Origin of the sequence: Micromonospora sp. NPDC048871 (assembly GCF_043198155.1) — a bacterium.
Classification (GTDB): domain Bacteria; phylum Actinomycetota; class Actinomycetes; order Mycobacteriales; family Micromonosporaceae; genus Micromonospora.
In genome coordinates this window covers 56,751-167,113 of the sequence record NZ_JBICUM010000007.1, presented here as the reverse complement: position 1 = coordinate 167,113, position 110,363 = coordinate 56,751, and the positions used below count along the sequence as shown (strand labels likewise).

Annotated in this window: 110 protein-coding genes, 3 pseudogenes and 1 riboswitch (2 of these 114 cut by a window edge); of the genes and pseudogenes, 59 read left to right on the top strand and 54 right to left on the bottom strand. The window is 71.5% G+C overall.

The features are described from left to right. The 7 genes in view from ACGFIK_RS18030 to ACGFIK_RS18000 are tightly spaced (at most 40 nt apart) and all read right to left on the bottom strand, a layout consistent with a single transcriptional unit that may run on beyond the window. Window positions 1-1,892, bottom strand: partial view of an AAA family ATPase gene (locus tag ACGFIK_RS18030; protein ID WP_327023850.1) — the 5' portion only. 394 nt of this gene lie to the left of the window's left edge; only the first 1,892 of its 2,286 coding nucleotides appear in the window; the start codon lies at window positions 1,890-1,892; its stop codon lies off the left edge, out of view. Between the two features lie 37 nt (window positions 1,893-1,929). Next, a complete protein-coding gene (locus ACGFIK_RS18025; protein WP_393340282.1) occupies window positions 1,930-2,424 on the bottom strand; it encodes a hypothetical protein in 495 nt (164 codons plus the stop codon). A gap of 40 nt (window positions 2,425-2,464) precedes the next feature. Then, a complete protein-coding gene (locus ACGFIK_RS18020; protein ID WP_327023852.1) occupies window positions 2,465-3,229 on the bottom strand; it encodes an ATP/GTP-binding protein in 765 nt (254 codons plus the stop codon). After that, on the bottom strand, window positions 3,207-3,680 hold the full coding sequence (locus tag ACGFIK_RS18015; RefSeq protein ID WP_393340279.1) for a DUF742 domain-containing protein: 474 nt from the start codon (window positions 3,678-3,680) through the stop codon (window positions 3,207-3,209). Before ACGFIK_RS18015 ends, ACGFIK_RS18020 begins: the two co-directional genes overlap by 23 nt. Continuing rightward, the gene (locus tag ACGFIK_RS18010; RefSeq protein WP_327023854.1) at window positions 3,677-4,147 is read right to left on the bottom strand and encodes a roadblock/LC7 domain-containing protein; all 471 of its coding nucleotides are present in this window, start codon (window positions 4,145-4,147) and stop codon (window positions 3,677-3,679) included. Before ACGFIK_RS18010 ends, ACGFIK_RS18015 begins: the two co-directional genes overlap by 4 nt. Next, window positions 4,144-6,663, bottom strand: a complete 2,520-nt coding sequence (locus ACGFIK_RS18005; protein ID WP_327023855.1) for an ATP-binding protein — start codon at window positions 6,661-6,663, stop codon at window positions 4,144-4,146. Before ACGFIK_RS18005 ends, ACGFIK_RS18010 begins: the two co-directional genes overlap by 4 nt. Next, window positions 6,650-7,822, bottom strand: a complete 1,173-nt coding sequence (locus ACGFIK_RS18000) for a hypothetical protein (protein WP_327023856.1) — start codon at window positions 7,820-7,822, stop codon at window positions 6,650-6,652. Before ACGFIK_RS18000 ends, ACGFIK_RS18005 begins: the two co-directional genes overlap by 14 nt. A 370-nt stretch (window positions 7,823-8,192) precedes the next feature. On the opposite strand from ACGFIK_RS18000, the gene ACGFIK_RS17995 reads away from it, so the two are divergent. Together ACGFIK_RS17995 and ACGFIK_RS17990 are read left to right on the top strand one after the other, a co-directional pair. Further along, a complete protein-coding gene (locus ACGFIK_RS17995) occupies window positions 8,193-11,057 on the top strand; it encodes an alpha/beta fold hydrolase (protein ID WP_393340275.1) in 2,865 nt (954 codons plus the stop codon). After that, a complete protein-coding gene (locus tag ACGFIK_RS17990; RefSeq protein WP_393340273.1) occupies window positions 11,057-11,980 on the top strand; it encodes an ABC transporter permease in 924 nt (307 codons plus the stop codon). Before ACGFIK_RS17995 ends, ACGFIK_RS17990 begins: the two co-directional genes overlap by 1 nt. A gap of 32 nt (window positions 11,981-12,012) precedes the next feature. Here the strand turns inward: ACGFIK_RS17990 and ACGFIK_RS17985 are convergent, their stop codons facing one another. Continuing rightward, window positions 12,013-12,681 (bottom strand): DUF4232 domain-containing protein, encoded by a 669-nt coding sequence (locus ACGFIK_RS17985; protein ID WP_327023859.1) that lies wholly within the window; start codon window positions 12,679-12,681, stop codon window positions 12,013-12,015. A gap of 351 nt (window positions 12,682-13,032) precedes the next feature. On the opposite strand from ACGFIK_RS17985, the gene ACGFIK_RS17980 reads away from it, so the two are divergent. The 5 genes from ACGFIK_RS17980 to paaN all read left to right on the top strand — a co-directional run bounded on the left by ACGFIK_RS17980 (window position 13,033) and on the right by paaN (window position 19,206). Beyond that, a complete protein-coding gene (locus ACGFIK_RS17980; RefSeq protein ID WP_393340270.1) occupies window positions 13,033-13,482 on the top strand; it encodes a DoxX family protein in 450 nt (149 codons plus the stop codon). Window positions 13,483-13,662: 180 nt separating this feature from the next. Then, window positions 13,663-13,798: riboswitch (SAM riboswitch) on the top strand. A 9-nt stretch (window positions 13,799-13,807) separates the two neighbouring features. Further along, window positions 13,808-15,094, top strand: coding sequence for a threonine synthase (gene thrC, locus ACGFIK_RS17975; protein WP_327023861.1), 1,287 nt, complete (start codon window positions 13,808-13,810; stop codon window positions 15,092-15,094). Window positions 15,095-15,398: 304 nt separating this feature from the next. Next, window positions 15,399-16,415, top strand: a complete 1,017-nt coding sequence (locus ACGFIK_RS17970) for a GNAT family N-acetyltransferase (RefSeq protein WP_327023862.1) — start codon at window positions 15,399-15,401, stop codon at window positions 16,413-16,415. A 47-nt stretch (window positions 16,416-16,462) separates the two neighbouring features. Next, window positions 16,463-17,479: a GNAT family N-acetyltransferase gene (locus ACGFIK_RS17965; RefSeq protein WP_327023863.1), complete on the top strand. Its 1,017-nt coding sequence runs from the start codon at window positions 16,463-16,465 to the stop codon at window positions 17,477-17,479. A gap of 53 nt (window positions 17,480-17,532) precedes the next feature. Continuing rightward, window positions 17,533-19,206 (top strand): phenylacetic acid degradation protein PaaN, encoded by a 1,674-nt coding sequence (paaN, locus tag ACGFIK_RS17960; protein ID WP_327023864.1) that lies wholly within the window; start codon window positions 17,533-17,535, stop codon window positions 19,204-19,206. A gap of 187 nt (window positions 19,207-19,393) precedes the next feature. Here the strand turns inward: paaN and ACGFIK_RS17955 are convergent, their stop codons facing one another. Next, window positions 19,394-19,924, bottom strand: a complete 531-nt coding sequence (locus tag ACGFIK_RS17955; protein ID WP_327023865.1) for a GNAT family N-acetyltransferase — start codon at window positions 19,922-19,924, stop codon at window positions 19,394-19,396. A gap of 213 nt (window positions 19,925-20,137) precedes the next feature. Between ACGFIK_RS17955 and ACGFIK_RS17950 the strand changes: the two genes are divergently transcribed. The 3 genes from ACGFIK_RS17950 (at window position 20,138) to groL (ending at window position 23,752) form a co-directional block, all read left to right on the top strand. Then, window positions 20,138-20,341, top strand: coding sequence for a cold-shock protein (locus ACGFIK_RS17950; RefSeq protein ID WP_013288855.1), 204 nt, complete (start codon window positions 20,138-20,140; stop codon window positions 20,339-20,341). A gap of 616 nt (window positions 20,342-20,957) precedes the next feature. Then, window positions 20,958-21,854 carry a hypothetical protein gene (locus ACGFIK_RS17945; protein ID WP_327023866.1) on the top strand — a complete coding sequence of 299 codons (897 nt, stop codon included), beginning with the start codon at window positions 20,958-20,960 and terminating at the stop codon, window positions 21,852-21,854. A gap of 275 nt (window positions 21,855-22,129) precedes the next feature. Next, window positions 22,130-23,752 (top strand): chaperonin GroEL, encoded by a 1,623-nt coding sequence (groL, locus tag ACGFIK_RS17940; RefSeq protein WP_327023867.1) that lies wholly within the window; start codon window positions 22,130-22,132, stop codon window positions 23,750-23,752. A 53-nt stretch (window positions 23,753-23,805) separates the two neighbouring features. On the opposite strand, the gene ACGFIK_RS17935 is transcribed toward groL, so the two are convergent. The 3 genes from ACGFIK_RS17935 to ACGFIK_RS17925 all read right to left on the bottom strand — a co-directional run bounded on the left by ACGFIK_RS17935 (window position 23,806) and on the right by ACGFIK_RS17925 (window position 26,839). After that, a complete protein-coding gene (locus tag ACGFIK_RS17935) occupies window positions 23,806-24,045 on the bottom strand; it encodes a hypothetical protein (protein WP_327023868.1) in 240 nt (79 codons plus the stop codon). Between the two features lie 124 nt (window positions 24,046-24,169). Next, window positions 24,170-24,301 (bottom strand): hypothetical protein, encoded by a 132-nt coding sequence (locus ACGFIK_RS17930; RefSeq protein WP_327023869.1) that lies wholly within the window; start codon window positions 24,299-24,301, stop codon window positions 24,170-24,172. Between the two features lie 129 nt (window positions 24,302-24,430). Then, entirely contained in the window at window positions 24,431-26,839 is a 2,409-nt protein-coding gene (locus tag ACGFIK_RS17925) for a S8 family serine peptidase (RefSeq protein ID WP_327023870.1), read from the bottom strand. A 119-nt stretch (window positions 26,840-26,958) separates the two neighbouring features. On the opposite strand from ACGFIK_RS17925, the gene ACGFIK_RS17920 reads away from it, so the two are divergent. Continuing rightward, window positions 26,959-28,776: a glycerol-3-phosphate dehydrogenase/oxidase gene (locus tag ACGFIK_RS17920; RefSeq protein WP_393340264.1), complete on the top strand. Its 1,818-nt coding sequence runs from the start codon at window positions 26,959-26,961 to the stop codon at window positions 28,774-28,776. Window positions 28,777-28,861: 85 nt separating this feature from the next. Continuing rightward, window positions 28,862-29,362, top strand: a complete 501-nt coding sequence (locus ACGFIK_RS17915; RefSeq protein ID WP_327027394.1) for a hypothetical protein — start codon at window positions 28,862-28,864, stop codon at window positions 29,360-29,362. Window positions 29,363-29,365: 3 nt separating this feature from the next. Here ACGFIK_RS17915 and ACGFIK_RS17910 read toward each other — a convergent pair whose 3' ends face one another. After that, window positions 29,366-30,766 carry an FAD-linked oxidase C-terminal domain-containing protein gene (locus tag ACGFIK_RS17910; protein WP_327023871.1) on the bottom strand — a complete coding sequence of 467 codons (1,401 nt, stop codon included), beginning with the start codon at window positions 30,764-30,766 and terminating at the stop codon, window positions 29,366-29,368. 60 nt (window positions 30,767-30,826) lie between these two features. Here ACGFIK_RS17910 and ACGFIK_RS17905 point away from each other — a divergent pair, with 60 nt between their 5' ends. Then, window positions 30,827-31,219, top strand: coding sequence for a DUF4031 domain-containing protein (locus tag ACGFIK_RS17905; protein WP_393340261.1), 393 nt, complete (start codon window positions 30,827-30,829; stop codon window positions 31,217-31,219). Here ACGFIK_RS17905 and ACGFIK_RS17900 read toward each other — a convergent pair. Next, on the bottom strand, window positions 31,113-31,766 hold the full coding sequence (locus ACGFIK_RS17900) for a metal-dependent phosphohydrolase (RefSeq protein ID WP_327023873.1): 654 nt from the start codon (window positions 31,764-31,766) through the stop codon (window positions 31,113-31,115). The two genes, ACGFIK_RS17905 and ACGFIK_RS17900, sit on opposite strands and share 107 nt — an antisense overlap. 133 nt (window positions 31,767-31,899) lie before the next feature. Here ACGFIK_RS17900 and ACGFIK_RS17895 point away from each other — a divergent pair, with 133 nt between their 5' ends. Continuing rightward, the gene (locus ACGFIK_RS17895) at window positions 31,900-33,114 is read left to right on the top strand and encodes an FUSC family protein (protein WP_327027395.1); all 1,215 of its coding nucleotides are present in this window, start codon (window positions 31,900-31,902) and stop codon (window positions 33,112-33,114) included. 27 nt (window positions 33,115-33,141) lie between these two features. Then, window positions 33,142-34,632 carry a PrsW family intramembrane metalloprotease gene (locus ACGFIK_RS17890; protein WP_327027397.1) on the top strand — a complete coding sequence of 497 codons (1,491 nt, stop codon included), beginning with the start codon at window positions 33,142-33,144 and terminating at the stop codon, window positions 34,630-34,632. 26 nt (window positions 34,633-34,658) lie between these two features. On the opposite strand, the gene ACGFIK_RS17885 is transcribed toward ACGFIK_RS17890, so the two are convergent. After that, the gene (locus tag ACGFIK_RS17885; RefSeq protein WP_013736159.1) at window positions 34,659-34,826 is read right to left on the bottom strand and encodes a hypothetical protein; all 168 of its coding nucleotides are present in this window, start codon (window positions 34,824-34,826) and stop codon (window positions 34,659-34,661) included. A 102-nt stretch (window positions 34,827-34,928) separates the two neighbouring features. Then, window positions 34,929-35,267, bottom strand: a complete 339-nt coding sequence (locus tag ACGFIK_RS17880; protein WP_327023874.1) for a co-chaperone GroES — start codon at window positions 35,265-35,267, stop codon at window positions 34,929-34,931. A 72-nt stretch (window positions 35,268-35,339) separates the two neighbouring features. On the opposite strand from ACGFIK_RS17880, the gene ACGFIK_RS17875 reads away from it, so the two are divergent. Continuing rightward, the gene (locus ACGFIK_RS17875; protein WP_393340257.1) at window positions 35,340-36,731 is read left to right on the top strand and encodes an AI-2E family transporter; all 1,392 of its coding nucleotides are present in this window, start codon (window positions 35,340-35,342) and stop codon (window positions 36,729-36,731) included. Window positions 36,732-36,735: 4 nt separating this feature from the next. Here the strand turns inward: ACGFIK_RS17875 and ACGFIK_RS17870 are convergent. Both ACGFIK_RS17870 and ACGFIK_RS17865 read right to left on the bottom strand, forming a co-directional pair. Continuing rightward, a pseudogene (locus tag ACGFIK_RS17870) lies at window positions 36,736-37,416 on the bottom strand (ATP-dependent DNA helicase); the annotation flags it as partial. 110 nt (window positions 37,417-37,526) lie between these two features. Continuing rightward, window positions 37,527-38,880 (bottom strand): annotated as a pseudogene (locus ACGFIK_RS17865) (ATP-dependent DNA helicase); the annotation flags it as partial. A gap of 137 nt (window positions 38,881-39,017) precedes the next feature. Between ACGFIK_RS17865 and ACGFIK_RS17860 the strand changes: the two are divergent. The 3 genes from ACGFIK_RS17860 (at window position 39,018) to ACGFIK_RS17850 (ending at window position 41,516) form a co-directional block, all read left to right on the top strand. Next, the gene (locus ACGFIK_RS17860; RefSeq protein WP_327023876.1) at window positions 39,018-39,524 is read left to right on the top strand and encodes a DUF402 domain-containing protein; all 507 of its coding nucleotides are present in this window, start codon (window positions 39,018-39,020) and stop codon (window positions 39,522-39,524) included. A gap of 350 nt (window positions 39,525-39,874) precedes the next feature. Continuing rightward, window positions 39,875-40,501 (top strand): DUF47 family protein, encoded by a 627-nt coding sequence (locus tag ACGFIK_RS17855; RefSeq protein WP_327023877.1) that lies wholly within the window; start codon window positions 39,875-39,877, stop codon window positions 40,499-40,501. Between the two features lie 4 nt (window positions 40,502-40,505). Next, window positions 40,506-41,516 (top strand): anion permease, encoded by a 1,011-nt coding sequence (locus tag ACGFIK_RS17850; protein ID WP_327023879.1) that lies wholly within the window; start codon window positions 40,506-40,508, stop codon window positions 41,514-41,516. A 63-nt stretch (window positions 41,517-41,579) separates the two neighbouring features. Here the strand turns inward: ACGFIK_RS17850 and ACGFIK_RS17845 are convergent, their stop codons facing one another. Beyond that, on the bottom strand, window positions 41,580-42,548 hold the full coding sequence (locus ACGFIK_RS17845) for a Gfo/Idh/MocA family oxidoreductase (protein WP_327023880.1): 969 nt from the start codon (window positions 42,546-42,548) through the stop codon (window positions 41,580-41,582). Between the two features lie 80 nt (window positions 42,549-42,628). Between ACGFIK_RS17845 and ACGFIK_RS17840 the strand changes: the two genes are divergently transcribed. After that, on the top strand, window positions 42,629-43,459 hold the full coding sequence (locus ACGFIK_RS17840) for an NUDIX hydrolase (protein WP_327023881.1): 831 nt from the start codon (window positions 42,629-42,631) through the stop codon (window positions 43,457-43,459). Between the two features lie 7 nt (window positions 43,460-43,466). Here the strand turns inward: ACGFIK_RS17840 and mshD are convergent, their stop codons facing one another. The 3 genes from mshD to ACGFIK_RS17825 form a co-directional block, all read right to left on the bottom strand. Then, on the bottom strand, window positions 43,467-44,399 hold the full coding sequence (gene mshD, locus ACGFIK_RS17835; RefSeq protein ID WP_327023882.1) for a mycothiol synthase: 933 nt from the start codon (window positions 44,397-44,399) through the stop codon (window positions 43,467-43,469). 44 nt (window positions 44,400-44,443) lie between these two features. Beyond that, window positions 44,444-45,286 (bottom strand): polysaccharide deacetylase family protein, encoded by an 843-nt coding sequence (locus tag ACGFIK_RS17830; RefSeq protein ID WP_327027399.1) that lies wholly within the window; start codon window positions 45,284-45,286, stop codon window positions 44,444-44,446. Window positions 45,287-45,391: 105 nt separating this feature from the next. Continuing rightward, the gene (locus tag ACGFIK_RS17825; protein WP_327023883.1) at window positions 45,392-46,132 is read right to left on the bottom strand and encodes a response regulator transcription factor; all 741 of its coding nucleotides are present in this window, start codon (window positions 46,130-46,132) and stop codon (window positions 45,392-45,394) included. Between the two features lie 253 nt (window positions 46,133-46,385). On the opposite strand from ACGFIK_RS17825, the gene ACGFIK_RS17820 reads away from it, so the two are divergent. From ACGFIK_RS17820 to ACGFIK_RS17800, 5 genes are all read left to right on the top strand, one after another. After that, entirely contained in the window at window positions 46,386-47,420 is a 1,035-nt protein-coding gene (locus tag ACGFIK_RS17820; protein ID WP_327023884.1) for a hypothetical protein, read from the top strand. A gap of 108 nt (window positions 47,421-47,528) precedes the next feature. After that, complete coding sequence (locus ACGFIK_RS17815) at window positions 47,529-48,314, top strand: DUF2993 domain-containing protein (RefSeq protein ID WP_327023885.1); 786 nt, start codon at window positions 47,529-47,531, stop codon at window positions 48,312-48,314. Between the two features lie 72 nt (window positions 48,315-48,386). Continuing rightward, on the top strand, window positions 48,387-48,464 hold the full coding sequence (locus ACGFIK_RS17810) for an Ms5788A family Cys-rich leader peptide (RefSeq protein WP_311202345.1): 78 nt from the start codon (window positions 48,387-48,389) through the stop codon (window positions 48,462-48,464). Between the two features lie 215 nt (window positions 48,465-48,679). Continuing rightward, the gene (locus tag ACGFIK_RS17805) at window positions 48,680-49,528 is read left to right on the top strand and encodes a sulfurtransferase (protein WP_327023886.1); all 849 of its coding nucleotides are present in this window, start codon (window positions 48,680-48,682) and stop codon (window positions 49,526-49,528) included. A gap of 1 nt (window position 49,529) precedes the next feature. After that, on the top strand, window positions 49,530-49,853 hold the full coding sequence (locus ACGFIK_RS17800) for a DUF1416 domain-containing protein (protein ID WP_327023887.1): 324 nt from the start codon (window positions 49,530-49,532) through the stop codon (window positions 49,851-49,853). Window positions 49,854-49,993: 140 nt separating this feature from the next. Here the strand turns inward: ACGFIK_RS17800 and ACGFIK_RS17795 are convergent, their stop codons facing one another. Further along, the gene (locus tag ACGFIK_RS17795; RefSeq protein ID WP_327023888.1) at window positions 49,994-50,278 is read right to left on the bottom strand and encodes a hypothetical protein; all 285 of its coding nucleotides are present in this window, start codon (window positions 50,276-50,278) and stop codon (window positions 49,994-49,996) included. Between the two features lie 315 nt (window positions 50,279-50,593). Here ACGFIK_RS17795 and ACGFIK_RS17790 point away from each other — a divergent pair, with 315 nt between their 5' ends. Continuing rightward, window positions 50,594-50,833, top strand: coding sequence for a winged helix-turn-helix domain-containing protein (locus ACGFIK_RS17790; protein WP_327027400.1), 240 nt, complete (start codon window positions 50,594-50,596; stop codon window positions 50,831-50,833). A gap of 95 nt (window positions 50,834-50,928) precedes the next feature. Here ACGFIK_RS17790 and ACGFIK_RS17785 read toward each other — a convergent pair whose 3' ends face one another. The 3 genes from ACGFIK_RS17785 to ACGFIK_RS17775 all read right to left on the bottom strand — a co-directional run bounded on the left by ACGFIK_RS17785 (window position 50,929) and on the right by ACGFIK_RS17775 (window position 57,070). Beyond that, window positions 50,929-51,069 (bottom strand): hypothetical protein, encoded by a 141-nt coding sequence (locus ACGFIK_RS17785; RefSeq protein WP_327023889.1) that lies wholly within the window; start codon window positions 51,067-51,069, stop codon window positions 50,929-50,931. 13 nt (window positions 51,070-51,082) lie between these two features. Continuing rightward, entirely contained in the window at window positions 51,083-52,249 is a 1,167-nt protein-coding gene (locus ACGFIK_RS17780; protein WP_327023890.1) for a glycosyltransferase family 2 protein, read from the bottom strand. Window positions 52,250-52,696: 447 nt separating this feature from the next. Beyond that, on the bottom strand, window positions 52,697-57,070 hold the full coding sequence (locus ACGFIK_RS17775; protein WP_393340251.1) for a S8 family serine peptidase: 4,374 nt from the start codon (window positions 57,068-57,070) through the stop codon (window positions 52,697-52,699). A gap of 289 nt (window positions 57,071-57,359) precedes the next feature. Between ACGFIK_RS17775 and ACGFIK_RS17770 the strand changes: the two genes are divergently transcribed. Both ACGFIK_RS17770 and ACGFIK_RS17765 read left to right on the top strand, forming a co-directional pair. After that, complete coding sequence (locus tag ACGFIK_RS17770; RefSeq protein ID WP_327027401.1) at window positions 57,360-57,875, top strand: winged helix-turn-helix domain-containing protein; 516 nt, start codon at window positions 57,360-57,362, stop codon at window positions 57,873-57,875. Further along, window positions 57,872-58,735, top strand: coding sequence for a hypothetical protein (locus ACGFIK_RS17765; protein WP_327023892.1), 864 nt, complete (start codon window positions 57,872-57,874; stop codon window positions 58,733-58,735). Before ACGFIK_RS17770 ends, ACGFIK_RS17765 begins: the two co-directional genes overlap by 4 nt. Before the next feature lie 13 nt (window positions 58,736-58,748). Here the strand turns inward: ACGFIK_RS17765 and ACGFIK_RS17760 are convergent, their stop codons facing one another. The 3 genes from ACGFIK_RS17760 to ACGFIK_RS17750 form a co-directional block, all read right to left on the bottom strand. Next, window positions 58,749-60,791 carry a glycogen debranching N-terminal domain-containing protein gene (locus tag ACGFIK_RS17760; protein WP_327023893.1) on the bottom strand — a complete coding sequence of 681 codons (2,043 nt, stop codon included), beginning with the start codon at window positions 60,789-60,791 and terminating at the stop codon, window positions 58,749-58,751. Next, window positions 60,788-61,168: an SCP2 sterol-binding domain-containing protein gene (locus ACGFIK_RS17755; RefSeq protein ID WP_327023894.1), complete on the bottom strand. Its 381-nt coding sequence runs from the start codon at window positions 61,166-61,168 to the stop codon at window positions 60,788-60,790. Before ACGFIK_RS17755 ends, ACGFIK_RS17760 begins: the two co-directional genes overlap by 4 nt. Before the next feature lie 89 nt (window positions 61,169-61,257). Further along, window positions 61,258-61,620, bottom strand: coding sequence for a DsrE family protein (locus tag ACGFIK_RS17750; protein WP_327023895.1), 363 nt, complete (start codon window positions 61,618-61,620; stop codon window positions 61,258-61,260). Between the two features lie 23 nt (window positions 61,621-61,643). Between ACGFIK_RS17750 and mtfM the strand changes: the two genes are divergently transcribed. Further along, window positions 61,644-61,745 (top strand): small membrane protein MtfM, encoded by a 102-nt coding sequence (gene mtfM, locus ACGFIK_RS17745; RefSeq protein ID WP_013736135.1) that lies wholly within the window; start codon window positions 61,644-61,646, stop codon window positions 61,743-61,745. Next, window positions 61,745-62,338 carry an FABP family protein gene (locus ACGFIK_RS17740; RefSeq protein WP_327023896.1) on the top strand — a complete coding sequence of 198 codons (594 nt, stop codon included), beginning with the start codon at window positions 61,745-61,747 and terminating at the stop codon, window positions 62,336-62,338. Before mtfM ends, ACGFIK_RS17740 begins: the two co-directional genes overlap by 1 nt. Window positions 62,339-62,342: 4 nt before the next feature. Here the strand turns inward: ACGFIK_RS17740 and ACGFIK_RS17735 are convergent, their stop codons facing one another. Continuing rightward, a complete protein-coding gene (locus tag ACGFIK_RS17735; protein ID WP_327023897.1) occupies window positions 62,343-63,191 on the bottom strand; it encodes an aminotransferase class IV in 849 nt (282 codons plus the stop codon). Window positions 63,192-63,260: 69 nt separating this feature from the next. Between ACGFIK_RS17735 and ACGFIK_RS17730 the strand changes: the two genes are divergently transcribed. From ACGFIK_RS17730 to ACGFIK_RS17695, 8 genes are all read left to right on the top strand, one after another. After that, a complete protein-coding gene (locus ACGFIK_RS17730; protein ID WP_327023898.1) occupies window positions 63,261-63,689 on the top strand; it encodes a Fur family transcriptional regulator in 429 nt (142 codons plus the stop codon). Next, window positions 63,686-64,798 (top strand): folate-binding protein, encoded by a 1,113-nt coding sequence (locus ACGFIK_RS17725; RefSeq protein ID WP_327023899.1) that lies wholly within the window; start codon window positions 63,686-63,688, stop codon window positions 64,796-64,798. The genes ACGFIK_RS17730 and ACGFIK_RS17725 overlap by 4 nt, the downstream gene beginning before the upstream one ends. Window positions 64,799-64,884: 86 nt before the next feature. Beyond that, a complete protein-coding gene (locus ACGFIK_RS17720; RefSeq protein ID WP_327023900.1) occupies window positions 64,885-65,712 on the top strand; it encodes a 3-keto-5-aminohexanoate cleavage protein in 828 nt (275 codons plus the stop codon). 74 nt (window positions 65,713-65,786) lie between these two features. Then, window positions 65,787-66,767: an asparaginase gene (locus ACGFIK_RS17715; protein ID WP_327027402.1), complete on the top strand. Its 981-nt coding sequence runs from the start codon at window positions 65,787-65,789 to the stop codon at window positions 66,765-66,767. Window positions 66,768-67,057: 290 nt separating this feature from the next. Continuing rightward, window positions 67,058-67,819 carry a helix-turn-helix domain-containing protein gene (locus ACGFIK_RS17710; protein WP_327023901.1) on the top strand — a complete coding sequence of 254 codons (762 nt, stop codon included), beginning with the start codon at window positions 67,058-67,060 and terminating at the stop codon, window positions 67,817-67,819. Further along, window positions 67,816-68,655 (top strand): hypothetical protein, encoded by an 840-nt coding sequence (locus ACGFIK_RS17705; RefSeq protein ID WP_327023902.1) that lies wholly within the window; start codon window positions 67,816-67,818, stop codon window positions 68,653-68,655. Before ACGFIK_RS17710 ends, ACGFIK_RS17705 begins: the two co-directional genes overlap by 4 nt. 69 nt (window positions 68,656-68,724) lie before the next feature. Further along, entirely contained in the window at window positions 68,725-69,039 is a 315-nt protein-coding gene (locus tag ACGFIK_RS17700; protein ID WP_327023903.1) for a DUF2516 family protein, read from the top strand. Beyond that, window positions 69,036-69,923 carry an alpha/beta hydrolase gene (locus ACGFIK_RS17695; protein ID WP_327023904.1) on the top strand — a complete coding sequence of 296 codons (888 nt, stop codon included), beginning with the start codon at window positions 69,036-69,038 and terminating at the stop codon, window positions 69,921-69,923. The genes ACGFIK_RS17700 and ACGFIK_RS17695 overlap by 4 nt, the downstream gene beginning before the upstream one ends. A 34-nt stretch (window positions 69,924-69,957) precedes the next feature. On the opposite strand, the gene ACGFIK_RS17690 is transcribed toward ACGFIK_RS17695, so the two are convergent. Beyond that, window positions 69,958-70,638: a DNA polymerase beta superfamily protein gene (locus ACGFIK_RS17690; RefSeq protein WP_327027403.1), complete on the bottom strand. Its 681-nt coding sequence runs from the start codon at window positions 70,636-70,638 to the stop codon at window positions 69,958-69,960. Window positions 70,639-70,716: 78 nt separating this feature from the next. On the opposite strand from ACGFIK_RS17690, the gene ACGFIK_RS17685 reads away from it, so the two are divergent. Then, window positions 70,717-71,634: an SDR family oxidoreductase gene (locus ACGFIK_RS17685; RefSeq protein WP_327023905.1), complete on the top strand. Its 918-nt coding sequence runs from the start codon at window positions 70,717-70,719 to the stop codon at window positions 71,632-71,634. Here the strand turns inward: ACGFIK_RS17685 and ACGFIK_RS17680 are convergent. From ACGFIK_RS17680 to ACGFIK_RS17660, 5 genes are read right to left on the bottom strand one after another with little or no spacing between them, the layout of a single operon-like run. After that, complete coding sequence (locus tag ACGFIK_RS17680) at window positions 71,618-72,610, bottom strand: YafY family protein (protein ID WP_327023906.1); 993 nt, start codon at window positions 72,608-72,610, stop codon at window positions 71,618-71,620. The genes ACGFIK_RS17685 and ACGFIK_RS17680 overlap by 17 nt on opposite strands. Before the next feature lie 2 nt (window positions 72,611-72,612). After that, the gene (locus ACGFIK_RS17675) at window positions 72,613-73,254 is read right to left on the bottom strand and encodes a response regulator transcription factor (protein WP_327023907.1); all 642 of its coding nucleotides are present in this window, start codon (window positions 73,252-73,254) and stop codon (window positions 72,613-72,615) included. Continuing rightward, window positions 73,251-74,516, bottom strand: coding sequence for a sensor histidine kinase (locus ACGFIK_RS17670; protein WP_327023908.1), 1,266 nt, complete (start codon window positions 74,514-74,516; stop codon window positions 73,251-73,253). Before ACGFIK_RS17670 ends, ACGFIK_RS17675 begins: the two co-directional genes overlap by 4 nt. Before the next feature lie 11 nt (window positions 74,517-74,527). Next, window positions 74,528-75,262 (bottom strand): ABC transporter permease, encoded by a 735-nt coding sequence (locus ACGFIK_RS17665; RefSeq protein WP_327023909.1) that lies wholly within the window; start codon window positions 75,260-75,262, stop codon window positions 74,528-74,530. 9 nt (window positions 75,263-75,271) lie between these two features. Continuing rightward, window positions 75,272-76,180 carry an ABC transporter ATP-binding protein gene (locus tag ACGFIK_RS17660; RefSeq protein ID WP_327023910.1) on the bottom strand — a complete coding sequence of 303 codons (909 nt, stop codon included), beginning with the start codon at window positions 76,178-76,180 and terminating at the stop codon, window positions 75,272-75,274. A gap of 162 nt (window positions 76,181-76,342) precedes the next feature. On the opposite strand from ACGFIK_RS17660, the gene ACGFIK_RS17655 reads away from it, so the two are divergent. Beyond that, on the top strand, window positions 76,343-77,119 hold the full coding sequence (locus ACGFIK_RS17655) for an EI24 domain-containing protein (protein WP_327027404.1): 777 nt from the start codon (window positions 76,343-76,345) through the stop codon (window positions 77,117-77,119). 31 nt (window positions 77,120-77,150) lie between these two features. On the opposite strand, the gene ACGFIK_RS17650 is transcribed toward ACGFIK_RS17655, so the two are convergent. The 8 genes from ACGFIK_RS17650 to ACGFIK_RS17615 all read right to left on the bottom strand — a co-directional run bounded on the left by ACGFIK_RS17650 (window position 77,151) and on the right by ACGFIK_RS17615 (window position 84,910). Then, window positions 77,151-77,675 (bottom strand): hypothetical protein, encoded by a 525-nt coding sequence (locus ACGFIK_RS17650; RefSeq protein WP_327023911.1) that lies wholly within the window; start codon window positions 77,673-77,675, stop codon window positions 77,151-77,153. Between the two features lie 72 nt (window positions 77,676-77,747). Beyond that, complete coding sequence (locus ACGFIK_RS17645; RefSeq protein WP_327023912.1) at window positions 77,748-78,158, bottom strand: RidA family protein; 411 nt, start codon at window positions 78,156-78,158, stop codon at window positions 77,748-77,750. Window positions 78,159-78,264: 106 nt separating this feature from the next. Beyond that, window positions 78,265-79,272, bottom strand: a complete 1,008-nt coding sequence (locus ACGFIK_RS17640) for a LacI family DNA-binding transcriptional regulator (protein ID WP_327023913.1) — start codon at window positions 79,270-79,272, stop codon at window positions 78,265-78,267. A 19-nt stretch (window positions 79,273-79,291) separates the two neighbouring features. Further along, window positions 79,292-80,665, bottom strand: a complete 1,374-nt coding sequence (locus ACGFIK_RS17635; protein WP_327023914.1) for a GH1 family beta-glucosidase — start codon at window positions 80,663-80,665, stop codon at window positions 79,292-79,294. Next, window positions 80,662-81,495, bottom strand: a complete 834-nt coding sequence (locus ACGFIK_RS17630; RefSeq protein ID WP_327023915.1) for a carbohydrate ABC transporter permease — start codon at window positions 81,493-81,495, stop codon at window positions 80,662-80,664. Before ACGFIK_RS17630 ends, ACGFIK_RS17635 begins: the two co-directional genes overlap by 4 nt. After that, window positions 81,492-82,499 (bottom strand): sugar ABC transporter permease, encoded by a 1,008-nt coding sequence (locus tag ACGFIK_RS17625; RefSeq protein ID WP_327023916.1) that lies wholly within the window; start codon window positions 82,497-82,499, stop codon window positions 81,492-81,494. Before ACGFIK_RS17625 ends, ACGFIK_RS17630 begins: the two co-directional genes overlap by 4 nt. Window positions 82,500-82,614: 115 nt before the next feature. Further along, on the bottom strand, window positions 82,615-83,919 hold the full coding sequence (locus ACGFIK_RS17620) for an ABC transporter substrate-binding protein (protein ID WP_357530427.1): 1,305 nt from the start codon (window positions 83,917-83,919) through the stop codon (window positions 82,615-82,617). A gap of 226 nt (window positions 83,920-84,145) precedes the next feature. Further along, complete coding sequence (locus tag ACGFIK_RS17615) at window positions 84,146-84,910, bottom strand: maleylpyruvate isomerase family mycothiol-dependent enzyme (protein ID WP_327023918.1); 765 nt, start codon at window positions 84,908-84,910, stop codon at window positions 84,146-84,148. Window positions 84,911-84,980: 70 nt separating this feature from the next. On the opposite strand from ACGFIK_RS17615, the gene ACGFIK_RS17610 reads away from it, so the two are divergent. After that, window positions 84,981-86,063 (top strand): UDP-N-acetylmuramate dehydrogenase, encoded by a 1,083-nt coding sequence (locus tag ACGFIK_RS17610; protein WP_393340238.1) that lies wholly within the window; start codon window positions 84,981-84,983, stop codon window positions 86,061-86,063. An 83-nt stretch (window positions 86,064-86,146) separates the two neighbouring features. On the opposite strand, the gene ACGFIK_RS17605 is transcribed toward ACGFIK_RS17610, so the two are convergent. Together ACGFIK_RS17605 and ACGFIK_RS17600 are read right to left on the bottom strand one after the other, a co-directional pair. Continuing rightward, window positions 86,147-86,965 carry a class I SAM-dependent methyltransferase gene (locus tag ACGFIK_RS17605; RefSeq protein WP_393340235.1) on the bottom strand — a complete coding sequence of 273 codons (819 nt, stop codon included), beginning with the start codon at window positions 86,963-86,965 and terminating at the stop codon, window positions 86,147-86,149. Between the two features lie 10 nt (window positions 86,966-86,975). Further along, window positions 86,976-87,746, bottom strand: coding sequence for an SDR family oxidoreductase (locus tag ACGFIK_RS17600; RefSeq protein ID WP_327023921.1), 771 nt, complete (start codon window positions 87,744-87,746; stop codon window positions 86,976-86,978). 185 nt (window positions 87,747-87,931) lie between these two features. Here ACGFIK_RS17600 and mshA point away from each other — a divergent pair, with 185 nt between their 5' ends. Next, window positions 87,932-89,278, top strand: a complete 1,347-nt coding sequence (gene mshA / locus ACGFIK_RS17595; RefSeq protein ID WP_327023922.1) for a D-inositol-3-phosphate glycosyltransferase — start codon at window positions 87,932-87,934, stop codon at window positions 89,276-89,278. Window positions 89,279-89,338: 60 nt separating this feature from the next. Continuing rightward, the gene (locus ACGFIK_RS17590; RefSeq protein ID WP_393340232.1) at window positions 89,339-89,890 is read left to right on the top strand and encodes a YbjN domain-containing protein; all 552 of its coding nucleotides are present in this window, start codon (window positions 89,339-89,341) and stop codon (window positions 89,888-89,890) included. Window positions 89,891-90,015: 125 nt separating this feature from the next. On the opposite strand, the gene ACGFIK_RS17585 is transcribed toward ACGFIK_RS17590, so the two are convergent. Continuing rightward, on the bottom strand, window positions 90,016-90,867 hold the full coding sequence (locus ACGFIK_RS17585) for a hypothetical protein (RefSeq protein WP_393340374.1): 852 nt from the start codon (window positions 90,865-90,867) through the stop codon (window positions 90,016-90,018). Here ACGFIK_RS17585 and ACGFIK_RS17580 point away from each other — a divergent pair. Next, a pseudogene (locus ACGFIK_RS17580) lies at window positions 90,752-91,138 on the top strand (hypothetical protein); the annotation flags it as partial. The gene ACGFIK_RS17585 and the pseudogene ACGFIK_RS17580 overlap by 116 nt on opposite strands. 370 nt (window positions 91,139-91,508) lie before the next feature. Here ACGFIK_RS17580 and ACGFIK_RS17575 read toward each other — a convergent pair. Further along, entirely contained in the window at window positions 91,509-92,783 is a 1,275-nt protein-coding gene (locus ACGFIK_RS17575; protein ID WP_327023924.1) for an MFS transporter, read from the bottom strand. 148 nt (window positions 92,784-92,931) lie between these two features. Here ACGFIK_RS17575 and ACGFIK_RS17570 point away from each other — a divergent pair, with 148 nt between their 5' ends. Beyond that, on the top strand, window positions 92,932-93,699 hold the full coding sequence (locus tag ACGFIK_RS17570; protein ID WP_327023925.1) for a phosphoglyceromutase: 768 nt from the start codon (window positions 92,932-92,934) through the stop codon (window positions 93,697-93,699). Between the two features lie 67 nt (window positions 93,700-93,766). Here ACGFIK_RS17570 and phoU read toward each other — a convergent pair whose 3' ends face one another. Next, complete coding sequence (gene phoU / locus ACGFIK_RS17565; protein WP_327023926.1) at window positions 93,767-94,408, bottom strand: phosphate signaling complex protein PhoU; 642 nt, start codon at window positions 94,406-94,408, stop codon at window positions 93,767-93,769. A gap of 209 nt (window positions 94,409-94,617) precedes the next feature. On the opposite strand from phoU, the gene ACGFIK_RS17560 reads away from it, so the two are divergent. Continuing rightward, entirely contained in the window at window positions 94,618-95,892 is a 1,275-nt protein-coding gene (locus ACGFIK_RS17560) for an ATP-binding protein (RefSeq protein ID WP_393340363.1), read from the top strand. A gap of 23 nt (window positions 95,893-95,915) precedes the next feature. Beyond that, window positions 95,916-96,599: a response regulator transcription factor gene (locus ACGFIK_RS17555; RefSeq protein WP_327023927.1), complete on the top strand. Its 684-nt coding sequence runs from the start codon at window positions 95,916-95,918 to the stop codon at window positions 96,597-96,599. Window positions 96,600-96,609: 10 nt separating this feature from the next. Here the strand turns inward: ACGFIK_RS17555 and ACGFIK_RS17550 are convergent, their stop codons facing one another. After that, the gene (locus ACGFIK_RS17550) at window positions 96,610-97,419 is read right to left on the bottom strand and encodes a hypothetical protein (RefSeq protein WP_327023928.1); all 810 of its coding nucleotides are present in this window, start codon (window positions 97,417-97,419) and stop codon (window positions 96,610-96,612) included. Between the two features lie 73 nt (window positions 97,420-97,492). Here ACGFIK_RS17550 and ACGFIK_RS17545 point away from each other — a divergent pair, with 73 nt between their 5' ends. Next, complete coding sequence (locus ACGFIK_RS17545) at window positions 97,493-98,437, top strand: Ppx/GppA phosphatase family protein (RefSeq protein ID WP_327023929.1); 945 nt, start codon at window positions 97,493-97,495, stop codon at window positions 98,435-98,437. Between the two features lie 76 nt (window positions 98,438-98,513). Continuing rightward, the gene (locus ACGFIK_RS17540; RefSeq protein ID WP_327023930.1) at window positions 98,514-99,317 is read left to right on the top strand and encodes a sugar phosphate isomerase/epimerase; all 804 of its coding nucleotides are present in this window, start codon (window positions 98,514-98,516) and stop codon (window positions 99,315-99,317) included. A 22-nt stretch (window positions 99,318-99,339) separates the two neighbouring features. Here the strand turns inward: ACGFIK_RS17540 and ACGFIK_RS17535 are convergent, their stop codons facing one another. Genes ACGFIK_RS17535 through ACGFIK_RS17525 form a run of 3 tightly spaced genes read right to left on the bottom strand, consistent with a single transcriptional unit; the run spans window position 99,340 to window position 101,363 of the window. Continuing rightward, window positions 99,340-99,897, bottom strand: a complete 558-nt coding sequence (locus ACGFIK_RS17535; protein ID WP_327023931.1) for a CGNR zinc finger domain-containing protein — start codon at window positions 99,895-99,897, stop codon at window positions 99,340-99,342. Between the two features lie 19 nt (window positions 99,898-99,916). Next, entirely contained in the window at window positions 99,917-101,083 is a 1,167-nt protein-coding gene (locus ACGFIK_RS17530; protein WP_393340226.1) for a glutathionylspermidine synthase family protein, read from the bottom strand. A 1-nt stretch (window position 101,084) separates the two neighbouring features. Further along, entirely contained in the window at window positions 101,085-101,363 is a 279-nt protein-coding gene (locus ACGFIK_RS17525; protein WP_327023933.1) for a hypothetical protein, read from the bottom strand. 172 nt (window positions 101,364-101,535) lie between these two features. Between ACGFIK_RS17525 and ACGFIK_RS17520 the strand changes: the two genes are divergently transcribed. The 10 genes from ACGFIK_RS17520 to ACGFIK_RS17475 all read left to right on the top strand — a co-directional run bounded on the left by ACGFIK_RS17520 (window position 101,536) and on the right by ACGFIK_RS17475 (window position 110,175). After that, window positions 101,536-102,456, top strand: coding sequence for a proline dehydrogenase family protein (locus tag ACGFIK_RS17520; protein WP_327023934.1), 921 nt, complete (start codon window positions 101,536-101,538; stop codon window positions 102,454-102,456). Between the two features lie 95 nt (window positions 102,457-102,551). Continuing rightward, window positions 102,552-103,352: an alpha/beta hydrolase gene (locus tag ACGFIK_RS17515; RefSeq protein WP_327023935.1), complete on the top strand. Its 801-nt coding sequence runs from the start codon at window positions 102,552-102,554 to the stop codon at window positions 103,350-103,352. Beyond that, window positions 103,345-103,926 (top strand): WHG domain-containing protein, encoded by a 582-nt coding sequence (locus tag ACGFIK_RS17510; protein WP_327023936.1) that lies wholly within the window; start codon window positions 103,345-103,347, stop codon window positions 103,924-103,926. Before ACGFIK_RS17515 ends, ACGFIK_RS17510 begins: the two co-directional genes overlap by 8 nt. 49 nt (window positions 103,927-103,975) lie before the next feature. Beyond that, the gene (locus ACGFIK_RS17505) at window positions 103,976-105,361 is read left to right on the top strand and encodes an efflux RND transporter periplasmic adaptor subunit (protein WP_327023937.1); all 1,386 of its coding nucleotides are present in this window, start codon (window positions 103,976-103,978) and stop codon (window positions 105,359-105,361) included. Continuing rightward, a complete protein-coding gene (locus ACGFIK_RS17500) occupies window positions 105,358-106,086 on the top strand; it encodes an ABC transporter ATP-binding protein (RefSeq protein ID WP_327023938.1) in 729 nt (242 codons plus the stop codon). Before ACGFIK_RS17505 ends, ACGFIK_RS17500 begins: the two co-directional genes overlap by 4 nt. Beyond that, window positions 106,083-107,267 (top strand): ABC transporter permease, encoded by a 1,185-nt coding sequence (locus ACGFIK_RS17495; protein ID WP_327023939.1) that lies wholly within the window; start codon window positions 106,083-106,085, stop codon window positions 107,265-107,267. The genes ACGFIK_RS17500 and ACGFIK_RS17495 overlap by 4 nt, the downstream gene beginning before the upstream one ends. A 221-nt stretch (window positions 107,268-107,488) precedes the next feature. Then, the gene (locus ACGFIK_RS17490) at window positions 107,489-107,698 is read left to right on the top strand and encodes a helix-turn-helix domain-containing protein (protein ID WP_013736082.1); all 210 of its coding nucleotides are present in this window, start codon (window positions 107,489-107,491) and stop codon (window positions 107,696-107,698) included. A 220-nt stretch (window positions 107,699-107,918) separates the two neighbouring features. Next, window positions 107,919-108,020, top strand: a complete 102-nt coding sequence (locus ACGFIK_RS17485; RefSeq protein WP_007465623.1) for a 30S ribosomal protein bS22 — start codon at window positions 107,919-107,921, stop codon at window positions 108,018-108,020. A gap of 116 nt (window positions 108,021-108,136) precedes the next feature. Continuing rightward, on the top strand, window positions 108,137-109,210 hold the full coding sequence (locus ACGFIK_RS17480) for an NAD-dependent epimerase/dehydratase family protein (RefSeq protein WP_327023940.1): 1,074 nt from the start codon (window positions 108,137-108,139) through the stop codon (window positions 109,208-109,210). After that, window positions 109,207-110,175, top strand: coding sequence for a lysophospholipid acyltransferase family protein (locus ACGFIK_RS17475; RefSeq protein WP_327023941.1), 969 nt, complete (start codon window positions 109,207-109,209; stop codon window positions 110,173-110,175). The genes ACGFIK_RS17480 and ACGFIK_RS17475 overlap by 4 nt, the downstream gene beginning before the upstream one ends. A 13-nt stretch (window positions 110,176-110,188) precedes the next feature. Here the strand turns inward: ACGFIK_RS17475 and ACGFIK_RS17470 are convergent, their stop codons facing one another. After that, a protein-coding gene (locus tag ACGFIK_RS17470; RefSeq protein ID WP_327023942.1) for an HAD-IB family hydrolase crosses the window boundary here: on the bottom strand, window positions 110,189-110,363 show its end. 725 nt of this gene lie beyond the right edge of the window; only the last 175 of its 900 coding nucleotides appear in the window; its start codon lies beyond the right edge, outside the window; its stop codon occupies window positions 110,189-110,191.

Sequence of the window (110,363 nt, the reverse complement as noted above, 5' to 3'; positions counted from 1 at the left end):
CCGTCCAACTCGGTGAGCAGGGCGGCCACCACCCGGTCGGTGGTGCCACCGTCGGTGGCCTGGCCGCGTACCGGGGCCAGGGCGTCCACCTCGTCCAGGAAGACGAGGGTCGGGGCGGCCTCCCGGGCCCGGCGGAACAGTTCGCGGACGGCCCGTTCGCTCTCGCCGACCCACTTCGACAGCAGTTCCGCGCCCTTGACGGAGAGCACATTGGCCCGTCCGGAGCCGGCCAGGGCGGTCACCAGGTAGGTCTTGCCGCAGCCCGGCGGGCCGTAGAGCAGCACCCCGCGAGGTGGCTGCACCCCCAGTCGGGCGAAGGTGTCCGGGTAGGTCAGGGGCCAGAGCACGGACTCGGTCAACTGCTGCTTGACCTCTACCAGGTCACCGACGTCGTCCAGGGTGACCCGGGCCAGTTCCAGGGTGGAGGCGGCCATGGTCGTCGGCCGGACCACCTCCAGGGCGGCCGTGAAGTCGGCCATCCGTACGGTCGGGTTCTCGGCCGACTTCTGCCGCCGCGCCGCGCGGACCCCGGCCTCCCGGACCAGCGCGGCCAGGTCGGCGGCGACGAAACCGGGGGTACGCCCGGCCACCTCCTCCAGCCGTACGTCCTCGGCCAGCGGGACCGGACGGGTCAACACGGTCAACTGTTCCCGGCGCAGGGCGGCGTCCGGCAGGGGCACATCGATCCGTACCGAGAGCAGATCCGGGGACCGCAGCGCCGGGTCCATGGCCTCCGGGCGGCTGGTGGTGCAGACCACGGCGGCGCCGGCCCGGACGATCTGGGCCAGGCACTGGCGGAACACCGTGGCCACCGGTCCCGGGGTGTCCGCCGGGGCCAACGCCTCCACGTCGGAGACCAGCAGCACGGCCGGGCCGTCGGTCAGCACCTCGGCGGTGGTCGCCCGCAGTCGGTCCGCCGCCGAGGAGTTGGTCAGCGCGGCGATCTCGGGTGCCCAGAGTGGATGGACCCGGGCTCCGACCTGAGCGGCTACCGCCCGGACCAGGGCCGACTTGCCGGAGCCGGCCGGACCGCTGACCAGCACCCCCAGCGCCACCGCGGTGCCCAGCCGGGCCAGCACCTCGCGGTGGTGGAAGCCGAGGTCCAGCAGTTCGTTCAGCTCCTCGGCCTGGGCCCGCAGGCCGGGCAGCTCATCCACCGAGGGGACGTGCTCCTCCTCGGTCGCGCCCCTGGTGCCCGTCCAGTCGGCCTGAGACGTACCGGCGGTGGTGGCCCCACCGGCCTGGACCCTGACCGCCCCACCGGGACCGGCCAGGGAGGCCGTGCGGGTGGCGATCGGGTCGGCGACACCTCCGGTGGCGGCCCCGTGCTGCCAACCGACCATGGTGTCCATGGTTACCAGGGCACCCACCTCGGGTTCGACCGCGACGACCCGCAACAGGGTGCTGGTCCAGGCGTAGCCGACCCGGTTGGAGAGGCTGCGCCGGGCCGCCTCGACCAGGTTGCGGGTGGCGGCGTCCGGCAGGATGTCCTGGGGCAGCAGGGAGACGTCGTCCCCGGTGGTGACCACCTTGCCCAGCAGGGCCAACCGGAGCATCTCCGGGGAGACCACGGCGACTATCTGCGCCGGCCCGGCGAGCAGCACCCGGGTGGCCGCGACGACCGGGGTGGCGCTCACCCGCACCTGCCCGCCGTCGCGGAGACCTAGGTTGCCCAGGATCAGGTCATCGGCGTACAACAGCGCGGTGCTGGCGGTCGACTCGGCCGGGGCGACGATGCCGGCGGTCACCCGCTGGCCGGTCAACTGGACCGGGTCCCCCGGCCGCAGAGCCAGGGCGGTGAGCACCTCGGGGTGCAGCCGGACGACGCCGCGCCGGGCATCCAGCGCGGCCGGACGCAGGCTCGCGGTCAAGGTCAACTCGGGTTCGCCCATCGCCTGACCTTAAACGGCGCGATCATCCCGCGTCCGGTCAGCCTGGCGGCTCCTCCCCGGCCAGCAGGGCGGGGTTGCGGCGGATCAGCTCGGCCAGCCGGGCCGCCGGAGCGCCGGGCAGGGTCTCCTGGCTGGCCGGCCAGTCGGCGACGGTGTGCTCCGACAGCGGCCAGGCCGGGGGTGCCACCACCGGCTGCCCGGTCACGGTCACCTCCGCACCGGTCCAGGCCACCCGCAGGTCGTACGCCTGCCCGTCCTGGTCGATCCGGGCGGTGACCGCCGTGCCCGGATGGACCGCGACGGCGGCCCGCAGCGCCTCGACGACATCGTCGAGCACACCGCGTGGCGGGGACCCGGCCGGTGCCCGGGGGGTGGTCCAGCCGGGCCCGGCGTTGCGGCCGCCGGAGGAGCCCTCCGGATCCCCCGCCCCGGTTGCCTCGTCGGCTCTGTCGGTGGCCCCGGTGGACCGGCGGCGCAGGGCCTCCTCGCGCCGCCGCATCCGAGCCAGGGTCTCGTCCAGCCCGCCTCGCATTCGCCTCACCCCTTCCCACCAGGGGCTTGAGCCGTTCGGCTCAGGCCCGCTTGTCCCGGGTGGCCCGCACCAGCGCCCGGTCCAGGACGACCAGCAGGGCGTCCCGTACCGAGAGTCGGTCACGGGCGTCGAACTGCACCAGAGGTACATGGTCCCCGATCGCCAGGGCCCATCGGATCGCACCGAGGTCGTGGGCCAGCCGCCCGTCGAAGGCGTTCACCCCGACCACGAAGGGCAACCGGGCCCGCTCGAAGAAGTCGATAGCCGGGTAACTGTCGTCCAGCCGGGCGCTGTCGACCACCACCAGCGCCCCGAGTGCCCCGCGCGCCAGGTCGTCCCACATGAAGCCGAAGCGAGCCTGACCGGGCGTACCGAACAGGTAGAGCTTGAGGCTGCGGTCGATGGTGACGCAGCCGAAGTCCATCGCCACCGTGGTGGTGGTCTTGTCGAAGCGTTGTCCCGGATCGTCGACCCCCAGCCCGGCGATGGTCATCTCCGCCTCGGTGGTCAGCGGTTGGATCTCCGAGATGGAGGCCACCGTGGTCGTCTTGCCCACCCCGAAACCGCCCGCGATCAGAATCTTGACCGGGATCGGTGGCGCGGGGCGCGGGGCCGGGCCCATCCCGGCCGGCGCGGGGGCCGAGGGAGGGTACGGCGCCCCGGCCGGCCGGGGCGGGGGCGCAGTGGCCCGACCCACCACCGGCGGGGGCACCGGAGGGGGGCCGCCGTAGCGTGCCGTGGCGCTGTTGGCGGTGAGCGCGCCCTGTGGGGCGACCGGCCAGTCAGGAGATTGCACGGAGTCCATCAATCACTCGCAGGATGATGTCGGGGTCGAGAGCCTCGTCGGCGTCGGTGACGTGCACATCGAGATGACCGGCCGCCCGCAGGTCACCCACCAGCACCCGGGTCACACCGAAGTGCAGCCGGGTCTTGGCGGAGATCTCGGCGACCGAGATCGGCTCGTCACAGAGTGCCACGATCGCCTGGAGTTCCGGGGTCAGCCGGGCGGCTGTCAGGTGCCGCGCCTCGGCGGTCGACCGGGCCGTCACCTGGGTCTCCAGGCCGATCGTCGGGTCGGCTCCGGCCACCCGGCCGGAGGTGAGCACGAACGGGCGCAGGCCGGTCGGTGTCCCAGGTTCCGTCCCGACCGCCGCCGGTGTCTCCGTCGGGTCGGGGGCGACCGGACGGGACTCGCGCAGATAGGGCCGGATCCGGGGGACCGGCCCCGGATCCGCACCGGCGGCGTCGGGGTTCACTGCTGTACGGAATTCTTGAGTTCGGCGATCAGACGCGGTGTCAGCGCACTACCGGCTCGACCGGCGAAGAGGGTCATCTCGTAGGCCACCGTGCCGAGATTGGCCGACCGGTCGGCCACCACCCCCAGCACCGAGCCGCTGCTGATCGCGCTGATCAGCAGATACCCCTCGGCCATGTCCACCACCACCCGGTTCAGCCCGCCGAGGGCGTACCAGCTGGCGGCGCCACCGGCCAGGCTGGTCATGCCGGAGACCACCGCGGCCAGCCGTTCCGCGTTGGACCGGTCCTTGATCGCGGACATGGCCATCAGCAGCCCGTCCGACGAGACGGCGATCGCCTCCACCACGCCCGCCGTGCTGGAGGTGAAGGTGTCCAGCAGCCAGTTGAAGGTGCGGGCCTCGGGGCTGAGGTCCCCGACCGGGTGGCCTGAGTGGTCGAGGTTCTCGTGTACGTGCGGGCTGGTCAATGTGGCGTTCCTTCGTCGTCGCTGCGGTCGGGGCGGACATCGCGCAGAGCCCGGGCGACCCCGGTCTCGAACGCGTTGAGGAGATCGCGTACCTCGGCCGGGTCGCCGGGGTGGTCGGTGATCGGCGGCCGGGCCGGGGTGGTGACCAGGTTCGCACCGGGGACCCGCCGGGTCAGATGGGTCGGCGCGCCCGACGGTGCGGGGGCGATCGGCTCGGGGAGGACCTTCCCCCGCTGCTGTTCGGCCCGGCGTACCCCGGATTCGAACTGTTCGACCAGGCTGCGGGCGGCGATCGGGTCGGCGCCGGTGGCGTCCACCGGGCCGACCCCGGGTGCGATCCTGGGCAGGCTGGCCCCGGGCACCCGTTGCCGGATTCCCGGCGGCGGGGTGGTCGCTCCGGCCGGTGCCGTCGGCGCCGGGACCGGTCCGCCGGTCGGGCCGACGGTCACCTCGCGGCCACCGGTGGCGAAGGCGTTCCATGACTCGGCCAACTCGAGGCTCTCGGTCGCCCGGCTCAGCAGCCGCTGATCGAACCCGCCCGGCCCGCCGGCACCGACGGGTGCCAGCGCCTCCCCGGGTCGGGCCGGGCCCACCGGCATCGGCTGGGGGCGGCCCGGTAGGGCCGGCCGGACGGTGATCGGGGTGGCCCGGGGCGGCTCGATCGTGCCGAGGACCAGGTCCGCCCGGGGGATCGACAGGGTGGCGGTGACCCCGCCGCTGAGGGTGGTGGACAGGGCGACCGTCCAGCCGTGCCGCCGGGCCAACCGGCCCACCACGAACAACCCGAGCACCTCGGTCGGGACCAGGTCCAGCCGCTCGCGTCGGGTCAGCCGGGCGTTCTCCTCGGCCAGTCGTGCCGCCGTCATGCCGATCCCGTGGTCCACCACGGTCAGCCGGGCACCCTCGTCGGTCAGGTCGCCGCTGACCACCACCCGGGTGTGCGGCGGGGAGAAGACGGTCGCGTTCTCCATCAGCTCGGCCAGGGCCAGCACCAGGTCACCGACGACCGCCGGGGCTGCGGCCACATCGATGGGGGCCTGCACGTCGACCCGGGTGTAGTCCTCGATCTCACCGAGGGCCAGGCGGACCACGTCGGCCAACGGAACCGGTGCGGCGTGCACCACGTCCCCGGCCGCCCCGGAGAGCACCACCAGGTTGCCGGCGTTGCGCCGCAGTCGGCTGGAGATGTGGTCGAGGCGGTACAGGTTCTCCAACCGTCCCGGGTCGGTCTCCTGCTGCTCCAACCGGTCGATCAGGGCGATCTGCCGACCGACGAGATTCTGGGTACGCCGACCGACGTGCCCGAACATCTGGGCCACGTTGCGTCGACCCGCCACCTGCCGCTCCACCAGCTGCGCGGCGGTGCTCTGGACCCGTTCGAAGGCCCGGGCCAGGTCACCGATCTCGTCCTGGCCCCGGATCTCCACCCGGTCCAGGCGGATCGACTGAGGCTGGTCGGACTCGTCGTCGGCCACCCGCAGCAGCTCGGACTCGGCTACCCGGGCTACCCGGTCGGCGGACCGGGTGAGTCGGGTCAGCGGCCGAGCCACCGACCGGCCGATGACCAGGGCCAGCAGCACGACCACCAGCATGATCAGCAGTACCAGGGCGGTCACCCAGTACGCGGCGATCAGCGCGGACTGCCGCTCGGCGCGTACCGCCGCGGTGACGTCGGTGACCAGCTTCTTCTCCACGAACTGACCCAGGGTGATCAGGGAGGAGGTGGTCGGATAGAGGGCCTCCAGGGGAATCCGGGACGCCGCGGTGACCGGGTCCAGGGCGCTCTGGTCGAGGAAGTCCTCCCCGGCGCGGGAGTCCACCGCGGCCTGCTCGATGTCCAGCAACCCCAACTGGTCGGGGCTGAGCAGGCCGATCATCTGGTTGCTGTCCGCCCGGAGGGTGGCCATGTTGGCCACGAAGGCGGTGGCCAGCTCCGGACGGGGGTCGGCGGCGATCAGCACGATGAGGGCGGACCCGGCGCTGATGCCCTCGCTCTTGCGCAGGATGCGGTCCAGGGCCAGCACCTGCCGACCGACCGGGGTCCGGGTGTCCACGTCGTACGGCAGTCGCAGCGAGTCGATCAGGGCCAGGTGCACCGGGGCGTAGGTGCCGATGATCTGGTCGGCGGTGGCGCGGTTGGCGAGGGTGGCCGTGCGTACCGGAGTCAGTTGCCGGACCCCCTCCAGCGCCGCGGTCACCCCGGGGGACAGCTCCTCGCCCAGTTCCGCCCGGAGGTCGAAGACCAGGTCGTCGACCTCAGCGATCTGCTGGACCAGGTCCCTGCGGTCGATCTGTCGCAGCAGCAGACCGACCGCGAGCATCCGTTCCCGTTGCAGGTGTTGCAGGATGGTGCCGACCCGGTTGGCGACCTGCACGGTGCTGGCGATGTCACCGGCCCGCCGGGCCACCCCGGCCCGTTCCGCGACCACCGGCAGGGTCAGCCCGAGCATGCAGAGCACCGGGATCAGCACCAACAGGGCCAGCTTGCCCCGGATCCGAAGCCTATCGAGCAGCATCGAAGGGCCTCCAGCGATCCGGATCGGGGCTGTTGCCCACGGCCACCGGGGACCGTTGCGCCGGCATCTGCTCCCACCGGGTGGTGGTCGGCACGGTCGGGTCGACACCCGTCGGGGCGCCACCGGCCGGGTCCAGGGCTACCGGGTCGTCCTTCCGGCGGGCCGACCAACCGGTCACCGCCAGGGCGACCAGGAGCAGTACGGCCACCCCACCCGCGCCGAGGACCAGCAGGTCGTCCCGGTTGAGTTCATCGATCCGCTCGACCAGCAGCCGGTCGACCTCGTCCAGCAGAACCGGCTGTAGCTGCTTGGCGGCCTCGTGCGCCTCCAGGCGGGCCCCGGTGAGCCGGACCAGGTCGATCGCACCGGTCCGGTCCGGTTGGGAGGTCAGCGCCATCGCCTCGACGCCCCGCTGGTAGGCGTCGAAGGGGGTGAGCACGTGCCCGCCGAGGTCGGCGCTCTCCGAACTGTCCATCACCGCCCGAAGGTTGTTGACCAGGTCGTTGGCGGGCTGGAGGGCGGCCACCCGGTAGGCGGCCAGTTCGCTCAGGGAGCGCAGCCGTTCGCTGTCGGGCCGCCGTTGGACCAGGGCGACCAGGTCGGTGAGTCGACCGGCGGCGACCAGGGCCTCCGGCATCTCCTCTCCGACACCGTCCTGGAGGAAGTACGAGTCGGCACCGGGGTCCTGGACCAGGCCGGATGTCTCCCGCACCTTGGTGTGTAGGGCCAGCAGCAGGTCGGTGACCTCCCGGTAGGCGCTGAAGGCGGCCTCCGGATCGCTGAGCGGTCGCTCCGGAAGGGCCTCCAGTTTGGCCCGCAGACCGGCCCACCGTTCTCCGGTGCGCAACTCGCCGCCGATCTCGGCATCCACGGCCGCCACCTGCTCCACCGCCTGGTCCAAAGCCAGCCTGGTGGTCGGCCGGCGGGCCACCGCGGCGCTCTGCGCGTCGACCAGCGCCACGGTGAGTGGCCCCAGGGTCCGCAGGTAGGTCACCCCCAGCCGTTCCCGCTCGGCGACCTCCCGGTCGGCGTCGAGGAGCCGGTGGGCCTGCCCGGTGAGCAGCGCCACCGGCAGCAGCAACGCGACCGTGAGCAGCAGTGGCAACAGCCGACCCCGGGTCCGGGGTCGGCGACGGACCCGCGGAGCGGGAACGGTCATGGTGATCTCCTCGGGCGGGGACGCAGGTTCGGCCAGTGGCGTCGACGAGCCGGTCCCGTGCGCCGGACCGGAAACTAATCGAACAACGTTGGTGTAGTACCGGCCTCTCGGGTCGGCTTTGCGTCACTTCGGGTGAGGTGACTCAGGCTCACTCAATCGATCACCGTGGGTGCTGCTTTCCTGGTGGATAAGACGTACTTCGATCGGGATTCCGGTGGTAGGTAGGAATTTCCACAATGGGAAGTCGTCCCAAAGGTTGGCCCGATGGACAGTGTGCGGTCGACCCCTCTCGGGTGACGTTCGGCTGAACAGAACGGACGTACGGCGGAACTCAGCTAATACACAGGTTCCGCGCCGTACCGTGTGGCAAATGAAATCGCCGATCTCGGCCGCGCGGTTGCGCAGTGCCCTGCCCACCGGCCGGCGGGCCGTCGCGGCGTCGATCGCCGTGGTCCTGCTGGCCGCCGTCGTGGTCTGGGCCGCCTGGCCGGATCGCCCGGGATTCCGCACCGAGTCCGCGATGCTCACGGTCGCCTCCGGACCGAGCGGCGACGAGCCGGTGGACCTGGACACCACCCTGTACCTGCCGAAGGACGCCGGCCCGGACCGGAAGGTGCCGGCGGTGCTGCTGGCCCACGGCTTCGGCGGCACCAAGAACTCCGTGCGCACGGACGCCGAGGAGTTGGCCGACCGGGGCTACGCGGTGCTGACCTGGACCGCCCGGGGCTTCGGCCGCAGCGGGGGCCAGATCCATCTGGACAACCCCGACTACGAGGTACGCGACGCCCAACGCCTGCTGGACTGGCTGGCCGCCCGGCCGGAGATCCGTACCGACGGCGCCGACGACCCCCGGGTGGGGGTGGTCGGCGGCTCCTACGGCGGCGGCCTGGCGCTGCTGCTGGCCGCCCAGGACCAGCGGGTGGACGCCATCGTCCCGATGATCACCTGGAACGACCTGTCCCGGTCCTTCCTGCCGGAGAGCACCGGCGGGGAACCGACCCAGGGGGTGTTCAAGTCCGGCTGGGCCGGCATCTTCTTCGGCGGCGGCGGGAACGTGGGCTCCGGCCCGGCGGGGATCTCCGGCAACACCGCGGAGGCCCCCGAGGGGGCACCCTCGCCCGGCCCGCCCAGCCCGGCACCCGGGCAGGGCCCCGGCACCGCACCGGGGGCCCCGACCACCGGCACCATCCCGGACCCGGCCTGTGGCCGCTTCGCCCCGGAGGTGTGCGCCGCGTACCTGAGCATCGCGGTCACCGGCCAGGCCGACCAGGCTGCGGTCGACCTGCTGCGCCGGTCCAGCCCGGCCGGGGTGCTGGACCGGATCAAGGCCCCCACCCTGCTGGTGCAGGGGGCGGCGGACACCCTCTTCCCGCTCGGTGAGGCGGACGCCAACGCCCGGGGCATCGCGGCCAACGGCACCCCGGTGCGGGTCGCCTGGTTCACCGGCGGCCACGACGGCGGGGCCGGCCCGCGTACCGACTCCGACCGGGTGAAGTTCCTGACCGCCCAGTGGCTCGACCACTACGTAGCGGGAACGGCCGCCACCCCGGGCGACAGCTTCACCTTCTCCCGGATCGCCGGCTTCGACGCGATGGACCGGGGACTGGTGGCCACCGGCTACCGCACCGCCGACTACCCCGGCCTGAACGGGCAGTCCCGGCAGGAGGTGGCCCTGGCCGGGCCGCCCCAGGCGGTCGCCAACCCGCCGGCCGGCAACCCGGCGGCGATCTCCTCGGTGCCCTTCGCCGGCTCGTTGAGTTCGCTGCTCAGTGGGGTGGCCGCCGACATCCCCGGCCAGCATGCCCGGTTCGACTCCGAGCCGCTGACCGAGGCCGTCGACGTGGTCGGGTCACCCACCGTGCAGATCCGCGCGGCGTCGCCCACCGGCGAGGCCGTGCTCTTCGCCAAGCTCTACGACGTCAACCCGGAGGGAGCGGCCACCCTGCCCAGTGGGCTGATCGCCCCGATCCGGTTGACCGGTCTGCCGACCCAGGTCGCCGAGGCCGCACCGGTGACGGTCACCCTCCCGGCGATCGTGCACCGGGTGGAGGCCGGGCACCGCCTCCGGTTGGTCCTGGCCACCTCGGACCAGGCGTACACCACCCCGGTCGAGCCGACCGTCTACCAGGTGGTCGCCACCGGCCCGGTGAGCCTGCCCACGGTCGACGCCGAACCGATCCCGACCGAGGCGGTGCTCTGGCGCTGGATCCTGGTCGGGCTGCTCGCCACGATCGTGCTGGGGCTCGTCGTGCTCGTGCTGCTGCTGCGCCTGCGGCACCGCCGCCAGGACACCTCCGTGCACCCGGAGTACGCGGACACCCCGCTGGCGGTGCGTCATCTGCGCAAGGAGTACGCCGACGGCTTCGTCGCCGTCTCCGAGGTGGACTTCGAGGTGCACCCCGGTCAGGTGGTCGGCCTGCTGGGGCCCAACGGTGCCGGCAAGACCACCACCCTGCGGGTGCTGATGGGGCTGACCCAGCCGACCGCCGGAGAGATCTACGTCTTCGGTCACCGGCTGGTCCCCGGCTCCCCGGTGCTGTCGCGCATCGGGGCCCTGGTGGAGGGGCCGGGCTTCCTGCCCCACCTGTCCGGGCTGGAGAACCTCAAGGCGTACTGGCGGGCGACCGGGCGGCCGGAGGCCGACGCGCACTTCGACCAGGCGCTGGAGATCGCCGGGCTGGGCTCCTCGGTGCACCGCAAGGTACGCAAGTACAGCCACGGCATGCGCCAGCGGCTGGCCATCGCCCAGGCCATGCTGGGCCTGCCGGAGCTGCTGGTGCTGGACGAGCCAACCGACGGGCTGGACCCGCCCCAGATCGCCGAGATGCGCCGGGTGCTGCAGCGCTACGCCACGGACGGGCGGGCGGTGCTGGTCTCCAGTCACCTGCTCGCCGAGGTGGAGCAGACCTGCACTCATGCCGTGGTGGTCAACAAGGGCCGGATCGTGGCCTCCGGGCCGGTCGAGGAGATCGTCGGTGACTCGCCCAGCGTGCTGTTCGAGGTGAGTGATCCGGCGGCGGCCCGGGAGGTGCTGGCCGATCTCGGCGGGGTGCAAGTGCTCGACGACGCCGACGGGCAGTTGGTGGTCGACACGTTCGGCACCGCCCGCAGCGAGGTGGTGGCCGAGTTGGTCCGGGCCGGGATCGGAGTGGACCGGGTGGTGCCTCGGCGCCGCCTGGAGGACGCCTTCCTCGCTCTGGTGGGGGAGAACTCTCGGGGAAGCGGGGACCGGTGATGGCGGGATCGACTGTCGAACCCACGCACGGCGGGGGCGAGCCCGCGCCGGCCGCCGGCCGGCCGGCGGCCCCCTCGGGGGCCGGGGCCGGTTACCGGCCCTCGCGGACCCTGCCGTTCGTGGCGGAGTTCCGGCGGCAGGCGTCGCGGCGGCGCACCCAGTTGGCCCTCGGCTTCATGGTGCTGCTGCCGCTGATCATCCTGATCGCCTTCCAGTTCGACACCGGAGACGACGACAACGGTCGGGGCGAGTTCGGCAGCCTGGTCTCCTTCGCCACCTCCGGCGGGCTGAACTTCACCCTGTTCACCATCTTCGTGTCCGCCTCCTTCCTGCTGGTCGTGGTGGTGGCGCTGTTCTGCGGTGACACGGTGGCCAGCGAGGCGAGCTGGGGCAGCCTGCGCTACCTGCTGGCGATTCCGGTACCCCGGGCCCGGCTGCTGACCATCAAGCTGCTGGTCGCCCTGACCTACTCGGGGTTGGCGTTGGTGCTGCTGGCCGGCACGGCTCTGCTCATCGGCACCCTGCGGTACGGGTGGTCCCCGCTGCGCAGCACGGTAGCCGCCCAGTTGGAGCCGGGCGAGGGGCTGCTGCGGCTGCTAGCCGTCCTGGGCTACCTGGCGGTGGTCCTGCTGGTCGTCGCCGGCCTGGCGTTCCTGCTGTCGGTGATCACCGACGCCGCGCTGGGTGCGGTGGGCGGCGCGGTGCTGCTGTGGATCCTGTCCAGCATCCTGGACCAGATCACCGCCCTAGGGGCGATCCGCTCCTTCCTGCCCACCCACTACAGCACCGCCTGGCTGGGGCTGCTGTCCACGCCGGTGCAGACGGACGACATCGTCCGGGGTGCGGTCTCCGCTATCTGCTACGCCACCGCCTTCTGGGGTCTGGCCTTCTGGCGGTTCACCCGCAAGGACGTCGTCTCGTAGCGACGCGGCCGGCTCCGGCGCCCGATAGCGGGTCAGGGCAGCGGCACCGCGGTCGGGGTGACCGGCAGGGGAGTCGCCGTCGTGGTGGGGACTGCGGACTGGGATGTGGTCGGGGGGCGCTTCTTCCAGGCGCTCACGCCGACGCGGTTGGTGTTGCCGAGGTCGATCGGCCCCTCGATGGCGACCTCCTGCGTCGGCTGCCCCTCCGCCGGGGCTACCTCCAGCCGCTCCGCGTTGGTGGCGACCACGGTCGGGTCGTCGACCAGGTTGCGCCAGAGCACCGTCGCGCCCGCGGCTTCTCCGGGTGCCAGCGTCAGTGGCCGGGGCGGGAAGTCGAAGCCGGAAGTGATCTCTCTGGCCCCGGGGATCACCCGGACCCTGATCAGATTTCCGTCGTCGTCCAGTAGCCGCAGTTCCGGGTAGCCGTGCAGCCGGTACGGCCGGCTGCCACAGTTGACCAGTTCCAGGGCCATCGCCCGCAGGCCCATCGCCGCACTCACCCCGAGGTAGCTGATCCGGACGCCGTCGGCGGGACAGGGGCCCGGCGAGCCGGCTCCGGCGCTCGGCTCGGTACGCGTCGGCGGGGCGTCGGAGGTGGTGACCGGGGCCGATGGTGGGGCGTCGGTCGTGGCTTGCGCCCCGACACCACCGGAGCCGGGGGCCGGGGCGCACCCCGCGAGCAGGACGAGCGTGGCGAGCACCCCAGCAGCACGACGCCAGGGCAGCGCCCGCCGTCCGCCCGGGTGTCGGATGGTCGTCCCTGGTGATGTCCCCCGTATCCCGCACATCGGGACATCGTTGCACCGAGAGATGTCGGGCGTGGTCCCGACGTCCGGTCGTCGCCATCGCGAAGCACACCGCGCCCGGTAAGGAGATTCCCGTCGAGGCGTTCTTCCGTCGATGGCGAAGACGCTGAGTGATGAGGCAGCGGCCGGAAGTTTCGGTCGCTAGGATGGCATGGGAGCGTTCCCATAGTCAGAGATTGCATCGACAAGTATTTATGGGTTCCGCATTCTGGATGCCACCAACCGATCTACAACGGAGGTATCGGAATGCGTATCGACCGGTTCGGCGGCCCGGCACTGTCCCTGTTCCGCATGGTTGTCGGCCTGCTGTTTCTCTGCCACGGCCTGGCCTCGTTATTCGGCATTTTCGGCGGCAGCCGGGGCACCGGTGAACCTGTGCCGCTGGGCCAGTGGCCCGGCTGGTGGGCGGCCCTGATCCAGGCGCTCTGCGGCGCTCTGGTGCTGGTCGGCCTCTTCACTCGCCCTGCCGCGCTGCTGGCGTCGGGCTCGATGGCGTACGCGTACTTCGTCGTCCACCAGCCCGATGCGCTGCTGCCGCTGCGCAACCACGGCGAGTTGTCAGTGCTGTTCTGCTGGTCGTTCTTGCTGGTCGCGGTGCTCGGCCCGGGCACCTGGGCCCTGGACAACCTGCTGCCCCAACGCGGCACCCGGGCGGTCGGCCTGGACACCAAGGAACGCAGCTCGGTGCCGGCCTGACCCACCGCGCGACAGTCGCGATCATGCGCAAACCTGGATCGGGCGGCATCCGGCGGCGCTGATGCCGCCCGATCCAGGAACGGGTGTGACCTGCGGATCAGTCCGCGATGTCGCTCACAAGCTGGGATTGGCGGGCGACTGAGGCGCTGCTCCTGCCTAGAATCGGCAGCACAACTGCATACCTCATCCAGAGGGGCTGAGGGATACGGCCCGACGACGCCCCGGCAACCACCCCCCGCGCTCACCGTTGAGCGTCCGGCGGGGCAGGTGCCAATTCCGTCCCCGCCGCAGGGTGCGATGTGGGGAAAGATGAGAGGACTTCGACATGACGTCGACGCTCGCCCCCTCCGGCCTAAGCGCCGCCACCAGCCCGGCCCGGGCCCTGATCTGCCGCGCCTGTTCGGCCCGCTACCCCCTGGCTGCCCAGCACGCCTGTTACGAGTGTTTCGGCCCGTTGGAGGTCGACTACGACCCGGCAGCCCTGGCCGCCGTCACCCGCGAGCAGATCGAGGCCGGTCCGCGCAACATCTGGCGGTACGCCGCCCTGCTGCCCGCCGGCCAGGACCCCGCCACCCGGGTGACCCTGGATCCCGGGTTCACCCCCCTGGTGGCCGCCGATCGGCTCGCCGCCGAGCTGGGGATCACCGCCCCGCTGTGGGTCAAGGACGACAGTGCCAACCCCACCCACTCCTTCAAGGACCGGGTGGTGTCGGTGGCCCTGACCGCCGCGAAGTCGCTCGGCTTCTCCCGCTTCGCCTGCGCCTCCACCGGAAACCTGGCCAACTCCGTCGCCGCGCACGCGGCCCGGGTCGGGGCCCCCTCGGTGGTCTTCATCCCCAGCGACCTGGAGCAGGGCAAGGTGGTGACCACGGCCGTCTACGGCGGCGACCTGGTCGCCATCGACGGGTCGTACGACGATGTCAACCGCCTCTGCGGTGAGCTGGTGGAGACCGACGAGTTCGAGGACACCGCCTTTGTCAACGTCAATGTCCGGCCGTACTACGCGGAGGGCTCGAAGACCCTCGGCTACGAGGTTGCCGAACAACTCGGCTGGCGGATTCCCGCCCAGGTGGTCATCCCGATGGCCTCCGGTGAACTGCTCACCAAGATTGACAAGGCCTTCACCGAACTGGTCGAGATCGGGCTGGTCGAGGCGCCCGCCGACGGCTGGAAGGTGTTCGGTGCCCAGTCGGCCGGGTGCAACCCGATCGCCACCGCCCTGCACGCCGACAGCGATGTCATCACCCCGGTCAAGCCGACCGGCATCGCCAAGTCCCTGAACATCGGCGACCCGGCCGCCGGCCTCTACGCCCTGGAGGCGGTCCGCCGTACCGGTGGCTGGATGGAGTACGCCGACGACGAGGAGATCCGGGCCGGGGTGCGGCTGTTGGCGCGTACCACCGGGGTCTTCGCGGAGACGGCCGGCGGGGTGACGGTCGCCGTGCTGCGCAAGCTCGTCGAGTCCGGCCGGCTGGACCCGACCGCCGAGACGGTGGTGTTCAACACCGGGGAAGGGCTGAAGACCCTCGACGCGGTGGCCGGTGAGGTGGGCCCGACCCATCGAATCAAGCCCTCCCTACGGGCCGCCCGCGACGCCGGGCTGCTCGGCTGAGCGGATCCCCGCAATGATCAGGGGATATGGCGCTGCCGTCCGGAAATGATCAAGCGGTATCGCCGAAGATCGAATTAGAATCGCGTTTCTTCGAAAATGCGGGAAACACCCTGCCGAGGACTTGACGGCGGGAACCCGGCGGCGGAAGATGCTCCGTGCGGGAGGGCGTTTCGCCGTAGACTTTTAGTCTGTACGACCCAACGCCGGAGGCGTTGTGCGATCGACCCTCCCGACCAAGCTTTCGAACGGGCCAGCGAGAAAAATTCGCTGGCCCGTTTCTCTTGCTATCGCGCAGGCTCCCGACATGACCCTCGCCATCGCGCCCTTCGGTGCCGACGACACCCCGGCCACCGAGCAGGCGTACGCGATCGACGCCGCCGCCGCCGCGGTCGACCTGCCGGACCTGCCCTGCTGCCGGCAACGGTTCTTCGCCATGATCCGACACCCGATGCCGGGCAACCGGTCGGTGCGCCTGCTGGCCCACCTAGACGGTGCCCCCGCCGGCTATCTGCTGCTGGACCTGCCGCAGTTGGACAACACCGAGAACGCCTCCGCCAACCTGGTCGTGCACCCGGCGTACCGCCGTCGGGGGGTGGGTCGCGCGCTGCTGGACCGGGGCCTCGACCTGCTCCGCGAGCGGGGCCGGGTGCGGGTGAGCGCGATGAGCCGGGCGCACCCGCCCGGCCAGCCGGAGCAGCCCTCGCCCGCTGCGGCCTTCGCGGCCACCGTCGGGGCGACGGACGCCCTGGTCGACATCCGGCGGCGACTGGAGGTGCGCCGACTCGACCAGGGCCGGCTCGACTCGCTGCTGGTCGAGGCCCGGACCCGGGCAGCCGGGTACGAACTGGTGTTCTGGCAGGGGGATACGCCCCAGGAGTACCTGGCCGAGGTGGCGTACCTGGATGGTCGGCTGTTGTCCGACGCCCCGATGGGCGACCTGGCCTGGGAACCGGAGCAGGTCGACGCCGAGCGGGTGCGCGCCACCGACCGGGCGATAGCGGCCCGGGGGCGACGGCGCTACCACGCCGGTGTCCGCCACCGCGCGACCGGGCGGCTGATCGCCTGGACCCTGCTGGAGGTGACCGCCTCCGCACCCTGGCACGCCTTCCAGCAGATCACCATCGTGGATCCCGATCATCGCGGGCACCGGCTGGGACTGCTAGCCAAGATCGAGAACTTGCGGCACCTGCTGGCCCACGAGCCGGACCTTAGGGTCATCGACACCTTCAACGCGGACAGCAACGAGCACATGATCGCGATCAACGAGCAGCTCGGCTTCCGGGTGTGCGACAGGTGGAGCAACTGGCAGCTGTCGGTGTGAGGAAAACCGGTGGCGGGGGCCGGGCGGTGACGGGCAGGCTCGCGGCCATGGACATCGCCGTAGCCCCGTTCGACCCCTCCGACGAGGCGGCGCTGGACGACGCGTACCGGATCCGCGCGGCGGCCCAGGCGGTCGACACCCCGGATGTCCCGGCCGGTGACCGGGCCGAGTTCGGCCTGGTGGCGGCCCACCCGCCGTACGGCAACCTGATCCATCGCGCGCTGGCCCGGCGGGGCGGGGCGGCCGTCGGATATCTGTGGCTGCGCCTGCCGCAGTTGGACAACACCGGCAACGTCCTCGTCGAGCTGTTCGTCGACCCTGCCCACCGGCGGCGCGGGGTGGGCCGGGCCCTGCTGGCCCACGCCCGGGAGGTGGCCGTCCGGCACGGCCGCAAACGCCTGATCGCCGAGGTCGACGGGGTGCCGCCGGGAGAGGACCGGCAGCCGCCCGGTGCGGCCTTCGCGGTGGCGGTAGGCGCCCAGGCCGCCCTGCCGATGGTGCGGCGTCGGCTGGACACCACCCGGCTCGACGAGGCGGCGCTGGCCGCCCTGCACGAGCAGGCCCGGTCCCGGGCCGCCGGTTACCGCACGATCGCGTGGCGTGGCCTGGCCCCCGAGGAGTACCTGGCCGATGTGGCCCGACTGGAGGCCCGGCTGCTCGTCGACGCCCCCACCGGCGACCTCACCATGGAGGCGGAGCGGGTGGACGCCGAGCGGATCCGCCAGATCGAGCGGTTCCAGGCGCTGCGCGGTCGGCGGCGCTACCACCTGGGGGCGGTGCACGAGCAGACCGGGCGGCTGGTCGCCTGGACGATGGTCCAGACCGGCCCGTTCACGAACTGGCACGGCTCGCAGGAGATCACCATCGTCGACCCGGCGCACCGTGGGCGCCGCCTGGGTCTGCTGGTGAAGATCGAGAACCTGCGTCAGGTGCTGGCCCGGGAGCCGGAGCTACGGGTGATCGACACCTGGAACGCGGCGGTCAACGACCACATGGTCAGCATCAACGAACAGCTCGGCTACCGGGTGGCCGAGAGCGCTGCGGACTGGCAGTTGACCCTCTGAGTTTGTGACAGCCCTCTACTGATCGCAGGGCTTCCTGTTGCATGATGGCGGGCATGACGGACACCCCGCACCCCCACTACGACAGGCACGCCGAAACCCTCAACCGCGCGCTGACCGCGATCACCGAGCGGGGGTACTGGTCCGCCTACCCGGAATCCCCCAGCCCCCGGGTGTACGGCGAGACTGCGGCGGCCGACGGCAAGGCCGCCTTCGAGGCGTACCTGGGCGGGAACTTCCCGCTGGACCAGCCCACCGACGGGCAGTGGATCGCCACCGAGACCAGCCCCTACGGGGTCGAGCTGAACGTGGCCTACCCGCACGCCACCGCCGACCAGTTGGTCGCCGCCGCCTCGGCCGCGCTGCCCGCCTGGCGCGACGCCGGACCGCAGACCCGGGTCGGGGTCTGCCTGGAGATCCTCGCCCGGCTGCACCAGCACGTCTTCGAGCTGGCCAACTCGGTGCAGTTCACCAGCGGCCAGGCCTTCGTGATGGCCTTCCAGGCCGGTGGCGCCCACGCCCTGGACCGGGCCCTGGAGGCGGTCGCCTACTCCTACGCCGAGATGACCCGGCACCCGGGTACCGCCGGCTGGGAGAAGGCCGCCGGCAAGGGCGACCCCCTGCGGATGACCAAGACCTTCCACGTGGTGCCCCGGGGCGTCGCCCTGGTCATCGGCTGCAACACCTTCCCGACCTGGAACTCCTACCCGGGTCTGTTCGCCTCCCTGGCCACCGGCAACCCGGTGATCGTCAAGCCGCACCCGCGGGCCGTGCTGCCGCTGGCCATCACCGTCCGGTACGCCCGCGAGGTGCTCGCCGAGGCCGGCTTCGACCCGAACCTGGTGCTGCTGGCGCCCGAGGCCGCCGACGAGAAGCTGGCCACCACCCTGGCCCTGCACCCGGCCGTGAAGATCGTCGACTTCACCGGCTCCACCGCGTACGGCGACTGGCTGGAAGCCAACGCCCGGCAGGCCGCCGTCTACACCGAGAAGGCCGGCCTGAACACGGTCGTCATCGACTCCACGGACGACTTCGTCGGCCTGTGCCGCAACCTCGGCTTCACCCTCGTCCTCTACAGCGGCCAGATGTGCACCACCTCGCAGAACATCCTCATCCCCCGGGACGGGATCGAGACCGACCAGGGGCACAAGAGCTTCGACGAGGTGGCCGCCGGCATCGCCGCCGCTGTCGGAAAGTTGACCGCCGACCCCGCCCGGGGTGTCGAGCTGACCGGTGCGATCGTCAACGACGGCGTACTGGAGCGGCTGGAGGAGGTAGCCAAGGTCGGCGAGGCGGTGTTGGAGTCGCGCACCGTCGAGCACCCCGCCTACCCGGGCGCGGTAGTGCGTACGCCGACGATCGTCAAGCTGGACGCCGGTGACACCGCGACCTACTCGCGGGAGTGGTTCGGGCCGATCTCCTTCGCCATCGCCACCGACTCCACCGCCCACAGCCTGGAGATCCTGCGCTCGACCGTGGGGGAGAAGGGTGCCCTGACGGCGGCGGTGTACTCCACCGACGAGGCCGTGCTGGCCGCAGCCGAGAACGCCGCGATCGAGGTCGGGGTGCACCTGTCGGCCAACCTCACCCGCGGGGTCTTCGTCAACCAGTCGGCGGCCTTCTCCGACTTCCACGGCAGCGGAGCGAACGCGGCGGCCAATGCGGCGTTGACCGATGGGGCTTACGTGGCGAATCGGTTCCGGATTGTGCAGAGTCGTCGGCACGTTTGAGTAGTTGCGGCCTAGTGGTTGCGGTGGGGGGTTCCGGGGCAGCCCGACCCGCACCGGGCGGTCAGGCTTGATCCCTGGCGGGTCGGGCTGCCCCGGAACCCCTGCCTGGTTGGGCTGCGTCCGGCGGTGTCGGGTTTTTGCGGAACCGCTCTCGGATTGTGGGGCGGTTGGTGGTGTCGGGTTCTTTTCAGGCGGGGCGGCGCATTTGGAGTTCTCTTAGGGTGGGGATGGTGGGGTGCGGGACGCGTACGCCGGTGTCCACGAAGCCCAGTCGCTGGTAGGCCCGATAGGCGCGGTCGTTGCCGACCACCACTTCGAGCATCAGTTCGTCGCGTCGTTCGGCGCGTGACCAGGTAGCCACGGCCGCGACCAGATCCGCCAGCAGGCCGGTGCCGCGCCAGGCCGGGGTGACGTAGATGGCGTAGAGCAGGGTGACCCGGGGCTCTGCGGGGTGGGCTATGCCGCCGGCCTGCCCGACCAGACGATCGCCCGGATCGGCGATGAACTGGGCGTTGGTGGGGCCCGTGGAGGTCTGGCGGATCCGGGCCGCGTACTCGGCGTGCGGGCGGGCGGCTGCCTCGGCGAGGGTCTCCAGGAAGGCCAGCGGCGAGTCGGCGAGCATCTCCAGACGCAGCGCACGCATCCGGCCGGCATCGGTGGGTCGGACCCGCCGCACCTCGGTCCGCAGGCGGGCCACCCCGCCCGAAGCGCTGATCATGTCCGCATACCTATCACAATGACAGGCGACGATGTGGCTACTTGGATTATGCCCGATTTGCGGTCGTGCGCCGTCGTCACGCTTCGTGTACCGTGCGATTTCGGTCACCCTATTCCGTGGTCGTCGATGACCGCCGAGTGGGTGAGTTTCCGGGTGATCCGGCGTGCCGCCGGCCCCGGGTAGTGGAACGCCGCGCAGAGTGAGGACAACACCGTGGCACAGGGCACCGTGAAGTGGTTCAACGCCGAAAAGGGCTACGGCTTCATCGCCGTCGACGGCGGGCAGGACGTATTCGTCCACTTCTCCGCGATCGAGATGGACGGCTACAAGGCGCTGGACGACGGCCAGCGGGTGGAGTTCGAGATCGCCCAGGGCCAGAAGGGGCCCCAGGCCGAGCGGGTACGCGTCATCGCCTGAGTGCATCCCCACCGAAGCCGGCAGACCGCCGGCACGGGTGCGTGGTCGCGGCCGGAGGGGGGCTGCGGGACGGATACCTCACAAGGGAAGATCATGGACCGGATCCAGCTGTCGCTGAGGAGGGTTCATGTCCGACCAGCCACCCCCGGCAGGTCCGCCGCATTCGTCGCCTGAGGAACCGGCGCCGTCTGTCGGCGCCTCCGGTTGGCAGCCCACCGACCCGACCACGCCGGCCTCGCCGTCGGCGGATCCGGCCGGAAGTGGCCCGCTGTCGCCACCGCCCTCTGGTGAGTCCGGCCCGCCGTCGGTCCCACCTCCGAGCGGATTCGGTCAGCCCGGGGTACCGCCCCCTGGTGGGTCCGGTCAGCCCGGGGTACCGCCACCGGGCAACCCGCCACCCCATCCCGGCTATCCCGGCCAGCCGACCCCGCCGGCCGACCAGCCGTACCCGCCGGTCCAACCGGGATATCCAGGCCAGTCGCCCTACCCCGGCCAACCGGGGTATCCGGGCCAGCAGGCCTACCCGGGCCAGCCGGGGTCCCCGGGTCAGGCGGCCTATCCCGGTCAGCCGGGGCCGGCACCCTATCCGGGGCAACCGGTCTATCCCGGCCAGGCCGTGTATCCGGGGCAGCCCTTCCATGGCTGGTACGACCCGGCGGCGCACGGGTTCGACCCGGCCGACCCCCTGGTCACCCCACCCGGGGTGGGGCTGGGTGCGTGGTTCGCCCGCTGCCTGGGTGCGGTGCGCCGGGGTTGGCAGCTGCTGCTGCCGATCCTCCTGGTGACCCAGGTGCTGCCGGCGGTGGCGCTGTCGGTGCTCGCGCTGGTCTTCGATCCCTCGGCCCGGTGGGATGCCGAACTCACCGCCGACTCCACGGCCCTGCCCGCCAACTTCGGGGTCGACCTGGCCATCTGGCTGTCGGTGCTGCTCGGCGGAAGTCTGATCTTCGGCTTGGTGCAGTGTGTCGGCTGGGCCGCCGGCGCCTGGGTGGTCACCCGACAGGCGGCCGGCGAGCAGGTCACCCTCGGCGGCGCCTTCGGTTATGGCCTGCGTCGGGCGCTCGGCCTCTGGGGCTGGAGCTTGATCTTCACCCTGATCATGACCCTCGGCTTCTGTCTCTGTTTCCTGCCCGGTGTCTACGCGGCCTTCGCGCTGGCCATGGCCGGCCCGGTCTACCTGTTCGAGCGCCGTGACCCGATCGGTCGCTCCCACCGGATGCTGCGTGACCGGCTGGGGCTGCTGCTCGGCCGGGTGGCACTGACCGGCGGGGCGGTGATCGCCCTCGGGATCGTCGTCGGCATGGTGGAGGGGGCGGTACTGACCCCGTTCGGCACCGAGCCCCTCGCCGCCATGGACACCGCCGTCGGTGCGGTTCTGGCGATCAGCGGGGCGGCCCTGTTGGGGCTGCCGGCCTACCTGGCTCAACTGGTCGGGCTGCTGGTCACGTACGCCGAGCAGCGGGCGCACGAGGGGCCGGTGAACAGCGGGCAACTGGCTGCCGAACTCGGCTGAGCCGGGCCATCGTGCTTGCACTCGGCAGGTGAGAGTGCTAAACAAGTCATTGGCACTCGCATGGCGTGAGTGCCAACTGGTCGGGACGGTGGGGCTGCGGTCGCACTCGTGGCATAACTACGGGTGAGGCACGTGGCCGGTCGTCGCGGGCTATCCGGCCCGGCCGAGGAGACGTCGTCGTCGCCAGGTGGCGACGTCCCAAGGTGCGTACACCAGACGGTTCATCCGGGGCACACACTCGGGTGGCCCGTGAGTGTCCAGGAGGACAACGCCGTATGGCCAAGATGATCGCGTTCGACGAAGAGGCGCGCCGCGGCCTCGAGCGGGGCATGAACCAGCTCGCCGACGCCGTGAAGGTGACCCTCGGCCCCAAGGGCCGCAACGTGGTGCTCGAGAAGAAGTGGGGTGCCCCCACCATCACCAACGATGGTGTGAGCATCGCCAAGGAGATCGAGCTCGAGGACCCGTACGAGAAGATCGGCGCTGAGCTGGTCAAGGAGGTCGCCAAGAAGACCGACGACGTGGCCGGTGACGGCACGACGACGGCGACCGTCCTGGCCCAGGCTCTCGTTCGCGAGGGTCTGCGCAACGTGGCCGCCGGTGCCAACCCGATGGCCCTGAAGCGGGGCATCGAGGCTGCGGTCACGAGCGTCTCGGAGGAGCTGCTCAAGCTCGCCAAGGACGTCGAGACCAAGGAGCAGATCGCCTCCACCGCCTCCATCTCCGCCGGTGACAACACCGTCGGTGAGATCATCGCCGAGGCGATGGACAAGGTCGGCAAGGAAGGCGTCATCACCGTCGAGGAGAGCAACACCTTCGGGCTGGAGCTGGAGCTCACCGAGGGTATGCGCTTCGACAAGGGCTACATCTCGGCCTACTTCATGACCGACCCGGAGCGTATGGAGGCCGTCTTCGACGACCCGTACATCCTGATCGCGAACAGCAAGATCTCCTCGGTCAAGGACCTGCTCCCGATCCTGGAGAAGGTCATGCAGTCGGGCAAGCCGCTGCTGATCATCGCCGAGGACCTGGAGGGCGAGGCCCTGGCCACCCTGGTGGTCAACAAGGTCCGGGGCACCTTCAAGTCGGTCGCCGTCAAGGCGCCGGGCTTCGGTGACCGCCGCAAGGCCATGCTGACCGACATCGCCATCCTCACCGGTGGCCAGGTCATCAGCGAGGAGGTCGGCCTCAAGCTGGACGCCGCCGGTCTCGACATGCTGGGCCGCGCCCGCAAGGTCGTGGTGACCAAGGACGAGACCACCATCGTCGACGGTGCCGGCGACGCCGAGCAGATCCAGGGCCGGGTGAACCAGATCCGGGCCGAGATCGACAAGAGCGACTCCGACTACGACCGGGAGAAGCTGCAGGAGCGGCTGGCCAAGCTGGCCGGCGGTGTTGCGGTGATCAAGGTCGGCGCGGCCACCGAGGTCGAGCTCAAGGAGCGCAAGCACCGCATCGAGGACGCGGTGCGCAACGCCAAGGCCGCCGTCGAGGAGGGCATCGTCCCGGGTGGTGGCGTCGCGCTGGTGCAGGCCGGCAAGACCGCCTTCGACAAGCTGGACCTGGCCGGCGACGAGGCGACCGGTGCGCAGATCGTCAAGATCGCGCTGGACGCCCCGCTGCGGCAGATCGCCGTCAACGCCGGCCTTGAGGGCGGCGTCGTGGTCGAGCGGGTTCGCAACCTCGACGCGGGTCACGGCCTCAACGCCGCGACCGGCGAGTACGTCGACCTGCTGGCCGCCGGCATCATCGACCCGGCCAAGGTGACCCGTTCGGCGCTGCAGAACGCCGCGTCGATCGCCGCGCTGTTCCTCACCACGGAGGCCGTGGTGGCGGACAAGCCGGAGAAGACCCCGGCCGCCCCGGCTGCCCCGGGTGGCGGGGACATGGACTTCTGAGTCCAGCTCCAACGCCGAGAAGGGCGGGCCGCGTCAGCGGTCCGCCCTTCTCGTCATCTCGGCAAGGGGCGTTGGTTACGCCGCTTCTGCGCCCGGTCGTACGGCGGGCGGTGCGGCACCGGCTCGTCCACCAGGATCAGTGGCTCCTCGGGTGGTTCGGCCGTCCCGGTCATCTCCGCCAGCTGCTCGGCGTCGCCGTAGTCCAGCCGGTCGACCGGCAGTGTGCCCGGTAGTTCAACCGGGACCCAGCTGACCGGCGACGCCTCGTGGGCCTGATCGTCGTCCGTGGTCATGGCTGCCTCCTCTACCCGAACGGTAGGGGGCGTCGATGACCTGGGTGGGTGAACGGTGCTATCAGAGCTTATGTGCGGTTCGCCTGCCATGTCTGATCCGAGGTGCGACGGCGCGCAGACCCGCTCATGGTGAGGTGCTGATGCCCACCCGGAAGCTCAACGGATCCTCGCCGGAGGATTTGGTGACCGACTGGATCACTCCGCAGCACAGGGCCACGACGAGCGCCGGCACCCCCAACAGGACCAGTAGCGCCATGCCGCGCCACCGGGCAGTCGATGGCATCAGGGGAGCCGCCCCGGACGAATGACCGTGCATGAGCTTGCAAGATAGCAGCTGGCGAACATCTTGTGACCCCTTGATGAAGGGCGCTCACGTTGGGTGAGGTCAGCTGCGGGCGGCCCGCACGGCCGCGTAGGCGTCCACCAGGCCGGCGCCGATCACGTTCTGCCTGCCACCGCAGGCGTCGGTCCGCTCTCCCGAGTCGGTACCGCCCTGCACCTCGGTGGCCGTGGCCCGCAGCAGTTGCCGGGTCCGATCCAGATCCCCTACCAGCTCCGGATTGGCCGACCACATCAGCGCGACCACCCCCGCCACCTGGGGAGTGGCCATGGAGGTGCCGTCCAGCCTGGCGTACCCGCCGCCGGGCATCGCGGAGAGCACCTCCGCTCCGGGGGCCATCAGGTCCGGCTTGGCGGCCCCGGTGGAGGTCGGGCCACGGGAGGAGAAGGCGGCCACCCGGCGCTGCTGGTCCACCGCACCGATGGTGAGCACGTCCGGGTACGGCGCGGGCGGGTCCTGCACCGAGCGGCAGAACGGGCCACTGTTGCCGGCCGCCGCCACGACCAGGATCCCGGCCGCCTCCAGGGCGTCCGTGGCCGGCCGTAGGGCCGCCGGGTCGCAGCCCTCGATCGGCGGGCAACCCCACGAGTTGGTCAGGATCTCCGGTGCCCGGGCCGGACGACCCGCTGTGAAGGGGTCACCCCCGGCGGGGAAGGGGGCCAGCATGAACTGGAGGCAGTCCAGGTAGGCGGCCGGATTGCCGAGGTTGCGGTCCAGGTTGACGCAACCCACCCAGTCCGCCCCGGGGGCCACCCCGATGCCGCCCTGGCCGACCGCGCTGCCGGTGGTGTGGGTGCCGTGTCCATTGCGGTCGGTCGGGGTACGGGTGCCGTTCCAGGGATCGAACCAGGAATCCTCCCCGCCCCGGAAGTTCCCGGCGAGAGCCGGGTGCCCCCCGTCGACCCCGGAGTCGGAACTGCCGACCGTCACCCCGGCTCCGGTGGTCCCCAGCTCGGACCAGACCCGGTCGGCGCCGATCATGGTGATGTTCCAGGGCGGTCCGGTGGGCGCGGGGGCCTGACCGGAGGCGGACTGCGCGGGGGAGGGCAACGGCCGCAGCCGCTGGCTGACCAGCACCCTGGCCACTTCGGGTCGGCCGGCCAGCCAGGCCCGTACCCCCGGCCCGCCGTCCACCTCGACCGCGTTGACCAGGTAGTAGGGGGTGTGGTCCAGCCGCAGTCGGCGCAGGTCGCGGCGCAGGTCGGCCTGGGTGCGCTCGGCGGTGGCCACCAGGCGCCGGTAGACCTCCTCGGCACGCAGGTCACGGCCCGCCTTGCCGGTGCCGGCCGGCAGGCCGGTGAGATCGGCCTGCTCGCGCAGCACCACGAAGAGTCGCTCGCCGTGCAGGCCGGGTTGGCCGGCGGCGGCACCGACCCCGACGACCGCGATCAACACGGCCAGGGCGGTCAGCCCGGCCACCGCCGGGAGCGGCGGGCGGGTCGCCGGTCGGGCCAGCAGCAGGCCGTACCCGACAGCCAGCACCAGCGCGATGACCAGCCCGGCACCGGCGGCCACCGCCACCCAGAAGGGCAGGTCCCGGGAGGTGACCAGCAGCAGACTGATCTCCTCCGGGTCGGTGAAGGCCAGCGGACCGAACACGGCCAGTCCAACCAGCCAGGGGGTCGAGGTACGGCCTGCGGTTTCGGGGGCCCGCTGGGCCAGTGCGTGCAGGGCCCCCAGCGCGAAGCCCACCGGGGGCAGCGTCACCAGCAGCGGCAACTGGGCGCCGGACTGGCCGGTACCGGCCCCGACCAGCAGCAGCACCACCCCGGCGACCAGCCCGCCCAGCAGAACCAGCCGCATCGGCCGGGGGGACCGCTCGCCGGTGAAGTGGCCCCAGAACCGGGCGTCGAGCAGGGCCGCCGCCAGCGCCCCGACCGCCGCTGCGGCCAACCCGGCAAGGAGGGTCTCCAGCAGGCCACCGAGGGCACCGATCCAGACCCAGGGCAGCAGCAGGGCCAGCCCGGCGGCCACCGCCAGCCGGGTGGTCACGGACCGCCGCGGCACGGCCGACTGCGCCGGTGCGCTCCCCTGCCCGGTACGCCCCAGCCGCCGCGACACCCACCTGGCCGCCAGGGTCAGCAGGGTGGCCGTGATTGCCAGCGCGGCCAGGTACGCCTCGTGGTGCACCGGGGGGATCGCGCGCAGCAGCCCGAGCGCCCCCAGGGCAAGGGCTCCGGCCAGCCAGGCCCGCCCGGTTGCCCGGATCGCCGCCGAGCGGGGCACCAGGGCCAGCGGCAGGGTGGCCGTACCGATCGCCAGGGCGGTGATCAGGCTGGCCAGGGGCCAGAGCAGCGCCAGCCGGTCCAGGGCGGCGATCAGCATGATCTGGTCGATGGCCCATCCGCCGGCCTGGGACAGGACGGTGACGGCGACCGTGCCGCACCCGACCAGGACCGCGGCGACGACCGCCCAGGGGCTGCCCGGGGCGCCGGATGAGTAGTCCGCCCGCATCCGCACACCCTACGACGCGGGCCGCACCCCGGCCCTGGCCTCGGCACGACGCGGGAGGAGGAACCGAGCCGCCCCGGCGGCGAACGTCGCTGCTGCGACCGGAGGGCTACCGTGGAGCGATGCGCGATCCACACCTGCCGCGATCCGTCGCGGGGCAACTCTCCTCCTCCCGCCGGGCTGATGACCTGCGTCGACTGCGGAGTGAACGCTTCGATGTGCTGATCATCGGCGGGGGTGTGACCGGGGCGGGGGCGGCCGTCGACGCCGCCTCGCGAGGGCTGAAGGTCGCCCTGGTGGAGGCGCGCGACTTCGCGGCCGGCACCTCCAGCCGGTCCAGCAAACTGATCCACGGTGGCCTGCGCTACCTGGAGCAGTTGGAGTTCCACCTGGTGCACGAGGCGCTGACCGAGCGGGGACTGCTGGCCACCCGGTTGGCGCCGCACCTGGTACGCCCGGTGCCCTTCCTGGTGCCGCTGCCCGCCACTGAAGGCGTACGCGGTCTGCCCGCCCGGATCATCCGACGGGCCTACTACGGCGCCGGGGTGGCCGCGTACGACGCCTTCGCGGGTCTGTTCGGTGGTGGCCGGGGGATGCCCCTGCACCGGCATCTGAGCCGGGAGGGGGCCCGCCGGGTCTTCCCCAGTCTGCGGGCCGAGGGGCTGGCCGGGGCGATCCGCTACTACGACGGGCAGGTGGACGACGCCCGGTTGGTGGTCACCCTGGCCCGTACGGCCGCCAGCATGGGCGCGACCGTGGTGAGCAGTGCCCGGGCGGTCGGGCTGATCCGGCAGGCCCGGGAGGTCACCGGGGTCCGGGTGCGTGACCTGGAGGCACCGGAGGGTTCCCCGGAGGCGGAGTTCGAGGTGCAGGCCCGGTCGGTGATCGCCGCCACCGGGGTGTGGACCGACGACATGTCCCGGATGCTCAACGACGTCGGGCTGCGGCCGGGCATCCGGGTACGGGCCTCCAAGGGGGTGCACCTGGTGGTGCCCCGCTCGGCGATCACCGGCGACACCGGGCTGATCCTGCGCACGGCGACCAGCGTGCTGTTCGTCATCCCCTGGGGTGGGCACTGGATCATCGGGACCACGGACACCGACTGGCGGCTGGACCGTTCCCACCCGGCGGCCTCCGCCAGCGACATCGACTACCTCCTGCGGCAGGTCAACACCGTGCTCGACCGGCCGCTGACCACGGCCGACATCGAGGGGGTCTACGCCGGGCTGCGTCCGCTGCTGAGCGGCGAGGCCGACTCCACCTCCAAGCTCTCCCGGGAGCACGCCGTGATCGAGCCGATGCTCGGCCTGCTGCTGGTCGCCGGGGGCAAGTACACGACGTACCGGGTGATGGCCGCCGACGTGGTCGACCGGGCGGTCCGCCGGCTCGGTTGGCAGCGGCCGTCGCGTACGGCCGATCTGCCGTTGCTCGGTGCCGACGGGTACGCGGCCATGTGGCGGGACCGGGCCGACCTGGCCCGCCGGCACGGGCTGCCGGTCGGGGTGGTGGAACACCTGCTGGAACGCTACGGCAGCCTGACCCTGGACCTGCTGGCCCTGATCGACGCCGATCCGCTGCTGGCCTCCCCGTTGACGGGGGCCCCGGAGTACCTCGCGGCCGAGGTGACCTACGCGGCCCGGGCCGAGGGTGCGCTGCACCTGGAGGACGTGCTGACCCGGCGTACCCGGATCTCCTTCGAGACCACCCACCGGGGGCTGGAGTCGGCCGAGCACGCGGCCGAGCTGATGGGCGCCGTGCTGGGGTGGGACGCCGACCGGCGGGCCCGGGAGGTGGCGCATTACCGGGCCCGGGTGATGGCGGAACGTCAGTCGCAGCTGATGCCGGACGACGCGACTGCCGACGCGGCCCTGCTGGGTGCCCCGGACGTGCGAGGCTACGCCGCCGACCGAGGTGTCGACGACGCCGGGCTGGCCCGCTGAGGAGTCCAGTTAGGACAGCGTTCACGGCGGATGTCCACCTGACGGGTTACGCGCGCTACCTACGGTGGGGTAAGTTCCGCGCGTGATGGCGCTTTCCTGGTCACGGTTGGCTACCGGCTCCGCCTCCGCCCTGCTGGCGGTCGCCCTCGTCGGGTGTGCCCCGTTCGGCGACCAACGCCAATCGGCGGCGGCCGGCGGGGCGGGCTCCGCCACCAGCGGCAAGCAGCGGGTCAGCCTGTTGCAGAACGAGGGCACGGACGGCCCACTGCGCACCCTGAACGTGGAGCCGGACGGGCGCTGGGAGTGTGTCGACTGCGCGGGCGACGGGGTGACCTCCACGGGCATCCTGAGTCAGGAGCACTCGGAACGGCTGCAACTCCTGCTGGCCGATCCGGCGCTGGTGATGGAGACCGACGAGGCACGCGGCTACAAGGTCACCTGCATCGGGGCCCTGACCTCCAGCCTGCTGACCACCTCCGGGTTGATCACCTCTCAGGACTGCCCCGGGGAGGAGCGCCCACCGGTGGCGGAGGAGATCCTGCTGCTGCTCACCCAGAACACCCCCGCCCAGCTCACCTCGCCCTGAGGCTCAGAGCACCTTGCCGGGGTTGAGCAGACCGGCCGGGTCCAGGGCAGACTTGATCGCCTGGTGCACCCGTACCCCCACCGGCCCGATCTCCCGGGCCAGCCAGTCCCGCTTGAGCAGGCCGACCCCGTGCTCCCCGGTGCAGGTGCCGCCGAGGTCCAGGCCCAGGCGCATGATCTCGTCGAAGGCCCGCCGGCCGCGTTCCAGGCTGGCCGGGTCGGCCCGGTCCACCACGATGTTGGGGTGCATGTTGCCGTCCCCGGCGTGGCCGACGACCCCGATCGGCACCGCGCACTCGGCCGCGATCCGGGACACCCCGTCGAGGAGGGCGGCCAGGGCAGCCCGGGGCACCGCCAGGTCGTCGATGATCAGTCCGCCGTCGCCGCCCGGGTAGGCCTCGGCGGCGTACTTCTCCATCGCCGGATGGGCCAGCCGGCGGGCCTGCAACAGGGCGGCGGCCTCGGTCGCGTCCGTGGCCGCGTACACCTGCTCGGCACCGGCCGCCGTGCAGACCGCGGCCAGTTCGGCCAGGTCCTCGGCGGCCCGGGGGCCGGTGTCCGCGGCGGCCAGCAGCAGCGCCTCGGCGTCGGTGCGCAACCCCATCGGCCGGTACGCCTCGATCGCCACCAGGTGGGTGCGGTCGAGCAGTTCCAGCAGGCTGGGGGAGAGGCCCTGGGCGGCGATCCGGGCCACCGCCTCACCGGCCGCGCCGGTCGAGCCGAAGACGGCCACCAGGGTCAGCGAGGCCGCCGGGGCGGGCCGCAGAGCCAGGGTCACCTCGGTGATCACGCCCAGGGTGCCCTCGGAGCCCACGAACAGCCGGGTCAGGTCGTACCCGGCGACCCCCTTGGCGGTACGCCGCCCGGTGCGCAGCACCTCGCCGGAGGCCAGCACCACCTCCAGGCCGAGCACGTACTCCGTGGTGACGCCGTACTTGACGCAGCACATCCCGCCCGCGTTGGTGGCCACATTGCCGCCGATGGTGGAGGACTCCCAGGAGCCCGGATCCGGCGGATACCACAACCCCTGCTCGGCCACGGCCGCGCTGAGGGCCGCGTTGATCACCCCGGGCTGGACCACCGCGATCCGGCTCACCGGATCGATCTCCAGGATGGCGTTCATCGCGGTGGTGCTGAGCACGACCGCGCCGTCGACCGCGTTGGCCGCCCCGGCCAGCCCGGTCCGCGCCCCCTGCGGCACCACCGGTACGCCGTACCGCCCGGCCGCCCGGACCACGGCGGCCACCTGCTCGGTGCTGCGGGGGCGGGTGACCACCAGGGGGGTGCCGGCGACGCACAGGTCGGCCTCGTCCCGTTCGTACCCACGCAGCAGGTCCGGATCGGTGAGCACCGCGTCCGGCCCCAGGGCGGTACGCAGGTCTTCCAGGAGGGGGGAGGTGGCCATGTCGCCGAGGCTACGACCGGTCGTCGGTGATCATCAACCGGCCGTCCCGCACCCGGTACGGTGGCGGGCGTGATCTACCTGGACCGGCCCGCCTGGCCGGCACGCGGTCGGCTCTGGTCCCACCTGATCAGCGACCTCTCCCTGGCCGAGCTGCACGTGTTCGCCGAGGCGCTGGGCGCACCCCGGCGCGGCTTCGACCGCGATCACTACGACATCCCCGCCGAGCGATTCGACATGGCGGTCTGGCTGGGGGCGCAGGTGCGGCCCAGTCGGGATCTGGTCCGCCTGCTGTACGCCGCGAACCTCCGCCGCCCCAAACACCTGCACCGGGTGCCCACCCAGCCGGTCAGGCGAGGCGTACCCGCTCCCTCAGCGCGGTCAGCTCTCGGGTCAGGTTGGCCCGGGCCTGCGGTTCCCACCGGGCGGCCGGCGCAGGGAGACGGAAGAGGGTAGGCAGGGCCAGCAGGTTGCCGAGCACCTGGGCCCGACCGATCCGGTACGCCTCCCGGGGCACGTGGGCGTACTCCCGGCGGATGGCGGCCGCGTACCGGTCGTACTCCGGTGCGGGTGCGGCCAACACGGCCAGGTCGGCGTCGCAGAGCAGCACCCCGTCGGGGTCCGCCGGGTCCACCTGGTGCCCGGCGGTGCGCATGATCAGCCGGCGCACCTCGGCCACCTCGGGTTCGGGCAGTCCGGTGCGGGCCAGCAGCACCCCGGCCAGTGCGGCGCTGTCGCGTTCGTTGCGGTCACCGGCCGCCCTTGGGTCGTACACCGCGTCATGACCCCAGGCGGCCAGCCGGACCAGGTCCGGCCGCGACCCCTCGGAGGCGTACCGGTCGACGACATCGAGCACGGCGGTCAGGTGGCCGACCGTGTGGTAGTGCCGGTGCGGCTCCCGCCACCGTTGCAGCAGTTCGGCACCGGTCGCCTCGATCGCGGCCGGGTCGGTGGCCCCGGCGCCCCGGGTGGCCCTCCGCCACCGTTCGATCAACTCGACCACCGGGCCAGTCTGCCGTACCGGGGCCGGGGCCGGCACCGGCGGTCACGCCGAGGATTGTCCCCACCCAGCGCGGGTAGACGCGGCCATGGTGGTGGCCCGGGAGCGACGATTTCGGCTGGTGCGCCGCGACCGGATGCGCAAGAGGCTGCTCGACGGGGACTCGGCGCGGGTGTCCGAGGCCGTGGCCCAGGTGCGCCAACGGGGCAGGGCGACCCTCAGCGACCGGGTGCACCGAGTCCGGATGGCGCTCGGCCTGGCCGTCCAGGCGGGTCTGGCGGCCGGGCTTAGCTGGATCGCCGCGCATGAGGTGCTGGGCCACCCGCAGCCGGTCTTCGCCCCGATCGCCGCGGTGGGCACCCTGGCCGCGTCCGTCGGGCAGCGGTTCCGGCGGACCGTGGAGCTGATCACCGGGGTGGCGGCCGGGGTGGCGATCGGTGATGTGCTGGTCCACTTTCTCGGCACCGGCCCCTGGCAGCTCAGCCTGGTCGTCACCGTGGCCATCCTGCTGACCATCTTCGCCGGGGGCAGCGTCGGCATCGTCATCCAGGCGGCGGCCACCGCAGTGCTGATCGTGACCCTCAGCCCGACGGTCGAAGCCCTGGAGGTGCCCCGATTCGTCGACGCCTTCGTCGGCGGCGGGGTCGCCTTGCTGGTCACCGCGATTCTGCTGCCACTCAATCCGTTGCGGGTGCTCAACCGGGCCGCCCGGCCCGCCCTGGACCTGCTGGCCGACCAACTCGACGCCACCGCCGAGGGGCTGCGCGAGCGGGACCGGGAGAAGATCCAGGCGGCGATGGAGCGGCTGCGCAACAACAAGGACGAGTTGGCCACCCTCAACGAGGCGATCGAGGGGGCCAAGGAGACCGCCACCCTCTCCCCGGCGCGTTGGCACCGGCGGGGTGAACTCACCCACTATGCCGAGTCGGGTGACCCGATCGACCGGACGATGCGCAACAGCGGCACCCTGATCCGGCGCGCGGTCACCCTGCTGGAGGACGACGAACCCGTTCCGGAGCCGTTGCCTCAGGCGATCACCCGTCTAGCGGAGGCGGTTCGCCTGCTCAAGCGCGAGTTCGCCCAGGGCCATGAGCCCCAGTACGCCCGGGAGTGGTCCCTGCGCGCGGTCAGCGAGGCCGGTCAGGCGTACGCCGCGGGGGTCGGCTTCTCCGGCAGCGTGGTGGTGGCCCAGGTCCGTACCACCGCCAGTGACCTGATGGTGACCTCAGGGATCAGCCAGGAGGAGGCGAACCAACTGGTCCGGCAGTCCTTCGGCGAGATCGACCGGCCCGGCGCACCGCCCGGCCCTCGGCCCACGACGAACCCCTCCACCGCCCCGCCGGTCGGCTGAGCACGCTGGTGGCCCTCGTTGTCGCCGATGCGCCCGGTGGGGCGAGCCGGGGATGACTACGCTGACCGCATGGCCGACACCCCGTCCGGCGGGCCCCTGCCGCCGTCGCCGCCCGTGCCCGTCGCACCGCCCGGCGGCTTCGGGGCGACCGGAATGCCGCGCCGCCGGCTCGGTTGGCGGCGTGCCCTGGTGCTGAGCGGGGCGATCGTGCTGATCGCGGCCAGCGCGATCTTCATGCTCTTCACCCTCGGCACCAACCTGGGCCTGGAGGCGTTGCTGATCGGCACCGCCGCCGCGATCCTGCCGGTTCCGGTGCTGGTGGCCTGCTTCCTCTGGCTGGACCGGTACGAACCGGAGCCGCTTAAATACCTGATCTTCTGCTTCGGCTGGGGTGCCTTCGTCTCCACCGCGGCATCCCTGCTGGTCAACGAGACCGCCGCCGGGTGGTTCGAGGATCAGGGCCTGCCCGTGGCGCTCACCGCCGTGCTGGTCGCCCCCTTCATCGAGGAGTTGACCAAGGCGATCGCCCCGATCCTGCTGCTGGTGTTCCGGCGTCGGGAGTGGTCCGGGATCACCGACGGCCTGGTCTACTGCGGGTTGTCCGCGCTCGGGTTCGCGATGGTGGAGAACATCCTCTACCTGGGCGGGCACGGGTACGCCTCGGGCGCGGAGCAGTACGGCCCGGCCACCGGGGCGCAGCAGGTGATCGCCATCTTCATCCTCCGGATCCTGCTGTTCGGCTTCGCTCATCCCCTGTTCACCGCGATGACCGGTATCGGGCTGGGCATCGCCGCGCGTACCGCGGACCGGCGGGTCCGGGTGCTGGCCCCGATCGCCGGTCTGCTGCTGGCGATGATGCTGCACGGGGCCTGGAACCTGATCCCCACCCTCACCCAGGCCACCGGCCAGGTGCTGATCTCCCTCTTCGGTTTCGTCGGGGTGATGATGCCGATCTTCTTCGGCATGGTCGGCCTGGCGGTGTGGCTGCGGGCCTGGGAGGGCCGCCTGACCGAGCGGATCCTGCCGGACTACGTCCGCGCCGGCTGGCTGACTCCGCCAGAGGTGGCGGCGTTGAGCAGCCTAGGTCGGCGACACGCGGCCCGGGCCTGGGCCCGCCGGGTGGCCGGTGACGCCGGGTTGCGCGCCATGCGGGGCTACCAGTTCGCGGCCACCCGGCTGGCCCTGCTGCGCGACGGTGCCCTGCGCGGGCTGGATCGCAAACCCGCCGATCGGGAGCGGACGGCGCGGGAGGAACGGGAGCTGCTGGACTCGATCAGCGCGTACCGGTCGTTCTTCGTGGGGCGGGACCCGCAGGCACCGGTCGGCGTCTGGGACGGCCACCGCTACCACCTGCGGTTTCCGGACGGGTCGCAGCGGGTGGTGCCGGCCCCGGAGGATCCGGTGGTCCCGATCCCGGTCGTGCTGGCCGCACCCCCGCCCCCGCCGCCCTACCCGCACCACCCCCCGCCGGGCTGGTACGGGCCCCGCCCGCCGGCACCCTGGCCACCGCAGTACTGAGCGGTTCGTCAGGGGCTGCGGGGCGGTCAGGTCATCAGGCTGGTCAGGAAGTCGCCGAATCCCTGGGCCATCATCACCAGGGCACCGCCGATCGCCTTGAACATCTGCGCCGCACCCTCCGGCCGGAAGGCCATGAAGTAGATCAGGAACGCCAGGCTTCCCCAGGCCAGCACCTTCTTGACAAATACCGGCATCGTCCCTCCCCAGGGCCGGTGGTGCGGCTGGCTTCCCGCCGGGGAGCGCGGCAAACGGCACTGGGGGTCTCACTGGGACGCCGGGCGGGGCCGGGCCAGGGCTCAGAGGTAGAGCCCGGTGGTGTTCTCCTCGATCCGTTCGGCGGCCACCGCGTGCACGTCACGCTCGCGCAGCAGCACGTAACCGCGCCCGTGCAACTCGACCTCGGAACGGTCGTCGGGGTCGAAGAGCACCCGGTCGCCGGAGACGATGGAGCGTACGTTCGGCCCGACTCCCACCGCGGTGGCCCAGGCCAGGCGCTTGCCGACGGCCGCGGTGGCCGGGATCACGATGCCGGCGGTCGAGCGCCGCTCACCCTCGCTTCCCTCCACCCGCACCAGGACGCGGTCATGCAGCAGCCGGATGGGCAGGCCGGAGTCGATGTTCTGGTCGGCTGTCACGCCGCAGACGCTACCGTGTCCTTTCCGGCAAGCCGCCGGTGGTCTGCGATTCACCGGACCGTCGGCGGGGCAATGTGGGGTGGAAACCTGGCCTACCGTCGCGTCTTCGGGCGTATCCTGTCCGCCCTGGCGCCGTTGCGGGCCGAATCATGCCGGGAGGTGCGCTTGAGCCGATTCGAGCGGTTACGCGGGCGGCTGCGCCGCGCCTACGAGTCGGGCCGGGACTCGGTCCGTGCCGCGCGCAACACCCCGCCCTACGTGCCCAAACCGGCCCGGGCGGCCTCCCCGGAGGAACCGGGCCCGGTGGCGCCGCCGGCGGCCACCGTGGTCGGGGCGGAACCCGGCCCGGCCCTGCACCACTCCACCTCCAGCCGCGACGACGCGGACGTGCCGCACGCCCTGCGCATCGCCGCCGCCTGGTCGTGGCGGCTGATCGTCGTCGGGGTGGTGTTCTGGGCGCTGGTGAAGCTGGTCAGCACCATCAGCATCGTGATCATTCCGCTGGCGGTGGCGATGCTGCTGTCGGCCTTGCTGGCCCCGGCGGTGGGCTGGCTGCTGCGGGCCCGGCTGCCGAAGTCGCTGGCCACCGCCGTGGTGCTGGTCGCCGGGCTCGGCGCGGTGATCGGCACGTTGACCCTGGTGGTGAACGAGTTCATCAAGGGCGTGCCGGAGCTGGCCGCCAAGTCGAGCCAGGGCCTGCAACAGATCCAGGACTGGTTGAAGACCGGGCCGCTGCACCTGTCGGACAACGACCTCGACCGCTATCTGGAAGAGGCCCAGCAGTGGGTCAACAACAACACCGAGCAGTTCACCAGCGGTGCCCTCTCCACCGCCAGCACCCTGGCCGAGGTGCTGACCGGTACGGTGCTGGTGCTGTTCGCGGCCTTCTTCTTTCTGCGTGACGGCAACATGATCTGGCGGTTCGTGGTCCGGCTGCTGCCGGTGGCCGCCCGCTGGAAGGTCGACGACGCCGGGCGGGCCGCCTGGGCCACCCTGGTCGCCTACGTGCGGGCCACCGTGCTGGTCGCCTTCATCGACGCCGTGGGCATCGGCATCTTCCTGGTCATCTTCGACATCCCGTTCGCCTTCCCGCTGGCCGCCCTGGTCTTTCTGGGTGCCTTCATCCCGATCATCGGTGCGACCCTCTCCGGCGGGGTGGCCGTGCTGGTGGCCCTCGTCGACAGCGGGCCGGTCACCGCGTTGATCATCCTGGGTGTGGTGATCGGGGTGCAGCAGGTCGAGGGGCACATCCTCCAGCCGTTGATCATGGGTCGGGCGGTGGCCATCCACCCCCTGGCGGTGATCATCGGGTTGGCCGCCGGTGTGGTGCTCGCCGGGATCACCGGCGCCCTGGTCGCGGTCCCGCTGATCGCGGTGCTCAACACCGCGGTACGTCGCCTCGCCGCCCGTACCGTGCCGGACACCCCGCCGGACGCGGTCGTCGTCGCCGCCCGCGCCCCCTGACCCGTCAGCTGTCGGCCAGCCGGGCCAGGGCGCCACGGACCACCTCGCGGCGGGTGGTGTACCAGAAGGGGGGCAGCGACCGGCGCAGGAAGGGGCCGTAACCGCGAGCGGTCTCCAACCGCGAGTCCAGCACGGCCACCACCCCCCGGTCGCCGGAGGCCCGGATCAGCCGCCCGACCCCCTGGGCCAGCCGGACCGCGGCGATCGGCACGCTGACCGCGGCGAAACCCGACCCGCCCTGAGCGTCCACGGCCGCCGCCCGAGCGGCGGCCAGCGGCTCGTCGGGCCGGGGGAAGGGCAGCCGGTCGATCACCACCAGTTGGCAGGAGTCACCGGGCACGTCCACCCCCTGCCACAGGGACATCACCCCGAACAGGCAGCTCGCCTGCTCCTGACGGAACCGGCGGACCAGCAGCGGCAGGGCCTCCTCGCCCTGCAACAGCACCGGCAGGTCGGTGCGGGCCCGCACCAGCTCCGCGGCCTGGGTGGCGGCCCGCCGGGAGGAGAACAACCCGAGGGTACGACCACCCAGGGCGGTGACCAGTTCCAGCAACTCCTCCCCGGCGGCGTCCGGTAGCCCGGAGACGCTGGGGCGAGGCAGGTGCGCGGCCACGTAGAGGATCCCCTGCCGGGGGTAGTCGAACGGGGAACCGACATCCAGGGAACGCCAACCCGGCCCCGAGTCGGCGTACTGGCGCGGGGCCTGGGCACCGCTGCCGCCCGAGGTCGGTGCGGTGCCGCCCGGCCGGACGGTGGCGGCGGCCAGCGCCTCCGCGGCCGGTGAGGGCGGGCTGGGGGTCGGCGCCTCAAGGCCCAACGCCCGGGCCACGGTGTCGAAGCGACCCCCCAACGCCAGGGTGGCCGAGGTGGCCACCACGGTCCGTTCGTCGTAGAGGTGGGTGGCCAGGGTGCCGGCGACCGAGAGGGGGGCTACCACCAGGGCCCGCCGGCCGGTGTTGTCGTTGCGTTCCACCCAGGCGACGTCGTGGTCGGCCTCCTCCAGCAGCCGCTGGGCGGTGGTGGACAACTCGTCCAGGACGGCCTTGGCCTGCTGCTTGCGTACCGGGTCCGGGTCGTCCGCCTTGATCTCGCCGATGGCGTCCAGGGCGGCCCGGGTAGCGGAGTCCAGCAGGGTGCACGCCTGCTGCAACGGGCTCGGCAGGCCGCCGGTGAGCCGGCCCACCGGAGCCTCGGCCAGCCCGACCGCCAAGGCGTCACCGGCCTCGGTCAGCGCCTCGGCCGTCTCCGGACGCAGCAAGGGTCGGGCCCGGCGGGCGGACCGGTCGATCAGTTCCGGGGTCAGCTCCGCCTGGGCGGCCGAGGAGACCCGGTCGGCCAACTCGTGGGCCTCGTCGACGACCAGCAGCCGGTGCGGGGGGACGATGTGCCGCCCGGCGAGCATGTCGACCGCTAGCAGGCTGTGGTTGGTCACCACGACGTCGGCCTCCCGGGCCCGGGCCCGGGAAGCCTCCGCGAAGCATTCCGCACCGTACGGGCAGCGGCCGGCCCCCACACACTCCCGGGCCGGCATGGAGACCAGCCGCCAGGCCTGGTCGTCGACGCCCGGATCCAGTTCGTCCCGGTCGCCGGTGTCGGTCTCCAGGGCCCAGTCCCGCAGGCGTTGGATCTGCTTGCCGAGTCGCCCCGCCTCACCCAGCCACCGGGTGCCCCCGCCCGGCCGCTCGGCCGGTGCGTCGAAGAGGGTGTCCGCCGGCTCGTCCTCGGTCGAGTTCTCCAGCCGGGCCAGGCAGAGGTAGTGGTGTCGGCCCTTGAGCACGGCGTAGGTCGGGCGGCGCTTCAGCAGGGGCTCGACCGCGTCGGCCAGCCGGGGCAGGTCGTGCTCGACCAGTTGGGACTGCAGGGCCAGGGTGGCGGTGGAGATCACCACCGGGCCGTCGACCGTTAGGGCGGGAGCGAGGTACGCCAGCGACTTGCCGGTGCCGGTGCCGGCCTGCACCAGCAGGTGCTCACCGGAGGCCACACACTCCTCGATCGCTGCGGCCATCTGCTGCTGGCCCGGCCGGGCGCTGCCACCGGGCACCGCGCCGACCGCGGCGGCCAACAACTCGGCGCCACCCGGGCGGTCACCGGATCGACGGGATCTGCTGCGGGTCGAGGCGGAGCCGGAGGAGGTGCGGGGCGGGGTCACCGTGGCACGGTACCCGCCGGGACCGACGCCAGCCGTATCGATCGGGTGGTGTTGCGCCGCCTTGAGCAGGAGATCGCCCTTGCGTCCGGTAACTTCCCGACGGCACCGCGTGGGCGTAATCGGTTAGGGTGCGAATCATGCCGAGCGACGTGGTCCGAGTGATCTACCGCAAGTACGACGGCAGCGCTCACCGGGACTATCCGGCCCGTCGCCTGACAGAGGACGATCTCGGCATCTGGTTGGGGGTGCCGGCCGGCACGAGTTCGGTCTATCACGGTCGCCCCTCGGTGGAGCAGATCCCCTTCGTCCTGCTGGTGCCGCACCAGGCCTGGTGGACGACGATGTTCAACCCGCCACCGCGCACCAGCGAGGTCTACTGCGACATCGCCACCCCGGCCCGCTGGGAGGGGGAGGACACCGTGCACCTGGTCGACCTGGACCTCGACGTGGTGCGGCGGCGGGAGACCGGCCTGGTGGAGTTGCGCGACGAGGACGAGTTCGCCGAGCACCGGGCCCGGTTCGGCTACCCGGACGATCTCGTGGTCGAGGCCGAGGCGGCGGCCCGTTGGCTGCTCACCGCCCTGGGCGATGGCACGGAGCCCTTCGCCACCTCGTATCGTAAGTGGCTTGCCCTGGTGCTCTGACCTCGGCGAAGGCACCTGGCCGGGGCTTGCCTGGCGGGAAATTCGCCGACGCCGAGCGGATCAGTCGGCCACGGGTGATGATGCAGCGATGGCGCACGACGGCGTGAGACGTTCGACACCCTTCCTCCCGGGTATCCACCGCTCACTTTCGGCCTCCGGCGGCACCTGGAGGCCCACCGGTGGGGACGGCGGGAAACGATGAAGGTGAACGGAAGTTGAACGGCCGGTGAATGACACCTGACCAGGGGTGGGCCGCCGAATCGCGGGTCCGGGCGTTCCCTAGCATTCCCTCAGCAGGGCGCCGGACAGCGCGCTGACACCCCTTCCGCCGACACGACGAGGTCCGTGCTGTGAGGTTTTCCTTCCGCCCCAACGAGGGCGCCTTCTACGAGCTCTTCACCAGGGCCGCGCAGAACCTGGTCCGGGGTACCGAGCTGCTCAACGAGCTTGCCCTGCCTGATGTCGAGGTGCAGTCGGTCAGTGAGCGGCTGACCGAGGTCGAGCACGACAGCGACAAGATCACCCACGAGCTGTACAAGAAGATCAACTCGACCTTCGTCACCCCGTTCGACCGGGAGGACATCTACCGACTCGGCTCCCTGCTCGACGACGTGATGGACCACCTGGAGGCGGTGGGCAACCTGCTCTACCTCTACGGGCTGACCAAGCTGCCGTCGCTGCCCCGGGAGATGCACGAGCTGGTGAACGTGCTCGACCAGCAGGCCAAGCTGACCGCCGAGGCGATGCCCCGGCTGAAGTCGATGAAGGATCTCGAGGACTACTGGATCGAGATCAACCGGCTGGAGAACGACGGTGACCAGGCGTACCGGATGCTGCTGGTCCGCCTCTTCTCCGGTGAGTACGACGCGCTGACCGTGCTGAAGATGAAGGAGGTCGCCGACGAGCTGGAGGCCGCCTGCGACGCCTTCGAGCACGTGGCCAACACCGTCGAGACCATCGCGGTCAAGGAGTCCTGATCCGGTGACTGTTACTCCGGAGCTCATCGCGGTGCTGGCGGTGATCGGGGTAGCCCTGGTGTTCGACTACACCAACGGCTTCCACGACGCCGCCAACGCCATCGCGACCAGCATCTCCACCCGGGCCCTGACCCCCCGGGTAGCCCTGGGCATGGCGGCGATCGGCAACTTCATCGGCGCCCACTTCGGCGCCGAGGTGGCCAAGACCGTCGGTAGCGGCCTGGTCGAGTTGCCGACCGGGGTGTCCAGCCTCGGCATCGTCTTCGCCGGGGTGATCGGCGCGATCGTCTGGAACCTCATCACCTGGTACTTCGGCCTGCCCTCCTCCTCCTCGCACGCCCTGATCGGTGGTCTGGTCGGCTCGACCGTCGCGGCCAGTGGCACGGTGCTCTGGAAGGGCATCGGCGAGAGCGTGATCATCCCGATGATCCTGTCGCCGATGGTCGGCTTCATCCTCGGCTACATCGTGATGATCGGTGTGCAGTGGCTGTTCCGCAACGGCCACCCGGGCAAGCTCAACCGGGGCTTCCGGTGGGCCCAGACCGCCTCGGCGGCGGCCATGTCGGTCGGTCACGGCATGCAGGACGCGGCCAAGACCATCGGCATCGTGGTGCTCGCCCTCTTCGTCGGTGGCTACCAGAGCGACCCCACCCACATTCCGGAGTGGGCCTTCTGGACCTCGGCCGCCGTGCTGGCGGCCGGTACCTACGCCGGTGGTTGGCGGATCATCCGTACCCTGGGTCGGAAGATCATCGACCTGCGGCCTCCGGAGGGCTTCGCGGCCGAGACGGTGGCCAGTGGGGTGCTCTACTTCAACGCCCTGGTCCTCGGCGCCCCCATCTCCACCACCCACACGATCACCTCGGCGATCATGGGTGTCGGCGCCACCAAGCGGCTCTCCGCCGTCCGGTGGGGGGTGGCCGGCAACATCGTCGGCGCCTGGATCCTGACCTTCCCGGCCGCCGGCTCGATCGGCGCCCTGATGTACTTCCTGGTCCGCCCCCTGTTCAGCTGAGCGGTAAGGAAGGGCCCCCTGTTAACGCCTCGCGTAGTACAGGGGGCCCTTCTTAACACCCACTCAGAGGTACGAGACCCCGATCTGGGCCCGTACCTCGTCCAGCAGCCCCATGATCTCCAGGGTGGCGGAGTGCGGCACCAGCGGGCTCTCGGTCAACCCCTCGGCCAGGCAGCGCTGCACCTCGATGGCCTCGTACTGGTAGCCGGAGCCGACCAGGTCGGCGGCCAGGGTCTCCGGCTCGGCACCCTCCCGGTGCAGCTGGACGGCCGCCGGCCGGAAGAAGGGGTCGGGCAGGTCGATCCGTCCGGCGGTGCCGGTGATCGAGGCGGCGGCCCCGGTGGGACCGACGATGCCGCAGCTCAGGGTGGCCACGGCACCCGAGTCGTACCCGAGGATCATGGCGGTGTTCTCGTCGGTGCCCTCCGGGCCCAGCTTCGCCCAGGAGCGCACCTGCTGGGGTGCCCCGAGCAGCAGGTGGGCCAGGCTCACCGGATAGATGCCGAGATCCAGCAGGGCGCCACCGCCCAGTGCACGGGCCCGCATCCGGTGCTCCGGCGGGAAGGGCCCGGCCAGGCCGAAGTCGGCCCGTACGCTGGTCACCCGTCCGATCGCACCCTCCGCGATCAGCTCACAGACCCGCAGGATGAGGGGGTTGCAGCGCATCCACATCGCTTCCATCAGGAAGACTCCGGTCGCCCGAGCGGTCTCGACCAGCTCGGTGCTGGTGGGCAGGTCCAGGGTGAACGGCTTCTCCAGCAACACCGCACGCCCGGCGGCCAGGCAGGTGCGGGCCGCGTCGTAGTGCGCCACATGCGGGGTGGCCACGTAGATCACGTCCAGGTCGGTGTCGGCGGCCAACTCCTCCCAGGAGGCGTACGCCCGCGCCGCGCCGTGCCGGTCGGCGAAGCGCTGCGCGCTCTCGGCGGTACGTGAGCCGACCGCCGCCAGTTCGGCCCCCGGCACCAGCCGGAGGTCCTCGGCGAAACGGGCGGCGATGTGGCCAGTGGCCAGGATGCCCCAACGAGTCATGGATCGACGCTACCGAAGATCACCACTGGGTCGTACGGCTGATCCATCCGTCGAGACCGGGCCCGGCTAGGCTGCTGGCGATGACGAAAGACCGTGGCTACCCGGCCCCGCCCGCAGTGGTGGAACATGCTCGCCGTTTCTCGACCAGTGGCGACCGGCCGGCGATACCCCGGGTGGCGGCCACCGTGCTGTTGCTGCGCCCGGCCTGGGAGGGCTTCGAGGGGTACCTGATCCGTCGGGTGGCCGCGATGGCCTTCGGCGGCATGTACGCCTTCCCCGGCGGCGGGGTGGACCCCTCGGACTCCACCGTTCATGTGGACTGGGCGGGCCCGGAGCCGGCGAGTTGGGGGGAAACCCTGGCCCTGACCCCGGCCGCCGCCCAGGCGGTCGTCTGCGCGGCGGCCCGGGAGGTCTTCGAGGAGGCCGGGGTGCTGCTCGCCGGGCCGGACCCGAGCCGGGTGGTCGGTGATGTCAGCGACGAGGGCTGGGAAGCCGCCCGCGACGATCTGGAGCAGCGCCGTACCGGCTTCGCCGAACTGCTGGCCCGCCGTGGGCTGACCCTCCGGTCGGACCTGCTGTTGCCGTGGAGCCGCTGGGTGACCCCGGAGTTCGAGCCGCGCCGGTTCGACACGTACTTCTTCGTGGCTCTGCTGCCGGAGGGACAACGGACCCGGGACATCTCCCGGGAGGCCGACCGCACCCTCTGGATGCGGCCCGGCGAGGCCTGCGAACGCGCCAGGGCCGGTGAGCTGACCATGCTGCCGCCCACCCTGGTCACCCTGAGTGAGGTGGCCGCCTGCCCGGACCTGGCGGCGGTGGCGCGCGCCGCCTCAGCCCGGGACGCGGCCACCGCGATCATGCCCCGGTTGGACCTGTCCGACCCGGACCGACCCCGGTTCTACCTGACCTGAAACCAGCTCAGTCGAGCTGGTAGTTGACGTGGGCGGACCAGCGGGCGAACCCGGTCCGCTCGTAGAGGGCCATGGCCGCGGTGTTCGACTCGTCGACGTAGAGCATCACCCGGTCCAGGCCGCGCTCCCGCAGGTGGTTCAGTCCGGCCGTGGTCAGGGCCCGGCCCAGCCCGCCGCCGTGCGCCGAGGGATCCACCCCCAGCACGTACACCTCACCGAGGCGGGCCGAGCCGGGGCGCTCGTGCACCTTCGTCCAGTGGAAGCCGCGTAGCCGGCCGGTCGCCGACTCCACCGCCAGCAGGAATCCGGCCGGGTCGAACCACGGCTCGGCCAGGCGTACCCGCAGGTCCTCGGCGCTCCACCGGCCCTGCTCGGGGTGGTCGGCGAAGGCCAGGGCGTTGAGCGCCAGCCAGGCCTCGTCGTCCGCGCCAGGGCGGAAGGCGCGCAGGGTGACCCCCTCGGGCAGGCGGGGTTCGGGCTGGGCTGCGGTCAGTGGCCTACGCAGTTGCCAGAGCACCCGGGCCCGACGGAAGTCGAGGTCGACCGCGAGGGCGGCGGCCGAGGGGTGGTCGCCGTGCGCCCAGACCCGCAGTGGCCGGGCCTCGGTGGCCAGCGCCTGCCGGGCCAGGGCCCGCCCGGTGCCCTGCCGCCGGTACGCCGGATGCACGACCAGCCCCACCCCGATCCCGGAGCCGGGGTCGGTGGTGTCCAGGTGGACGTACCCGGTCAAGGTCCCGTCGGCGTCGCGGGCGGTCAGGTGGATCGCCGGGGCCCGCTCGTCGCGGAGCCGGAGCAGAATCTGCTCGTCCAGCGGGTCGGCGCCGTCGGTGTCGCCGGCGGCCCCGGCCAGGGCCAGGACCTCGGCGATCTGCGTGGCATCGAGCCGGTCCAGCCGACTCACCTGGGTTCCGGGTTGGCCGGTCTGTGTCTGCTCACTCATCATCGAAACGGTATCCGCCGAGGGCGGGAGACCCGGGAGGTCCCTCAGGTGCCGTGGCCGTGCTTCGGCAGGGCCTGGAGGTCGAACCGGGCGGTCAACTCGGGCAGGATCCGGTAGAGCGCGTCGACGGTGCCCTGCCGGTCGCCGCCCGCGTCGTGCAACAGCACGATCGATCCGGGTCGGGCCTCCGCCAGCACCACCCCGGCGATGGTGGCCGCGCCGGGGGCCCGCCAGTCCGAGGGGTCCAGGGTCCAGTGCAGGGGGGTCATCCCCAGTTCCCGGCTGGCGGAGATGACCGGGTAGGTCCAGGCCCCACCGGGTTGCCGGTACCAGGTGACCGGTTCCTCCGGCACGGCGGCGTGGATCGCGGCATTGGTACGCAGCAGGTCGTCCCGGATCCACTCCGGTGACCGGGCGCCCAGGCTCACGTCATGGTTCCAACTGTGGTTGCACAGGGTGTGGCCCTCGGCGACGATCTGCTGGACCAGCCACGGGTAGCTCTGGGCGTTCTGTCCGACCACGCAGAAGGTGGCCGTGATCTGGTACTCGCGCAGGATGGCCAGCACCTGCGGGGTGTAGTCCGGGTGCGGGCCGTCGTCGAAGGTCAGCGCGATCTCGTTGGTGCCGGTGCTCAGCCGGGTACCCATCGGACCGAAGTCCGGGTCCTGTCCCGACCCCTCGGGAACCCCGGCCGTAGGGCTCTCCGACAGTTGGTCGCGGCCGGGGTCGGGCTCGGCGGTCGCGGACTGGTCGGCGTGCTGGGGATGGTCCGCGCCGGTGACGGTGACCCCCGAGCCGCGGCGCGGTGGATCGGGGACCAGGCTCCGACCCAGCAGGTACGCCGAACCGAGCACCGCCGCCACGACGACCGTGATGATCCCGAGCATCCGGGCCGTGCTGCCCTGGTAACCGCGCACCGCTGCCCCCTCCCACTGGCCAACTCGGCAGTCACGATATGACTACCGAGTTGCCCAAAAGGGGCGTACAGGGAATTAGCCCTCTACGGTGACCGGGCGGGCGACGAGCGAGGTCGGGTCGGTGGCCTCGGACAGCGAGCCACGCGAGGACGGCACGACGAACTTGTAGCCCACCTGGCGCACCGTGCCGATCATCGACTCGTACTCCGAGCCGAGCTTGGCCCGCAGCCGCCGGACGTGCACGTCGACCGTCCGGGTGCCGCCGAAGTAGTCGTACCCCCAGACCTCGCGCAGCAACTGGTCCCGGGTGAAGACCCGGCCCGGGTGCTGGGCGAGGAACTTGAGCAGCTCGAACTCCTTGTAGGTCAGGTCCAGCGGGCGACCCTTGAGCTTCGCGGCGTAGGTGTCCGGGTCGATCATCAGCTCGCCGGCCCGGATGGAACCGCCCACCCCGGCGGTCGCGTTGCTGAGTCGGCCGACCGCCAGCCGCAGCCGGGCCTCGACCTCGGCGGGACCGGCGGAGGCGAGGATGACGTCGTCGACCCCCCAGTCGGCGTTCAACGCGATCAACCCGGCCTCGGTCACCACCGCCACCAGCGGTACGCCGAGCCCGGTCGCGTGCAGCATCCGACAGGTGGCCCGCGCCTCGCTCAACTCGGACCGGGCGTCGACCAGGACAGCGTCCGGGCTCGGGCCGGCAACGAGGGTACGGACGTCGCGAGGTGCGGTGCGCACCGAGTGCGGCAGCAGGTCCAGTGCCGGCAGTACTGCGGATGGTTCGCCTGCGCGTGCGGTAACCAGCAGCAGGATCTCCACGATCACCTCCGTCCCGGCGGCCCCGTGCGGCCGCGCGCGACCAGCGGCACTCCTTGACGGATATGGCGCTGGGAACATCCGTGGGTCCCGGCGTCGCTGACGGGCGGGTTTCGGCAAGAGCGTAACTGATCGGCTGCGCGGAGCTGGGGCGTGATTTCCTGTTCGCCCTATCTGCCCCCGGTTGCGGCCCAGGTTTTAACCTGGCGGAAACCGGGACACCCGCGTTGACGGCCCGGTCTGGCACGATCGGTGGGTGGTTCCCTCCAGCTCACCCGAGACCGGCCGCGAGCCCTGGGCGGACGACCTGCCCCCAGGCGGTGGTGCGGCACCGTCGGCCGGCCCGGCCGTGGCCAACGACGACCGTCGTCGCTCCGGCGGCCCCCGACGCCTGCGCCGTGGCGGCTCGGCACGCCGCTCAGACGAGGCCCTCGACGATGAGGACGAGGAGGAGACCGAGCCGCCGGTCGAGGTTAGCCGGCAACTCTCCCTCGCCATCGCCGGGTTCGCCCTCCTGCTCGGGCTGGGCCTGGTCCTCGGCGCGTACACCGCCGGGCCCGACCACCGGCTGCCCTTCACCATCGTGGTGCTCACGGTGCAACTGCTGTTCGTGCTGGGCTGGACGATGGTCACCCGGCCACCGGCGGTGGCGGTGGTGCTCGGGGTCGGCGCCCTGACCGCCCTGACCGCCGACGTGATCGCGGTACGCAGTGCCACCCCCCGGATCGGGCCACTGTTCCTCATCGCCATCGGCGCGGTGCTGGTAGCCGTGCTGGGGCAGTTGGTGCGCCGGGTGGACCGGGTGCGGGTCATGGACTCCCTGCGGACCACGGCCACCATCATGTTCGGGGCGGTGGCCTTCGCCACCCTGATCGTGCTCAGCCGGATTCCCGCCGGCACCCAGGCCATCGTCGTCTGCCTGACCGCGGGCGCGGTAGCGGTGGCGATTGCCCGCGCGACGGACGCCTTCGCCGCCTGGCCCCGGCTGGCACCCCAGGTGCCCCGGGGAGCCGCCGGGGTGGTCGGTGGTGCGATGGTGGGCACCCTGTTCGGCGCGGTGCTCGGCAGCTACCTGGTCACCCCCTTCACCCCCACCCGGGCCGCGATCCTCGGGCTGGTCGCGGCGGTCGTCGCCGTACTGGCCGACCTGGCGGTCAGCTACGCCGAGGCCGGTCGGCTGATGGCGGGGGAACCCCCCACCGCCTGGGCGGCCCAGCACGTGCAGGGGCCCCTGGCCGCCCTGGCTATGGCGGCACCGGCGGCCTACCTGATGTGTCGGCTGCTGCTGTGACCGGTCGCGCCGAGGGCGTGATTGAGTGAAACGGGCTTCGGGTACCACCGTGCGCGGGCAACGGCGTACGGAAAGACGAGACGGCGTACGGGAAGCCAAGGAGGCGGCGTGGACCACGAGCAGACGTCCGGACGGCGACCGCGGCGACGCGGCCGCAAGCTACTGATCGGGTTCGTCGTCCTGCTGCTGGTCCTGGCCGGGCTGATCTTCATCGCCGACCGGGTGGCGGCCGGGGTGGCCGAGCGCACCATCGCCGACGAGGTCCGCGAACAGGTCGCCCGGCAGAACGCCCAGTCTTCGCCGCCGGAGGTGGAGGTGGGTGGTTTCCCCTTCCTCACCCAGGTCCTGGACGGGCGGTACGAGCGCATCACCATCCGGATGCGCGACGTGCAGGGCGCGGTGCAGGGCGACGCGGTCTCCCTGCCCAGCCTCGACGTGGACGCCCACAACGTCCGGGCCTCGCTGCAGACCCTGCGTACCGGTCAGGGCGACGTGGTGGCCGAGACGGTCAACGGCACGGCCACCATCAGCTACCAGAGCCTGGCCGCCCTGCTGAACCGGGAAGGACTGGTGCTCGGCGAACGCAACGGGCAGCTCGCCGTCACCGCCCCCCTGGAGGTCCTCGGCCAACAGCTCACCGTCACCGGGGTCGCCGACATCGTGGTCAGCGAGGAGGGCAAGATCGCCCTGCGATTCGCCGACCTGGACGCCGAAGGGCTGCCCACCGCCCCGTTGGCCCGTACCCTGCTGAACAACTTCGCCCGCAGCATCTCGATCGAGGTACCCCTGCCGGAGTTGCCCTTCCAGCTCACCGTCCGGGAGGTGGTCCCGCAGCCCCAGGGCCTGACGGTGACCGCGGACGCGCGAGACGTGCCGATCAATTCCGTGGGCTGACCTCGGGCTCAGCATCCCGGATGCTGGTCGGGCCCCTGGAGAAAACTGGGATCGCTGGTAGGCTCCGTGCTCATGGGGACGCTCCTCACCAAACGGCGCGCGGTCGACCTGTGCCGCGTGGCCACCTGCCTGTGTCGCCCCGTCATCTGACGGCGGGGCTGCTTCCGGCCGCATAGCGGCCAATCGGCACTCGGGGTTTGCGTACCTCTATCCCGGTGCACCTCACCGGACGCCCGGCAGCGGCGCCGTCGCACAAACCCGTGATCCGTTCCTAGCTCTGGGTCCCGCGCGTGGTGCGACAAACTTCAACATCCCAGACCTCCGCGCGCTGGCTCACCACACCATCCTCACCAGGGAGTGATCTGATGAGTCGCGACACCGCACTCGTCTCGGCCGAATGGGCCGAGAAGAACCTCGACGCCCCGGGCGTCGTCTTCGTCGAGGTCGACGAGGACACCTCGGCCTACGACACCGGCCACCTGGCCGGCGCCATCAAGCTCGACTGGAAGACCGACCTGCAGGACCCGATCCGTCGGGACTTCGTCAACAAGGCCCAGTTCGAGGCGCTGCTCTCCGAGAAGGGGATCAGCAACGACGACACCGTCATCCTCTACGGCGGTAACAACAACTGGTTCGCCGCGTACGCGTACTGGTACTTCAAGCTCTACGGCCACGGTGACGTCAAGCTGCTCGACGGCGGTCGCAAGAAGTGGGAGCTGGACGCCCGGCCCCTGGTCAAGGACACCGTGACCCGCCCGGCCACCCAGTACGTCGCCAGCGAGCCGGACAACAGCATCCGGGCCTTCCGCGACGAGGTCGTCGCCGCGATCGGCACCAAGAACCTGGTCGACGTGCGCAGCCCCGACGAGTACGCCGGTCGCCTGCTGGCCCCCGCCCACCTGCCCCAGGAGCAGGCGCAGCGGGGTGGCCACATCCCGACCGCGATCAGTGTGCCGTGGTCCAAGGCGGCCAACGAGGACGGCACCTTCAAGTCCGATGACGAGCTGCGCAAGCTCTACGGCGAGGCGGGGCTGGACGACGGCAAGGAGACCATCGCGTACTGCCGGATCGGCGAGCGCTCCTCGCACAGCTGGTTCGTCCTTCAGGAGCTGCTCGGCCACCCCAACGTGAAGAACTACGACGGCTCGTGGACCGAGTACGGCTCGCTGATCGGTGTGCCGATCGCGCTCGGCGATGAGCCGGGGGAGGCCTGAGATGACCGCACCCACCGCGGCCGGTTGCGCCGCCCCGGATCAGGCGGCACCCCTGCCCGCCAGCATCGACCTGGAGAAGGAAACCGTCATCACCGGTGTCGTCCGCTCCGCGCAGGACGAGGTGGTGCCGGGTGCGTACGTCCGTCTGCTCGACTCGACCGGTGAGTTCACCGCCGAGGTGGTGACCTCGCAGGCCGGTCAGTTCCGGTTCTTCGCCGCCCCCGGCAACTGGACCCTGCGGGCGCTGTCCCGCCACGGCAACGGCGACATCGCCGTCACCGCCAACCGGGGCGTCAACGAGGTGACCGTAACGGTCACCGACTGACCCACGAACCACCGGCCGCGTGGCCCGGCTCCCCTGATCCGTGGGGGACCGGGCCACGCGCCATTCCCGGCCCCGGCGAGGATCGCCGGGTGCACTTGTTGCTGCCCCGACGACAAGAAACGCACCCAGAGCGGCGCCGGTCAGCGGGGCAGCGGGCGGAGCAGGTGGCGGGAACAACCGCCGCCGTGGCCGGGCCGCAGCAGACAGCGCCGGTCCCGACCCATCGACCGGTCACAGAACACCTGATGCTGTACGTCCGGCGCGCCCTCCACCGAGATCGTCGTCTCGCCGGTCACCACCTCGGGCAGGAACCCCAGGGAGCGGGTGAGGGCGCGAGCCAGCAGGTGAGCGGCCGGCAGGTCGGCCGCCCGGATGGTCAGGTGTACGACGAAGCGAGCCCGCTCGTCACCGCCGACCTCCCGCATGTAAATCACCTCTCTCCGGCTGGCTGGCTGGCTGGGTCGGTGTCGGGGGAGCTGTGGCAGCTCAGCTGTGCTTTCTCCAGGGGTAGCGACAGCTGGACTGCCACAGCTCCACAGCCCATCGAGAACGAGGGGGTGTCGGGGTGGACCGGAAGGGCGGTCCACCCCGACTGGGGGACTGAGCTCTGCTCGTTGCCACGCGAGGAGCGCTCGACAGCCAACTTATGCGCATAACACGCATAAGTCAAGGCACCTGGGCGTCGGCTTGTCGAACTGCGTGAAGACGTGATCGAATCCAAGAGCCACGCGAGGAGCGCCATGCCTGCCACACCGGATTACCTGAGGATCGCCAACGCGATCATGTCGGATGTCGAGAGCGGCAAATTGAAGCCGGGCGAGAAGCTTCCGTCGATTGCGCAGCTCTGCGAGATACATCGAGTTGGCGCATCCACGATCCAGCAGGTCTACATCCGGCTTGAGGCGCTTGAAGTCATCGAACGGCGGCAGGGCAAGGGTGTGTTCGTGACTGATCCGGGGACCTGGCTGCGTCGGCCGTGAGCTGAAGACGGAGCTGGGAACGGGTACGGCCGCCGGGGGCGTCCCGACGGCCGTACCGTCTGTGGTTCTTGCACCTCAGGCTGGCGCTCGCTCGATCAGCTGACCTTGCGCCGGGCCTTGGCGCCCCAGTTGGCGACGGTCACCAGCAGGGCACCCAGCCCCAGCAGGATGCTGCCGACCAGGCCGACGGCGGCGGTAGACGCGCCGGTCAGCGGGAGGTCCTGGTTCGCGGACATGTTCTCACCTCCCTCATCCCTTGGCCCCGACGGCGATGCGCGCCGGGGAGTCCCAGACGCATCGATCGACCGTGGGTTGACGGATCGCCTTCACCAGGGCGTGCACCAGGATCACCCGGTACAACAGGTCAGCGACGATGATCACGGGCAGGAAGAGTGGAAGTTGCCAGTGGCGTAGTCGCCAGGCGGCGATGCCCACCCAGATGCCCTGGCCGATCAGCAGGAACAGCAGGCCGGGCAGCAGGCCCGGCCCGGCGGTGGCGATCAGCCACAGGGTCAGCGGACCACCGGCGACGTACAGCAGCCAGTGCACCATCAGCAGGACGTACGCGTAGTCGAAGCGGGTGGCGTACCTGCCGACGCCGTGGCCGATGACCCCCTGGAAGGTGCCCCACATCCACCGCAGGTTCTGCCGGTACCAGTCGCGCAGGTTGGTGGGGTCCTGGAGGTGGGCCAGGGCGCGGGGCGCGTAGACGACCCGGCCCAGGTTGCGCCGGTGGGTCTCCAGCACCCAGTAGGTGTCGTCGACGATGTACGGGGGCTGGGTGGGCAGCACCTCGTCCAGCAGCTCGGTCCGGTAGACGGAGTTCGAGCCGGAGATGCAGTTCATGACGTTGAAGTGGCTCTGGATCCGGCGGATCACCGCCTGGTACATCCAGTAGCTGTAGGCCCGCTTGGCCAGCCACGGGTTCCACCGTCGCTCCGGCGGCCACCAGGTGGCGTTGTGTCCCACCACGATGCTGACCTCGTCGGTCAGCTTGTCCAAGGCCTCGGTGACGAAGTTCGGCGCGATCACCACGTCGTCGTCGAGGATGGCCACCGCGCGATAGCGGCGGCCGAGTTCGAAGGTCTCATACGCGGTGTGCAGGGCGGCCGGCTTGCCGACGTTCTGCAGCAACGGCAGCACCCAGGCGCCGGCCTGAGCGGCGAGTTCGGCGGTGTCGTCCGAGGAGTCGTCCGAGACCAGGTACACGTCGCTGCCGGTGGCCCGGGCGGCGCGTACGGTCGCCGCGATCGTGGCGGCGCCGTTGCGGCAGGCGATCAGGATGGCCACCTCATCCGGGCGTACCGGCCCGAAGCGGGGCGGGCGGGCCGCGTGCCGGGGCTCGTAGCCCACTGCCGGGCGGAGAAAGCCGTACCCGAAGGAACCGACTATGAGGAGCAGCACGAGACTACTCACAGCAATCGTCGCGGTCAGGATTACTTCGGGCATTGGGGGTCGATTCGCAGGCAGCAGGGGATGTGAGGGGGGTTCGCGTTGGAGGCCTGCTGATAACGCTAAGTGATGCCTGGTGGATCGCCAAGGAGGGTGATCATTCTCGCCCGATCGGGCCACCCGGGAATGCCCTGCCGGTGCCGCACGTCCGCAAATGATCGGGGCGAAGCTGGATGGGTGGGCTGCCGGTCGATGCGCCCGGCCACTTTCCCGACCAGGTGATCGGCCTGTCGATGGATCACTTCTGGGTACGGAAGGGGCCTGTCCCCCAAAGGCCCATCGGGCGGCCTTGACCGTTACCAACGGGCCGGACCGCCCGAGGAGGCAGCGACTACCACGAACCGGCCCGACTGCCGCGAAAGCAGTGGCCGCCGGTCGATGCACGACCGGCGGCCACCAGGATGTGTCGGATCAGATTCCGGTTGCTCTGGTGCAGTTGGAGGTCGGTTCGAGGGCGAAGTTCAGGGTGCCCACGATGCCGGCCTCGATCTGGTGGCGCTGCACCTGCGGCACCCACCCGTCCTTGGCGACGATCACCTCGTACCGGCCGCGCGGCAGCCACCAGGCGTACTTGCCGGAGGCGTCCGCGGTCAGGGTGGTGCCGGTACCGGCCGAGATCAGGTTCACCCGGACGGTGGCCGGAATCCCCACGGTGACCCCGCCACAGGTGGTGCCCGTGACCGTGCCCTGGATCTTGCCCCAGCTGTTCGGCGGCGACACGTTCATCTCCACCGAGACCGGGGTGACCGGGTAGGGGGTGTCGGAGGCGATCGCCAGCTCACCGGTGTACCGACCCGGTTGGAGCACCCCCGCCTCCGTGGTGGCGTCCAGGGTCACCGTCACCGTCTTCGAGGCCCCCGGGGCCAACGTGAAGGTGCTCGGTGAACTGCTCAACCAGGGCAGATCCGCCGCGGTCGCGCAGAGCTCCAGGCCACCCAGGCGCTCACTGTCCGCGCTGCCCACGAAGGAACTGGGCGAACCACCGATCTTGTACGCCCCGCAGGCGGCGGCACCCCGGTACCGGGCGAACTTGGCGTTCGGCAGATCACGCCAGGCCCCGGTGACCGGATCGAAGCCGACCGTGCGGTTGGTGACCGTGGTCGACCCGGCGGTCACCCCACCGGCCAGCACCAGCAGGCCACCGGCGGCGGCGTACTGGGAACCCCACAGCTCCAGCGGGAGGCTGGGCAGCGGGCTCCAGGAGTCGGCCGTCGGGTCGTACCGGTAGGCGTCGGTGTACTCCGTACTGCCCGTACCACCGGCGCAGTAGACCGAGGACCCGATCCCGCCGCAGGACAGCCAGGACACCGGGTGGGGATAGGCGGCACCGGTACGGAAGGAACTCGTAGCGGGGTCGAAGATCACCAACCGGTCGCTGTCCGTGCAGGTGGCATCGGCGCAGCCGCCGACCAGGTAGACCTTGCCACCGAGCACCGCCGTGCCGGCCGCGGCGACCGGGGCCGGGTTGGTGGCACCCGGGACGGTGCTCCAGGTTCCGGCGGCCGGGTCGAAGACGTCGACCGTGGCGACCGTACCGTCGTCGGCACCCCAGCCACCGATCGCGTACAGCTTGCCGTTGATCGCCGCCGTGGCCGGCTTGGACCGGGCCACCGGCAGGTCGGGCAGGGCGCTCCAGGCGTTGGCTCCCTGGTCGTACACCCATGCCTTGCGCTCGGTGCCGGTGCTGCCACCGCCACCGACGGAGTAGACCTTGCCGTCCAGCCAGGCCGCCGAGTTGTCGTAGACCGCGGCCGGCAGTCGGGCGATGTCACTCCAGGCGTCGTCCGCGGCCCGGGTGCCGGACTCCGGGGCGGCCCCGCCGTACGCGATACCGGTGCGGGCCTTGCTGATGCCCTTCATCTTCTGCTCGACCAGGGCTGCCCCACCCTGGTTGAGCAGCTCGAACTCGCCGGACCGCTCCAGCAGGTCGACCGCTGCCGGTGCGCTGCCGGTGTTGCGGACGGTCACCTTGGTGGTCCGCACCACCCCGTGCCGCTGATGCGACTCGATGGTGGTCGGGCTGACCGTCAACCGGCCGGCGCCGAGGGCGAAGTTGGCCCGCCTCACCCCGTCGGAGACCACGGCGACATCCTTCGTCACCGGCTGGTACGGGGTCCGACTGGCGGTGAAGGGATGGGTACCGGTCAGGGTCGAGAAGATCCAGTAGAAGCCGTCCGGCTGGGCCTCGTCCTCCGGGGTGGCCGCCGACACCGCCCGGTCCTCGGGCTGGTGGACACTGGCCACGTTCACCCCGTTGATCGCCTCGCCGGTGTTGCGGTCGGTGGTGTTGCCCACCACCAGTCCGCCCGGCACCGGGGTGCACTCCCGGTTGACCAGCTCCACGTCGTCCACCTGCCACCACCAGGCGAAGGTGCCCTTGAACCGGAAGCGGACCAGGGCGGACTCGGCGTTGGCGGCCGGGGTCAGCGGCACCTCCTCCATCCGGGGGCCGCGTCGGCTGGAGGTCTGGTGCCAGACGTTGGTCCAGGTGGCCCCGGCGTCCGTGGAGACGTCGATGTCGGCCGTGTCGGTGATGCCGACCGCCCGCCAGTCACTGCGGAAGCGCAGCACCGGGGCGCTGACCCCGGACAACGTCAGCGGCGGGGTGACCAGGTCGGTGTCCTGGGTGTTGCCGCTGCCCAGGGCGTCGCTGTCGATGATGGCGAACCCGCCCGAGCCGCCGGTCAGGTTGCCGCGTGAGCGGGCGTCCGTGAAGACCCACCCGCCGGAGGCGGTGCGGTTGGTCACCGTCCAGCCCGGGGGCGCGGTGGTGCCGTCGAAGCTCTGCGTCAGCAGGGGGGTGCTGAAGCTGCCGGTGTAACCTGCCGCGACGCAGGCCGCCTCGACCGGTACGGCCACGTTGGCGGTCACGTTCTGCCCGGCCACGGCCACCTCACGGGTGACGGTCTGATAGCCGGGGTAGCGCGCGGTGACGGTCAGCCGGTACGAGGTGCCACCCGGCACGGTGAAGGAGTAGCGCCCGGTCACCGGGTCGGTGAAGACCGGCCCGCCGGGTCGGCCGGCCACCTCTATCCGGGCGTACAACGGCCAGCCGTGACCGGAACCGTCGGTGACCTTGCCCTGCACGGTGACCGTGGGGTTGGCGGTCAGGGCGAAGTCGCGGGTGACCGCGCCGCCCTCGGCGACGGTGACCGTGGCGGTCTGTCCGGCGTAGCCGTAGGCGCTGACCGTCAGGGTGATCTCGCCGGCCGAAACGCTCAGCGCGTACCGACCGTCCGGGCCGGTGGTGATGCTGCGGGTGCCGTCGGTCACGGTGGCACCGACGATCGGGTCCCCGTCGGCCGCGTCGGTCACCCGGCCGGTGACCCGACCGATCGGGCCCCTAGGGGCGTCGCGTACGGCCGCGTAGGCGTCCAACCGGCCCTCGCCGAAGACGTTGTTGTCGGCCGGGGTGCCGCCGCAGGTGGTGGCGTCGACATCGCGGGCGGTGCGGTCCAGCAACTCCTCGGTGGCGGTGACGTCCCCGCGCAGGCTGGGCGCGGCGGACCACATCAGGGCCACCGTGCCGGAGACGTGCGGAGCGGCCATCGAGGTGCCGCTGAACGAGGCGTACCCCCCGTTGCGGACGCTGGAGCGCACCCCGCTGCCGGGGGCGGCGATGTTCGGCTTGATCAGGGCGGTGCCGGAGCCCCGACCGGAGAAGCTGGCGATGTTGTCGTTCACGTCGTAGGCCCCGACCGCGTACGCGTTCGAGTTGTCGCCGGGGGAGCCGGCGCTGCCGCAGTTCGGGCCGTCGTTGCCGGAGGAGAAGACCGGGAACATCCCGGCGGCCCGCCAGGCGGCGATGGTCTGCTGGTACCAGAGGTCCCCGCCGTCACCGCCCCAGGAGTTGTTCACGATGTCGGGGCGCAGATCCGGCCGGGGGTTCTGGCCGTTGGCGTCCGTCGGGGCGAGCACCCACTGGCCGGAGGCGAGCAGGGAGGCGTCGGAGCAGCTGCGGGCCTCGCAACCCTTCGCGGCGATCCACTTGGCCCCCGGTGCCACCCCGATCTGGTTGCCGGCGCCGTCGTCGCCGACCATCGTGCCCATGGTGTGGGTGCCGTGGTCGTTGTTGTCGCAGGGCGCGGTGCCGGTGCAGACCCCGGCCGGGTCGAACCAGTTGTACGCGTGGTCGAAGCCGCCGCCCAGGTTGCCCCGGTAGGAGGCGACCAGGGCCGGGTGGTCGTACTGCACCCCGCTGTCGATGTTGGCCACCACGATGCCCTCACCGCGGCCGCCGAAGTCCTCCCAGACCCGGGGCGCGCCGATGTTGGTCAGCCCCCATTCGACGGCGGCGGTACGGGCCCGGGTCGCCTCGCTGGAGGTCGGCAGCAGCAGGGGGTAGCTGCGACTCGGCGCGATCCGGGACACCTCGGGCCGACCGGCGATCTCGTCGAGCAACGCCTTGTCGCCCTCCACCCGGATCGCGTTGGCGATCCAGTACGCGGTGTGCGGCACCTTTCGATCGTCGAGCAGTTCGCGCAGGTCGGCCTGACTGCGATCGGCGGTGCTGGTGAGCAGCCGGTGCACCGTACGGGCCCGGTCGTCGGCGTCGCGGGCCTTGGCGGCCTCGGCCAGGGGTGCGGTCTCCCGCAGGTAGACCAGGAAGGCCGTGCTGTCGGTGGTGGCGAAGCGGTCCAGCAGGGCCTGGTCGACCGTGGCCCGCTGCGACGGCTGTGGTGCCGCCGCGGCGACCGCGGGTTGGGCGGTGCAGGCCAGCAGGGCGGCGGTCGACACCGCCACTGCCCGCCACCAGGTTGATCGTGCGGATGGTCGTGTGAACAAAGGTTCCTCCCCCACTTCGTCGTCCCGATCGGGGACGGGCACCCGCGGGTCGGAGCCTGACGCCGCGGAGCGGTCGGACGTGTGGGTGACTGGTGGTGCCCGGCCGCTGAGAGTCATGCTTCTGCGCCGACGATCAGTGATCAATGGAAGGCGTCAGTCAGTACTCGGTCAGTGACGTGGCGCGATCCTGACCGTTAGGCTGAGCGGGCGAAGCCATCGGTGGCCGTCATTGTCGATTAGTGGGAAGTCGCAGGTCAGCGCGGGCTTTCGGGGAGGCAGCGTGTCCGGAATGGAGATCCCGATCCTGGTCTGCGTCAGCAGCGATGCCGCTGTCCGGCAGCGGGTGGTGCAACGACTCGACGGGGTGGGCCCGGTGGTGATCTGCGCCGACCTGGCCCAACTGCGGGCGATGTTCCCCGAGCCGCCGGGGGAGCCCGACCCGGCGGAGGTCGCAGCCGCCGAGATCCGACCCGGGGCGGTGGGCGGCTGGGCCGATCTGGTGATCGACCGCGCCGGGCACCTGGTCACCTGGCAGGGGGTACCGGTGGGGTTGACCCGTACCGAGCGGGAGTTGCTGGCCCGGCTGGCCAGCCCACCGATAAGCCTGTGGAGCTACGAGCGGCTGTTCGCCTCCGTGTGGGGTGGGGCCTACCTCGGCGACACCGCGATCCTGCATTCCGCGATCAAGCGACTGCGGCGCAAGCTGCGGGCCCTGACCGGCGGCCCCCAGGTGCAGACCGTCCGCGGGGTCGGCTACCGGCTGGCCACGCCCCCCGAGGATCCGCGTGACACCATGGCTCGGTGAGCAGTGCAGCCCAGACGGGGTACGCCCCTCCCGCCGGCCCTCCGCCACCCGAGCCCGGCAGCCGCTGGCCGCGGTGGCTGGTCGTGGCGACCGTGGCCTGGGCGGTGCTGCTGGCCGGTCTGACCTGGTACTCGGCCCGCAACGATCCGCCCACCGTCCGCGAGCAGCGCACCCTGGCCCAGGCGGCCTCGCGGGTCGAGGCCGCGATCGGCGAGCTGGCCGCGGCGGCCTCCGGCACGGTGTACGCGCTGGCGCCACCGGAGGTCGAGCGGGGCTGTCGGGTAACCCCGTTCGCCGAGGGCGCGATCCTGCGCAGTCACATGGAGCTGGCCGTGCCGCCGGGTGAGGAACGGGCCCTGCTGGAACGGATCGCGGACGGACTGCCCTCGGACTGGCGGGCCGGTGTCCGGCTCACCCCGGAGGGTCCCCGGCTGCGCGCGGACGCGGGGGAGTTCGTCACCGTCCAGGGCCGTGCCGCCGCCGAGGGTTGGGTGCGGCTGAGCGCGGAGACGGGCTGCCGCCCGGTCGACGCCCTGCCCGGGACGCTGCTGCCGGGGACCGCGGCGAGCACGGAGTCGAACGCGCTGGCCCGGGCGCTGGCCGCCCTCGGCGCCACGGTCACCGACCCGACCGAGGCGGTGCAGGCCACCTGCCCCGGAGGCGAGACCGCACGTACCCTGCGCGGCACCGCCCCGGCGACCGACCGGTCACCGCAGGCCGCCCTGGCCCCGCTGGCCGGCGGCACCCCGGTGGTGGCCACCGACGAGGTGTACGCCTACCGCAGCAACGGGGTGGCCATGCTCGTCCAACTGCACTCGGACAGGACGGTCGTCTCGGCCACCGTGGGGTGTGCCGGCTGAGGGGTACCCGCCCTCACCTGTCGTCGCGGCCGTGGCTGCGACCCAGGGCGTCCACCCGACCCCAGCGGCCGGGGATGTCCAGCAGTTCCACCCGACCCATCCCCTGCGGCAGGTACGGGTCGATGATCAGGTGCTCGTCCTCGGGTTCCAGCCCCAGCAGGATCCGCAGCAGCAGCAGAGGGGTTCCCGCCGACCAGGCCTGGGGACTGCACGCCGTCGGGTACTGCACCGGGAAGTCGGTCAGGTCGCGTTCGTAGCCGGCGAAGGCCTCCGGCAGTCGGCCGTTGAAGTAGTGCGAGGCGGCGAGCATCGACTCGCAGATCCGGGCGGCCTCATCGCGGAAGCCGTACTTCCACAGGCCCCAGGCGATCAGCGAGTTGTCGAAGGGCCAGACCGTGCCGACGTGGTATCCGATCGGGTTGTACCGACCCTGGTCGTCGGCGAGGGTGCGGACCCCCCACCCGGAGAACAGTCGCGGTCCCAGCAGGTGCTCGGCGATCCGCCCGGCCTTCGACTCATCGACGATGCCGCTCCACAGCAGGTGCCCGATGTTGGAGCTGAGGGCGTCCACCGGGGTGCCGTCGCGGTCCAGCGCCAGGGCGTAGTACTCCCGGTCCGGCAGCCAGAAGTCCCGGTTGAACCGTTCCTTGAGCGCGGCGGCCTCCCGTTCCAGCTGGTCGGCGTACTGCGGGTCGTTCCAGAACAGCCGGGCCAGCCGGGCGCCGCGCCGCTTGGCGTCGTAGGCGTAGCCCTGGAGTTCGCAGGTGGCCCGGGGGAAGCCGGGTAGCCGCCCGTCCGAGTAGGAGATGCCGTCCCAGGAGTCCTTCCAGCACTGGTTCTCCAGCCCGTTGCGGTCGTTGCGGGTCTCGTACCAGAGGTAGCCGGTACCGAGCAGGTCGCCGTACGTGTCGATCCAGTCCAGCGCCAGCCGGGTGGGGTACTCCAGTTCCTTGATCAGCCCGCTGTCGCCGGTCCATCGCTCGTATTCGTCGAGCAGGATCACGAACAGGGGGGTGGAGTCGGCCGAGCCGTAGTACGGCGAGTGGGGCTGCTCCTCGAATCCGGCGGACTCGCCGTAGCGCAGCTCGTGCAGGATCTTGCCCGGCTCCTCGTCGCGGAAGTCGTCGACCCGGAACCCCTGCAACCCGGCCAACATCATCAGGGTGGGCGGAACGATGTCCGGCAGGAAGGGCAGCACCTGAAGCGAGGTGATGAGGCTGTCCCTGCCGAACAGGGTCATGAACCAGGGCAACCCGGCGGCCATCAACCGGACCCTCAGGGTGATCGACTCGTACCGTAGCGAGGCCAGATCCTCCAGGCTGCGCCGGTACGCGGCGGCCAGGGGGCTGCTGCTGGCGCTGAGCTTGGGGGCGTTGGCGATGATCTCCTCGTGTTCGGCCTGGATGGCCGCCGTGCTGCGGCCGCCGGCCAACGGCAGTCGATTGCGGATATCCTCGCCCCGCGCGCCGTAGATCACCGTGGAGGTCTTCAGCCGGGTGGTCCACTCTCCGTGCGGCTCGATCCGGATCGAGAAGGTCATGCCTTCCTTGTCGACCGCGACCGGGGTGCTGCTGCGCACCAGGGTCTCGCGGTGGAAGGCCTCCCGGCGGTAGCTCAGCCGTAGCGCATCATCCTCGATCCTGACAGTCTGGCTGCCCTGTTTGGGCTGGACGTTCTTGATCTCGAACAGGTCGGCGAAGTCGGCGGAGATCTCCATGCGGACGGTGAAGGCCATCTCCTGGCCGGAGTGGTTCAACACGGTCAGTTCCTCGTCGAAGCCGTCCCTGATGGCCCGGCTGCGGATGATGGAGACCTTCGTGTCCAGGAAGTGGCTGGGTTCGCCCGGCACGAGGTAGTAGCGGGTCCGGTAGGTCTCATCGTCTTCGACGGACAGGGGCTGTAGCCGCTCGCCGTCGAGCAGCAGCAGCCAGGTGGAGAGGAACCGGGTGTCGAAGGCGAACAGGCCGGTCGGAAAGTCGAGGGAGGGCTCGATGTCCCCACCCCGGTCGCTGACCAGGAAGGTGTTGCCGTCCAGGATGCTGACCAGTTCCTTCACTGTGCCGTCCCGGCCTGCTCGCGGGCCCTCGTGCGTGGATCCTGGACGCCTGGCGCGGAGGGAAACAACCGCCGCAGGATCAGGAACATCGGGACCCTGCCGCTGAAGCTGCACTCGTTGCGAAACAGCGCGGCCAGGGGCTCGGCCCGTCCGGTCACCAACCGGTCGAACAGATCCACGCTGCAGTACCAGATGGAATCGGCCTCGGCCGGTCCCCGCTCGACCTCGATGACACCCGGTCGCAGCCGGAGCACCCAGTGCTCTGTGCGTTCGCCGTCGGAGAGGTCGATCCGCAGGGTGCCGGCGAGCGAGCTGCGCATCTCCTGGGGGCCGCGAGCCGGCAAGCTGGCAAAGAACTGCTCGATCGCCTCGTCCACACCCGAATCGTAGGCATATGTCGGAGTTGTCGGGCAGGTTCTCCGGCCTTGCCGAGGTCGATGTCCACAGCAGCCGCACCGGCCCCGGGTCAGTAGACGAGCGCCTGGGCTCCCTCGGCCATCGTCTCCTCCACGAACACGGCCGCCCCGGCGATCCGGATGCCCGGGATCACGTCGTCCGGGCCGATGTCCCGGCGGGCCGCACACTGGGTGCACGCGGTCACCGTCCCAGTGGTGAGGATCACGTGCAGCAGTTCGGCCAGCGGCGCGGAGTGCGGCAACTCGAAATCCTGCGCCCGCCCCGGCAGCGCGAACCAGGTGGATTCCCCGGTCAACCAGAGGGAGACGGGCACACCTGCGGCGGCGGCCGTGGCCGCCACCGTGAAGGCCTGGGCGCACCGCTCCGGGCCGTCCGCTCCGGCGGTGGCCTTGACGACGAGAGTGCGGGCCATGGGGCCAGCATAGGATGAGGCCGATGGTCACCGAGATCGGGTTCGTCAGCTTGCTGGTCGCCGGCCTGGGCGCGCTCGCCGGTGGCCTGATCTATCTGGCCGTGCGCATCTCAAGAGGCAAGTGATGAGTGACGACAACCCGCTGGCACCGCCGCCGTGGCTGAACGCCCCGCCGGTCGATCCGTATCCCTTCGAGGAGAGTCACGACCTGCGGGTGGGGCCCAAGCTGCATCCGGCCCTGGACGGCCTGCTGCCGTACGTCGGGGTGTGGCGGGGCCGGGGCCGGGGCGGCTTCCCCACCATCGAGGACTTCGACTACGCCCAGGAGATCCGGATCAGCCACGACGGCCGACCCTTCCTGTCGTACGAGTCCCGGGCGTGGCTGCTCGACGAAGAGTCCCGCCCGGTGCGCCCGGCGGGTCGGGAGGTCGGCTGGTGGCGACCGGTGTTCGACGGTGACCGGGTCACGGACGAACTGGAGGCCCTGCTGACCGTTCCGACCGGGGTGATGGAGCTGCACATCGGCCGGCGCAAGGGCACCCAGATCGAGTTCGTCACCGACGCGGTGGTGCGTACCGCCACCGCCAAGGAGGTCACCGCCGGGCACCGCCTGTTCGGCATCGTCGACGGCGCCCTGCTGTACGCCCAGGACATGGCCGCCGTGGGTCAGCCGCTGTCGCCGCATCTGTCCGCCCGCCTCATCCGGGTCGCCGGCTGAGGAGTCAGGGCAGCTCGAAGCCGAGCAGCTCCCGCAGCGCGTGGGTACGCGGGCTGCGGGGTAGCGGCTCCCCGTCCAGGGCCAGCACCTCCACCAGGCCGCGTACGGAGGAGGCCAGCCAGACGGCGTCGGCCTCCCGCAGCTCGGCCGGGGTCACCATGCCCTCGGCGGGGTCATAGCCGACCTCGGTGGCGTGGGCCAGCAGCCAGGCGACCGTGGTGCCGGGCAGGATGCCGGTGCGGGCCGCCGGCACGGTGCACAGGGTGTCCCCGGTCGACCAGAGCAGATTGGCGGTCGGCCCCTCCAGCAGATAGCCGTCGGAGGAGACCCAGAGCACGTCGTCCACCCCGGCTCGGGCGGCCCACCGGCGGGCCGCGGTGCTCGCCCCGTACGAGGTCGACTTGATCCCGGTGGGCAGCCAGTCCAACTCGGGGCGGGCCTCGGCGGGTACCCCCAGATTCAGGGTGGCCACCCGTACCCCCTCGCGCCGGGCCTGCCGGGCGGCGGCCGGCACGGCGGCCAGGGTGGCGTACACCGTGGGGTCCCCGCCCCCCTCGGGCCCGCGGGTGCAGACCAGCCGCAAGGCGCCCTCGACCTCGCCGGGCCACCCGGCGGCCACGGTGTCCAGCAGCTCGACCAGGGCCGCGTCGTCCGGCAGGGTCAGCTCCACCGCTGCGGCACCGGCCCGCAACCGGGCCAGATGCTCCTTGAGCAGCCAGGGCCGCCCACCCCGCAGGTGCATGGTCTCGAACAGTCCGTCGCCGCGCAGCACGCCCAGGTCGTCGCCGCGCAACACCGGCTCGTCGATCGACAGCAGTCCCCGACCCAGTACGCCGATCCGTGTGGCCTCCATAGCTGGGCAGGATAGAGGGGCGGCGGTCTCGATCGGACGCCTCCGAGACGGCCGAACTATGATCGGAGAATGTCCGAAACCTCCCTGGCGGAACTGCTGCGCTCCCGTGGCCTCCGGCTGACGGCGCAACGCCAGCTGATTCTGCAGGCGGTGCTGGACCTGGGGCACGCCACGCCGGAGCAGGTGCACACGGCCGTACGCGAAGTGGCCGCCGGGGTCAACATCACCACCATCTACCGCACCCTCGAACTGCTGGAACGCATCGGCCTGGTCACCCACACCCACCTGTCGCACGGGTCGCCGACCTATCACGCCGCCGGTGAGGATCAGCACATCCACCTGGTCTGCCGGGAGTGCGGGGCGATCGACGAGGTGGATCCGGAGCTGATGCGCCCCCTGGCCGAGCAGTTGGCGCGGGAACGCGGCTTCCGGGTGGACATCGGCCATGTCTCCTTCTTCGGCAACTGCGCACGGTGTGGAGACGGGAGTCAGGAATGATCGACATCGCGGGCGCGGTCGCCGTGGAACGCCTCGACGAGGCCAGCCGCGACCAGCCGGAGCCGGCCCACGCGGCGGCCGGGGTACGCGGGGTGGCCGCCCACTACGGCGACCCGATGCGCGAGCAACGACTGCTGGACACCGAGGTCGGCCTGGTGGACCGCTCCCACCGGGGGGTGATCGCGGTGCCCGGGGCGGACCGCATCTCCTGGCTGCACACCCTCACCACCCAGCACCTGGCCGACCTGGGCCCCGGGCAGGGCACCGAACTGCTGGTGCTCTCGCCGCACGGCCACATCGAGCAACACGCCATGGTCGCCGAGGACGGCGACACCACCTGGCTGGACACCGAACCGGGCGCCGCCGAAGGGCTGCTGACCTTCCTGGAGAAGATGCGGTTCTTCAGCCAGGTCGAGCCGCGCGACGCCACCGCCGAGCAGGCCCTGCTGTCCCTGGTAGGGCCCCGGGCGGCCGAGGCCCTGACCCTGCTGGACCTGCCCGCCCTGGCCGAACCGGACCTCACCGGGGTACCCGGCCCCAAGTTCCGTGCCGGTGAGGTGCCGACCCGGCCCACCGCCCGCTACGAGGTCAAGCCCCTGCCGCTGGGCGGGTGGGCCCGGCGCGGGCCCCTGGGGGTGGACCTGCTGGTGCCCCGGGCCGCGATGGACCAGGTGGTCACCCGGCTGCGGGACGGCGGGGTGCCGGTCGCCGGCCTGTGGGCGTACGAGGCGGTGCGGGTGGCCGCCCGCCGGGCCCGGGTGGGTGTCGACACCGACCACCGCACCATCCCCGCCGAGGTGAACCTGATCGCCCCGGCCGTACACCTGGACAAGGGCTGCTACCGGGGGCAGGAGACGGTGGCCCGGGTGCACAACATGGGCCGTCCGCCGCGTCGGCTGGTCCTGCTGCACCTGGACGGCATCACCACGGACCAACTGCCCACCGCCGGCACCCCGGTCGAGCTGGACGGTCGTACGGTCGGCTTCGTCGGCACCGCGGTGCATCACCACGAGCTGGGTCAGATCGCCCTGGCGGTGGTCAAGCGCTCCGTACCCGACGACGCCGTGCTGCGGGTGGCCGAGAGCACCGCCGCCATCGACCGGGTGTAAGGAAGGGCACCTTATTAACGCCTCCGGTAGAGGCCGGGCCCCCTGTTAACACCAGCACCTGCGGCGGGCGTTCTAGGATCGCCGGCATGACAACAGGGACGTTGATCACGGTTGCCCCCACCGGCGCGGAGTCGGCCAAGACGGAGGTGCCGGCGCTGCCGGTGACCCTGGACGAGTTGCTGCTCACCGCCAAGGAGTGCGAGGCGCTCGGCGCCTCGATCATCCACGTCCACATCCGCGACGAGGACGCCCGACCCACCCTGGACCTGGGCCGACTGCGGGCCACCGTGGCGGCGTTGCGGGAGAGCACCGACCTGATCGTGCAGCTCTCCACCGGGGGCGCGGTCACCGACCCGGAGGCCGATCGGCTCGCCGTACTGGACGCCGCGCCGGACATGGCCTCCTGCACGATGGGTACGGCCAACTTCGGTGACGACGTCTTCCTCAACCGTTGGGAGTTCATCGTCGACCTGCACACCCGGATGCAGGAACGCGGCATCGTGCCGGAGTACGAGATCTTCGACCTGGGTCACCTGACCGCCCTGCGCCGCCTGCTCGACAAGTACGGCCTGCCGCACGGCGGCCACGTGCACGTGGACTTCGTGATGGGGGTGCCTGGCGGGATGCCCGGCACCACGGCCACCCTGGTGGCGGCCCAGCAGATGCTGCGCGACCTGCCGGAGGGCACCACCTTCTCGGCGACCGGGATCGGGCGCAGCAGCATCCCGGTGATGCTGGCCTCGCTGTCGGCCGGAGGTCACCTGCGGGTCGGCATGGAGGACACCGTCACGTACGCCAAGGGCCGCCCGGTGGAGTCGAACATGCAGCTGGTCGCCCGGGCGGTCGGCTTCGCCCAGCTCGCCCAGCGTCCCCCGCTGAACACCACCCAGGCCCGCGAACTGCTCGGCCGGTAAGGGCTGACCCCGCCCGGCGTGGCTGTACACCCGGAGGTGGAGTACCTGCTCACCCCGGCCTCGGCGGCCGATCGATCATCGGTACCGTCCACATCGTGGCAGACACGTACGCGGGTGGGGTTCCGCTTGCCGAGGTGGTCCGGTCCGGTTTCGTGGAGGGCCTGCACCGGGGCTCGGTGGTGGTGCTGGACGGCACCGGTGCGGTGGTCGACGCGGCCGGTGACGTCAGCGCCCCGATCTTTCCGCGCTCCTCCAACAAGCCCATGCAGGCCGTCGGCATGATCCGGGCCGGGCTGCCGCTGACCGACCCCGCCGACCTGGCGTTGGTGGCGGCCAGTCACGCGGGGGAGGAGTTCCACCTGGCCCGGGTGGCCCGGCTGCTGGCCGACGCCGGGCTGGACCAGGAGGCCCTGCACTGCCCGCCGGACCTGCCGGTCGGGGAGCAGGCGCGGGAAGCGGTGCTGCGGGCCGGGGGCGGCCCCACCCGGATCCAGATGAACTGCTCCGGCAAGCACGCCGGGATGCTGCTGACCTGCCGCTCGGCCCGCTGGCCGGTGGAGGGTTACTGGCGCCCGGAGCACCCGTTGCAGCAGCGGCTGCGCGACGCGGTCGAGGAACTGACCGGTGAGCAGGCGGCGGCGGTCGGGGTGGACGGGTGCGGGGCACCCGTGCTTGCGCTGTCCCTGACCGGGCTGGCTCGGGCGTACCTGCGCCTGGTGAGCGCCGAGACCGGCACCGTGGAGCGCACGGTGGCCGACGCCATGCGGGCGTACCCGGAGATCGTCGGTGGCACCGAGGCGGACGACACCCGGCTGATGCGCGGGGTACCCGGACTGCTGGCCAAGGTGGGCGCGGAGGGTGTGATCGCCGCAGCTCTGCCCGGCGTCGGCGCTCTGGCCCTGAAGATCGACGACGGCGCCGGCCGAGCCCGGATGCCCGTCCTGTCCGCCGCCCTACGCCGCCTGGGAGTCGAAGCCCCGGTCCTGACCGAGTTCACCGAAACCCCCCTCTTCGGCGGCGGCCTCCCCGTAGGTGCCACCCGCCCCCTCTGGTAACCCCCACCCGCCCTCACCCGCCCCGCCCTCGCCCTCCCGCCCGCGCCCTCCCGCCCGCGCCCGCTGCGGCGGTCGACGGGCCATGACCCGGGCGGCCTCTCCCCGTCGATCTTGCACTTTTGGTCGCCAATATGACCCCCTATGGGAGGTTTTGTGCCGACAGAAAGTGCATGATCGACGGGCTGGGGTGGGGGGTGGGTGGGTGGAGGGGCTGAGGGGTGGTGAGACGCTGCTAACTGTGGCTAGCACTTTGCTTGCAGGGTGCTAGCGGGGCGAGCTAGCGTTGAGTCATGGCCACTTCCAAGGACCTTCCCGATGTCGGCGGGTTCATTCGTGACCTGCGGCGGAACGCGAAGATCTCGTTGCGTCAGCTTGCCGAGCAGGCCGGGGTCAGCAATCCCTACCTGAGCCAGATCGAGCGAGGGCTGCGTCGACCCAGCGCCGAGGTGCTTCAGCAGCTCGCCAGCGCGCTGCGGGTCTCCACCCCGGCGATGTACCTGCGGGCCGGCCTGCTCGATGACAAGGAAGGCCAGGGGGTGCTTGCCGCCATCGCGGTCGATCCGGACCTGACGATGGCCCAGAAGCAGTCCCTCACCCAGATCTACGAGACCTTCCGCCGGGAGAACGCCCGGCTGGCCGAGGCGACCGCTGCGGCCGAATCCGCCACCACCGGCCCCGAGGCCGACTCCGCCGCCAGTGGACCTGGCAGTGCATCAGGCAGCGCCGGTCAAGCTGAGGGCGAGGCCGCCCCGGGTGGGCCTGGCCGGGCTACGGACATCGAGACCAGTGGCGACGTCAATCCGACCGTCACCGCGCCCGATGTGGCCAACCTGGCTGCTACCGGGCCCACCACCGCAGAGGGCACCCCGACCGAGGCAGTTCTCGAGTCGGTAGCCGTGACCGAAGCCGGTCCCACCCCGACCGAGGCAGTCCTTGAGTCGGTTGCCGTGACCGAAGCGGGTCCCGCCCCGGCGCCGACCCGCCCCGTCAAGAAGGCCGCCCGCAAGGTGGTCCGCAAGGCCGCCGACGCGGCCGAAGAGGAGAAGTCATGAGCCAGCCGAAGACCAACCGCATCCCCGCTCCGATCTACGCCGCCGCCGGTGCCGGTGAGCTGGCCCTGGAGCAGCTGCGCAAGCTGCCCACCGTGGTCGCCGAGCTGCGCGACCGGGTCGTCAACGACGGCAGCCGGGTGGCCAACGAACTGGGTGGCAAGGCCGTCGTCACCGGTTTCGAGCTGCGCCAGAAGGCCAACGAGAAGCTGCGCAACGCCAACCTGACCGCCGAGTCGCTGCGCCGCAACGCCGACCTCAACCGGCTGCGGGAGGCTGCCGACCTGCACCGGCTGCGTGAGGTGGCCGATCTGGACCGCCTGCGGGAGAACGCCGAGTTCAACCGGCTGCGCGAGGCGGCTGACCTGGACCGGCTGCGTGACCTGGCGACCCGCAACGCCGCCGTGGTCGTCGCCGGTGCCCAGGTCGCGCAGGAGCGGGCGCTGGCCGCGTACGGCAAGCTGGTGACGCGCGGTGAGCGGGTGGTCGGTGCGGGTGTGCTGGAGGCCGCCGACACGGTGAACGCCGACATCGAGGCCACCCAGTCCGCGATCACCGCGAGCGAGTCGACCGCCACGACCGAGCCGGCCACGACCGAGCCGACCGGCACCGCCAAGCGGACCGTCGCCAAGCGGGCCACGGCTGCCAAGAAGGCCACGGCCGGCGAGTCGGGGCAGGTGCCCAGCCCGGCCGAGGTGGCCGAGATCGCCGAGGCCAAGCCGGCCAAGAAGACCACCCGCGCCAAGGCGACCACCCGGCAGCCGGCCGCCAAGCGGACGGCCACGCCGTCGGCGAAGGCACCGGCGACCACCAAGCGGACCCGCCCGGCCGCCGAATGATCACCTGCCGACGATCCCGGTCACCGTCCTGTCGGACGGATCCGGGGTCGTCGGCATAAGCTTGCCGTCATGGCCTACGCCGCGCCGATCTTCGCCTTCGATGTCCGTACCGTGATCGACCTGATCCTGTTCGTGTTCGCACTGATCGTGCAGGGGGTCGCTCTCGTGCACGCCATCACGCAGCGCTCCGACGCCTTCCCCGCCATCGGCACCTTGCCGAAGGGCGGCTGGATCGCCATTCTGGCGGTCACCCTGCTGCTGACTCTGCTCACCCAGACCACCCTCAGCATCTTCGGGCTGATCGGCATCGCGGCGGCCCTGATCTACCTGCTCGACGTCCGGGTCGGCCTACGTGAACTGGGTGACAACAGAGGATCCTGGTGAGGGCTTTCCGCTGGCCACCACCACCGGACGGCGGGCCGCGCACCTGGGGTCCCGGCCCGGGCGGGCCACGCAGCGGACGCCCGGCGCTACCCGAGCCGGACACGGAACTGGTCGCCACCCCCCACGGCGTACGACTGGAACGGTTGGTAACCGGCACCGGTGATCCGGTCACGGTGTTCGCGCACGGGCTGGGCAACGGCATAGCGGTGACCCGCCCCTTCGGCAGCGGGGTAACCGGCCGGAAGGTCTTCTTCCAGTTCCGGGGCCACGGTCGTTCGGATGCGCCCGAGGGGGTGTGGAGCTATCTGGACCTGGCCCGGGACCTGCGGGCGGTCGCCGACCTCTCCGGTGCCACCCGGGCCTTCGGTGCCAGCCTCGGCGCGGGCGCCCTGTGCCGGCTGCTCGCCGAGAGCCCGGACCGCTTCGAGCGGCTGGTCTTCTTCCTGCCGGCGGCGCTCGACCAGCCACGAGGGCCGGTCGCCCGGACCCGGCTGTTGGAGTTGCTGTCCGCGGTGGAGAGCGGGGACGCCTCCGCGGTGGCCGAGGTGGTCGCGGCGGAGATCCCACCGGCCGTACGCAACACCCCGGCCGGGTGGGCGTACCTGCGGCAGCGGCTCGATCACCTGTTGCGCGACGGTCTGGCCGTCGGTCTGGCCGACCTGCCCGGGCAGGCGCCCCTGGACGACGCCGGGGCGCTGGCGTCGGTCACCGCACCGGCGCTGGTCATCGCCTGCGAAGGGGACGACCTGCACCCCCTGGAGATCGCCGAGCAGCTCGCCGCCGCCCTGCCCCAGGCCACCCTGCACCGGTACGCCCGCCCCGGGGTGCTCTGGACGGAACGCGCCGACGTCCGGGCCCGGATCTCCGAGTTCCTCAACGGGTGAACCGCCCGGTCCGTCCATGACGACTCAAAGCCGGTCAGCGGGGCAGGTGGGCGGCGCGCACGTCCAGCAGCCAGCGTTCCACGGTCTGCTCGTCCGGCCGGTCCGGCAGCGGGGTCCGGATGCGGTCGAAGTCGCCTTCGGCCTCGGCCAGCAGGGCCCGCGCCTCCTCCAGAGCACCCCCGGCCACCCGATCCCCGAAGTCGCGGAACCAGCCCGGATCGGCTAGCCGGATCTCCAGTACCCCGGTGGCGTAGAGCAGTCGGCCCTGGTGCACCAGCCGGGCCAGGTGTCGGGCGTGCTTGGCGGTGCGCCGCCGGGTGTCCGAGGAGAAGGTCCCGTCACCCCGGGACTCCAGCTTGCGGAACTGCTGGGCGGCGTAGCCGAGGTAGGCCTCCCGGACCCGGGGAGCGCTGAGGAAGGCCGACCGGATGCCGATCAGGCCCTCGCCGAACTCGGTACGGGTCTCGTAGCAGTCGTCCGGGAGCCAGACCAGCTCACTGGCGGTCGGATTGCCGCTAAGGGCCAGCCGACACCACTTGCGGGCCTCGTGCAGGGTGAGGTCCGGGTCGGTGGTGACCACGGACTCCTTCGGCGGGTGCAGGCCGTGGAAGGCGACCGTGGGGGCGGCGAAGACCCCGATCCGGTCGACGTCCGAGCCCGGCCCCGCCAGGCCGTACGCCACCGAGCCGACGATGCCGGAGAGCAGCAGGTGCATGTCGGCGAGCATGCCGGATCAAGGGTTCTCCGCAAAACCTGACATCGGTTGTCAGGCTCTGCTGGCAGCGTGGCGACCATGACGAAACCGCTTACCGGAACGGTGGCGCTGGTGGCCGGGGCTACCCGGGGTGCCGGCCGACAGATAGCCGTGCAACTGGGTGCCGCAGGCGCCACCGTCTACGCGACCGGCCGCAGCAGCCGGGCGGCCGGACCTTCCGAGCTGGACCGCCCGGAGACCATCGAGGAGACCGCCGAACTGGTGACCGTGGCCGGGGGCACCGGCATCCCCGTCCGGGTGGACCACCTGGTCCCCGACCAGGTACGCGACCTCATCGCGCGGATCGACACCGAGCAGGGCCGACTCGATGTGCTGGTCAACGACGTGTGGGGTGCCGACCCCCTGATCAGCTGGGAGCAGCCGGTCTGGGAGCAGCCGCTGGAGGCCGGCTTCCGTACCCTGCGGCTGGCGGTGGACACCCACATCATCACCAGCCACTTCGCGATGCCCCTGCTGATCCGCCGCCCGGGTGGCCTGGTGGTGGAGATCGGTGACGGCACCCGGGCGTACAACGAGCGGAACTACCGCCTGTCGGTCTTCTACGACCTGGCCAAGACCTCGGTGAACCGGCTCGCCTTCAGTTGGGCGCACGAACTCAGGCCGTACGGCGGGACGGCGGTGGCCCTGACCCCCGGCTGGCTGCGTTCCGAGGCGATGCTGGAGCACTTCGGGGTCACCGAGGCCAACTGGCGCGACGGCGCGGCCAAGGACCCGCACTTCCTCATCTCGGAAACCCCGGCCTTCGTCGGCCGGGCGGTCGCCGCTCTGGCCGCCGACCCGGACCACGCCCGGTGGAGCGGGCAGTCCGTCTCCGCCGGAGAGTTGTCCAAGGTGTACGGCTTCACCGACCTGGACGGCAGCCGGCCGGACGCCTACCGCTACATCACCGAGGTGGTCGACAGCGGCAAGCCGGCCGACGTCACCGGTTACCGCTGACCGTCGGGGTGGTGTAGAGGGCGGCGGTGCGCCTCGCCGCCTCGGCCAGCCGGGCCCGCAGCTCGGGTGGGTCCAGCACCTCCACCTCCGGACCCAGCCCGAGCAGTTGGGTGTATGCCACCTCGACGGACTCGACCGGCAGCCGGGTGGTCACCCAGCCCTGCCCGTCGGGTTCGTCGGCGGTGGCGACCGCCTCGGCGTACCCGAAGGGGATGTCGCTGCGGTGCTTGAGCTGGCGCAGACCGGCGGGGCTCAGCCGGATCCGCACCTCGGCCCGCAGCATCCCCCGCAGGAAGGCCTCCGCCTGCGTCCGCCAGTACCCCGGCAGGTCGAAGTCCGGCTCCCGGTCGAAGGTCTCCTCGTGCTGCTGCACCCCGACGATCCGGTCCACCCGGTAGGTGCGCAGGTCCCCGTCGACCCGGCCGACGAGATACCAGATGCCGCTCTTGAGGACCAGACCGTACGGGCAGACCCGGCGGATTACCGACCCGTCCGCGCGTTGGTAGTGCAGGGTCACCACCCGGTCCCGCCAGAGGGCCCCGGCCAGCTCGGCCAGCCAGGGCGGCGGCTCGCTCGGCGCGTACCAGCCGGGCACCTCCAGGTGGAACCGTTGCCCGGTGCGGGTGGGTGCGTCGCGCAGGCTCGGCGGCAGGGCGGCGAGCACCTTCAACTCGGCCGCCGCCACCGCATCGGCCAACCCCATGTCCCCGGCCGGGCCGGGCAGCCCGGCGAGGAAGAGGGCCTCCGCCTCATCCCGGGTCATCCCGGTCAGCCGGGTCCGGTACCCGCCGAGCAGCCGGTAACCCCCGGCCCGACCCCGGTCGGCGTAGACCGGCACCCCGGCGGCGGAAAGCGCCAGGACATCCCGGTACACCGTCCGTTCGGAGACCTCCAGCTCGCGGGCCAGTTCCGCCGCCGTCATCGCCTCCCGGGCCTGCAACAGCAGCAGCAAGGAGATCAGTCGGGCGGCCCGCACGGTCAGCGTCCGCCGGGGGTCAGCAGACCCCGGTCGTACGCGGCCGCCACGGCGGCGGCCCGGTCGTTGACCCCGAGCTTGGCGTACACGTGCAGCAGGTGGGTCTTGACGGTGGCCTCGCTGATGAACAGTTGGGCGGCGGCCTCCCGGTTGGTCGAGCCGCGCGCCACCAGGGTGAGCACCTCCAGTTCCCGGTGGCTCAGCGGCTCCTCCGCCGGGGCGCGCAGCCGGCCCATCAGCCGACCCGCCACGGCGGGGGAGAGCACGGACTCACCCCGGGCGGCGGCGCGTACCGCCCGGACCAGTTCGTCGCGGGGGGCGTCCTTGAGCAGGTAACCGGTGGCACCGGCCTCGATCGCGGGCAGCACGTCGGCATCCGTGTCGTAGGTGGTCAGCACCAGCACCTTCGCCGTACTGTCCGAGCGGACCAGCCGACCGATCGCGGTCACCCCGTCCATGCCGGGCATCCGCAGGTCCATCAGCACCACGTCGGGATGGTGCCGGGCGGCCAACGCCAACGCCTCGGCCCCGTCGGCCGCCTCACCGACCACCTCGAACCCGGGATCGCCGGTGAACATGCCGCGCAGCCCGTCCCGCACCACCGGATGGTCGTCGACGATCAACAGCCGGATCGGCTCGGTCAACCGGCACCTCCCGGTAGCGCCGGTACGGAGGCGGAGATGGCGGTGCCGCCACCCGGCTCGGACTCCACATCGAGGCGCCCCCCGACCTCGGTGACCCGTTGCCGCATGGCGGTCAGCCCGTAGCCGCCGTCCGGCCTGGGTGCGGCAGCCTCGGGGTCGAAGCCGGTGCCGTCGTCCCGGACATCAAGGGTCACCACATCCGACATGTAGGACAGTGTCAACCCCACCCGGGAGGCGGCGGCGTGCCGGGAGACATTGGCCAACGCCTCCTGAGCGGCTCGCAGCAGGGTCACCTCGACCTCCGGATGCAGCGGCCGGGGGGTGCCGGTGGTGTTGACCTCGGCCCGTACCCCGTGCCGGGCCGACCAGCGTCCACCCAGCTCGGTCAGGGCATCGGGCAGCCTAGCGGCCTCCAGCGGCTCGGGACGGATGGCGCGGACCGAGCGACGGGCCTCGGTGAGGCTCTCCCGGGCCAGCGCCAGGGCATTGTCCACATGCCGCCGCCAGTCACCGGACCGGTCCCGGGTCTGCTCGGCCGCCTCCAACTGGGTGATGATGCCGGTGAGCCCCTGGGCCAGGGTGTCGTGGATCTCCCGGGCCATCCGCTGCCGTTCGTCCAGCACCCCGGCCTCCCGGGCCTGGGTCACCAGTTGGGCGTGCAGACCCTCGTTCTCCCGTACCGTCTCGGTGAGCCGGCGGTTGGCGGCGGCCAACTCCGCCACCAGCCGCTTGCGTTTCTCGCCCTGGTGCTCGGAGACGTAGGCGAACCAGCTGACCGCCCCGGCGATCGTCACGTTGAAGAACACCATCACCAGCCAGATCGCCCAATGTGACGACACGACCGGTAGGCCGCCGCTCTGCGAGGTGGCCAGCAGCACGGCGGTGACGACGACCCCGGCGATCCGCCACCTGCCGGGCAGGAAGAACGCGTGCACATAGCCGATCCAGGCGAAGAAGCCGTACCACGGACTGGCGACCACCAGCACGGCGGCGATCGCGAGCATCCCGAGGTAGTAGACCGTCATCAGCGCACGCCGGCTCTGCCAGCGCGGGTGCAGGGTGATGAACCAGGCGATCCAACAGGCAGCCGCCACGGCGACGGGCAGGGTGGCCGCCATCGGGAGACCGCGCGGCGTCGGCGCGAAGACGGCCAGCAGCGTGCCAACGATCAGCCCTCCGAAGGGCAGCACCCGCCAGACATTCGCTTCCCGGACCTGCCAGGCATCCATTCGGTCGTCGGGTCGGTCGCCGCTGCTGATCATCGGATCCCCGCCTACTGCCAGCGGAACAGTTTCGTCGCGAGAGCACCGGCGGCCACCGCGACCACCGCCATTATCGCCAGGTGCAGCGGATGCGGGGCGGTGCCGGTCCAGGCGTCCAGCAGGGCCTGCACGCCCGGCGGGGTGTAGGCGCCGATCTCGGCCAGGAAGTCGGGCAGCAGGAACCTCGGCAGGTACACGCCACCGAGAAACATCACCGCCATGAACACCGGTACGGTCAGCGCCTGAGCCGACTTGGCGGAGGGTGCGACCGCCGCCACCAGCAGTCCCAGCGCGAGCAGCGCCGCGGTGCCGAGGACCAGGGCTGCGGCGAATCCGAGCGGATGCTGCGGCAGCGGTACGCCGAACGCCAGCCGGGCCACCACCGCGAGCAGCACCGCGCTGGCCAGGATGCCGATGAGGGCCAGCACCAGTTGGGCCAGCAGCAGGGCCAGCGGGCTGGCCGGGGTGGTGGCCAGCCGGCGCAGGATGCCCCGCTCCCGGTAGGTGGCCAGCACGGTGGGCAGGACGTTCACCCCGACCATCGCCAGGGTGACCACCAACAGGGAGGGGGTGAAGTAGCTGACGAAGGACTGCCCGCCGAGGTCCTCAGTGGGCCTTTGGAGGGTGGGGATGAGCCCGAGGACCACCAGGATCAGGGTGGGCAGTGCGATGGTGAGCACCATCGTCGAGGTGTCCCGCAGATAGAGCCGGGCCTCGGTCTTGAGGATCTGGCCGAAGGCGTGCATGGGTTCCCCTCAGTCGGTGAGTCGGTGCCCGGTCAGCTCGACGAACGCGTCGTCCAACGTGGCCTGCTCCAGCCGCAGGTCGGCGGCGATGATCTGGTTACGGGCCAGCACGGAGGTGACCGCGTGCAGCACCTCGCCGGTGCCGGTCACCACCACCTGGGCACCGCTGCGGGTCACCGAGTTCACCTGCGGCAACTCGGCCAGGAGACGATCGTCCAGCGGTGCGGAGGGGCGGAACCGGATGCGTTGTTCCGGTGCCACGGCCGAGACCAGCCCGGCCGGGCTGTCCAGGGCCACCACCCGTCCCTTGTCGATCACGGCGAGCCGGTCGCAGAGTCGCTCGGCCTCCTCCATGAAGTGGGTGACCAGCACGATGGTGACCCCCCGATCCCGGATCCGTTCGATCAGGCTCCAGGTATCCCGGCGGGCCTGCGGATCCAGCCCGGTGGTCAACTCGTCCAGGATGGCGATCCTCGGGTTGCCGACCAGGGCCAGCGCGATGGACAGCCGCTGCTTCTGGCCGCCGGAGAGCTTGTCGTACGGGGTGTTGCGCTTGGCGCCCAGCCCCAACTCCTCGATGAGGGCGGCCGGGTCGGCGGGGTCGCGGTAGAACGAGGCGTAGAGGTCCAAAGCCTCGGCAACCCGGAGCCGATCCGGCAGTTGGCTCTCCTGTAGCTGCACCCCCACCAGTTGGCGCAGGCGGGCGGCGTCCCGGCGAGGGTCCAGCCCGAGGATGGACACCTCGCCCCCGTCGGGGACGCGCAACCCGGCCACGCACTCCACAGTGGTGGTCTTGCCCGCACCGTTGGGCCCGAGGATTCCGAAGATCTCGCCCGCCGCGACGTCGAACGACACATCCTGCACCGCCATCGTCTCGCCGTACCGCTTGTGCAGGTGGGACACCTCGATCACCGGCATCGCGACCCCTCTCCTCGGCTACCCGTTCAGCCTCGCGGCAGCGGGTCGGCGGGGGATCGACCAGCCGTAGATGATCTCCACCGGCTCCGGTTGACCCGAACGATCCGTCAATCGGTTGATGCGGTGACCGGTGACTAGGCTCAGCGCGTGAACGTTTCCGAGATGTCCGGCACCGCCACGAGCACCGCACGGCGGTTCGCCGGTGGGGCCGGGTTCCTGCTGCGTGGCATCGGTCTCTACGTACGCAATCCCGGTCTGATGCTGCTCGGGGTGGTGCCGGCGCTGATCTCCGGCGTGCTGTTCCTGGCCGCGTACGCCGCCCTGGTCTTCTTCGTCGGTGACCTGGCCACGGCGGTGACCCCCTTCGCCGACGACTGGTCGACGGCGACCCGCCGGGTGGTCCGGGTGATCGCCGGCCTGGCCATCCTCGGTCTGGGTGGCCTGCTAGCCGTGCTCACCTTCACGGCCGTCACCCTGGTCATCGGCGACCCCTTCTACGAGAAGATCTCCGAGCGGGTGGAGCAGCGGTACGGCGGGGCGCCGGACGCGGTCGAGGTGCCGTTCTGGGCCTCCCTGCGGCGCAGCCTCATCGACTCGATCCGGCTGGTAGCCCTGGCGGCACTGTTCGGCATCCCGCTGTTCGCGGCCGGGTTCATCCCCCTGCTGGGCCAGACCGTGGTACCGGTGATCGGTGCCGCCGTCGGTGGTTGGCTGCTGGCCGTGGAACTGGTCGGCGCGCCCTTCTACCGGCGGGGCAAGGGGCTGCGGGAGCGCCGGGCGGCGCTGAAGGTCGACCGCCCCACCGCCCTGGGCTTCGGGATGGCGGTCTTCGTCTGCTTCCTGATCCCGCTCGGGGCGGTGGTGCTCATGCCGGCCGCGATCGCCGGTGCCACCCTGCTCGCCCGCCGCACCCTCGGCCAACCCGTCACGGAGGACTGACCCGTGGACATCACCCTGGTCGAGGGGGACATCACCGCCGAGCGGGTCCAGGCCACCCCCTGAGCCGCCGCGGCTCGCTCCTTCTCGGCCCGCGTCGGCCTGGCCTGACCGTTCCTGCCCGCTCGCAGGCTTGCACCGCGCGACTGGGTGCATCCTCGTCCGGGAGGTGCCGAACCCGTCGTACCCGTACCGCAGGTAGGCCTAGCGGGAGGCGGCGCAACAGGTCGGCCTGCCGTCGGTGATGGGGGACCAGCACGTCGACGGTCTGGTAGCGCCACCTGCCCCGCAGGCCACCGGCCGTCGCCGCCGCCAGCCCGGCGAGCACCGCGCCCGGCCCGGCGGCCAGCACCGCCGCCCACCACTGCTGCTCCTGGCGGTACGGCTCACTGGGCGGCGCGGCGCGCAGGATGCCGCGACACACCCGGCCCCAGCGGCCGGTCGCCAGCAGGTGCCGTACCTTCGCCGGAGTCAGTTCGGCGGTTGCCTGTGCCCAGCTCAACATCCCCGACTGCTCGAACAGCAACCACTGCACCGCATCCCCATCATCACTCGGCATCCGCACCGATCGATTGCACCGCAGTGTGGGTGCATTTGTTGTCCCCCTGACGACAACAAACGCACCCAGAAGTCAGGAGGCGGGGAGGGCGGCGATCGCCTCGACCTCGACGAGTTGGCCGGAGTAGCCGAGCACGGTCACCCCCAGCAGGGTGCTGGGGGCGTCGTGGTCGCCGAAGGCCGCCCGTACCACCTCCCAGACCGTGACCAGGTCCTCCTGGCGGCTGGAGGCCACGTACACCGTGCTCTTGACGACGTCGGCCAGGGTGGCCCCGGCAGCGGCCAGGGCGGTCTCCAGGTTGGCCATCACCTGCCGGGCCTGAGCCGCGTAGTCGCCGGGGGCGACCGTGCGGCCCTCGGCGTCCAGCGGGCAGGCGCCGGCGGTGAAGATCAGGCGGGTGCCGGGTTCCACGGTCGCCAGATAGGCGTACGGGGCGACGTCGGTGAGCGCGGGAACGGGCAGCAGGCGAACCGGGTGGGACATGTGGGGCAGGCTAGCCGCCCGCCGAGCCGGGTGCCACGCGATAAGGGTTGTTAATAGGGGGCCCTTGCTCTACCTGAGGCGTTAATAAGGTGCCCTTCCTTACACCTCAGGCGGAGTCGCGGATGATGAGTTCGGTGGGCAGGATGAGGGCCGGTTCGACCTGTTCCCCGGCGGCCAGGCGGAGCAGCAGTCGGGTGCCCTGTCGGCCGAGTTCGACTATCGGCTGGCGGACGGTGGTCAGCGGAGGTTCGGTGTACGCGGCCGTCTCGATGTCGTCGAAACCGATCACGGCGACATCCTCCGGCACCCGCCGTCCGGCCTCGCGCAACGCCCGCAGGGCGGCGTGCGCCATCAGGTCGGAGGCGGCGAAGACGGCGTCCAGGTCGGGGTGGTTGGTGAGCAGTTCCCGCATCGCCGCCGCGCCGGACTCCCGGGTGAAGTCGCCGACCGCCACCATCTGCGGCAACCCGGCGGCGGCCATGGTGTCCCGGTAGCCGGCCAGCCGTTCGATGCCGGCGACCATGTCCTGCGGCCCGGCGATGGTGGCGATCCGGCGGCGCCCCCTGTCGATCAGGTGTCGGATCGCCTGGGTGACCCCGCCGACCTGGTCAACGTCGACGTACGGCACGTCCGCGCCGTCCAGGGGTCGGCCGCTGCACACCACCGGGATGCCCAGGGCGGCGAGCCGGGCGGGCAGCGGATCGGCACCGTGCAGGGAGGCGAACAGCACCCCGTCGACATGCCGGCCGGTGGTGTACCGCTCGACCCGTTCGTGCCCGGCCGGTGAGCCGGCCAGCATCAGCACCAACTGCTTGTCGGCGGCCTCCAACTCCTGGGCGGCCCCCCGGATGATGCCGGGAAAGACCTGGTCGTCGGAGAAGACCCGGGTGGCCTCCTCCGGCATGACCAGGGCGATCGAGTCGGTCCGCTGGGTGACCAGGGTGCGGGCGGCCAGGTTAGGCACGTACCCCAACTCGGCCACCGCCTGGCGGACCGCATCCCGGATCGGCTCGGCGACCGTGGTGGAACCGTTCACCACCCGGGACACGGTGGCTCGGGACACCCCGGCCCGCCGTGCCACCGCTTCCAGAGTGGGCCGTTGTGCGCCCGTCATCGGAGAGATCACCGCCTCGTCACAGCCCGTTCCGGGAGATCACCTCCTGGTACCACCGGGCGCTGGACTTCGGTGTACGCCGTTGGGTGAGGTAGTCGACGTGCACGATTCCGAATCGCTTGCGGTACCCCTCGGCCCACTCGAAGTTGTCCAGCAATGACCATACGAGATAGCCGCGCAGGTCCACTCCCCGGGCGATGGCCTCGTGGGCGGCACGCAGGTGCCCGTCCAGGTACGCGATCCGGTCCTCGTCGTGCACCGGGCTGGTGGCCTCCGAGGTGCCCTTGTCCGGGAAGGCCGCCCCGTTCTCGGTGATCATCAGCGGCACCGGGGGGTAGTCGGTGGCGATGCGTTCCAGCAGCCGGGTCAGCCCGGCCGGTTCGATCATCCAGCCCATGTCGGTGAGCGGCCCGACCGGCGGCAGGAACTCCACCGCCCCCGCCGTGCCCGGGTAGGCGCCGCCCCCGCCCTCGCCGTCCGACCGCCCGGCGACGTAGGTCGGGGCGTAGTAGTTGATCCCCAGCAGGTCGATCGGGGCCGCGATGATCTTCTCGTCGCCCTCGGCGACGAACACCGGCTCGACGATCCGAGCCACATGCTCGCGGACATCCTCGGGGTAGCCGCCGACCAGCAGGGGATCCAGGAAGATCCGGTTGTGCAGGCCGTCGACCAGGCGTACCGCCTCGGCGTCGGCGGCGCTGTTCGCGTCCGCCGGGCGTACGTCGGCCGGGTTGAGGGTGATGCCGACCCGCCCGGCGCCGCCCGCGCGCAGGGCCTGGGTGGCCAGGCCGTGCGCCAGCAGCAGATGGTGTACGGCGCTGAAGGCGGCACCCGGATCCTGCACCCCCGGGGCGTGCACCCCGTTGCCGTAGCCCAGGTACGCCGAGCACCAGGGTTCGTTGAGGGTGGTCCAGGTGCTGATGCGGTCCCCCAGCCGGGCGTACACCGCGGCGGCGTAGGTCGCGAAGTGCTCCGCGGTCTCCCGCGCCGTCCACCCGCCCCGGTCCTGCAGGTTCTGCGGCAGGTCCCAGTGGTAGAGGGTGACGATCGGGTCGATGCCCCGGCTCAGCAGGGTGTCCGTCAACCGGTCGTAGAAGTCCAGCCCACGGGGGTTGACCGGGCCGCTGCCATCGGGCTGGATCCGGGGCCAGGCCACCGAGAACCGGTACGCCCGCAGACCCAGCTCGGCCATCATCGCCACGTCCTCGGCGTACCGGTGGTAGTGGTCGCAGGCGACGTCACCGGTGTGCCCGGCGTACACCTTGCCCGGGGTGCGGCAGAAGGTGTCCCAGATCGACTCCCCGCGCCCGTCGTCGCGGGCCGCCCCCTCGATCTGAAAGGCGGCCGTAGCCGCTCCCCACAGGAAATTCTCCGGGAACCGGATTCCACTCACGATTTGACCGCACCTTCCATGATTCCGCCGATGATCTGGCGTCCGAACAGTACGAACACCAGCAGCAGCGGCAGGGTGGCGATTGCCGTACCGGTGAACACCTGGGACATGTCCTGGTAATAGCCGTCGGAGAGGGCCCGCAGGGACAACTGCACGGTGGGATTCTCCGGATCATTGAGCACCGCGTACGGCCACAGGAAATCGTTCCAGGTGGTCATGAAGGTGAGTAGGCCCAGCACCGCGATGGCCGGCCGCAACGCGGGCAGCACCACGTTCCAGTAGATCCGGGCGGTGCCGCAGCCGTCCACCCGGGCCGCCTCGATCAGCTCGGTGCTGATCGCCTGACCGGCGTACTGCCGCATCATGAACACCCCGAAGCCGGTGACCAGGGCGGGCAGGATCACCGCGGGCAGCCGGTCGTTGAGGTTCAGCCTGGTCATCAGCATGTACAGCGGGATGATGCCGAGCTGGGTGGGCACCATCATCGTGGCGATGATGACCATCAGCAGGGCGTTGCTGCCCCGGAACCGCAGCTTGGCGAAGGCGAACCCGGCCAGGGAGGAGAAGAGGACCACCGAGAAGGTGACCGTGGCCGCCACGATCGCCGAGTTGATCAGGCCGGTCAGGAAGTACGCGTCCGTGTTGGCGAACAGTCGGGAGATGTTGGCGCCCAGGTTGCCGCCGGGGGTGACCGGCGGGGGCAGTTGCCCCATCGCGTCGCTGGAGCGACTGGCCACCACGAACATCCAGTAGATCGGAAACAGCGACAGGAATCCGGCGGCGAGCAACGCGCCGTAGGTCAGCGGGCTGGCCCGCCAGAGTCGACTCATCGGAAGCCTCCCTTTCGGGCGTCCCTGGGTGGCCGGGTCCCCGATCCGACCCGGCGGATGATCAGTACGTTGATCGCCGCGACGATGGCGATCAGGGCGAACAGCAGCCAGGCCACCGCGGAGCCGTACCCGAAGTTGTAATAGGGCGCGAAGGCGTTCTCGAACATGTACATCGTCATCGTCTGCGACTCGCGCAGCGGCCCACCCCGGATGGGGTTGGTGCCGGAGTGGAACAACCGGGGTTCGGTGAACAGTTGCAGCCCACCGATGGTGGAGATGATGACGCAGAAGATGATCGTCGGCTTGAGCAGCGGCACGGTGACCGACCAGAACTGCCGGGCCCGGTTCGCCCCGTCGATCGCGGCGGCCTCGTACAGGTCCCGGGGGATGGCCTGCATGGCGGCCAGGAAGATCAGGGCGTTGTAGCCGGTCCACCGCCAGTCGACCATGGCCGAGATGGCCACCCAGGAGGCGAACCGGTTGGACTTCCACTCGATCCCGTCGATGCCGACCAGGTCCAGCAGCCAGTTGACCATCCCGAACTCGCGGCCGAACAACACCCCGAAGACGATCGCCACCGCGGCCGTGGAGGTCACATTGGGCACCAGCACGGCCATCCGCCAACCGGTACGCATCCGCAGCTGCCGGTTGAGCAGGTTGGCCAGCCAGAGCGCCAGCAGCAACTGGGGCACCGTACTGATGACGAAGATGCCCAGGGTGTTGACCACGGCGTGCCAGAAGTCGCCGTCGGCCAGCAGCCGGGTGTAGTTGTCCACCCCGATGAAGGTGGGATCGCTGCCGAGCAGGTCCCAGTCGTGCAGGGAAACCCAGAAGGTGTACGCGAGCGGCCAGGCCCCGAAGATCGCGAAGACCACGAAGAACGGGGCGATGTACAGGTAGGGCGAGTATTTCGCGTCGATCCGGCTCAGCCGGCCGGCCCGCGACAGGCGGGATCGGCCCGGTGCCGGCCCGGTCGGCCCTCGCGCGTCGAGCTGCAACGCCATGACCCGTTGACTCCTCTCCACGCCCCACCCCCGCGCCGATCCGGCCGGTCATCGCGTACGCCCGGCGAAGGTGGCGGGCCCGGATCGGCGGCGGGGGTGGCGGCTGTCGGGCCGGTTACTTGGCGGCAGCCTTCTTGGCGTTGGTGACGGCGTCCTGCCAGCCCTGTTCGGGAGTGCGCTGGCCCAGCTCGACCGTGCGGACGGCGTTCTCCACCTCGGTGCGGACCGCCTGGTTCTTCGGGCCCATGTAGACCGGCTTCAGGGTCTTGGCGCCCTCGGCGAAGATCGTCCCGATCGGGGCCCCGGAGAAGTACGCGTTGGTGGCCTCGGCGATCGCCGGGTCGTTCAGGGCCTGCGGTGAGGAGGGCAGCGGGCCCTTGGCCTTGAAGGCACCGATCTGCCCCTGCGGGCTGGTCAGGAACTTGACCAGCTTGATCGCCTCTTCCTTCTGCTTGCCCTGGGCCGGCACGGCCAGGTGGGAGCCACCCCAGTTGCCGCCGTCGCCGGGGACCCGGGCGATGTCCCACTTGCCACTGGCCTCCGTGCCGGCGTTGCCCTCGATCACCCCGGTCATCCAGGCCGGGCAGGCGATGGTGGCGAACTTGGCCTGCTTGAAGGCGGATACCCACTCCTCCGACCAGGAGCCGTACTTGCCGGACAGACCCGCCCCGATGATCTTCATGGTGGTGTCCCAGGCCTGCTTGACCGCCGGGTTGCTGTCCACCACGAGGTTGTCGCTGGTGTCGTAGTAGTGGTAGCCCTGCGCCTTGCCGGCGGTCTGCAACACGATGGTGTTGAAGGTGTTGGTGGCCGCGTCCAGGAAGGAGGCGCCGGTGTTCGCCGCTTTGAACCGCTCGCCGACCGCGATGTAGTCCTCCCAGGTCGGCCAGAGCTTGGAGACCTCGTCACGCTCGGTGGGCAGCCCCGCCTTGGCGAACAGGTCCGTGCGGTAGCACATCGCCATGCCGCCCACGTCGGTGCCGAGCCCGATCAGCTTCTGCCCGTCGGCGGTCAGTCCCTGGTTCCACTTCCACTCCAGGAAGTTGCCCTTGAGTTCGCCGGCGCCGTGGTCCAGCAGGTTGACGAAGTTGTCCGGGTTGGCCTTGTACTCGACCATCAGACCTTCTTCGATGGCGACGATGTCCCCGGCGCCCTTGCCGGCGGCCAGCCACTGGGTCAGCCGGGGCGAGTACTCGTCGAGGTTGCTGCCGGTGCCCCGTTCGACGATCTTCACCCCGGGGTTGGCGTCCATGTACTCCTGGTAGAGCTGGTCGTAGCCGAGCTGTCCGAAGACGTCGACCGTGAGGGTTATCTGGCCGTCGTCGGCCGCGTCCTCGCCGGCGCAGCCGCTGGTGGCGAGTAGTGCACCGATCGTTGCCAGGGCCACCGCCGCGAGGCGGTGGCGGGTGAAGGTGCCCATGGTCTGGTGACCCCTCTCAGGTCCGGGTGGCGGTGCGGGATACGTGAGAGAGCGCTCTCGCGTAGCCTGCGCCTCCCGGTGGAGAGGTGTCAAGAGAGCGCTCTCTCGCCCCGGGTCACAGAACGGCCACGACCCTGCGGTGGTCCGCTTTCGCCGTTACGGCGGAATGGCGGTCACCTGGAGGTCAGGTAACCGCCATTCCGGCGAAACGGTGTTGATCTATGGGTCAGCCGGTGCGTACTCCGTCCAGCAGGGTCGGGTCGCCGCCCACCGTCAGGGATTCGAAGCTGACCCGACCCCAGAGGGCCAGCAGCAGGTCGCTGGCGGTGCCGCTGACATGTACCCGGGCGTGGTGCTCGTCGTGGTCGAGGATGGTGCCGGTGTCCAGCAGGGCCACCCCCTCGCCGCGTAGCCGCAGGTACCACTCCTGCGCGGCGTCGGTCGCGCTGAGGCGCACCACCCCGCGCCACTGGCCTGTCGCCGCCCGCCGACCGGCCGGCAGCCAGGTGTCGAGCACCTCGCTGACCCCGTCGGCCGCCAGCTTGGCCTCGATCGGTTCACCGGCGGCGATGGCGAGCTGGGCGTCCCAGCGGTGCAACGCCGTCTCGTGCGCCATCCGGCGCGGCCAGAAGCCGGCCTTCTTCGGCTGGGGGGCCCAGTTCCAGGCCGGGGCCTCCGGGTCCAGGGTGTCGAAGAGGACCATCAGGTCGTCGTACGCCTGCTGCCACTGTTGCGCGGCCGTGAGCCCCGGGACGGGCGCCGGGCGCTGCGGCCGGGGCTGCTCCGGCGCAGTGGTCCGGCCCGCGCCGGCCACGGTGTGTACCCACTGGTAGATGCCGGTGAGGTGCAGGGCCAGGTCGGTCACCGTCCAGCCGGGGCAGGAGAGCACCGGTGTCTCGGGTGGGGCCTCGGCCACCGCGGCGGCGAACGCCGGGCCCTCCGCCCGGAGCGCGCCGATCCAGAAATCCTTGGAGCCGTGCATTCTGCTCATCGCCATCCTCCCGGGGGTGACCCGGCCACCAGTGGGTGCCGCGGCTGCCTATCAGCCTAGGGTGAAAGCTGTGTCTGACGTCTACGCCCAGCCGACAGCCGCCGCCCAACCCGCTATTCGGGGTGATCTGTCGCAATACACCACATTGTGCCTCGGTGGACCGGCCGCGCGGATCGTCACCGCCGCCACTTCCGACCAGATTGTCACTCAGGTACGCGAGGCCGGCGAGCGCGTACTGCTGCTTGCCGGGGGCAGCAACGTGGTGATCGGCGACGCCGGTTTCCCGGGCACGGTGGTGCTCGTCCGATCCCGGGGTCTGCGGGTGCTGGCCGAGGACGAGCGGACCGTGACCATCCGGGTGGAGGCCGGCGAGCCCTGGGACGACCTGGTCGCCACGACGGTGCGCAACGGCTGGTCCGGGCTGGAATGCCTGTCCGGCATCCCCGGCTCCACCGGCGCCACCCCGATCCAGAACGTCGGGGCGTACGGGCAGGAGGTCGCCGAGACCATCGTCGGTGTGCAGGTGTACGACCGTACCGCCGGGACGGTCCGCCAGGTGCCGGCGGCCGACTGCGGCTTCGGGTACCGGGGCAGCATCTTCAAGTACAGCGAGCGCTGGGTGGTGCTCGGGGTCGACTTCCGGCTGGCCCGCTCGCCGCTGTCCGGCCCGGTCCGGTACGCCGAACTGGCCCGCGCCCTCGGCGTGGAGGTCGGTGACCGGGTGCCGCTGACCCAGGCCCGGGAGACCGTGCTGGGCCTGCGGGCCGGCAAGGGGATGGTGCTGGACCCCTCGGACCCGGACACCCGTTCGGTCGGCTCCTTCTTCACCAACCCGATCCTCGACCCGGCCGGGTACGAGGTGCTGCGGCAGCGCGCCGCCGACCTGGGTGAGCCGCCCGCCTGGCCGGGCGCCGGGGATCTGGTCAAGGTCAGTGCCGCCTGGCTGATCGACAAGGCCGGCTTCGGCAAGGGCTACCCCGGCCCGGAGGGGGTCGCCATCTCCGCCAAGCACACCCTGGCGCTGACCAACCAGAGCGGCACCGCCACCACCGAGGCCCTGCTGACCCTGGCCCGCGAGATCCGCGACGGCGTCCAGGCCCGCTTCGCGGTGACCCTCCACCCCGAACCCGTCCTGATCAACTGCACCCTCTAACCCTGTTCAGCCACCCTCCCCTTGCTGTAGTTGATCAAGAGGTTTGCGTCTCCGAGGCGGTTTTCCAGACGCAAGCCTCTTGATCACCTGGCCCCGGGCGGGGTGGGGGTGCGGGGGGCGATGGGGGGCCAGGGGAGGGTCAGTTCGCCCAGACGCCAGCGGCGGGGGCGGTGGAGGATGGGCCAGCCCTGGGCGCGTACGGCGGCCACCGTGTGCAGCCAGCGCTGGCGGGGACCGTACGGGGCGTAGCCGGCGGCGGCCTGCCAAGCGTCGTCCAGGGCGCGGATCAGGGCGTGGATGGGTTCCCCGGGGATGTTGCGGTGGATCAGGGCCTTGGGCAGGCGTTCGGCCAGTTCGGCCGGGGACTGCATGGTGGACAGCCGGGCCGCCAGGGTCAGCGAGCGCGGGCCGGTGGCATCGAGCAGCACCCAGGAGGCCAGCCGCCCCAACTCGTCGCAGGTGCCCTCGACCAGCAGGCCGCCAGGCGCCAGCCCGGCGGTGAGGCGGGCCCAGGCACCGGCCACCTCCGCTTCGTCGTACTGCCGCAGCACGTTGAAGGCGCGTACCAGCACCGGGCGCAGCCCGGCCAGTTCGAACCCGCCCCGGGCGAAGGTCAGGCCAGGTGGGTCGGCGGCGGCCTGGGCGACGGCCACCCGGCCAGGGTCGATCTCCAGCCCGACCACCCGTACGTCCGGGCGTACCCCGGCGGCCAGCCGGGCGCGTAGCTCCACCACGGTCACCGGGCTGGCGCCGTACCCGAGGTCGACCACGAGGGGGTCCGGTGCGGCGCGCAGCACCTCGCCGCAGGTGTCGACGATCCAGTTGTCCACCCGGCGGAGCCGGTTCGGGTTGGTCGTGCCCCGGGTGATCACCCCGAGCGGCCGGGAGGCCCGCGTCGGCATGGCGCCTTCCTCAGGCTCCGCTCGTGCGGTGCACCTTGTGCTGGGCGGCCTGCGCCAACGGACGGACCACCAGCCGGTCCACATTCACATGCTGGGGTCGGGTGGCGCACCAGGCGATGCAGTCGGCCACATCCTCGGCGACCAGGGGCTCGGCCACCCCGGCGTACACCGACTCCGCCCGATCGCTGTCACCGCCGAAGCGGACCAGGGAGAACTCGTCGGTCTTCACCATGCCCGGGTCGATCTCGATCACCCGGACCGGTCGGCCGCACAACTCCAGCCGCAGGGTGCCGGCGATCGCGGTCTGCGCGTGCTTGGCGGCGGTGTAACCGCCACCGCCCTCGTACACCGTGAAGCCGGCGGTCGAGGAGACGATGACGATCGTGCCGGCGCCAGAGGACTCCAGTGTGGGCAGCAACGCCTGGGTCACCCGCAGGGTGCCCAGCACGTTCACGTCGTACATCCATTGCCAGTCGCCGACCGACCCGGCTTCCACGGGGTCCATGCCGCGTGCCCCACCGGCGTTGTTGACCAGCAGGGTGACCGGCCCGGGCGCCTGCTGCGCGGCCCGGGCCAGGGCCGCCACGGACTCGTCCGAGGTGACGTCACAGGCCACCGCGGTGGCGCTGCCACCTGCGGCGGTGATCCCGGCGACCAGGTCGGCCAACCGGTCGGTACGCCGGGCGGCGGCCAGCACGTGAAATCCCTCGCCGGCCAGTCGGCGTGCGGTGGCGGCCCCGATCCCGCTGGAAGCCCCGGTGACGATGGCGACACGACTCATCCGGTCATTCTCGCCCCTGTCCAGGGGGCGGGCCCGGCTACCCCCGCGATGAGGTCGATCACGCCGGTGGCCCCTGGGCGACGTATTACCAGCCGCCGATCGGGAAGATGGCATCTGGCGCGGAGGTTGACGCAGAGGCACGTCGGTCGTGCAGTACGGCATCAACCCTGGCTTAGGGAGCAGAAGTGGCGGATTTGCACACCGGTGTCGGTCGTCAGCGAGGTGCCCTGCCGTGGCCGCGCCCTCGACGGATCGCAACCCTCTCGGTGCACACCTCGCCCCTGCACCAGCCCGGCACCGGGGACGCGGGCGGCATGAACGTCTACATCCTGGAAATCGCCCGGCGGTTGGCCGAGGCCGACGTGGAGGTGGAGATCTTCACCCGCGCCACCTCGGGTGACCTGCCCCCGGTGGTGGAGGTCGTCCCCGGGGTGCACGTCCGGCATGTGATGGCCGGTCCGCTGGAGGGGCTGACCAAGGAGGAACTGCCCGGTCAGCTCTGCGCCTTCACCGCCGGGGTACTGCGGGCCGAGGCCGCCCGCCCGCCGGGCTACTACGACCTCATCCACTCCCACTACTGGCTTTCCGGCCAGGTCGCCTGGCTGGCCAAGGACCGCTGGGGGGTGCCGCTGGTGCACACCGCGCACACCCTGGCCAAGGTCAAGAACGCCCAGCTGGCCGCCGGGGACCGGCCCGAACCCAAGGCCCGGGTGATCGGCGAGGAACAGGTGGTCGCCGAGGCCGACCGGCTGGTGGCGAACACCCGGGTGGAAGCCGAGGACCTGATCGACCGGTACGCGGCCGACCCGACCCGGGTGGCCGTGGTCGAGCCCGGGGTGGACCTGGACCGCTTCCGCCCACCGGCCGGTGACCGGGACGCCGCCACCCGTACCGCCCGGGCCCGGCTGGGCCTGCCCACCACCGGTCACCTGGTGGCCTTCGTGGGCCGGATCCAGCCCCTGAAGGCCCCGGACGTGCTGATCCGGGCGATCGCGGCACTGCGCCAGCAGGATCCCGCGCTGGCCCGCGAGGTCTCCGTGGTGATCTGCGGTGGGCCCAGCGGCAGCGGACTCGACCGGCCCACCGCCCTGATCGAGTTGGCCGCCTCCCTCGGTGTCGCCGACCGGGTGCACTTCATGCCACCGCGTACCGGGGCCGAGTTGCCCCTGCTGTACCAGGCGGCCGACCTGGTGGCGGTGCCCTCGTACAACGAATCCTTCGGCTTGGTCGCCCTGGAGGCCCAGGCCTGCGGTACCCCGGTGGTGGCCGCCGCCGTCGGCGGCCTGGTGACCGCGGTACGGGACCAGGTCAGCGGGGTGCTGGTGGATAGCCATGATCCGGTCGACTGGGCGCACACCCTGGCGGGTCTGCTGCCGGACCGAGCCCGCCGAGCGCGCCTGGCGGTCGGTGCCGCCCAGCATGCCCGCAACTTCTCCTGGCACCGCACCGCGGAGGGCCTGCTAGCCGTCTACGGTGAGGCCCTGGTGACCCACCGCGCCCGCCTGACCTCCGCCCTGGCGGCCTCCTGCTGAGGCGTCAGTGCGGGGCCCGGCGACGGGCGGTGCCGTCCGGGCGGCCGTAGAGTTGATCGGATGAGTGACCTGGGTGCCCTGATCGAGTCGGTCTGCGCCGAACGGGAACTGCCCTGCGCGGTTACCGGTCCCGGCTCGTACGCGGTGACCCTGCCCGGTACGCACAAGCTCAAGACGATCTGCAACCTGATCGTCGGTGAGCACGCGCTGCGGATCGAGGCGTTCGTGATGCGCCAGCCGGACGAGCGGCGTGAGGAACTCTGGGCCTGGCTGTTGCAGCGCAACGCCCGGATGTACGCGGTGTCGTTCTCCATCGACGCGGTCGGCGACATCTACCTGACCGGCCGGGTCAACCCCGCCGGAGTCGACGCCGACGAGCTGGACCGGCTGCTCGGCGCGGTGCTCAGCTACGCCGACGAGTCCTTCGACACCATGCTGGAGATCGGCTTCGGCAGTTCCATCCGCCGCGAGTGGGAGTGGCGGGTCAAGCGGGGCGAATCGACCGCCAACCTGGCGGCCTTCGCCCATCTTTTCGAGCCCTCGAAGACCACCGGCACCGAACCCGCCGAGACTGCCGGCGACGGCGGGGGGACGGGTCCGAACCGGACCTGACCGGGACTGTCGTACCCGATTCGTGGTTTAGCGGGGTTCTGCTGGGTAAGCCGCAGCGCGCGGTGCGGCTTTGGGACCCGCCGTGCGCCGAGACTCCAGTGTCGAGGAGCGTGAGCGTCCATGGCTCAGCGAAGCAGCACTGGTCGCGGCGGGACCGCGACCAGGACCAAACGACAGACCGGCAACCAGACCCCGAACACACCACGGATCTCCGAATCGGAGATCTCCCGGATGCGGGTGGACGACATCCGGGGCCAGTTGCGTCGGTACGGGGTCTCCGGCATCTCCGCCCTGCGTAAGCCGGAACTGGTGAAGAGGCTCGCCAGTACCCTCCGGTCGGGTGGGGCGGCGCGGGGCAGCAGTGGACCGGCCGGCCGGGCCGGCACCACGAAGAGTGCCGGCACGAAGCAGACCCGTACCACCGCGGGCCGGGCGAAGGCCACGCCCGCCAAGCGGACCGGCCCGGCGCGGACAGCATCGGCAACCGGCACCACCCGACAGACCGGTACCGCCCGCAAGTCGACGGCGACCGCCCGCAAGGCCGGCAGCGCGACTGCGGCGGCGCGTAGGGCCGGCACTGGGGGGACGACGACGACCACCGCCGGGGCCCGGAAGGCTGCCCCGCGCAAGACGACCCCGGCGGCGAAGGCCACCGCTGCCCGCAAGTCGACGCCGGCCCGCAAGGCCGCCACCAAGGCGGGTACGACGACCCGCGCGACCGCCCAGGCATCAACCCGCCCCGCGCGGAAGACGGCGCCGGCCCGCACCACAGCGAAGACAACACCGTCCCGCAGCGCGGCGAAGACGACAGCAGCCCGTGCCACAGCGAGGACGGCCCCGGCCCGCGCCGCGGCCAAGGCGGCATCGGCCGGTGGTGGGGTGCGGACCGGCCGGTCGACGACCCGTTCCGCCCGGTCCTCGCAGGTGATCTCCTCGTTGCAGGACCGGCCGGAGCGTCCGGGCCGGAGCCTGGTCACCACTAACCATGAGGTGATCCAGCGGTGGGCCCGGGAGCGGGGGGCCAAGCCGGCCACGATCAGCGGCACCGAACGGGAGGGCCGGGTCGGGGTGCTGACCTTCAACATCCCGGGTTACCGGGAGGGCGGCCGGATCCGCGAGATCAGCTGGGATGACTGGTTCCACACCTTCGACCTGCGAGGGCTGAACTTGATCTACCAGGAGCAGCTGCGGGACGGTCGGCAGAGCAATTTCTTCCGTACGGAGTCACCCGATCGGGAGGACGGATAGCAGGTTTGCGGGAATCCCGGCCGGGTATGCGCTGTTGGCCGGGAAGGACCAGCCCGTCGGAGGGGGCAGGGTCGCTGTGACGGGCGAGACAGCCCATCAGGTTGAATCCGGCCCACGGGGCGAACTAGCGTTATTGCACCGCACCACGCTTGGAACCGTTCGGGGGAGCGGCAGATCGCGCAGATCTGTGCACCAGGCGAGGTGTTGGAGGACGGGTGGAGCAACACCGTTGGGGGACGGTGTCCACCTGTTTGGACCGGCGGCGCGAGCGGGCGTCGCTTACGGGGGTGAGTGCCGCCCGCCGCCGCCGGTCGTAACGATCGACGATGTGCCCGGTGCCCACGCACCGGGCACATCGCGTCGCCCGCGACTAACCGCCGCTGGGACCGACCGGCTCGGCCGTCTTCAGCGGCGCGGACGGGGCCCCGGCGGTACGCAGGGCCAGGGCCCGCCGTTCCCGGGCCGGCCCGGACACCAGGTGGGCCACCGCCATCACCAGGCCGATGCCGGCGCAGCCGAACCACAGCGCGGCGTTGCCGGCCTGTTCCCGCACCAGACCGCCGAGGATGGGTGCGATGGCGCCGGCCAACTGCCAGGAGAGGGAGAAGGCGCCCTGGTAGCGGCCCCGCAGTTCACTCGGGGACAACTCGGCGATGAGGGTGGCGTTGGAGGGTGAGTTGAGCATCTCGCCGACGGTCCAGATCAACACCGTCAGCCCGTAGAACCAGGCCGCGTCGGCGAAGGCGGTCAGGCCGAAGCCGAGGCCCATCACCACCGCCGCCAGGGCCAGGACGTGTGACCGGCTGCGCCCCCGGATCAGTCGGGGGATGAAGAGTTGGCCGACCACGATCAGGACCCCGTTGAGCGCGATCACCGAGCCGTAGGTGGCCGGGCTCAGTCCGGAGTCGGCCATCGCGATCGGCAGCATCGAGATGTGCTGGAGGAAGACCAGCGCGCCGAGCAGGTTCAACCCCACGAACCACAGGTAGACCCGGTCGTTCAGGATGGCGCGGAAGGCGTTCACCGGGGCGGCGCTGGCTCGGGTGCTGACCGTGATGGTCCGGGTCTCCCGCACCTTGATGAAGATGATCACGGCGGTGACCAGTGTGGTGGCCGCGTTGATCACGAACAGCAGCAGGTAGCCGGCCTGGGCGGCGAAGCCGGCGAGCACCGCGGCGCAGGCGAAGCCCAGGTTGATCGCCCAGTAGTTGAGCGAGAAGGCCCGCAGTCGATCCCGTTCGGGCACGACGTCGATCATCATCGCCCCGAAGGCCGGTCGGGCCGCCTCGGCGAACAGGCCCAGCAGCAGGGCACCCAGCCCGACCGCCCAGAGTTCGTGGGCGAAGCCCAGCGCCAGCATCATCACCGCGCCGCCCAGGTGGGCGGTGAGCAGGGTGGGTCGCCGTCCCCACCGGTCGCTGAGGGTGCCGCCGACGGTGGCGCCGACCGCACCACCGGCTCCCCAGAGACCCAGCACGACCCCGGCCTGGGAGGCGGAGAATCCGCGTTCCTGGGTCAGGTAGATCGCCAGGAAGACGAGGACGAAGGAGCCGAGCCGGTTGATCAGGGTGCCGGTCCACAGGTACCAGAAGATCTTCGGCAGACCACCGGTGGTCTCCTGGAGCCAGCCCTTTGCCGCACGCACGCCGGCGCCCCCGTCCGTAATGAGTGATGAACCAGACAACCCTTACAACCTAGTGGCGCTCCGGAAGCAAGGTCATCCGGTTTTCCACGTGGTGGTCGTCACGACCCTTCCCGCGCGTACGTTCCCGGGTTACGGCAGGATGATCGGCATGACAGCGAGCGAGGGACCCACCGTCGGGACGCTGGTCCTGTTGCGGCACGGCGAGAGCGACTGGAACGCCAAGAACCTCTTCACCGGCTGGGTCGATGTGGACCTGACCGAGAAGGGCGAGAACGAGGCGCGCCGCGGCGGCGAGCTGCTGCGCGAACACGACCTGCTGCCGGACGTGGTGCACACCAGCGTGATGCGCCGCGCCATCCGTACCGCCGAACTGGCGTTGAACGCCGCCGACCGGCACTGGATCGCGGTGCGCCGGTCGTGGCGGCTCAACGAGCGGCACTACGGCGCCTTGCAGGGCAAGAACAAGAAGCAGACCCTGGAGGAGTACGGCGAGGAGCAGTTCATGCTCTGGCGCCGCTCGTACGACACCCCGCCCCCACCCATCGCCGACGATGACGAGTGGTCTCAGGTGGGCGACCCGCGGTACGCACTGCTGCCGACCGAGCTGATGCCCCGTACCGAGTGCCTCAAGGACGTCGTCGAGCGGATGCTGCCGTACTGGTACGACTCGATCGTGCCGGACATCCTGGCCGGTCGGACGGTGCTGGTGGCGGCGCACGGCAACTCGCTGCGCGCCCTGGTCAAGCACCTGGACCAGATCAGCGACGAGGCGATCGCCAAGCTGAACATCCCGACCGGGATTCCGCTGCGCTACGACCTCGACCCGCAGCTGCGTCCGCAGACCCTGGGCGGTACCTACCTGGACCCGGAGGCGGCCAAGGCGGCCGCTGCCGCAGTAGCCAACCAGGGCCGCTGAGCTTTCGCTTGTTAAGAAGGGCCCCCTGCTATACGCGAGGCGTTAACAGGGGGCCCTTCCTTGCAGTTCAGGCGGGTTTGCCGGTGATCAGGTAGACGACGTGTTCCGCGCTGTTGACCGCGTGGTCGGCGAACCGTTCGTAGAAGCGGCCCAGCAGGGTGGCGTCGATGGCGGTCTCCACCCCGTACGGCCAGTCCGCGCCGAGCAGCACCCCGAACAGGCCCCTGTGCAGCTCGTCCATCGCGTCGTCGTCGCTGTCCAGTTCGGCGGCCAGGTCGGCGTCCGGGTGGGCCAGCACCCCTGCGATCTTCTCCGCCATCCGGTCGGCGATGGTCGCCATGTCGGTGAAGACCGGCCGCAGTTCCGCCGGCACGGCGGGGGAGGGGTGGCGGCGCAGGGCGGTCTTGGCCACATGGTCGGCCAGGTCGCCCATCCGCTCCAGGTCGGCGGCCACATGCAGGGCGGTGATCATGGCCCGCAGGTCGGAGGCGACCGGGGCCTGCCGGGCCAGCAGGTCACAGACCCGCTCCTCCACCTGCCGGTACAACTCGTCGATCTGGGCGTCCTGCTCGATGACGGTCTCGGCGGCCCGCCGGTCGGCGGCGAGCAGGGCCCGGGTCGCCTGTCGTAGCGCCGCCCGGACACCCTCGGCCATCTCCACCAGCAGATGGCTGACGGCTTGCAGTTCGGCCCGGAACTCGTCGCGCATGCTCACGTCCTGTCGTTCGTCGGTGCCGGCCGGTCTCGGCCGACGATGCTTTTGCGCAGGTCGGCGCCCAAGTTAGGGCCGCTGGGAGGCCCGGAGGTGAACGCCGGTGAACTGAGCCGGGCGCGAAGGTGAACTTTCCCGGAAGTGAGCGTGCTTCGCCCGTTTTCGTCCGGTAGTCGGGTCAGCATTGACCCTACGATCACCGAGTGATGTGGGCAGTGACGGCGGCAGTGGCCGGGGCGCTGGCGGCCGGAGTGGTCGTCGGGCTCTGGCTGTCCGGACTGCTGCCCGAGGCGCCTGGTCCGGGCGGCTCCCCCCGCCGGGGGTGGGGCCCGCTCCGGTTCGGTAAGGGGAGGGACACGATCGTCGAGGATGTGCAGGTCGGTCTGGGCCGACGAGCGATCGACTCGCTGCGTGCGGGGGTCGTGGTGCTCGACGCCGAGGACCTGCCGGTGCTGGTCAACCCCGCAGCCCGGGCGTTGGGGCTGTTGCGTACCGGGGCCCAGCCGGGTTCGGTCGTCGCGCATCCGTTGGTCCGTACCCTGGCCGGGCAGGTCCGACGCACCGGGGTGCGTCGGGAGATCGAGCTCGACCTGCCCCGTGGCCGCGACAAGGAGAACCCGCTGGGGGTGCACCTGCGGGCGATGGGGCTGGGCAACGGCCATGTGGCCGTGGAGGCGGTCGACGTCACCGAGTCCCACCGCCTGGCCCGGGTCCGCCGGGACTTCGTGGCCAACGTCAGCCACGAGTTGAAGACGCCGATCGGCGCGCTGCAACTGCTGGCCGAGGCCCTGCTCGACGCCACCGAGCCGGCCAGCGCCGGGCCGCCGGACCGCTCCGAGGACCTGGTCGCCGCGCGTCGCTTCGCCGAACGGATCCAGCACGAGTCGACCCGACTGGGCCGGCTGGTGCAGGAGTTGCTGGAGCTGACCCGGTTGCAGGGCGCCGAACCGCAGCCCGCCCCGGAACCGGTCGCGGTGGACTGGGTGATCTCCGAGGTGATAGACCGCACCCGGACCGCGGCCACCGCCCGCCGGATCACCGTGGCGGTAGAGGGGCAGCGTGGGCTGACGGTGTACGGCAGCGACAGCCAGTTGGCCACGGCGGTGGCGAATCTGGTGGAGAACGCGGTCAACTACTCGAGCGCGGACACCACCGTCCTGGTCACCGCCCGGGCCACCGCCGATCATGTCGAGATCGCCGTCACCGACCAGGGCATCGGCATCGCCCCCAACGAGGTGGACCGGGTCTTCGAACGCTTCTACCGGGCCGACCAGGCCCGTTCCCGCGCCACCGGCGGCACCGGGCTCGGGTTGGCGATCGTCAAGCACATCGCCAGCAACCATGGCGGACGGGTCGAGGTGACGAGCACCCTGGGTGGTGGGTCCACCTTCACCCTCCGGCTGCCCGCCCGCCCCCCGGAGGATCTGCTGTCCGCCCTGCCGGGTATCGAGCCCGGTCCGGCCGAGGTCCCGCAGAGTTGAGCACGAATGGAAAGGAAAGGCCGTTGAGCCGGGTACTGGTGGTCGAGGACGAGGAGTCGTTCTCCGACGCCCTGTCGTACATGCTCCGCAAAGAGGGCTTCGAGGTCTCCGTGGCCGCCACGGGCACCGCGGCTCTGACCGAGTTCGACCGCAGCGGCGCCGACATCGTGCTGCTCGACCTGATGCTGCCCGAGATGTCCGGTACCGAGGTCTGCCGTCAGCTACGCCAGCGCTCGCACGTGCCGATCATCATGGTCACCGCCCGGGACAGTGAGATCGACAAGGTGGTGGGCCTGGAGATCGGGGCCGACGACTACGTCACCAAGCCGTACTCCCCCCGGGAGCTGGTGGCCCGGATCCGGGCGGTGCTGCGCCGGCAGAGCGTGGAGACCGTGGAGTCGGGCTCCGCCACCCTGGTCGCCGGGCCGGTCCGAATGGACATCGAGCGGCACGTCGTCACGGTCGCCGGGGCGGCCGTGCAGTTGCCGCTGAAGGAGTTCGAGCTGCTGGAACTGCTGCTGCGCAACGCCGGGCGGGTGCTCACCCGGGGCCAGCTCATCGACCGGGTCTGGGGCGCCGACTACGTGGGCGACACCAAGACCCTGGACGTGCATGTCAAGCGCCTGCGCTCCAAGATCGAACCGGAGCCCTCCTCGCCACGGCACATCGTCACCGTGCGGGGTCTCGGCTACAAGTTCGAGCCCTGATTCGTCGCGGTCAGGCCGGGTCGGCGGGGTGCGGAGCGGTCAGGCCCTGCCGCAGCCGGGTAGCGCACAGCTCGGCTAGCTTCGCGTACGCGGGGGCGCCGATGAGGGCGGTCAACTCCGGGCCGTACGACAGGTACATCGGCTCCGCCCCGACGTGCGCGTCCGTGGAGGAGGTGCACCACCAGTCGAGGTCGTGACCGCCGGCGCCCCAGCCCCGCCGGTCGAACTCGGCGAGGGTGGAGACCAGCACCTTGGTGTTGTCCGGCCGGGTGACCCAGTCCTGATCCCGGCGGATCGGCAACTGCCAGCACACGTCCGGCTTGTACTCCAGCGGATGCACCCCGTCGCGCAGCGCCTGGGCGTGCAGGGCGCAGCCGCCACCGGCCGGGAAGTCCGCGTCGTTGAGGAAGACACAGGGCCCCTCGGCGTCCCGGGTGGCCGTCCGCCGGGCCGGGTTCTTGCCGTCCACGGTGTCGTTCTCGGTCCAGTTCTTGAACCCCCGACGGAAGTGCTGCCAGGTGGCCGGGGTCAGCCGCTTGACCGCCGCCCGGACCCGCTTCTCGTCGTCGGAGTCGGTGAAGAAGGCCCCGTGCGAGCAGCAGCCGTCGGCGGCCCGCCCGGCGATGATGCCGTGGCAGCCCTGACCGAAGATGCACGTCCAGCGGGAGAGCAACCAGGTGAGATCGGCGCGCACCAGGTGCCGCTCGTCCGCCGGGTCGACGAATTCGATCCACTCCCGGGGGAAGTCCAGCGGCACCTCACGGCTGCGCGGGTCCGCCGGGTCGTCCACCAGCACGCGGAGTTCGATCTGCCCTGTCACCCGGCCCAGCGTACGCGGGGTGGGCCGGGTGGGCCGGGCAGTGCCGCGAACGGATTGCCCTAGGGTCGTGCCCATGCGACTGGGTGTCCTGGACGTCGGTTCCAACACGGTGCACCTGCTGGTGGTCGACGCCCAGCGGGGTGGGCATCCCTGGCCGGCGCATTCCGAGAAGGCGGTGCTGCGGCTGGCCGAGCAGTTGGGGCCGGACGGTGCCCTGCCCCCGGCCGGCGTGGACGCCCTGGTCGAGGCGGTCGGCGCGGCCCGCGCCTCGGCCACCGCGCTGAAGGTCGACGAACTGCTCGCCTTCGCCACCTCCGCGGTGCGCGACGCCACCAACGGCGCCGAGGTGCTCGCCCGGGTCCAGGAGACCACCGGCGTACGCCTGGAGGTGCTGCCGGGGGCCGACGAGGCCCGGATGACCTTCCTGGCGGTGCGCCGGTGGTTCGGTTGGTCGGCCGGTCGGCTGCTGGTGCTGGACATCGGGGGTGGCTCGCTGGAGATCGCGGCCGGTGCCGACGAGTACCCCGACCAGGCGGTCTCCCTGCCGCTGGGGGCGGGCCGGCTGACCCGGGACCGGCTGGTGGTGGATCCGCAGAGCCCGGCACCGCCGGGACCCCAGGCGGTCGACGAGCTTCGGGAGTACGTGGAGAGCCTGCTGGAACCCGTGGCCGAGCGGATGGCCGAGGTGGGCTGGGAACGCCCGGTGGCGACCTCCAAGACCTTCCGTACCCTGGCCCGGTTGGCCGGGGCCGCCCCCAGCAGTGCCGGCATCTGGACCCGTCGCCGACTGACCCGCGCCGGGCTGCGCCAGGTGCTCGGCTTCATCCGGCACATCGCCCCCGCCCAGTTGGCCGAGCTGGAGGGGGTCAGCGCCGCTAGGGCGCACCAGTTGCTGGCCGGTGCGGTGGTCGCCGACTCGGTGCTGCGCCGCCTGGGTGTCGACTCCCTGGACATCTGCCCGTGGGCGCTGCGTGAGGGAGTGATCCTAGATCGACTGGATCGGTTGGCGCCAGAGTGACATTCCTCGGCCGGTTTGACCGCATTGCTGAGTTCTCGTCGCATTGGTGCAATCGATGGCGGCTACCCTCGGTGGTGTGACCTCCCGAGTTCCCGTACTCCTGTCCACGTCCTCGGTCTTCCCTGAACGCACCGCGGCGGCCTTCCAACTGGCCGCCGAACTCGGCTACGACGGGATCGAGGTGATGGTCTGGACCGACGCCGTCAGCCAGGACGCCGGGGCGCTACGGGGGCTGGCCGAGCACTACGGGGTGCCGGTGCTCTCCGTGCACGCCCCCTGCCTGCTGGTGACCCAGCGGGTCTGGAGCCCGGACCCCTGGGAGCGGCTGCGCCGCTCGGCCATCCTGGCCGAGACGCTCCAGGCCCCGACCGTGGTGGTGCACCCGCCCTTCACCTGGCAGCGGGACTACGCCCGCACCTTCGCCGACGGGTTGGACGAGGTGGCCGGGGAGTTCGGCGGGATCCACATCGCGGTGGAGAACATGTACCCGGTCCGGATGGCCGGCCGGCAGTTCGTGCCGTACGCCCCCGGCTGGGATCCGACCACGGTCGGCTACGCCTCGTACACCCTGGATCTGTCGCACTGCGCCGCCTCGCACACCGACGCCCTCGGGATGGCCGACCGGATGGGCTCGGGCCTGGCCCATGTGCATCTGGGTGACGGCACCGGGGAGGGCCGGGACGAGCACCTGGTGCCCGGCCGGGGCGGTCAACCCTGCGCCGAACTGCTGCGGTCCCTGGCCGGGCGGGGTTTCACCGGCTCGGTGGCGGTCGAGGTCACCACCCGGGGCGCGAAGAGCCGGCAGGACCGCGAGGCGGACCTGCGTCAGTCCCTGGCCTTCGCCCGCGAGCACCTCAGCGCCACCCCGGTCGAGGCCTGAGCGGCTGAGCGCGGGGCGGCGGTCAGGACACCGGGGTCAGCGGGTCGGTCTGGGTCGGCACGGCCGCCCGCTTGCGGGCCCGATGCGCGGCCACGTGGGAGCGGGTGGCGCACCGCTCCGAGCAGAACCGGCGGCAGCAGTTCGACGAGGTGTCCAGGTAGACGTTGCCGCAGCGGTCGTCCGCACAGACACCGAAACGGGCGCTACCGTACTCGCAGAGCCATACCGACAGCCCCCACACCGCACCGGCGAGGAATTCCGAGCTGACCGAGGAGCCCCGGCTGGTCACATGCATGTGCCAGTCGCTGGAGTCGTGGCCGGAGATGCGCGGCTGCACCGGGAACGCCTCCAGCAGCGAGTTCAACTCGGCCACCGCCTCGGCATCGCGCCCGGAGGTGCCGTACTCGAAGACGTCGCGCAACCGCTTCTGCACCCGCCGGAAGACCGCCAGGTCGCGCTCCACGACCTCGTCTCGCATCCAGGCGTTGTCGTCCGGGAAAATAGCCCGTAGGTCGTCGAGGCCGTCCAGGCGGGCGTTGACAAGGTCAACTCCGGTCCGGGCGTACGCGTCGAAGTTCACCCCTCCAAAGGTAGTCCACTCATCCGCCGCGCGGCGCGTCGATGTAGTGCGGCAGGAATCGCGCATAGCCGTCAGTGATCAGACTCGCGCTCTCCCGCAGCCCCACCCCGGCCGACTCACCGTCGACCGTCCAGCTCCCCAGGACCAGCCGATTTCCGGCGAATTCCGGCAGGGCCCGGAACTCCTGGTAGCAGAAACCCTCGTCGCCGTAGTCACCCGGATTGTTGAACTCCCCGGTGGGGGTGACGATGCGTACCGCCGCACCCTCCCGGCCCAGCAGCGGCTTGGCCACGTACTCCGACATTCCGCGCGGTGAGTCGAGGTAGGCCGGCAGCAGCAGCTCATGGCCGGGGTACAGCTCCCAGAGCACCGCCAGCAGCGCCTTGTTCGACAGCAGCAGCTTCCAGGCCGGCTCGATCCAGGTGGTAGGGGTGCCCGGTTCCAGGGCCAGTGGGCCGTACGGCTCGGCGAGCATCCACTCCCAGGGGTACAGCTTGAAGCAGGTCGTGATCGGCTGGTCGGTCCGGTCGATGAAGCGACGGCCGTCCCAACCGATCTGCTGGATCGGCAGCAGGGTGACCTCCAGCCCGGCCTGGCGGGCGGTCTCGGCCAGGTAGCCGGCGGTCATGTGGTCCTCGCCGGACTCCTCCTCGTTCGACCAGACCACATGCACCCGGCGATCGTGCAACCCGGCACCGATCTTGGCCCAGGCCCCGACCAGTCGCTCGTGCAGGCTGTTCCACTGGTCCAGCTCCGGCCGGGTGTGCTCCAGCCAGAACCACTGGATGATGCTCGCCTCGACCAGGGCGGTGGGGGTGTCGGCGTTGTACTCCAGCATCTTCGGCGGCCAACTGCCGTCGTACCAGAGGTCGAACCGGCCGTAGAGGGTCGGCGGGGACTCCCGCAGGGATCGGGCCACCGCCTCGGCCGCCCACCTGGGGATGCCGAACTCGGCGTACCGGTTGCGGGCCACCACATGCTCGGCGGCGGCCACCGACATCCGGTGCAACTCCTCGGTGGCCTCCTCCAACCGCAGCACCTCGTCCAGGTCGAAGGCGTAGGCGGCGGTCTCGTCCCAGTACGACATCACCTCGCCGTCGGGCAGTTCGGTGTCCACATACACCAGACCCTGCTCCCGGATGGTGCTGTCCCAGTCGGGACGCGGGCTGACCTCTACGCGGCGCATCTCAGCCCCCGCAGGAGGCCTGGTGGGAGCCGAAGCCCCCGCGCTCCGGCACGGCCGAGGCCACCGGCTCCGTCACCGGGCGCCCGACCCCGATCTCGGCGCCGGGTGAGGGGGTACGCACGGCCATCGCCACGGTGTCGCCACCCCCACCCGGGCCCATCGCGCAGTCGTCATCGTCGTCGGAGGTCATGTTGCAGCCGGAGAGAGTGAGGGCCAGGGCGGTGAGGGCGCCGAGTTGCACCGAGGCGGAGCGGAGGCGGCGTCGGGGGAGTTGTTTCACGCCATCGTTGTAACCGATGAACGCCAGGCTCGCCGCCCCGGGCTGGGGTTGAAAGGCGGATGGAAGGCTCCCCTTCTCCCCTCGAAGTGTTGAAAGGGGGCCCTTCCCTACAACGCGGGCGGGGTGGGCTGGGGGCGCAATCTTGGGGCCGGGTGGGCGATACCCTCGGCTCATGCTCCGTTCCGTGATTCTCGCCGCCTCCCGGTCATCCCGGGTCGAGCGGCTCGTCGCGACGGCCCCGTTCTCCCGGGACGTCGTGCGCCGGTTCGTCGCCGGTGCGCAGACCGCCGACGCGTTGCGCGTGACCCGCGAACTCGTCAACGGTGGCCTTGCGGTCACCCTGGACCACCTCGGCGAAGACACTCTCAACCCCGAGCAGGCCATCGCCGTACGCGACGAGTACCTCGCCCTGCTGGGACGGTTGGCCGAGGAGGGGCTGACCCCCGCGGCCGAGGTGAGTGTCAAGCTCTCCGCGCTCGGTCAGGCCTTCGACGAGCAGTTGGCCTACGACAACGCCCGGGCGATCTGCGCCGCCGCCGAGGCCGCGCGGACCACGGTCACCCTGGACATGGAGGACCACACCACCACGGACTCGACTCTCGACATCCTGGCCAAGCTGCGCAAGGACTACCCCTCGACCGGGGCGGTGCTCCAGGCCTACCTGCGGCGTACCGAGTCGGACTGTCGTGACCTGGCCGCCGCCGGGTCCCGGGTGCGGTTGTGCAAGGGGGCCTACAAGGAGCCCGAGTCGGTGGCCTACCAGTCGGCCCGCGAGGTGGACAAGTCCTACGTGCGGTGCATGAACATCCTGATGTCAGGCGACGGCTATCCCATGCTGGCCACCCACGACCCCCGACTGATCGCCATCGGTGAGGACCGGGCCCGCTGGTTCGACCGGGCGCCGGACCGTTTCGAGTTCCAGATGCTGTACGGCATCCGGCCCGAGGAGCAGGACCGGCTGGTCGGCGAGGGCTACATCGTGCGCACCTATGTGCCGTACGGCGACGACTGGTACGGCTACCTGATGCGCCGGCTGGCCGAGCGTCCCGCCAACCTGGCCTTCTTCGCCCGCGCCCTGACCTCCCGCAAGTAACCACCCACCCATCCGAACGGCCTCGGCAGGTTCCACCGGACCCTGCCGTGGTCCCGTCTTGACGTCGGTTGGCTAATGGAATTAGCCTAAGGGCTATGAACACTAGCTTCGCGAAGCGTGGCGACGGACGGATCGCCTACGAGGTGCACGGTCAGGGGCCCTTGGTGGTGCTCTCGCACGGCATGGGGGAGAACCGCCACTCCTACCGGCACCTGATTCCCCTGCTGGTGGCGGCCGGCTACCGGGTGGCCTCGGTCGACGTACGCGGCCACGGGGACTCCACCATCGGGTGGGCCAGCTACGCCCCGGCCGAGGTGGGCGGCGATCTGCTGGCGGTGGTCCGGGAACTCGGCGGCGGGCCGGCCACCCTGGTCGGCAACTCCTCCAGCGCCGCCGCGGTGGTCTTCGCCGCCGCCGAGGAACCGGCCCTGGTCAACGGGATCGTGCTGGTCGGCGCCTTCGTGACGCAGCCGAAGCTCAACCCCGTCATGCGGCTGGGGGTGTGGGCGGTGGTCCGCAGTCCTCGGCTGTTCGGCATGTTCCACCGCACCCTGTTCCCGGTCCATCGCCCGGCCGACGACGCGCGGTACCGCAAGAACCTGGTGACCGCGCTGCGGCGGCCCGGCCGGATGCTGCCGGTCCGTGAGGTGGCCGCCCCGGTCGCGCCACACTGGACCACCCTCGCTCCGCAGGTGCGTCGACCGGTGCTGGTGCTGATGGGCACGAAGGACCCGGACTTCCCCGACCCCGGTGCCGAGGCCCGGGCCGCCCGGCGCCTCTTCCCCCTGGCCGAGGCCCGGATGATCACCGACGCCGGGCACTACCCGCACGCCGACCGTCCTGAGGCGATGGCCGCCGAACTGACCACCTTCATGGCGGTGACCGATCGTGCCTAGGGTCGGGCTCAACCCGCAGATCGTGGTGCGTGAGGCGGCCCTGCTGGCCGACGAGGTCGGCTACCAGCAGCTCACCCTGGCCGCGCTGGCCGGCCGGCTCGGGGTCGCCCTGCCCAGCCTCTACAAGCACATCAAGGGCGCCGAGGCGTTGGCGCAGAAGCTCGCCGCCCTGGCCACGGCCGAACTCGCCGAGGAGATGACCACGGCCGCCGCTGGGCGCAGCCGGGAGGAGGCCCTGCGGGCCGTGGCCACCGCCTACCGGTCGTACGCCCGACGGCATCCCGGCCGCTACCCGATGGCCCAGCGGGTGCCGGATCCGGCCGATCCGGCGCATGTGGCCGCCGGTGAGCGGGCGGTCGGGGTGGTCTACGCCATCCTGCGCGGGTACGGCATCGAGGGCGACAGCGCGGTCGACGGGGTACGCATGTTCCGGGCCGCCGTACACGGCTTCGTGGCCCTGGAGGCGGCCGGTGACTTCGGCCTGCCCCGGGAGGTCGACCGCTCCTTCGAGCAGATGATCACGGCCCTCGATGTGGCCTTCTCCGCCTGGCCGGGCGGCACCGACCTGGACTGACGGCATGGCGGATCGTCGACCGGTCCGCCGGGGCTCGTAGCATGGGCCGGTGCGCCGCCACGACTCGCCGCGGCTGCTCGCAGCCACGCGGCCCCGCCTGTTCACCGCCCTGCTAGCCGTCACCGTGCTGACCCTCACCAGCGCCGCCTCCTGCGGCGAGGACGAGGCACCGATCGCGCTGGCCTCGGCCGTACGGGCAGCGGTGGCGGAGGAGATCGACGCCCCGGCCACGGTCGTCGCCCGGGCGGCGGCCACCCTGACCGCTCCGGCCGACGGCACCCTGCGCAGCCTCCGGGTGGAGCCGGGACAGCGGGTCAGGCGCGGCCAGGTGCTGGCCGTGATCGACTCACCCTCGGCCCGGGAACGCCTGAAGCAGGCCCGGAAGGCGCTGGATGCCGCCAAGCGGGCCGGTGGGGGTGGCGGCGGCAACCTGGTCGGATCCCTGCGGGGCACCGACCGGGCCGCCGCGAAGGCACACGCCGCCGCCCGCGCCGCCGCCGGCAAGATCAGCGACCCGAAGCTGCGCAAGGCACTGCTAGCGCAGGTCGAGTCCGCGCAGCGGCAGTACGCCGCCGCCGCGCGCGCCGCCGACCAGGCGGTACGTGAGGTGCAGCGCGGGGTACGCAGTCTCAACTCCGCAGTCGGGGCCCTGGCCACCGCCCAACGCCTCCAGGCCCAGCAGGCGTACGACCTGGCCAAGGCGACCGTGGACGCGCTGACCCTGCGGGCACCGATCGCCGGGGTGGTCCAGCCCGGCGGGGTCAGCTCCGGGGACGCCTCCGCCAGCGCCCTGGCGGGGCTGCTCGGCGGCGGGGGAGTCCTGCCGCCCGGCCTCGAACCGAGCGCGCTGGGTGCCCCGGCGGCCGGTCCGCCCGCCGGGGTGGACACGGCCGTCCCGGTCGGCGGTCGGGTGACCGCCGGAACCCCGGTGCTGACCGTGGTGGACACCGGCGAACTGGGGCTGCTGGCCGAGGTGGACGAGACCGACGTGCTGCTGGTCCAGGCCGGTCTTTCCGGCACGGTCGAGTTGGACGCCGTCCCCGGTGCCAGCTACCCGGCCACCGTCCGCTCAATCGACGTACTGCCCAGCACCTCGGCCCGGGGCGGGGTCAGTTACCGGGTCCGGCTCTCTCTGGGGGCGGGTCAGTTCGGTGAGGCCGAACCGGCACCGACCCCCCGCCCCGGGATGAACGCGGTGCTGCGGTTGCAGGTCCGCGAGGCCAGCGACGCGGTGACCGTACCCGCCTCCGCGATCTTCTCCGCCGACGGCCGGGACACCGTCTGGGTGGTACGCGAGGGCCGGGTGGGACGGGCCTCGGTCACGGTAGGGGTGCAGGGTCAGGATCTGGTGCAGATCGTCGACGGGGTGCAGCCCGGTGACCGGGTGGTGGTGCGCGGCACCGACCAGGTGCGCGACGGCCAGGAGGTCGGGTGAACCCCGCCATCGAGGCGGTAGAGGTGTCCCGGACGTACCAGCTCGACGGGGTGTCCGTACCGGCCCTGCGGGGGGTGACCCTGACCGTGGCGTCCGGTGACTACGTGGCGTTGATCGGGCCCTCCGGGTCCGGGAAGTCCACCCTGATGCATCTGCTCGGGGGCCTGGACCGGCCGACCGGAGGGCGACTGGTGATCGGTGGGCGGGAGGTGGGGACCCTGTCCGCCCCCGAGTTGGCCCGACTGCGCAACGAGACCATCGGCTTCGTCTTCCAGGCCTTCCACCTGCTGCCGCGTACCACCGCGGTGGACAACGTGGCCCTGCCGCTGGTGTACCGGGGGGTCAGCGCCCGTCAGCGGCGGGCGCGGGCCGCGGCCATGCTGGAACGGGTCGGCCTGGGGCACCGCCTGGACCACCGTCCCAACCAGCTCTCCGGCGGCGAGCAGCAGCGGGTGGCGATCGCCCGTGCCCTGGTCACCGACCCGACCGTGCTGCTGGCCGACGAGCCGACCGGCAACCTGGACAGCACCACCGGGGCCGCCGTACTGGAGCTGCTGGAGCGGCTGAACGCCGAGTCCGGGGTGGCGTTGGTGATGGTCACCCACGACTCGGAGGTGGCCGCCCGGGCCCGCCGCCGGATCACCATGCGCGACGGCGTCGTCGTAGCCGACAGCGCCGTGGCCGGCACTCCCGGTGTCGCCGCGTCGGGTGGGGGCGCCTCGTGAGGCTGGCCGAGGCGTGGCGGGTGGCGGCGGACGCGCTGCGGGCCAACCGGATGCGCAGCCTGCTGACCATGCTAGGGGTGATCATCGGGGTCGCCTCCGTGGTGCTGCTGGTGGCGATCGGCACCGGCACCAAACAGACCGTCGAACAGCAGGTCGAGGGGTTGGGCTCGAACCTGCTGCTGGTCGTACCGGGGCGGCTGGACGTGGGCTCGGCCCCGGCGGTCTCCCCGCTGACCCTGCAGGACGCGGAGGCCGTCGGCCGGGTGGTCGGCGACCCTTCCCGGGTGGCCGTGACGGTGGCCTCCGGGGCCACTGTCCGGGCCGGTGGCCGGCAGGATTTCACCACCGTGCAGGGGGTGCTGGAGACCACCCCGACGGTCTTCGCCCGGGACCTGGCCCGGGGTCGCTACCTGACCCGATCCGACGTGGACACCGGCCGCCGGGTCGCCGTTCTGGGTGACTCCGTCGCCCGGATCCTCTTCCCCGACCGGGAGGCCGTCGGGCAGCAGGTGAACCTGGCCGGGGTGCGGTTCCGGGTGATCGGGGTGTTCACCCCGCTCGGGCAGAGCCTCGGGGTCGACCGGGACGACGAGGTGCACATCCCGGTGACCGCCGCCCAGCGGCTGTACGGCACCCAGCGGGTGGACGCGATCGCGGTGCGGGCACCGGACCGGGACCGGATCGAGGAACTCGGCCAGCGGATCGTGACCGAGTTGAACGGTCGGCACCCGGGTACGGAGTTCAGTGCCGTCACCCAGGAGCAGATCCTCGGCGTCCTCGGCGACATCCTGGGCATCCTGACCGGGGTGCTGGCCGCCATCGCCGGCATCTCGCTGCTGGTCGGCGGGGTGGGGGTCTCCAACATCATGCTCGTCTCGGTACGCGAACGGACCCGGGAGATCGGCCTGCGCAAGGCGGTCGGCGCCCGCCCTCGGGACATCGGGGTGCAGTTCCTGCTGGAGGCGGTGCTGCTCACCTCGATCGGCGGGCTCACCGGAATGGCCCTGGGGGTGGGGGGAGCCCTGCTGGTGGCCGCCGTCTCGCCGATCCCGGCGGCGGTCACCTGGTGGTCGTTGGCGCTGGCCTTCGGCGTCTCGGCGGCGGTGGGGATCATCTTCGGGGTGGTACCCGCCCAACGGGCCGGCCGCCTGGACCCGGTGGTCGCCCTGCGGGCCGAGTGAACCCGCCGTGGCCGAAGATGATCACCGTCGGCAATTCGGGCACACGCCACCCGACCAGGGGTTTTCCACCGACCATCCGGTTCCGGATCGTGATCAGTTGCAGGAAGGGATCGCGCCGGTCACAGCCGTCCCGCTACCGTACTGGTAACACGCGCGTCGCCGGCCGCGCGGGAGGACCCGTGGGGCGGCACGCGCAGGGCATGGGATGGGTCGGGTGAGCCATGGCCGGGTCACCGTCCGACGGTCGGCTGTCGGATGTCAAGTTCCTGACCGTCGCCGAGGTGGCGACCGTCATGCGAGTGTCGAAGATGACGGTCTACCGTCTCGTGCACAGCGGTGAGTTGGCCGCTGTGCGGGTCGGCAGGTCGTTCCGGGTGCCGGAGCACGCCGTGCACGAGTACCTCCGTGGCGCCTTCCAGGAGACCGCCTGATCCGGGTGTCAGACCGTCCGGACAGGGCCCGGTAACCGGCATCGACCGGGGGCGCGTTGGTCCGGATGACGTGGTCCCGCTACGCTGGACAGCGATCGTGACCGTTGGTGCGCCCGCCGCCCACCCCGCCGGTCCGGTCCGTTGTCCGTAAGCGGTCGCCGACGTCACCGGTTCGTGGCGTCTTCCGGTCGCGCCGCATGTTGCATCGAAAGGCTTTCGTATGGGCTCGGTGGTCAAGAAGCGCCGCAAGCGCATGGCTAAGAAGAAGCACCGCAAGCTGCTGCGCAAGACCCGCGTCCAGCGTCGCCGTCTCGGCAAGTGACGGATGCCGGGCGCTGCCCGGCCTTCGCCGCTTGCCAACTGTCGACCCTCGGAGGCCCAGGTGATCAGGCCGTGGCTGTCCCGGCTCGGTCCCAGCCGCCGGGGTAGGTGCGAGACATGACCCCCGGTGGCTCATCGAGCCTCCCGGGGGTCGTCGTCGTGACCGGGGTCAGCCGATACCTCGGTGCCCATGTCGCCGCCCGGCTGGCTGCCGACCCCCGCATCGAGCGGGTCATCGGCATCGACCTGCCCGACCCGAGTCCGGAGGTCGCCGGCCTGCTGGAGCAGGTGGAGCGGATCCGGGTGGACGCGGGTTCGGTGGGTGGACTCCTCGCCGACCTGGATGTCGACACGGTGGTGCATCTGGCCCTGGTCAGCGCCCCGGATCACCAGCAGGGCGGCCGGTCGGCGATGAAGGAACAGAACGTCATCGGCACCATGCAGCTGCTCGCCGCCTGCCAGCGGGCACCCCGGCTACGCAAGCTCGTGGTCCGGTCCTCGACCGCGGCGTACGGGGCCTCCTTCCGGGACCCGGCGGTCTTCACCGAGGAGACCGAGCCCCGTGAGGTGCCGCGCGGCGGCTTCGGCCGGGACATCCTCGACATCGAGGGCTACGTGCGTGGCTTCCGGCGACGGCGGCCCGATGTCACCGCCACGGTGCTGCGGTTCGCCCCGTTCATCGGGTCGACGGCCGACACCACCCTGACCCGCTACTTCTCGCTGCCGGTGGTGCCCACCATCCTCGGCCGGGACGCCCGGTTGCAGTTCCTGCACTTCGACGACGCCCTTGAGGTGATTCACCGCTCGGTGACCGAGGAGCATCCGGGCACGTACAACGTCGCCGGTCCGGGGGTGCTCGCGATGTCCCAGGCGATCCGCCGGGCCGGCCGGCTGGCCGTGCCGATCCTGGAACCGGGCCTGTCCGGGGCCGCGGCCCTGGCCCGGACCATGGGGCTGGGTCGCTACGGCCTGGACCAGGTGGACCTGCTCGTGCACGGCCGAGTGGTGGACACCGCCCGCCTGGAGCGGGAGTACGGCTTCACCCCCCGATCCACCGCGGCCGCCTTCGACGACTTCATCCGGGCCCACCACGGGCGGTCCGTGGTGACGCGCGAGCAACTGGCCGCCGCCGAGCAACTCGTGCTGGAACAGATCCGGCGGGTGCGTGCGGCCGTGCGGGAGCAGCAGTGAGCGAGTTGGAGATGCGCAGCGACGACGAAACGCGCCCGGACAACCCCTCCCCGGCGGTCGACCCTGCCCGGCACAACGGGCACCACCCGGCGCCCCGGCAGCCGGCGGTGCCGGAGAGCCCCGGGGACCTCTGGGACCGGCGGATCGCGGGCGGACTGGCCTTCCTGCGTCGGCGGCTGGCCGGCGACTACGAGGTGGACGAGTTCGGCTTCGATCCGGAGTTGACCGAGGCGGTCTTCCATCCGCTGCTGCGTCGGCTCTACCGGGACTGGTTCCGTACCGAGGTCACCGGCCTGGAGCACATCCCCGCCGAGGGGGCGGGCCTGGTGGTCGGCAACCACTCCGGCACGGTGGCGTTGGACGCCCTGATCCTCTCCACCGCCCTGCACCACGAGCACCCCGCCCACCGCTACCTGCGGCTGCTCGGTGCCGACCTGGTCTTCCGGATGCCGGTGGTCTCCGAGATCGCCCGCAAGACCGGGGGCACCATGGCCTGCAACCCGGACGCCGAACGGCTGCTGCGCGGCGGTGAACTGGTCGGGGTCTTCCCGGAGGGCTTCAAGGGCATCGGCAAGCTGTACGCGGAGCGTTACAAGCTGCAACGCTTCGGCCGAGGGGGTTTCGTCTCGGCGGCCCTGCGTACCGGCACCCCGATCATCCCGGTGGCGATCGTCGGTGGCGAGGAGATCTACCCGATGCTCGCCGACCTGAAGCCTTTGGCCCGGCTGCTGAAGCTGCCCTACTTCCCGGTGACCCCGACCTTCCCCTGGCTGGGACCGCTGGGCATGGTGCCGCTGCCGAGCAAGTGGCTGATCGAGTTCTGCCCGCCGATCCCCACCGCACACCTGGTCGACTCCGCGGACGACCCCCTGGTCGTGTTCAACCTCGCCGACCAGGTACGCGAGACCATCCAGCAGACCCTGCACGAACTCCTCGAACGCCGCCCGGACCCCTTCGGCCCCTAGCCGTCGGCCAGGGTCAGCGGACGGGGCGCCGTTCCCCGGGGCTGCGCTCGCCACGGCGACGGCGCTGCAACGCCATGCCGGCCGTGACCGCTCCGGCCACCAGCCCGGCAGCGGCCGTGGAGGGCACAGCGATCTTGACGGCCCGGCGGCCGGTGCGGAAGTCGCGTACCTCCCAACCGCGCTGGCGT

Bases quoted from the DNA above. Each gene is read 5' to 3' on its own strand.
- ACGFIK_RS18025 (WP_393340282.1), bottom strand. From the start codon at position 2,424: ATGCGAGGCGGGCTGGACGAGACCCTGGCTCGGATGCGGCGGCGCGAG.
- ACGFIK_RS18020 (WP_327023852.1), bottom strand. From the start codon at position 3,229: ATGGACTCCGTGCAATCTCCTGACTGGCCGGTCGCCCCACAGGGCGCG.
- ACGFIK_RS18005 (WP_327023855.1), bottom strand. From the start codon at position 6,663: ATGCTGCTCGATAGGCTTCGGATCCGGGGCAAGCTGGCCCTGTTGGTG.
- ACGFIK_RS18000 (WP_327023856.1), bottom strand. From the start codon at position 7,822: ATGACCGTTCCCGCTCCGCGGGTCCGTCGCCGACCCCGGACCCGGGGT.
- ACGFIK_RS17995 (WP_393340275.1), top strand. From the start codon at position 8,193: ATGAAATCGCCGATCTCGGCCGCGCGGTTGCGCAGTGCCCTGCCCACC.
- ACGFIK_RS17990 (WP_393340273.1), top strand. From the start codon at position 11,057: ATGGCGGGATCGACTGTCGAACCCACGCACGGCGGGGGCGAGCCCGCG.
- ACGFIK_RS17980 (WP_393340270.1), top strand. From the start codon at position 13,033: ATGCGTATCGACCGGTTCGGCGGCCCGGCACTGTCCCTGTTCCGCATG.
- thrC (WP_327023861.1), top strand. From the start codon at position 13,808: ATGACGTCGACGCTCGCCCCCTCCGGCCTAAGCGCCGCCACCAGCCCG.
- ACGFIK_RS17970 (WP_327023862.1), top strand. From the start codon at position 15,399: ATGACCCTCGCCATCGCGCCCTTCGGTGCCGACGACACCCCGGCCACC.
- ACGFIK_RS17965 (WP_327023863.1), top strand. From the start codon at position 16,463: ATGGACATCGCCGTAGCCCCGTTCGACCCCTCCGACGAGGCGGCGCTG.
- paaN (WP_327023864.1), top strand. From the start codon at position 17,533: ATGACGGACACCCCGCACCCCCACTACGACAGGCACGCCGAAACCCTC.
- ACGFIK_RS17955 (WP_327023865.1), bottom strand. From the start codon at position 19,924: ATGATCAGCGCTTCGGGCGGGGTGGCCCGCCTGCGGACCGAGGTGCGG.
- groL (WP_327023867.1), top strand. From the start codon at position 22,130: ATGGCCAAGATGATCGCGTTCGACGAAGAGGCGCGCCGCGGCCTCGAG.
- ACGFIK_RS17935 (WP_327023868.1), bottom strand. From the start codon at position 24,045: ATGACCACGGACGACGATCAGGCCCACGAGGCGTCGCCGGTCAGCTGG.
- ACGFIK_RS17930 (WP_327023869.1), bottom strand. From the start codon at position 24,301: ATGGCGCTACTGGTCCTGTTGGGGGTGCCGGCGCTCGTCGTGGCCCTG.
- ACGFIK_RS17925 (WP_327023870.1), bottom strand. From the start codon at position 26,839: ATGCGGGCGGACTACTCATCCGGCGCCCCGGGCAGCCCCTGGGCGGTC.
- ACGFIK_RS17920 (WP_393340264.1), top strand. From the start codon at position 26,959: ATGCGCGATCCACACCTGCCGCGATCCGTCGCGGGGCAACTCTCCTCC.
- ACGFIK_RS17915 (WP_327027394.1), top strand. From the start codon at position 28,862: ATGGCGCTTTCCTGGTCACGGTTGGCTACCGGCTCCGCCTCCGCCCTG.
- ACGFIK_RS17910 (WP_327023871.1), bottom strand. From the start codon at position 30,766: ATGGCCACCTCCCCCCTCCTGGAAGACCTGCGTACCGCCCTGGGGCCG.
- ACGFIK_RS17895 (WP_327027395.1), top strand. From the start codon at position 31,900: ATGCGCAAGAGGCTGCTCGACGGGGACTCGGCGCGGGTGTCCGAGGCC.
- ACGFIK_RS17890 (WP_327027397.1), top strand. From the start codon at position 33,142: ATGCGCCCGGTGGGGCGAGCCGGGGATGACTACGCTGACCGCATGGCC.
- ACGFIK_RS17885 (WP_013736159.1), bottom strand. From the start codon at position 34,826: ATGCCGGTATTTGTCAAGAAGGTGCTGGCCTGGGGAAGCCTGGCGTTC.
- ACGFIK_RS17875 (WP_393340257.1), top strand. From the start codon at position 35,340: ATGTGGGGTGGAAACCTGGCCTACCGTCGCGTCTTCGGGCGTATCCTG.
- ACGFIK_RS17860 (WP_327023876.1), top strand. From the start codon at position 39,018: ATGCCGAGCGACGTGGTCCGAGTGATCTACCGCAAGTACGACGGCAGC.
- ACGFIK_RS17845 (WP_327023880.1), bottom strand. From the start codon at position 42,548: ATGACTCGTTGGGGCATCCTGGCCACTGGCCACATCGCCGCCCGTTTC.
- ACGFIK_RS17840 (WP_327023881.1), top strand. From the start codon at position 42,629: ATGACGAAAGACCGTGGCTACCCGGCCCCGCCCGCAGTGGTGGAACAT.
- mshD (WP_327023882.1), bottom strand. From the start codon at position 44,399: ATGAGTGAGCAGACACAGACCGGCCAACCCGGAACCCAGGTGAGTCGG.
- ACGFIK_RS17830 (WP_327027399.1), bottom strand. From the start codon at position 45,286: ATGCTCGGGATCATCACGGTCGTCGTGGCGGCGGTGCTCGGTTCGGCG.
- ACGFIK_RS17810 (WP_311202345.1), top strand. From the start codon at position 48,387: ATGGGGACGCTCCTCACCAAACGGCGCGCGGTCGACCTGTGCCGCGTG.
- ACGFIK_RS17805 (WP_327023886.1), top strand. From the start codon at position 48,680: ATGAGTCGCGACACCGCACTCGTCTCGGCCGAATGGGCCGAGAAGAAC.
- ACGFIK_RS17800 (WP_327023887.1), top strand. From the start codon at position 49,530: ATGACCGCACCCACCGCGGCCGGTTGCGCCGCCCCGGATCAGGCGGCA.
- ACGFIK_RS17795 (WP_327023888.1), bottom strand. From the start codon at position 50,278: ATGCGGGAGGTCGGCGGTGACGAGCGGGCTCGCTTCGTCGTACACCTG.
- ACGFIK_RS17790 (WP_327027400.1), top strand. From the start codon at position 50,594: ATGCCTGCCACACCGGATTACCTGAGGATCGCCAACGCGATCATGTCG.
- ACGFIK_RS17785 (WP_327023889.1), bottom strand. From the start codon at position 51,069: ATGTCCGCGAACCAGGACCTCCCGCTGACCGGCGCGTCTACCGCCGCC.
- ACGFIK_RS17770 (WP_327027401.1), top strand. From the start codon at position 57,360: ATGGAGATCCCGATCCTGGTCTGCGTCAGCAGCGATGCCGCTGTCCGG.
- ACGFIK_RS17750 (WP_327023895.1), bottom strand. From the start codon at position 61,620: ATGGCCCGCACTCTCGTCGTCAAGGCCACCGCCGGAGCGGACGGCCCG.
- mtfM (WP_013736135.1), top strand. From the start codon at position 61,644: ATGGTCACCGAGATCGGGTTCGTCAGCTTGCTGGTCGCCGGCCTGGGC.
- ACGFIK_RS17740 (WP_327023896.1), top strand. From the start codon at position 61,745: ATGAGTGACGACAACCCGCTGGCACCGCCGCCGTGGCTGAACGCCCCG.
- ACGFIK_RS17735 (WP_327023897.1), bottom strand. From the start codon at position 63,191: ATGGAGGCCACACGGATCGGCGTACTGGGTCGGGGACTGCTGTCGATC.
- ACGFIK_RS17730 (WP_327023898.1), top strand. From the start codon at position 63,261: ATGTCCGAAACCTCCCTGGCGGAACTGCTGCGCTCCCGTGGCCTCCGG.
- ACGFIK_RS17725 (WP_327023899.1), top strand. From the start codon at position 63,686: ATGATCGACATCGCGGGCGCGGTCGCCGTGGAACGCCTCGACGAGGCC.
- ACGFIK_RS17720 (WP_327023900.1), top strand. From the start codon at position 64,885: ATGACAACAGGGACGTTGATCACGGTTGCCCCCACCGGCGCGGAGTCG.
- ACGFIK_RS17710 (WP_327023901.1), top strand. From the start codon at position 67,058: ATGGCCACTTCCAAGGACCTTCCCGATGTCGGCGGGTTCATTCGTGAC.
- ACGFIK_RS17705 (WP_327023902.1), top strand. From the start codon at position 67,816: ATGAGCCAGCCGAAGACCAACCGCATCCCCGCTCCGATCTACGCCGCC.
- ACGFIK_RS17700 (WP_327023903.1), top strand. From the start codon at position 68,725: ATGGCCTACGCCGCGCCGATCTTCGCCTTCGATGTCCGTACCGTGATC.
- ACGFIK_RS17690 (WP_327027403.1), bottom strand. From the start codon at position 70,638: ATGCACCTGCTGCTCTCCGGCATCGTCGGCTCGGTGGCGTACGGCCTG.
- ACGFIK_RS17685 (WP_327023905.1), top strand. From the start codon at position 70,717: ATGACGAAACCGCTTACCGGAACGGTGGCGCTGGTGGCCGGGGCTACC.
- ACGFIK_RS17670 (WP_327023908.1), bottom strand. From the start codon at position 74,516: ATGATCAGCAGCGGCGACCGACCCGACGACCGAATGGATGCCTGGCAG.
- ACGFIK_RS17665 (WP_327023909.1), bottom strand. From the start codon at position 75,262: ATGCACGCCTTCGGCCAGATCCTCAAGACCGAGGCCCGGCTCTATCTG.
- ACGFIK_RS17660 (WP_327023910.1), bottom strand. From the start codon at position 76,180: ATGCCGGTGATCGAGGTGTCCCACCTGCACAAGCGGTACGGCGAGACG.
- ACGFIK_RS17655 (WP_327027404.1), top strand. From the start codon at position 76,343: ATGTCCGGCACCGCCACGAGCACCGCACGGCGGTTCGCCGGTGGGGCC.
- ACGFIK_RS17650 (WP_327023911.1), bottom strand. From the start codon at position 77,675: ATGCCGAGTGATGATGGGGATGCGGTGCAGTGGTTGCTGTTCGAGCAG.
- ACGFIK_RS17645 (WP_327023912.1), bottom strand. From the start codon at position 78,158: ATGTCCCACCCGGTTCGCCTGCTGCCCGTTCCCGCGCTCACCGACGTC.
- ACGFIK_RS17640 (WP_327023913.1), bottom strand. From the start codon at position 79,272: ATGACGGGCGCACAACGGCCCACTCTGGAAGCGGTGGCACGGCGGGCC.
- ACGFIK_RS17630 (WP_327023915.1), bottom strand. From the start codon at position 81,495: ATGAGTCGACTCTGGCGGGCCAGCCCGCTGACCTACGGCGCGTTGCTC.
- ACGFIK_RS17625 (WP_327023916.1), bottom strand. From the start codon at position 82,499: ATGGCGTTGCAGCTCGACGCGCGAGGGCCGACCGGGCCGGCACCGGGC.
- ACGFIK_RS17620 (WP_357530427.1), bottom strand. From the start codon at position 83,919: ATGGGCACCTTCACCCGCCACCGCCTCGCGGCGGTGGCCCTGGCAACG.
- ACGFIK_RS17615 (WP_327023918.1), bottom strand. From the start codon at position 84,910: ATGAGCAGAATGCACGGCTCCAAGGATTTCTGGATCGGCGCGCTCCGG.
- ACGFIK_RS17605 (WP_393340235.1), bottom strand. From the start codon at position 86,965: ATGCCGACGCGGGCCTCCCGGCCGCTCGGGGTGATCACCCGGGGCACG.
- ACGFIK_RS17600 (WP_327023921.1), bottom strand. From the start codon at position 87,746: ATGAGTCGTGTCGCCATCGTCACCGGGGCTTCCAGCGGGATCGGGGCC.
- ACGFIK_RS17590 (WP_393340232.1), top strand. From the start codon at position 89,339: ATGAGTGACCTGGGTGCCCTGATCGAGTCGGTCTGCGCCGAACGGGAA.
- ACGFIK_RS17570 (WP_327023925.1), top strand. From the start codon at position 92,932: ATGACAGCGAGCGAGGGACCCACCGTCGGGACGCTGGTCCTGTTGCGG.
- phoU (WP_327023926.1), bottom strand. From the start codon at position 94,408: ATGCGCGACGAGTTCCGGGCCGAACTGCAAGCCGTCAGCCATCTGCTG.
- ACGFIK_RS17560 (WP_393340363.1), top strand. From the start codon at position 94,618: ATGTGGGCAGTGACGGCGGCAGTGGCCGGGGCGCTGGCGGCCGGAGTG.
- ACGFIK_RS17545 (WP_327023929.1), top strand. From the start codon at position 97,493: ATGCGACTGGGTGTCCTGGACGTCGGTTCCAACACGGTGCACCTGCTG.
- ACGFIK_RS17530 (WP_393340226.1), bottom strand. From the start codon at position 101,083: ATGCGCCGCGTAGAGGTCAGCCCGCGTCCCGACTGGGACAGCACCATC.
- ACGFIK_RS17520 (WP_327023934.1), top strand. From the start codon at position 101,536: ATGCTCCGTTCCGTGATTCTCGCCGCCTCCCGGTCATCCCGGGTCGAG.
- ACGFIK_RS17515 (WP_327023935.1), top strand. From the start codon at position 102,552: ATGAACACTAGCTTCGCGAAGCGTGGCGACGGACGGATCGCCTACGAG.
- ACGFIK_RS17490 (WP_013736082.1), top strand. From the start codon at position 107,489: ATGGCCGGGTCACCGTCCGACGGTCGGCTGTCGGATGTCAAGTTCCTG.
- ACGFIK_RS17485 (WP_007465623.1), top strand. From the start codon at position 107,919: ATGGGCTCGGTGGTCAAGAAGCGCCGCAAGCGCATGGCTAAGAAGAAG.
- ACGFIK_RS17480 (WP_327023940.1), top strand. From the start codon at position 108,137: ATGACCCCCGGTGGCTCATCGAGCCTCCCGGGGGTCGTCGTCGTGACC.